Below are 115343 nucleotides of genomic sequence, written 5' to 3' on the forward strand. Positions count from 1 at the left end.
GTCAGCCTGGGTCTGTTTAATTAATCATCGACAAGCCGCATGACTGCTGGCTCTAAGCTATTTTTTGAGAGAATGCTCTTTTTTTTTCTTACTGAAATATTTCAACAACGGGTATGGCGCAACCAGCCTTCTGGCATAATCCGCCGCAACTCATAAACAGGTTCGTTTTTATGTTTGAAATGTTTAGTGGTTTGGGTTTGTTATGGTCAATCGGTTTGGTATTGGCCGTTTTTTTTGTGTTGGCCTATGAATTCATCAATGGCTTTCACGATACCGCCAACGCGGTAGCAACGGTTATCTACACCAAGGCGATGCCGGCTCACCTGGCGGTAGTCGCATCCGGGATCTTCAACTTTTTTGGCGTCATGTTCGGCGGTCTGGGCGTAGCCTATGCCATTGTCCATTTGCTGCCGATTGATTTGCTGTTGGGCATGGATTCCACCCAGGGTTTGATCATGGTGTTCTCCCTGCTGTTTTCCGCCATTGTCTGGAATCTGGGGACCTGGTTCCTGGGCATTCCGGCCTCCAGTTCTCACACGCTGATCGGTTCCATCCTGGGGGTAGGCGGTGCCTATGCCTGGCTCAACCATCAGCCGCTGACTCAGGGTATCAACGTCGCCAAAGCGATCGACATCATGCTTTCCCTGATCATCTCCCCGACCGTCGGTTTTGTCGTGGCAGCCCTGTTGCTGTTTGCCATGAAGCGAGTCTGGTTGGGCAGCAAGATCCACAAGACCCCGGAAGAGCGCCTGCTGGTGGACGGCAAGAAGCACCCGCCGTTCTGGGCTCGCCTCACTCTGGTCGCTTCCGCCATGGGCGTGAGCTTCGTGCATGGATCCAACGATGGCCAGAAGGGCATAGGTCTGGTGATGCTGGTGCTGATCTGCATGGCACCCGCCTATTTCGCTCTGGACATGAACAGCCGCTCCTACGATCTGGATCGCACCCAGGATGCCAACCAGCGCATCATGGAGATCTATCAGCGCAACCATGAGCAGGTTGCTCATGTGGTGGACTTCAAGGTGCCTGCTCAGGCCCAGGAAGAGCTGATGACCCATTGTGCGGCGAATGGCGCACTGCAGGCCATGGCAACCCTGGACAATCGTCTCGGCCAGGTACGGACCTATGAAGAGCTGGATCTGACCGACCGTCGTGAAGTGCGCCGTCTGCTGCTGTGCATCGACGATACCGCGCGCAAGGTCTCCAAGCTGCCGTTGCCGGCCAAGGAGCTGACCGATCTGGCCAAATGGCGCAAGGATCTGACGGCGACCGCTGAATATGCCCCGACCTGGGTTATCGTCTCCATCGCACTGGCGCTGGGTTGCGGTACCATGGTGGGCTGGCGTCGCATCGTCTACACGGTCGGCGAGAAGATTGGCTCCACCGGCATGACGTACAGCCAAGGGATTGCCGCCCAGATCACGGCGGCTGCCTCCATCGGTGTTGCCAGTTTGACCGGTATGCCCGTCTCCACCACCCATATCCTCTCCTCTGCGGTAGCGGGGACCATGGTGGCGAACAAGTCAGGCCTGCAGAGCCAGACCATCAAGACCATACTGATGGCCTGGGTGCTGACCCTGCCGCTCACCATGCTGCTCTCTGGTGGCCTGTTCCTCATCAGCCACCACCTGTTTGGCGGCTGATAGCAGCGCAACCTCAGATATTGACGAAGGGCCTACGGGCCCTTTTTTCATGTCTGCAGATCCCGCGCAGCCCCGTTCTTTGGCTGGGAGAGTGCAGATCATCTGGCCCGGGCAGGCGGGCAGGAAGAGAGTCGATGACTTGTTTCTGATGCCGTTGACTCTTTATATGCCATCAAACTTGTAATGTTAAACACATAGCAACACAGATTGAGCGAAGTGAATAATCCAGCCTACTCAACGACGGTCTACAGCAATAGGGACGTCAAACCCGGACGCTCCTATGCTGCGCTGTGTGCCATCCGTTGCAAGACACAAGGTCTTGCTCAGTGTTTGATAGGGATTGAAGCGGGGAGGCGAGAAGGCGGCAACCTGTCATTCTGTTGTCTGTGCTTGGCGCTGCGCGCGGGAGCGTTGTCACCTGGGGCAAGCCGAGTTTATGGGTGGCCAGGATATCTCTCCAGGCCAGGGTGCTATTCATTGACGGATACCGTCACAGGGCATGGACAACAAGTCTGACGGGCACACAGGTGACTCATCAGCAGCAGGGGGATAAAGGATGAGATCTTGGTTTGGGTCGTCAGTGGCTCGGATGTGACAGCGAGAGGGGTAACCAGGCGTTGCAGCTTATTGGGCCGTACAGGGGGCGACTCTCTTCTTGTATTGGTGGACGTGGAAGGAGAAGGAGTGGCTCTGGTGACAAGAGAAAAGCGATGGGGGAAGGCTGGGAGTCAGTGACTCGGTTTACACCCGAGCCCAAACGGAAGATAAAAAAAGAGCCACACAGTGTGTGGCTCTTTTCCATCAGGCTAGCTGGCTGGCAATCAAGGACGACCAGCCGGGCTGGTTGCCACGTTGACAGCAGCCGTGCTGCCACCATGGCGGCCAGAGCTTGTCACGTCATTGCGCACCAGCGGTGCCTGCTCGACAGGTGCCTGCGCAGGCAGGGCGGGTGCCGCAGCCGGCGTTGCCATCGGGGCTGAAGCCTTGCGGGCACCGGCCAGCAGACCGGCGCCTTTCTTGGCCTGGTTGACCACGGGCGCAGCGACGGCAGCGGGTGCTACCGGCTCTGCCTGGGCAACAACCACGGCTGCGACTGGCTCGGCGACCACGGCAGCAACAGGTTCAGCAACCTGGGGTGCTGGTTCAGCTGCAGGTGCGGCTTCCACGACAACGGGTGCAACAACCTCGGCAGCCGCCTCGATGACAGGGGCCACGGTCGCAACGACGTCGTCAGCAGGTGCGACAACGACGCTCGCTTCGGCAACCACAGCTGTGGCCACCACGTCTGCGACAACCGGCTCGGCAGCCACAACAGGGTCAGCTTCAACTTGGGCTTCGGTCACGACAGGGGCGGCGATCGCCACGGCTTCGGCTTGCTCACGTGCTTCCTCGGCAACGGCTTCCACCACCACATGCTCGGTCAGTGCAGCAGAGGCTTGTACGGCGGCGGCAATGGCTTCGGCGCTCGGGATCGTGATGACGGGCACAGCCGGCTCTTCCACTTTCACCTGAGCCGCATCAGCCTGGGCTGCCGTGGTCAGGATAGTGGTCTCTGCTTGCTGCTCTTCATCATCGCGCTGGCTGCGGGCATCTTCGTTGATGCGCTTGCGGCGTTGGCCCTCGATACGCTGAGTGCGCGGCGTGCGACGGGAGCGACGCTGACCGTCGGCCTGTTCGTCACTCTGTTCAACAGTGTCAGCGGCATCGGCCACGGCAGCAACCGGTTCATCAATCGGCTGAGCAGCAGGGTTGCTGGCCGGTACATCGGCACGGATCTGCTTGCGCAGTTGACGACGTTCGCGGCGCTCGGCGACTTTCTGCTCTTTTTCCTGCTGGGGCTCGGCACTGACGACGGCAGTTTCAACGGTTTCTACCGCTTCAACGACCAGCTCGGCACGGGGCTCACGCGGTGCACGGGGCTCACGAGCCGGACGCGGGGCGCGCGGTTCGCGTTCCTGACGAGGTTCGCGGGGCTCACGTTCCATGCGCTGTTCAGTGCGCACTTCACCGCGGGCTTCACGTTCCTGACGGGGCTCACGCTCTTGACGCGGTTCGCGTTCTTTACGCGGACGACGATTGCGGTTCTCACCGCCCTCGCGATTGGCCGCGCCTTCACGCTTCTCGCCGGCTTCCGCCGTGTTGCGGTTGCTGCGGTTGTCGTCGCGACGGGGACGCTGGCCACGGCCACGGTTTTCATCACGCTGGTGACGATGACCTTCATCCTTGCGCGCTTCCCGCGGCGCAGCCGGTTTCTCGGCAGGGGCCTTGACGTCGCTTGGAGCGGCATCGCCGGCAAACAGACCCGAGATGGCCTTGAACAGCTTGCCAAACAGACCCGCTTCGGCGGCAACCTGTGGCTGTGCCGCGACGGGCGCAGGAGCAGCAGGGGCAGCCGGTTGAGGAGCCTGGACGAAGCCTTGCAGCAGCGGTTGCTCGCGTTCGATCACCTGAGCCTGCTTCGGCTGGTAGACCGGCTTGGCAATCTCGGTTTTCAGCTCGTAGCTGGCCGCTTCCGGGATCTCGTTCTGACGAATGCGGGTCACTTCGTAGTGCGGGGTCTCCAGATGCTGGTTCGGAATGATGTACAGACGTACTTCATTACGCTGTTCCAGACTGGCGATGGAGGCGCGCTTCTCGTTGAGCAGATAGGCGGCAACATCGACCGGCACCTGAGCATGAACCTGCTCTGTGTTGTCCTTCATGGCCTCTTCTTCGATGAGACGCAGGATGGACAAGGCCAGTGATTCGTTGTCACGGATGACCCCTTGACCCTGGCAACGGGGGCAGATGTGGCTGCTTGACTCGTTGAGGGAGGGACGCAGACGCTGGCGGGACATCTCCAGCAGACCGAAACGGGAGATCCGGCCCAGCTGGATGCGGGCGCGGTCCTGATGCACGGCTTCACGCAGACGGTTTTCCACTTCGCGTTGATGGCGAACCGGTGTCATGTCGATGAAGTCGATGACGATCAGACCCCCGAGGTCGCGCAGACGCAATTGACGGGCAATCTCGTCGGCCGCTTCCAGGTTGGTTTGCAGCGCTGTCTCTTCGATATCGCCGCCCTTGGTGGCGCGGGAGGAGTTGATATCGATGGAGGTCAGTGCTTCGGTCGGGTCTATGACTATGCTGCCGCCGGAGGGCAGGCGCACTTCGCGCTGGAAGGCCGACTCGATTTGGCTCTCAATCTGGAAGTGGTTGAACAGGGCAACTTCACCCTTGTACAGCTTCACGCGGTTGAGGAAATCGGGACGAACCAGCTCGATGTGAGCACGGGCACGTTCAAAGATGACAGGGTCGTCGATCAGGATCTCGCCGACATCGCGACGCAGGTAGTCACGAATGGCGCGCACGATCACGTTGCTTTCCTGGTGGATAAGCACGGGAGCGGTACGGTCCTGTGACGCCTTGTGGATGGAGTCCCAGTGGTTGAGCAGAACGTTCAGATCCCATTCCAGCTCTTCCGGGGATTTGCCCACACCGGCGGTACGCACGATGAGACCCATGCCGTCCGGCACGGTCAGGCCGCTCAGGGCTTCTTTCAGTTCTGTCCGTTCATCGCCCTCGATGCGGCGGGAGATACCACCGGCACGGGGGTTGTTCGGCATCAGCACCAGGTAGCTACCGGCCAGGCTGATAAAGGTAGTGAGGGCTGCACCCTTGGTGCCACGCTCTTCCTTATCGATCTGGACGATCACTTCCTGGCCTTCGCGGACCACTTCTTTGATGTTGGGACGACCCTGATAGGAGTAACCGGAGGGGAAGTAATTGCGGGCGATCTCCTTCAATGGCAGGAAACCGTGACGCTCGGCGCCATAGTCGACAAAAGCAGCTTCGAGACTGGGTTCTACGCGGGTGATTTTACCCTTGTAGATGTTCGCTTTTTTCTGCTCGTGTCCCGGACTTTCAATATCCAAATCGTAGAGCTGTTGTCCGTCAACCAGCGCTACGCGCAACTCCTCTTCCTGAGTCGCGTTGATTAGCATTCTTTTCATTGAGTTCTCGTTATTTTGTCATTTTGATTTCCTCCACAGGATCCTGCCGGCGCCGGCCTCGGGTCTTCAGCATACTTGGGCAACCTCCCGGTTGGGGTATGCATGAGGCGCAAACTAAGGGCGCTCTGGTTCGGCCTTCTCGAGAAGGCATGAATTAAGGATGCCGGTGTGGAGACAAATAATCGGTTCTGTTTGTGTTCTCCATGCGCTGTACCTCGCACCCGGGAACCGTCATGTTCTTATATACACGGTGTTTCGGGATTGGGTGGCATAAATTTTGGCCACTTAGTACAAGGCTTGAACACAATGACAAAACCTTGTTTATTATCCCATTTAAACCACTTTTATAGCAAGGCGCCATTTTTCAACAAAGCATGCAGCCAAGGGCCGCCGGCGGTGTTAAAATCCGCGCCATGACACAGATACAACAACAAGTGCAGCTGCTCACCATCGAAGCTGAGCATGAAGGGCAGCGCATCGACAATTTTCTCAAGACTCAGCTAAAGGGCGTCCCCAAGAGCCTGATTTATCGCATCCTTCGAAAAGGGGAAGTGCGCGTCAACAAAAAGCGCATCAAACCGGAATACAAACTTTGCCCAGGCGACGAGGTGCGGGTGCCTCCCGTGCGGGTTGCCGAGAAAAACGAACTGCCCTCGGCCAACCTCGGCAGCATCCAGCGTCTGGAGAGCCAGATCCTGTTTGAAGACGACGCCATGATAGTGCTCAACAAACCGTCCGGCATGGCCGTGCACGGTGGCAGCGGTCTGAGTTTCGGCGTCATCGAGGGGCTGCGCGCCCTGCGCCCGGATGCCCGCTTCCTGGAGCTGGTACACAGGCTGGATCGCGATACCTCAGGCGTGCTGCTGGTTGCCAAGAAGCGCAGCGCCCTGCGCAGCCTGCACGAGCAACTGCGGATCAAAACCATGCGCAAACAGTATCTGGCGCTGGTGCGCGGCCAATGGCAGCCCCACGTCAAGGTGGTCAATGCGCCGCTGCGCAAGAACGATCTGCAATCCGGTGAACGTGTGGTGCGGGTCAGCAGTGACGGCAAGCCATCCGAAACCCGTTTCCGCATCGCCCGTCAATTTGCCGAGGCTACCTTGGTCGAGTGCAGCCCGATCACCGGCCGTACCCACCAGATCCGGGTGCATACCCAGCATGCCGGTCATCCCATCGCCTGTGATGACAAGTATGGGGAAGCGGCCTTTGACGAGAAAATGCGCAGCCAAGGGCTGAAACGGCTGTTTTTGCATGCCTGGAAGCTGAGCTTTACCCATCCGGTCGACGGCCGCGAGATGCAGGTGGAAGCCCCGCTCGCGCCTGAACTCGACAACTTCCTGAACAAGCTGGCTCGCTGATGAAGGCGGTCCGACTCGCCATTTTCGACTGGGATGGTACCCTGATGGACTCGGTGGGCCGGATTGTCGCCTGCGTTGCGGGGGCGGCTCGCGATTGTGGCGAGCCAGTGCCCGCTGCGATAGAGACGCATCAGATCATAGGGCTCAGCCTGGAGGTCGGCATTCCACAGCTGTTTGCGCTGGCGCCGGGGGGCGAGCGGGCCAACGCCCTGATCGCCCGCTATCGTCACCATTATGTGCATGACGACACGCCCAGCCCGCTGTTTGTCGGGGCGAGCGAGCTGCTGCACCACTGGCACGGGCAGGGGATAGCGCTGGCGGTGGCCACCGGCAAGTCGCGCCGTGGCCTGGATCGGGTGCTGGACGATACCGGACTGCGGCCGCTGTTTGCCGCCACCCGTGGCGCGGACGAGGCCAACTCCAAACCCGATCCCCTGATGCTGACGCAAATTCTGGATGAGCTGGGCTTGGCTGCGCACCAGGCGGTGATGATTGGCGACTCCATCCATGACATGGCGATGGCAGAGGCGCTGGCCATGCCGCGGATCGGGGTGAGCTGGGGCGTGCACGACAAGCGCCGGTTGCAGGTACATGATCCGCTTGCCGTCGTCGATACCATGGATGAGCTCAAGCGGTTGTTGGGTTAGCCTGCGATATAGCGGATGAATAGATGAAAAACGGGAGCCTTGGCTCCCGTTTTTCATTGCGGGCATGTCGCTCCCGTCAGGGCAGGGCGAGGCCGTGGCGCGCCAGCAGCTCGATCAGGCCGATCAGCGGCAGGCCGATCAGGGCGTTGGGATCGCGCCCCTCCAGCCCCTTGAACAGCACTATCCCCATGCCTTCACATTTGAAACTGCCCGCGCAATCGAGGGGCAGCTCAGCCTCGACATAGCGGCGAAGGGCGGCCTCATCCAGGGTGCGGAAGTGCACGGTGAAAGGCTCCACCAGCTGCTCGGCCCGGCCGCTGGCGGCATCCAGTACGCACAGGCCGGTATGGAAGGTGACGCTGCGGCCTTGCGCGGCCATCAGTTGTGCCACCGCTTTTTCCACAGTACCCGGTTTGCCCAGGATCTGGCCGTCGCAGACACACACCTGATCGGACCCTATGATCAGTCCCTGATCAAACCGGTCGGCAATGGCGCTTGCCTTGGCAAGGGCCAACCGCGCCACCAGCGCCTCGGCCGGTTCGCCGGGCAGGGGAGACTCATCCACCTCGGGGGCCGCGCATTCAAAAGGAAGCGCGAGTTTTTCCAGCAGGGCTTTGCGATAACGGGAAGTGGAGGCGAGGATCAGCTGTGTTGGCATTGTGATGTCCTGGTTCGATGCGGTCAGGCGCAGATGGTATCGCCGCGCCCTGAGCCGGGCAAATACCTGATGGGATTTTCGTATTTGGCCTGATCTGCTGGTATCACAGGGTTCATCCCGTGTGGCCGCAGTGTGAAGGGCGTGCGATTGCCCCCGGTTTCCAGATTGGAAAGTGTCGCTATCGACTCATTCATCGGCCTCTTCCCTATAGTGGCAGGCTTATCCGACTGTCATGCCCTGGGTGGGCGACAGTCCCCTGCTGCTGGAGTTGTCATGCGTCCCTACCTTGTCTGCTGTTTCTTGATGATCACCCTCTACCCGGTGGGCATAGATCTCTATCTGGTCGCGCTCCCCCAGATCGGGGTCGCGCTGGAGGCCAGCGCGGCGCAGCTGCATACCGCGTTTTCAGCCTATCTGTTTGGCATGGCCGCTACCGTGCTGGCGGGCGGGCTGCTGGCCGACCGATATGGCCGCAAGCCGGTGATCCTGGGGGGCGCCCTCATCTTTGTGCTGGCCTCGCTGGCTGCCGGCAGCGCCGACTCGATCACGGCATTTCTGCTGGGTCGCATCGGTCAGGGGATAGGGGCCGGCACCCTCTATATCATGACCTTTACCGTGCTGCGGGATGTGCTGGCGCCGGCCAGGCTGGCGGCTGTCCTGTCGATGATCAACGGCGTCATCTGCGTGATCCCCGTGCTGGCGCCGCTGCTCGGTTATCTGATCCTGGCCCGCTTCGACTGGCCTGCGATCTTCCAGGCCATGGCCCTGCTCGGCGCCATGGTGGCGTTGGTGACCCTGCTCTGGCTGCGGGAGACCCGCCCAGGGGAGGGGAGACAGACCGTTTCCCATCCTGCCGAACGCCTTGGATTTTTGCGCACGAGACAGTATCTGTGGATGTGCGGCCTGACCAGTACCGGCATGACCTGCATCCTGACCTATGTCAGTACCTCGCCCATGATATTGATGACGGGGATGGGGCTGGATACCGCAGGTTACGCCGAGATCATGATGGCGATGGCCGCGATCAGCATGATCACCTCTTTTCTCAATCCCGTGCTGATCCGCCGGTGGGGCAAGGAGAGGGTGCTGGCCTGGGCCCACGGCGCCTTGGGGGTGGCGCTCTTGTTGCTGCTGGCTTCTCGGCAGGAGGCGTTGTTGATGGCGCTGGCCCATGATGGTTCCTCGCCTTTGTGGGCGCTCTGGCTGATCCGTCTTGGCTTTGCCTTCGTTTGCATCGGTTTTTCCGCCAGCTTCGGCATCGCGATGGGCGAGGCTCTCGCCAGTTGCCGGCACCAGATCGCCCTGGCCAGTGCGACTCTGTGCATCATTCAGATAGCCAGCTCGGCGCTCTATATCTGGCTGATGGGCTGGCTTGGTCTGGCGCCCCTCCTGTTGCTGGCTTATTCGCTCCTCCTCGCCGTGCTACTCTATCTCGCCTTTCGCATCATGGGGCCTGTGGCCGACCAGGTCCCCTGCGATCCCCAGTCCGTGGAGAAAATCTGATCATGCGCCCTCTGGTCGAACTCGATCTCAATCTGTTGGTGGTCTTCAGGTTGTTGTTGCAAGAGCGCAGCGCGACCAAGGCGGCCAAGCGGCTCAATGTCACTGCGCCGACGGTCAGCAAGGCGCTGGCTCGCCTGCGCGACTGGTTTGACGATCCGCTCTTTATCCGTACGCAGCGGGGACTGGAGCCCACCAATTTGTCGCTGAGTCTGGAAGAGGAGCTCAAGGAGTGGTTTCAGCTGTCGGGCAACATAGCCTCCCTCTGCGGCAACGCGATTCCGGAAGGGGCCGCTTTCAGACTGGTGCTGGAGTCCCCCTTTTACATCAGCTTTCTCAACAGCCTGCCCATGGTCATATACGAGAAATACCGCAAGTCGACCATCAAGGTGATGAATTGGGATCACCACTCCCTCAGCGACATCATCAATGGCGATGCCGATCTCGGTTTCTGTGCTCGCGAGACGCACCCCAGCTCCTTGGCCCGGGTCAACCGCCTGCCTTATTACATCGATCACGAGGTGTTGTTCGAAGACAGACCCGTGGTGTTTCTGCGCAAGGATCACCCCCTGCTGGCCCGCAAGTGGAGCCTGGACAATTTTCTCGCCTACCCCCATGTGAGCGTGGTGTGGGAGGCCAGTGATGCCTGGGCCCTCGACAGCCTGCTCGATGATGAGGGACTCAGCCGGCGGGTGCCGATCCGGGTCTCCAGCTTCGAGCAGGCGCTGCACATTGCCGCCCAATCCGCCCATGAGCTGATAGCGGTCGTGCCGTCATATTGCGCCAGCTATGCCAGCTTGCATCACGACAATCTGATCTCCTTGCCACTGCCGCTGGAAGAAACGCTGTATCGCCAGCTCGACATCGCCTTTATCCTGCTCTGGCACAAGCGCAACAACTACAACACCAAGGTGCTCTGGCTGCGAGACGAGATAAAGCGGCTCTATCACGAACACATGGGGGAGCCCGGCTAGCCACCATCTGCCCGGTACATGTCGGCCCGCCAGCAGACAAACCGCCCTGCCAGCCGAAAAGCGGCTATAAGCATAAGCAGGATCAGGCGAGGGCATCAGATGACGAGACATGGAATATGGCTGCTGTGGCTGCTCTGTTTGCCGGCATGGGGACAGGGGTGGCAATTGCAGACGGGGGAGGCCGGCATCTTGTTATGGACCCGCGCCCACCCACCGGGGACATTTCTGGCCCTGCGCCTGGAAATGAACGTAGCGGCGCCCCCATCCGCCCTGCTGGCCGTGCTGCGCGATACTGCCCGTCATCAGGAGTGGCTGCCCCAGAGCCTGGAGGTGCGCGTGCTGGCAAAGCCGGCGCCCGATGAAGATCTGGTATATACCCGCTTGTCGGCCCCCTGGCCGGTGCAGGAGCGAGAGCTGATCACTCATTCTCGCCTGCGGCGCAATGCCGATTGCAGCCTGCAACTGACGGTATGGGCGGCGCCTGATGCACTGCCACCCCATCCGGGGCGAGTGCGGATCAGGGCCAGTGAAGGGCGCTGGGAGGCATTGCCACAACTGAACGGCACCACCCTGGTGCGTCTTGAAACCTACACCAACCCGGGCGACAGCCTGCCGAGCTGGCTCGTCAATCCGATTGCCGCCCAGGCGGCGCTGGACAGCTTTCGAGCCATTCGCCGGCTGATGGAAGCTGTGCCACCCCAACCTTGCGCTTGTGCGCGGCAACACTCTGCTGGCAAGTGGCATTCATGCCAGGTTCTTCCTTGAGGTTTGCCCTTGATGGGTATTCTCCAGGCTTAAGCCGGGGTGTCTTTAAATATGCTCTTTATCAAGAGACTTGTCTGTGCCGTTTCACTGCCATGCGATCAGGTAAATAGTGTGTCGCTCATATCCATTTCATGAAAAACGGTATATAGCGCCAACCTCATGATATTTATCATACTTCTTTCATTTCCCATCTTTATCTGCATTGTGGCAGACAAGTCTTTGTCAGTTGTTTTGACCGGGGCGGGAATATCACGCATCAATAAAGAATTTTCGTTAATTTCCAGTTCAGGTTTTAACACCTTTTTTACCTTATCGTCATTTCTGGCGCCAATATCTCCATCCGTTACAAACGAATGAAGAGCCAATGGCAAGGAGGCTAATATAGCCACCCTCAAGAAACAGGATCTTTCTTGCCGTGCTAATCACCATCTGACCATATAAGGATATATCATGAAAAAATCACCTATTTTTGCGGCCCTGCTGTGCTTGTCACTGGGCACTATGGGCGTCGTGGCGGCTGATGAGGCACAGCCTGCGGCAGCACCGGCGGCGATGGACGCACTCAGTGCCGCGGCTGCGCAGACGCCAAGAGACTTTGTGAGTCTGACGCTGATGAATCAGAGTTCCCGTGCCAGCGCCTATATTGAAATTATAGGGGAGGGCATTTATGACACCCGGGATGTTCCGGCGGGAGGCTCCACCTTTATATCTTATCCTAGGGGGACCTATATCAGTACCCTGCGCGCCACCGATGGGGCAACAGGTTATGCCCACTGTGCCCCGGTTCTGCTGGATGCGAGTAAAACGTCATTCATGAACCTTGAAACCCACTCTTGTTATACCCAGTGATGGGTATTGATGATATGTCATGCGCCAGCACTGCTGGCGTATTTAATCTAGGGTGGAGGTTCCCGATAATGTCCTGGCGTCAGCCATGACATGTAATCAGAAAGTTGATATAACATATTCCCCCTCGCAGTCACATGAGGGCGTTACTCCTATTTCATCTTCACCAAATATTGACTGTGCCCTTGCTGACCGTGATAACAGCCTTGTTTTCAGAAGGCTCAATATCGTTAATCGGTGGCTGGATATAAGAGCCTGCTGGTAACTACAGGGGGGCGTGAATGAAAGACGGTCATGACTTGGCATGAAAAGCATCTGTGAACCGGCATCCTCTCGCAGTCACATCGGTGCCTCGGTCGATCGCAGGGGGTTGGAGTGAAGTGGCTGAGTTGGCTTTCACGCTGAACGCTGCCGCCAGATAAACATGGCCAGTGGGCAGGCATTGCCCGCGGATTGCCGCGGCGGATGAAGGGGGCGGGGCCCTGTGGCGGTCATTTGACGACAAGACGTCGGATTACGCACTCCTGAGGCGGCAACAGAGACAAGGTCAGCGAGACTGCGGCACACTCGATATGTGCCGAATGCAGGCAGGATCCTGTGTAGGATCCTCAGGTTTATGGCATAATCAGCCACCGATGAGAACAAGTCCCGGCATCTCAGGGACTTGTATGGTTAAAATCATCGGCGGTAAGGACTTTTTCCTTTGACTATCAGTTGTTGGACCTATAATATTCGCGCCCTATGCAAAAGGTGAAGTTGCCCGTTAAGGTTGATCCAGTCCGTAATGCCTTGAAGCTGCTCGACTATGTCGGGATAGTGGAAAAGTCGCAGATGCCCAGGCTGGAGGCATCAACCGCAGGCTTGCAGAGTGATGTCGACGTATCACTGCACTTTGGCAAAGATGTCCAGAAGTTGACCGTTATGAAAGGCACTGCCCATGCCAAGGTTGACCTGGTTTGCCAGCGTTGTGGAGATACATTCGAACACCTTTGTGAAGCTGATTTTATCTACACTCCGCTGTTTGAAAAAACAAACGAGGAAGAACTGCCGGAAGCTTATGAGCCCATTGAGTTGGACGAAAACGGCGAGATAGATCTTCATCAAATCCTGGAGGATGAACTCATCCTCTCGTTGCCTCAGGTGGCGATGCATCCGATGGATGCTTGCCCGCGCGGTAACATGGAGATGACTTGGGGTGATATCGAACCTGCTGATGAGCGGCCGAATCCCTTTGCAGTTCTTGAAGAGCTTAAACGTAAGTGAATCTAGGAGTTAGCCTACAATGGCCGTACAACAGAACCGTAAAACCCGTGCCAAGCGTGGCATGCGTCGTTCACACGATGCGCTGACCAGTGCAGCTCTGACTGTTGATCAGACCAGTGGTGAAATTCATCGTCGTCACCACGTGACTGCCGATGGTTTCTACCGCGGTAAAAAGGTAATCGCTTAAGGATTGCCTTTGTCTACGCAAACTGTCGCGCTAGACATAATGGGGGGAGATATTGGCCCCTCGGAAACAGTGCCTGCCGCCGTGCAGGCACTGTCTCTTTTGCCCCAGTTAAAACTGATCCTGGTCGGTGATCAGCACCAGACTACCTCCTTGTTGCAGCAACATGGCTTGCTGACTCATCCTCGCGTTCGTTTCGTACATGCATCCCAGGTGGTTGGCATGGGCGACAAGCCGATCGTGGCGCTGCGTACCCTGAAAGACTCCTCCATGCGGGTTGTGCTCAATCTGGTGAAAGCCGGTGAGGCCGATGCCTGCGTCAGTGCCGGCAATACCGGTGCCCTGATGGCCATGGCCAAGTGCGTGCTCAAGTCCCTGCCCGGTGTCGACAGACCCGCGCTCATCAAGGCGCTGCCGACCTTGAGTGGCAAGCGTACCGTGATGCTGGATCTGGGGGCGAACGTGAGCTGCGATGCCGACACCCTGCTGCAATTTGCGGTGATGGGCTCAGTGGTGGCCGAGAAGGTGGAAGGCATCGCCTTTCCCCGGGTCGCCTTGCTCAACGTGGGGGAGGAGGAGATCAAGGGCAACGATCTGGTGCGTCACAGCGCCGAGCTGCTGCGTCAGTGCAGCGCGCTCAATTTCGTCGGCTTCGTCGAGGGGGATCGCATCTTCAGCGGCGAGTGCGACGTGATTGTCTGCGACGGTTTTGTCGGCAACGTCGCCCTCAAGACGGCGGAAGGTGTGGTACGGATGATGGCCCAACTGGCCGGATATCCCCGCAAGAAACGCAGTTTTCTTGGCCGTATCGCCGGATTTATGTTCAAACGACGTTTTTCTTACCTGAACCCCGACCAGTATAACGGCGCAAGTCTGTTAGGATTGCGCGGCATTGTGGTAAAAAGCCATGGGCGGGCCGAACGGCGCGCTCTGTGTAATGCGATCCTGCTGGCCGCACAAGAGGCCAAGCATCAACTTCCATTGCAAATAGCAGATCGCCTTGAATCTGTCTTTTCCGACAGGGATCTATAAGAACTCTATGCATAGCAAAATTCTGGGTACTGGCAGTTATCTGCCGAGTTCAGTGCGTACCAACGCCGATCTCGAGCAAATGGTTGAAACCAGTGATGAGTGGATCGTGGAACGTACCGGGATCCGTGAACGCCGTATTGCCGGTGCCGACGAAACCGTCGCCACCTTGTCTCACCAGGCCGCCCTGCGCGCCCTGGATGCTGCGGGTCTCACCGCGGCCGATCTCGACATGATAGTGCTGGCTACCACCAGCGCCGAGAACGCCTTCCCGGCCGCCGCCTGCGAGCTGCAGGGGCTGCTCGGCGTGCCCGGCATCCCCGCCTTTGATGTGGCGGCCGCCTGCGCCGGTTTCACCTACGCACTCTCCATCGCCGATCAGTTCGTCAAATCCGGCGCCGCCCGCCATGTGCTGGTCGTTGGTGCCGATGTGCTCTCCCGCATGTGCGATCCGCAAGATCGCGGCACCATCATCATTTTCGGGGATGGTGCCGGCGCCGTAGTGGTTGGCGCCAGCGAGACGCCAGGGATACTGTCGACTCATCTCCATGCCGATGGCCGTTATGGCGATCTGCTCAAGCTGCCACACCCTCGTCGTGGCATGCCGGGAGCCGAACTCGAAGCCTACATGTATATGAAGGGCAACGATGTGTTCAAGGTGGCGGTAACCCGCCTGAGCGAGCTGGTGACCGAAACCCTGGCCGCAGCCGGTGTCGAGCCGAGCGAGCTCGACTGGCTGGTGCCGCACCAGGCCAACTTCCGCATCATCAGCGCGACCGCCAAGAAGCTCGGCATGAGCCTCGACAAGGTGGTGCTGACCCTCGACAAGCACGGCAACACCTCTGCCGCCTCCGTGCCCATCGCTTTCGATGAAGGGGTGCGCGACGGTCGGATCAAACCGGGCCAGCTGGTGCTGCTGGAGGCCTTCGGCGGTGGTTTTGCCTGGGGCTCGGCGCTGGTTCGCCTCTGATCTTCAGCGGGATGGGCCCTGCGCCATCCCGCGACCGATTTCGTTTTCGTCTTACCTTAAAGGAATCAATGATGACCCAATTTGCCATTGCCTTCCCGGGACAAGGCTCCCAAACCGTCGGCATGCTGGCCGAGCTGGCCGAGCAGCACGCCGTGATCAAGGAAACCTTCGCCGAGGCGAACCAGGTGCTGGGTTATGACCTGTTTGCCCTGGTCATGGATGGTCCGGTTGAAGATCTGAACAAGACATGGCGTACTCAGCCGGCGCTGCTGACCGCCTCCGTCGCGCTCTGGCGTTTGTGGCAACAGCAGGGTGGGGCAACCCCCGCCGTCATGGCCGGTCACAGCCTGGGGGAATATTCCGCCCTGGTGTGCAGCGGTGCCCTGGCCTTTGGCGACGCGGTCAAACTGGTTGAACTGCGTGGTCTGGCCATGCAGGAAGCGGTGCCGGAAGGCACAGGTGCCATGGCCGCCATCATAGGTCTGGATAACGAGGCCATCGCCGCCAACTGCGAAAAAGCGGCGCAAGGTCAGGTCGTGTCCCCGGTCAACTTCAACTCCCCGGGCCAGGTGGTGATCGCCGGTCACAAGGAAGCGGTTGAGCGCGCCAACGTCTTGATGAAAGAGTCTGGTGCCAAACGTGCGCTGCCGTTGCCGGTCTCTGTACCCTCCCACTGCGCCCTGATGAAACCGGCGGCAGAAAAACTGGCGGCTGCGCTGGACGGGATCGAGATCAAGGTTCCAACCATCGCAGTCATCAATAATGTCGACGTGTCCTGTGAACAGGATCCGGCCGCCATCAAGCAGGCCCTGGTGCGTCAGCTGTTCAGTCCGGTCCGTTGGTCCGAGACGGTGGAGCGGATGGCCAATGAGGGTGTCACCCTCGAGATCGAGATGGGGCCGGGCAAGGTATTGACCGGGCTGGCCAAGCGCATCGACAAGCGCGTGGAAGGCATTCACGCCAACGATGCTGCCTCTTTCGAGCTGGCGCTGGCCCAGTCCAAGTAAACAGGAGCAGATCATGAGTTTTACCGATAAGGTTGTGTTGGTGACAGGTGCCAGTCGTGGTATCGGCCGGGCGATTGCCGAAACATTTGCGGCCCGTGGCGCAAAAGTCGTCGGCACTGCGACCAGCGAAAGCGGCGCAGAGGCAATCAGCGCCTATCTGGGTGAGCAGGGTTGCGGCATGGCACTGAACGTGACCAGTCCGGAATCCATCGAAACTGTCTTTGCGGCCATCAAGGCACGCTTTGGCGAGATCGACATCCTGATCAACAATGCCGGCATTACCCGCGACAACCTGTTGATGCGCATGAAAGATGATGAGTGGAATGAAATCATCGACACCAATCTCACCTCACTGTACCGTCTGAGCAAGCCGGTATTGCGTGCCATGATGAAGAAGCGTCATGGCCGGATCATCAGCATAGGCTCAGTGGTCGGTACCATGGGCAATGCGGGCCAGGTCAACTATGCCGCCGCCAAGGCGGGCCTGGTTGGCTTTACCAAATCGTTGGCACGGGAAGTGGCATCCCGTGGTATCACAGTGAATGCGGTTGCGCCCGGTTTCATCGAGACCGACATGACCCGTGCCCTGAATGACGATCAACGTGCCGGCATCATGAATCAGGTGCCTGCCGCCCGTTTGGGCGATCCAAAAGAAATTGCCGCAGCTGTGGTATTCTTGGCGTCTGATGACGCCGCCTATATCACTGGCGAAACCCTGCATGTTAATGGCGGGATGTACATGGTGTAATCAATTTGTCGTGAGATCTGTTCAAATTTGCGATAGTACGCCGAAGTTTGGCGAATTTCGTGGTTTGACCAGCGGCAAGCTACTTGCAAACTCACGTCAATTGAATAAACTACCCCAACCAGACGCAATAGCGTATTTTTAAAGGAAAATTCAGGTCATGAGCAACATCGAAGAACGCGTAAAGAAAATCATCATCGAACAACTGGGTGTTAAAGAGGAAGACGTTAAAAACGCTGCCTCCTTCGTCGACGACCTGGGCGCTGACTCTTTGGATACCGTTGAACTGGTAATGGCGCTGGAAGAAGAATTCGATACCGAAATTCCTGATGAAGAAGCCGAGAAGATCACCACTGTTCAAGCGGCTATCGATTACATCACCGCTAATCAGGAATAAGTTCCTGTTCTGAAAGAAGCGGCCCAAGGGCCGCTTCTTTTATGTTTACCCCTTTCAAAATAGCTCTCGGAGACTAGCTCAGTGTCAAAACGCAGAGTCGTGGTGACCGGCCTGGGGATGCTTTCCCCGGTGGGCAACACTGCCGAATCCAGCTGGCAAGCCCTGCTCAACGGGCAGAGCGGCATTTCTCCCATCGAACACTTTGATGCCAGCGAGTTTGCGACCCGTTTCGCAGGCCAGGTCAAAGAGTTTGATCCCGAACAGTACGGTATCAACCGCAAAGAAGCCCGCAAGATGGATCCCTTCATCCAGTACGGCGTGGCGGCGGGGATCCAGGCACTGGATGACTCGGGTCTGGTGATCAACGAAGAGAACGCAGAACGGGTTGGCGTGGCCATAGGTTCCGGCATCGGCGGTCTGGGTCTGATCGAACAGAACCACAGCAGCCTGATCAACGGTGGCCCGCGCAAGCTGAGCCCCTTCTTCGTACCGTCCACCATCATCAATATGGTGTCCGGTCATCTCTCCATCATGAAGGGTCTGCAAGGCCCCAACATAGCCGTGACCACAGCCTGTACTACGGGTACCCATGCCATCGGCATGGCCGGCCGTATGATCGCCTACGGTGATGCGGACGTGATGGTGGCCGGTGGTACCGAAAAAGCCTCCACCCCGATGGGAATGGGCGGTTTCGCGGCGGCCAAGGCGCTCTCTACCCGCAACGACGAGCCGCAAAAGGCAAGCCGTCCGTGGGACAAGGATCGCGACGGTTTCGTGCTGGGTGACGGCGCCGGTGTGCTGGTACTGGAAGAGTACGAACACGCCAGGGCCCGCGGCGCCAAGATCTATGCCGAGCTGGTTGGCTTTGGCATGAGTGGCGATGCCTATCATATGACGGCACCTCCCTCTGACGGCAACGGTGGCGCCCGCGCCATGAAGAACGCCATCAAGGATGCCGGCATAGCCCCCGAGCAGATTGGTTACATCAATGCTCACGGCACTTCTACCCCGCTGGGGGATGTGGCCGAGCTGCGCGGCATGAAGCAGGTGTTTGGCGAGCATGCCAGCGCCCTGATGATCAGCTCCACCAAGTCCATGACCGGCCATCTGCTGGGTGCGGCTGGTGCGATCGAAGCCATCATCACAGTGCTGGCGCTGCGTGATCAGATGGCACCGCCCACCATCAATCTGGACAACCCGGATGAAGAGTGTGATCTGGATCTGGTGCCTCATGTGGCCAAGGCCGGTCACTTTGAGTATGCCCTCTCCAATTCCTTCGGTTTTGGTGGCACCAATGGCTCACTGATCTTCAAACGCGTATAATTCGCCCCAGGGCGGACAGTATGGGCCCGATACGTCAGTATCGGGCCTTTTTTATCGGAGGGATCCTTTTGCTTATCAATGGAATGCAGACAGATGCTGTGTCCGCTAGGGATCGTGGGCTGGCCTATGGGGATGGTCATTTCACCACCATGCTGATCAAGCATGGTCAGGTTGTCTGGTGGTCGGCCCATCTGGCGCGCCTGCAGCAGGCCAGTGCCAGACTCGGGTTTGCCGAGATGGACTGGTCAACCCTGACCCGCGAGGTGGCACAGCTTGCCGCCGGCCAGACCCAGGCTGTCGCCAAGGTGATGCTGACCCGTGGTACAGGTGGCCGAGGCTATGACGGCAGCGACTGCCAGACGTCGACCCGGATCGTCTCCCTTGCCGATTACCCGAGCCACTATCTGGGCTGGCAGCAAAACGGCATTCCACTGCTGGTTTGTCAACAACGGCTCGGTGATGCCCCCATGCTGGCCGGACTCAAGACCCTGAACCGGCTGGAGCAGGTGTTGCTGAAAAGCGAACTTGCGGCGCGTTCGGGAGTCGAAGGTATAGTCTTGAACAGTCGCGGATTTCTGGTAGAAGGTGTCAGTGCCAATCTGTTTTGGCGCCGTGGCAAGACGGTGTTTACACCGGATCTTTCTCACTGCGGTATTGATGGCATCATGCGGCGACACGTGATGGGGATGCTAAAACAGATGAGTATTGAACTGCGTGTCGTGGAGGCTCCGTTGGAGTCACTGTGGCAGGCCGAAGAGGTATGGCTGACCAATACCCTGATGGGCATAGTGCCGGTGAGCGGCATCGGGGATACCCAGTATCCCAGCCCGGTATTGATCCGCCGTTTACAGGAGCGTTTGGTCATTGAAGTTTAATCGGCTTTACACCCTGCTCGCGGGCGCGGCACTGACAGTTGCCGTGGCCGGGGGCTATGTACATTACAAATGGCAGCAGGTGGAGACGCTCACCAACAAGGGGCCGACGCGCCTCTTTACCGTCGAGAAGGGAGCCCACGCGGCGCGTTTGATCGCCGAGCTGGGGGAGGGGGAATCCAGCCCCTGGGCGGTGCGACTCTGGCTGCGAGGCCATCCTGAGCTGGTTGCCATCAAGTCGGGCACCTACGAGATCAAGGAAGGGGCGCCACTCAAGGAGACCCTCTCCCTGTTTGCCTCCGGCAAGGAGTTTCACTTCAGCCTCACCTTCGTCGAGGGTTCCCGTTTCGAGGATTGGCTGAAGCAGCTCTCCGGCGCGCCCTATCTGGAGCGGCTGACCGTGGAGCAATCTGAAGCCGACCTGGCCCAGGAGCTCGGCATCGACAATGGCAAGCTGGAGGGCTGGTTCCTGCCGGAAACTTACGCCTATACCACCCATGCCAGTGACATCTCGATCCTGCGTCGTGCCTATCAGGACATGAGGGCTTTCCTGCAACAGAGCTGGGACAATCGCCAGGCCAATCTGCCCTACAAGACCCCTTATGAGGCGCTGATCATGGCCTCCATCATCGAGAAAGAGACGGGTCAGCCAGACGAGCGGGCGCAGATCGCCTCGGTGTTCGTCAACCGCCTGCGCCTTGGCATGAAGCTGCAGACAGATCCTACCGTCATCTACGGGGTCAAGGATCGTTACGATGGCAATATCCGCCGCAGCGATCTGACGGACGTGAATCCGTACAACACCTATGTGATAGACGGCCTGCCGCCCACGCCCATCGCCATGCCGGGCAAGGCCTCCATCGAAGCGGCGCTCAACCCCAAGTCGACCGACTATCTCTATTTTGTCGCCAAGGGGGGCGGTGCCCACTATTTCTCCAAGACCCTCGATGAACACAATCGGGCGGTTCGCGAATACATATTGAAGAAGCCCTAATGTCTAAATTTATTGTGATTGAAGGACTGGAAGGGGCAGGGAAGAGCTCCGCGGTACGTTATGTTACCGATTATCTGCAACGCCACGGCATCGACAAGATTGAGTGCACCCGTGAGCCCGGGGGAACCCCGCTGGCCGAGCGAATGCGCGCCATCGTCAAAGAGGTGCACGACGAGCGCCTCACCATAGAAGCCGAGTTGCTGCTCATGTACGCCTCCCGGGTGCAACTGGTCGAGACCCGCATCAAGCCGGCACTGGCTGAGGGGCGCTGGGTGGTGGGGGATCGTCACGATCTCTCCTCCCAGGCCTATCAGGGCGGCGGTCGCGGTATCGATGCCAACCTCATCGGTGCCATCAAGCAGGCGGTGCTCGGTGACTTCAAGCCGGATCTCACCCTCTATCTCGATATCGATCCTGCCCTTGGTTTGCAGCGGGCCCGTCATCGTGGTGAGCTGGACAGGATCGAACTGGAGCAGCTCAGCTTCTTCGAGCGCACTCGCAGCCGTTATCTCGAACTGGCTGCCAAGGATGATTCCATCCGGGTGATCGATGCCGGACAAACCCCGGATCAGGTCAAAGCCGCCATCGAGGCCGCACTGGACCACTACCTGTCGAACGAGCGCGTATGTATCCCTGGCTGATCCCGGATTGGCATGCCCTGAGCCAGACGGCCCAGGCGGGTCGGCTTGGCCATGCCTGGCTGCTGCTCGGCGATCCCGGGCTTGGCAAGGAGCAGCTTGCAGAACGATTGGCGCGCTTGCACCTCTGCCAGCAACCGGATCGGGGGGAACCCTGCGGCCAGTGCCACTCCTGCCAGCTGTTTGACAAGGGTCATCACCCGGATCTCGGCACCCTGCCTGCTGACAGCAAGACCATAGGGGTCGAGGCCATTCGCGAGATCTGTGCTCGCTTGCAGAACTCGGCCCAGCTCGGCCGTGGCAAGGTGGTGATCATCCCGGATGCGGAGCGCATGACGGAGTCCGCCGCCAACGCCTTGCTGAAAACCCTGGAGGAGCCGGCCGGCGACAGTCTCTTGTTGCTGATCGCCTCCCAGGTTTCCCGTCTGTTGCCCACCATTTTGAGTCGCTGCCACAAGCATGTCTGCCAGTTGCCGACGGAAGGTGAGACGGTTCGCTGGCTGGCCGAGCAGGGTCATCAGGCCACATTGGCCCAGGTGCGGATCTGTCAGGGTGCCCCGCTGCGGGTGCTGCGCTACATCGACGAGCAGCAGGACGGCAAACGCCGGGAGTTGCTGGAGAGTTTCGTCTCCCTGTCACAGACCCCGACCCGGGCCAACCATGTCTGCAGCCAGCTGGCGGATGAAACCCAGGTCAGACTGCACTGGTTGCAGTTGTTCTTGTGCGATGCACTCAAGACTCAGGCCGGCTGTGGTCATCATCAGCTGGCGATGCCGGATCTGGCGGCCCTCAGCCAGCAGTTGGCCGAAGGCAACTCCAGCGAAAAATTGCTGGAGGCGGAGCAGCAGCTCGTGGCGCTCAAGGCTGCCTGCCAACCTGGCCAGCTCTCCAATCCCACCATTCATCTGATGAACTGGCTCAGCCGCTGGTTATAACACTGACAAGACGCAAAGGTTCTTTATGTTACTCGTTGATTCCCATTGCCACCTCGATCGCCTCAGCTATGGCAGCAAGCAGACCGACATGGCCGATGTGCTGGCCAAGGCCGCGCAGCAGGACGTGGGATACTTTCTGTGTGTGAGCGTCACCCAGGCACAATTCCCGACCATGCTGGCGGCGATCGCCGCTTATCCCCAGGTGTTTGCTTCCTGTGGCGTGCATCCGCTCAATCAGGAACCCGGTGTCGATGCGGAGCTGTTGCTGACGCAGGCCAGCGATGAAAGAGTGGTGGCCATAGGGGAAACCGGGCTCGACTACTTCTACTCGCCGGAAAACAAGGAGGTACAGCAAGCCTCCTTCCGCGAACACATCCGGGTCGCCCGCGCCTTGAACAAGCCGCTGATCATACACACCCGTGATGCCCAGCAAGATACCCTGCAGATCATGCGTGAAGAGGGCGCCGACCAGGTGGGTGGTGTGTTGCACTGTTTCACCGAATCCCTGGAGATGGCCCAGGCCGCCATGGAAATGGGCTTTTATATTTCCATTTCCGGCATAGCGACCTTCAAGAATGCGTCCGCGCTGCAAGCCGTGGTCAAGGCGTTGCCGCTGGCGCGCTTGCTGGTCGAAACGGACTCTCCCTATCTTGCCCCCGTTCCTCATCGGGGGAGGGAGAACGAACCCGCCTTCGTACGCGATGTTGCCCAATTCGTTGCCGACCTTCGCCAGATCCCGCTGGCCGAGTTGGCGGAAGCGACCAGCCGCAACTTCTTCGAACTGTTCAAGTTGGCAAAAAAATAAACGACTAGGCCCCGGATAACGGGGCCTCTTTATTTCAAATCACCCGCACATTCCCCTCGTCAGCATTGTCTACGCCACATGTTATCTCTCACTGTTATTGAATGTCAGCATAATGACATCGCGGATAAACCGGCCGACTAAAGATGCTATTGCTGCAGGTGAGCATCGAGGTTCAAAGGGTTTAATCAAGGTCTCTATAAGTATCGATAATATTCATTATCGATACTTGATGTATATGAAGGATCCTGTAAGATCCTCCCAAACTTCATATTGAATCATAGACTTACGTGGCTTATCCGACCCTTGCCCCCTCCGCTCATCAGTCATTGCAGACTGTGTTCGATCCTCAGCTCAATAGCCGGGCGAGACGCTTCTTGCGCAGTGCCAAGGCGGATTCCACCCTCAATGCCTATCAGGCTGACACCCGTATCTTCGTGTTCTGGTGCCAGCTGCATGGGCTGGATCCACTGCAAACCACCCATCACGACATCATGAATTTTCTGGCAGATCAGGCCGATGGCATATTGGCGGACTGGGTATGGCTGGACAAGGAAGAGGGCAAGGGGGAACTGCGCAACGGCGAGCCGCGCAAACCCGCGACCCTGGTGAGACGACTGGCCGGGATCCGCTACGCCTTCAAGCAGAAGGGCATCCATCCCATGCCGACCGAACATGCCGAAATCAAGGAGATGATGCGCGGCATAGTGCGCCTTGGCGATAACCGCAAGCGCAAGACGGGGGCGCTGACCCTGCAACCCTTGGCCAGGGTACTCGATGAAATCGATACTTCCAGTCTGGCCGGTTTGCGGGATCACACCCTGCTGCTGTTGATGTTCAGCGGGGCTCTGCGTCGCTCGGAGGCGGCCAGAATCGAGGTCAGCGACCTCGATTTTGTGGGGCAGGGGATCCGACTTCGACTCAAGCCGAGCAAGCATCAGCTCCATGAAACCGAGATAGCACTCATACCCGGCAAGCAATATTGTCCCGTCTCGGCGCTGCACTCCTGGCTTAAAAAAAGCCGGATCGGCGAGGGGGCGCTGTTTCGTCGCATGAACCGCTGGGGTCAGCTTATGTCGGAACCCCTCGGTCCCCAGGGGATAAACCTGATGATCAAGCGGCGCACCGGCCAGGCCATCGACGATCTCTATGTCAGTGGCCACAGCCTGCGACGGGGATTCATCACCTCGGCCGTCACCGCCGGCAAACCCATGAACAAGATCATCGAGGTGACTCGCCACAAGGACATGCGTACCCTGCAGGAGTATTTCGACGATGCCCACAAGTTCTCCGATCATGCCCTGGATGGTTTGTTGTGACACTCCGCGTCACTGCATTTTTTATGTTAAATTTCATCTTGTTGATCTGATGATATATTTGTCGCGCTTTGCCAAGGTGCTCGATGGGAGGGGAGAATCCTCTTGTTCAGGCAACAATGTGCCACAGGTTAGAGATAACAAACCTTAAAGAAGAACATTGCAAGGTCATATGAGCCAGGAAATAAACGTGAATGAGGCCCAAGAGGCTGTCCCGCACAACAATGCCGAGCGGCAGCGTCAACATGTGAAGCGTAAACAGGAAACCCACAGCCGGTTGCAGTGCTGGATCAGCAATCGTCACGCAGAGCGGCTGCAGGCGTTGGGGTTGCACCTCGAAGACAGTCAAGCCTCACTCATCGAGCAGGCGATCGATCTGCTCTATCAACATGAGCTGTCATCCCAACCCCAGGTTGAGCAAGAGATGGCTGAGGCATTCGAGTGAGAGACGGGAAACTGAAAGTGCGGACATAAAAAAAGCCAGGTACGAATTCCTTGTACCTGGCATAGGGGAATTGGCTCCTTGCAGAGCCGTGCGCTAACTGGTGTTCGGATAGCCTTAAGCTTAGACAAGGCTCAAGGCTTTTCAAGATCCGAGCAAAAGTTCAACCCGAGTGTGGGTTTTCAAGACTCGATCAGACGTGAGTTCACGCACTCAGGCGCCGAACAGATTGTTGTCGCGCACCAGCTCGCGGGGCAGGGCATTCTTGACCCGGCTGCCGACCCACTTCCCCATGCCCAGGGTATGACCCTGATAACGAACTATCACCTCGCCCGAGCCGGCTTCCTGCGCTGGCCAGACATCCCGCCCCATCATGAACTCCCGTGCATTGGCGCTGTCGAGTTCGATAATCCCGAGCGTGGCCTTGTCGCCATAGGCCAGCGCCCACTCATGGGTGAGGCGATAACCCTTCTTGAAGGTCTCCGCCAGCTTGATGCCGATGCGATCGAACCGCAGCTTGCCCTGCACCTGCCCAAACAGATGAGGGAACAGCCAGATCTCGTCATTGCGACCAAACAGCTGGCCCAGGGGGGCCACGCCAAAATTGGCTTCAATCTCGCGCAACATGGGCTCGGCCTCTTTGGCCGGCAGGGGCGAGAAGGGGAACTTGCCGAGTTTTCCCGGCTTGAACATGGTGTTGGGCACAGAGTGATGTTTGCGCAATCTGGCGACGAAAAAGCCCTCACTGTCGAAGATCTGGGGCCAAACGTGCAGATATCCTTCGGGCGTACAGGCCTGCTCCGCATGGGGGAACAGGTCGGCCAGCGAGTCAACGCTCAGGGCATCGCCGAACTTGTCCAGCAGGGACTGACAGACCGCCTGGTTCTCCTGCTCGCTCAAGGTGCAAGTGGAGTAGACCAGCACGCCACCGGGTTTGAGGGCATGAAAGGCGCTCTCCAGCAACCCTTGCTGCACGGCGGCAATCTCGTCGATGCTCTCGATGCTCCAGTTGCGCAGGGCGTCTTCATCCTTGCGTACCGTCCCTTCGCCGGAGCAGGGGGCGTCGAGCAGTATGGCGTCGAAGGTCTCCGGCAACCACTGGCCAAACACCTTGGCATCGAAGTGGGTCATGCCCACATTGGTCACGCCGCAGCGCTGAATGTTGGCGCTGAGCACCTTGAGCCGGCTGCTGGAATATTCATTGGCAACCAGCATGCCCTGGTTGTTCATCAAGGCCGCGATCTGGGTTGTCTTGGAGCCGGGGGCGGCGGCCGCATCCAGCAGCATGCCATCCCGCTTGACCTGAGCGCTGGCAAATAGCGCCGTCACCGGCAGCATGGAACTCGCTTCCTGGATATAGAAGAGGCCGCTCAGGTGTTCTGCGGTATTGCCAAGGGGCACGCTCTCGTCGTTGCGACTCAGCCAGAAGCCGGTCTCGCACCAGGGTACGGGCTCGAGCTGCCAGCCCAGCGGTTGCATCTGTTCGACAAATGCGGGCACCGAAATCTTCAGGGTGTTGACCCGTATGCTGCGGCGCAGTGGGCGCCGGCAGCTGGCCACGAACGCATCCATGGTGAGATGCGCCGGCATGATGGCCGCAATATGGTGCAAGAAGTGATCGGGAAGGTAGGTATTGTCGTGCACTGTGCCGTCTCGCTGACCCAAAAAGAGGGGCGACATCTTATCACAGGGCCAGGAATATTCTTAACGGCCAATGAGCAAGTGGGAAATGAACAAGCCCGGCACAGGGCCGGGCTTGGATGAAACAAGAGAGAAGATCAGGGCTGGATGCGAGGGCTCCACTCCTGCCACTCCTTCTCTGCCTTGCCATACAGCGGGTAGCTGTGACCGGCCTTGACGGTCGAGCCCATCTCCCGCTCCGGGGTATTGAAGGCGATGCCGCCCGCCAGCAGGCTCTGCACGGTTTCCACCTCTATGGTGCCGCCGGTCAGGCCTATGTCAGCCTTGACCCCGGAGACATTCCAGAAGCGGGTGTTGGCCCGCACCAGATGGGCATATTCCTTGTCGACATTCGCCTCGATCAACACCTCGCTGCCATCGCGTGCCAGCGCGACCCCGGTGACGCTGCCCACCATGAGTTTACGAAACAGCAAGGGGCTGCCGACACTCAGGCCATTGACCGATGGGCTCTTGAGGGTCAAGGCCAGGCCAATCGGGCCACTCTGACTCAAGGGGAAGCGATCCTTGCCGGCTCCCTGACCTGGCTGAGCCTCCACGAAGGCCCCTTTGATCAGGGTGTCGAGGTGAGCGACGCCGCCCAGCCCCAGCTTGGCCTGTACCAGGGTGAAGCGGGCGCCGGATTGCAGGAAACGCTCGGCATACTGCCCATCCAGCTCGGCCTTGAAGATAACCTGACCCAGCGACGGTTCCAGCTCGATCTGCTCAATCTTGCCGATGTCGACCCCGCGATAGCGGATCGGGCTGCCGAGGCCCAGACCCGGATTGTTGTCGGCTACCAGAGAGAGGCTGCGCACTTTCGCCTTGGCCTGCTCCTTGCTGTCAAACAGCTGGTGACTGCTGCGGCCAGTACCGAGTCGATCGAACTCGATGGCGCCGCGCAGCAAGGTGGCCAGATTGCCCACCTTCACCTGCACACCATCAACCCGCACCCGGGTATCCAGCGCCGGTTTTTTCCAGAACTGCGGCAGTTGTGAGAGCAGGGGGGCATAGACGCCGTCGATTTCGAGCTCGATCTCGACCCCTTCCTTGGCGGCGCGCAGCTGCTTGACCTTGCCAGCTTCCAGCCCCAGATAGAGCACGGGAGAGCCGATGCCGATGCCATCGGCCTGTTCAGCCTTCAATAACCAGCGCTGAGGCTTGGCGTCCCGGGTGCCGAGCAGAGCCAGCTCCTGACTCGGGTAGAGACGGTTGATCCGCTCACCACTCGCCGCCTGCACCAGCTTGATACCCCCGCCGATCCAGGCGCTGGCCGGGCTGGTCTCCACCTTGATGCCGCTGAGATCGGCATCGATCTGCAGCGGCGCTGCCCGATAGAAGCGGGCCCGAGCCAGCAGATGCTGATACTGGTTGTTGACCACCAGGGCGACGCTGGCATTGCCCCTGGCATCCAGGGTCAGCTGGCTGATCTGGCCGACCTGCAGCCCCTTGTACCAGAGCGGCGCCCCTTCATTGAGCCCCGCCAGATCGTCGGCCTGCAGAGTGACCCGGGTGCCACTGACCTGATCCTTGCTGCTCAGGGCCATGGCCCTGACCCTGTCGCCTTCCACGTAGTCGAGGCGAATGGCCGGGCCAGCCAGCAGGCGATCCGCATGCTTGAGACCGGCCGCACCGAGGGAGACAGTCTCCCAGACGAGGCGGCTGTTGCCGGTGATCCTAAATGCCTGTTCAGGGTTGATCAGCGCCGTCACCACCCGACCCTTGTCGGTCAGGCGGATGGGGTCAATCCGGCCGATTTCGATCCCTTCATAGAGGATGGGCATTCCCTCCTTGATGGGCAGATCACCGGCCAGGATGTCGATCCGCTCGCCACGGGCCGCTTCGGCCAGCCCCTTGTAGAGGACAAAGGTCTGGCCTTTCTCCGGCTCGGGGGAGGCCTTGGGGGAGTCAAACGCTATGCCGCCGCTCAGTATGGAGGTAAGGCTGCCGGCTTCCACATTGACCCCGGCCAGGCTGAAGGAGCCCTTGATGCCGCTGATGTTCCAGAAGCGGGTGTCGGCCTTGATGAGGTGTTCAAAACGCGGCTCGATCACCAGATCCAGGATCACGTTCTGGTTGTCCTGGCCGAGGCGGGCGTTGATGACGCTGCCCACCTCGATGCCGCGGAAATAGAGCTTGGCGCCGATGCCGACCGATCCCAGCGAATCGGCGGTCAGGTGCAGCATGCGCCCCTGTGCCTGATAGCCGGGGGGAGGGCCGTCCAATGCATCGAACTCCTCCTCCAGCGGATTGTTGTCCCGACCGGGTTGCAGGTTGATATAGTTGCCGGAGACCAGGGTATCCAGGCCTGAGATCTCGGTGAGCGAGGCCTTGGGGCTCACCAGCCAGAAGTCGGAGCCCTTGCGGATAAGCGGCCGGGCCCGGCTGTCAATCTTGGCCAGTACGGCTATCTTGCGACCGTCTGCGGCCAGCTCCAGCTCCTGCACCACGCCGATGGCCACGCCCTGATAGCGCAACTGGGTCTTGCCCGGCAAGATACCGTTGCCCTGGGCAAAGTTGATGCGAATAAGTTGGCCACTGCTCGCAAACTGCTGGTAGATGAAACCACCCGCCAGCAAGAGGGCGATAACGGGCAACAACCAGACTGGCGACAACCAGCGACGCTTCTCAATGACGGGTTCAGCCCCGATCATACCGACTCCTTAATTGGCTGAGATAAACAGCAGTTCAGATACATAGTCCCCCGCGCTTTGCCTTGCGACAGCGCAGGCGGTTATTCACCATTCGGGCATCCCCAGACAGGCGGGATGCGTGTTCAACAGGCCATCAACGGGCCGCCTTGTCCCATAGCAAGCGGGTATCCAGCATGCGGGCCGACATCATGGTCAGTACCACCACACCGGCAAACGCCGTGGCGCCGGGCCCAGCCCGCACATTGAGCAGCACGCCGCGATCCACCAGGGCCACCATCAGCGAGATGACGAACAAATCCAGCATGGACCAGCGGCCGATGAAGTCGATGATGCGATACATGATGAGCTGGCGCTTGCGGCGCACCGGCTTGCTCCGCTGCAGCTGCCAGCAGATCCAGCCCAGCCCCAAAATCTTGCCCACCGGCACTATGATGCTGGCGGTCAGCACTATGGTGGCGATCCCCGACATCTTGCTGCGATAGAGCATCATGATACCGCTGAAGATGGTGTCGGACTGCAATAATCCCTTGTTGTAGAAGTGGGTGATGGGCAGCAGATTGGCAGGCAGCAACATGAAGGTGGCCAGCGCCAGCAAACCCCAGGACCAGGCCAGGGAGTGGGGGATCCGCACCTGCAACCGGCTGTGGCAACGGGGGCAGACGCTGCCCGCCCGATAGCGCACCAGCAGGCCGCAGGTGTGGCAGCGGCAGAGCCCCAGCTCACGGGCGCTGGTCTGGGACATGATCCGGTTCCTCCAGGGGTACTCGCTCCCAGTAGGGGGCGGGATCGAACAGGATCAGCAGCGTCATGTTGAGCAGCATCAGGATCCCCAGGCTCAGCAAGCCACCGCCGAGGCGCACATCGGCGATGTCGATCAGCTTGAACAGGGCGACCAGCAGGCTGACGATGTAGACCTCCAGCATGGCCCAGTGACGAAACACCTCCACGGCCTTCAAGGTCGGCGCCAGTATGTGCCAGCGTTTGGCAAGGCCGGAGGCCAGCGCAAAGATCCCCAGCAGCAAACCCACAGGCGCCAGCACGGCGCACCAGAACACCAGTCCCGCCACCCAGAATTCGTGCTCGACCATCAGCACCAAAATGCCCTTGAGCAGGTTCGCATCCGAGTTCACCCCGGCCAGACGCAGGTAGATGAGCGGTTCGAAGAAGGCAGAGGGCAGCAGCAGGAACCCCGTGATGGTCAGCGCCATCAACTGGGAGGGGCGAAAGGCGTAGCGTCCATACAGATGCTGGTGACAGCGGGGACAGTGAGCGTGGCGGCGCAGGGGCAATAACTTGCGTTCGATCAGCAAGTCGCAAGCCGGGCAGACGATCACGGGATTGGGATCCGACATTACGATTCAACCTGTTGAAGGAATTGGTGAAATTTACCCTAAAACCCGCGTCCTGTCTTGCCTGGCGCCGTTCTGCCACGAAAGTATGATTGACGTTAACGTAAACGTGATATTAGATAGTCGAACCAGACAAATGAAAGGAGTCATGATGTCCAGCCTTACCCCCTCGGCAGGTCTGCGGTTTCGCACCGCCCTTGCCAACGAACGGCCACTGCAGATCGTCGGCACCATCAATGCCTACATGGCCCTGATGGCCGAGCGTAGCGGCTTTCAGGCTATTTACCTCTCCGGTGCCGGGGTGGCCAATGCCTCCCATGGCCTGCCGGATCTCGGCATGACCTCCCTCAACGACGTGCTGATCGACGCAGAAAGGATCACCGCGGCGACCAAGGTGCCGCTGTTGGTCGACATCGACACCGGCTGGGGCGGCGCCTTCAATATCGCCCGCACCATTCGCGCCTTCGAACGCGCCGGAGTGGCCGCCGTGCACATGGAAGATCAGGTGGCCCAGAAGCGCTGTGGTCACAGGCCCAACAAGGCGGTGGTCTCGCAGGAGGAGATGTGCGATCGCATCAAGGCGGCGGTGGATGCCCGTGAGAACGGGGAGTTCGTCATCATGGCGCGCACAGATGCGCTGGCGGTGGAGGGGATAGGCCCGGCGCTGGAGCGCGCCGCCGCCTACGTGGCCGCCGGGGCCGACATGATCTTCGCCGAGGCGGTGACCGAGCTCGGTCAGTATGACAGCTTCAAGCAGGCCGCCGGGGTGCCCATCCTCGCCAACATGACAGAGTTCGGCAAGACAGATCTGTTTGACAAGGAGGCGCTCGCCGCCCACGGCGTCGACATGGTGCTCTACCCGTTAAGCGCCAGCCGGGCGGCCAATCAGGCCGCGCTCAACGTCTACCAGCACATTCGCCAGGATGGCCACCAGAGGGCCGTCGTGGACACCATGCAGACCCGGGAAGCCTTGTATGACTTCCTGGGCTATCACCATTACGAGCAGACACTGGATCGTCTGTTCATATCCAGGGATTAGGAGGCAAGGTTATGGGACAACAGAAGCCATTGGGCGGCGCCGGCCTGCGGGGTCAGAGCGCGGGGGAGACCAGCATCTGTACCGTGGGCAAGAGCGGTACCGGGCTCACCTATCGCGGCTATGACATTCAGGAGCTGGCAGACGGCGCCCAGTTCGAGGAGGTCGCCTATCTGCTGCTCAAGGGCGAGCTGCCCAGTGAACAGCAACTGCTGGACTACAAGCGCGAGCTGCGTCGCCTGCGCAGCTTGCCCAAGGCCCTGCTGGAGGTACTTGAGCTCATTCCCGCCAATGCCCATCCCATGGATGTGCTGCGCACCGGCTGCTCCATGCTCGGTGATCTGGAGCCGGAAGAAGGCTTCGAGCACGAACATGAAGTGGCAGATCGCCTGCTGGCCGCCTTCCCTGGCATACTGATTTATTGGTACAAGTTCAGTCATGAAGGGGTGCGCATCGCGCTCGATACCAACGAGGAGTGCATCGGTGGCCACTTCCTTGCCCTCTTGCACCAGAAGGCCCCGAGCGAGCTGGAACGCCGGGTCATGCACGTCTCCCTCATTCTCTATGCCGAGCACGAGTTCAACGCCTCCACCTTCGCGGCCCGGGTCTGTGCCTCGACCCTGTCCGATCTCTTCTCCTGCGTGACCGCCGCCATCGGTACCCTGCGCGGCCCGCTGCACGGCGGCGCCAACGAAGCCGCAATGGCGATGATCGAACCCTGGCAAGATGAGGTTCAGGCCAGGGGCGAGCTGCTGGCAAAACTCGCGGCCAAGGAGAAGATCATGGGCTTTGGCCACGCCGTCTATCGCACCTCGGATCCGCGCAACGTCATCATCAAGGCGTGGTCGGCCAAGCTGGCCGAGGCGGTGGGGGACACCCGTCTCTACCGCGTCTCCTGCGAGGCGGAGAAGGTAATGTGGGAGGAAAAAGCGCTTTTCCCCAACGCCGACTTCTTCCATGCCAGCGCCTATCACTACATGGGGATCCCGACCAAGCTGTTCACCCCCATTTTCGTCTGCTCGCGGGTCACCGGCTGGTGCGCCCACGTGATGGAGCAGCGCGAGCACAACAGGATCATTCGCCCGAGCGCCGATTATGTCGGCCCGGCCCCCCGTCATTTCGTCTCTTTGCAACAACGATAAGATGCAGCGCCCTGCCATCGTCGACATCCACCACGGCCCGGCGCCTGCGCAAGCAGGCCTGTGTGGTCATGTGTCGGCGATGGCGGCCCAGCCGCTCGTCACCTCCTTCTATTCACAACAACGATAAGGAAATCACGATGTCCGCCAACGTCGACGTCAACCACAGACCCGAACCCGATCAGGTGCTGGTCGATATTGCCGATTATGTCTGCAGCCACCCCATCACCAGCCAGGCCGCCCTCGATACCGCCCGCTACTGCCTGATGGATACCCTGGGCTGCGGCCTCTTGGCCCTGCGCTTTCCCGAGTGCACCAAGCATCTGGGCCCCATAGTCGCGGGCACCACTGTGCCCCATGGCGCCCGGGTGCCCGGCACCCAGCTCTGCCTCGATCCGGTCAAGGCGGCCTGGGACATAGGCGCCATCATCCGCTGGCTCGATTACAACGACACCTGGCTTGCCGCCGAATGGGGCCACCCCTCCGACAACCTGGGGGGCATTCTGGCCACAGCCGACTGGCTGTCGCGCACTCGCGTGGCCGAGGGCAAGGCGCCGCTCACCATGGCCGATGTGCTGATGGCCATGGTCAAGGCTCATGAAATTCAGGGAGTACTGGCGCTCGAAAACTCCTTCAACCGGGTCGGTCTCGATCACGTGGTGCTGGTGAAGGTCGCCAGCACCGCAGTGGTGACCCATATGCTGGGGGGCAATCGCGATCAGGTGATCGATGCGGTCTCCCAGGCCTGGGTCGATGGCCAGAGCCTGCGCACCTATCGCCATGCGCCGAATGCAGGGTCGCGCAAGAGCTGGGCGGCCGGGGATGCCACTTCCCGCGCCGTGCGTCTGGCGCTCATCACCATGAGCGGCGAGATGGGCTATCCCGGCGTATTGAGCGCACCCAAGTGGGGCTTCTACGACGTGCTGTTCAAGGGCAACCAGTTCGCCCTGCATCAGGGCTACGGCAGCTATGTGATGGAGAACGTGCTGTTCAAGATCTCTTACCCCGCCGAGTTCCACGCCCAGACGGCCGTCGAGTGCGCCATGAAGCTGCATGGGGAGGTGAAAGGGCGGCTCGACGAGATCGACCGCATCGAGCTCACTACCCATGAGTCGGCCATTCGCATCATCAGCAAGGTAGGCGCCCTCAACAACCCGGCGGACCGGGATCACTGCCTGCAGTACATGGTGGCCGTGCCGCTCATCTTCGGGCGCCTCATTGCCGAGGATTACGAGGATGGCATAGCGGCCGATCCCCGCATCGATGCGCTGCGCGCCAAGATGGTGGTGCAGGAAGAGAAGCGCTACAGCCGCGAATACCTGGAGGCGGACAAGCGGTCGATTGCCAATGCCATCCAGGTCTTCTTCAAGGATGGCAGCCACAGCGCCAAGGTAGAGGTGGAATACCCGGTCGGTCACCGCCGTCGTCGGGAGGAGGGGATACCGCTGCTGGTGGAAAAATTCCAGCACAACCTGGCCACCCGTTTCCCGGCCAAGCGGGTACACGAGATCCTCGCCCTCTGCCAGGATGGCAAGCAACTGGCCGCCACGCCGGTCCACGCCTTTATGGACTTGCTGGTGATTTGACCGCTCTCCTATCGGCGCACAGGGAGAAACGAGAAGCGGGCCATTCGGCCCGCTTTTTCATGTCTGCCTGCATGACTCCCGAGGTCAATCCAGCATTGTGCTGTCACCTGCCAGCAGCGCTTCCATGATGGCCGTCTCGCGGCTGGCGATGGTTTCCAGAAACTCGTTGGCCCGCCCCATCTGATGGCAGACCCGATAGCCGCGCTCGACAAACGAGAAGAGCTCGCCGAGCCCTGCCAGATGGGCCGGTCCCGAGATAAGCTTGAGAGTGGTGCCGAGGAAAGGCTTGCGGGCCAGCCTGTCCAGGGTGAGCCCCAGATCGGTGACCAGGGTTATCTGATGGGCCCGCCGCTCGGGTTCGCCCACCTCCCGATAGGCGAGGGCATACGCCTCTGCCGTCAGCCGATGGATGGCCCCACTACGGCGCAGCGCCACCACCATCAGGTAGTCGAGCTCCTCGGAGAGGGCATCGAGCTCGATCGCCTGGGCCAGCACCTTGAGGCCGGACTCCGGCAGCAATCGCTCGGCGGTGGGCATGACCCGCATCACGTCCGCATCGCGGCGGGCGCAATCGCCCGGGCCGTAGAGATCCGTCAGGAAGAACTGTGCGGCCGGCCCGTAGCGTTTGCTCTGCAGCAGATCGCCGTGGGTGCGGCCCAACCGATCCGCCTGCCACTGGCGCAAGCTGTCCCTGTCTTGTTGATCTTCCGGGTGGGTACGCATCTGTTCGCGCAGGGAGGCAACCCGGTTGAGCTGGCGATAGAGCCGCCCCAGGGTACTCTCGTCGTCAGCTTGCGGGTCATCGGCTATGTGTGTTTCTTGGGTCATATGCTGCTCTCTGGTGACCTGCACCGAATGGCCTGGCGGCTAGATAAAACGAGGGCATGAACCCTGACAGGGAAGCGGAACTGCCACTCGGGTACGCCTTTGCCTGTCAGTGTAACGCGAGCGGGAACGAGGAGAAATGCATGGAGCATTTACTCAACCGGCTTTGTTAAGTGAGTCCCAATTATGTTGCAAATGGCTTTCACTTGTTTGATTCATATGTTTAATATCAATAAATATTGTCACCGCTCAGAGAGTTAGCATGTTTCTATACGATCCCCTTGTCGGCAGCAGCCTGTCGACCATCAAGGTCAACCGCCAGCATCCCCTAGGATTGGCGGGGGCACGGCTCGCCGCCGAAGCCATCGCGCAGGACATGAGCGAAGAGTACGAACTCGACTGTGAGTGGGAAGATGAGGAAGAGACCCGGCTGATGTTTCGTGGCGCCGGGGTCAATGGCTTTCTCTGCCTGACCGACAACAGCCTGCAGCTGGAGGTGCGTCTCGGCCTGATGCTGCTGCCGGTACGCAGCGTGCTGGAGCAGGAGATCCTCGAATATGTCGATCATCGTCTGCCTTGCCCCAGTCAGGGATAGCCCGAACGGGAATTCAACATTCACCCAATACAGTCGCCGAAATAGCAGGGAATTCGTATTCCTGTATATTAACTGAACGAAACGCATCCTCCGGATAACCATATTTTGGAAGGATGCGAGCGGGCGGATTATGTGTTCTGCGATGAAATGTTCACGGCGCTACGTGTTGTTCTGCTCCGGCAAAAAGAATTAATCGAAGCGTATTAGCACCAACATATACGACACCTGTTTGTTCGCCATCGAGTATTTTGTTTTCATGAGAAGGGCGCGGACAAATAAGCGAAACGGTAGGGAAAATACCATGTCACCCTGTGAACTTATCTCCTGTGTCGATACCGCCTGGCTGCGGATGGACAGGCCCAACAATCTGATGCAGATCGTCGGCGTACTGATGTTTGACGGTCAGCTGGATGAAACCCGACTGCGAGAGAGCCTGCTGCACACAGTACGGGTACAGCCGCGCTTTGGACAGAAAGCCAGTCTGGAGGGGGGCGAATATTACTGGCGCACCGATCCTGACTTTGATCTCGACCTGCACCTCAAGCGGGTGATCCTGCCGGGCAAGGCCGGCAAGGAGGAGCTGGAGCGGCTGGTGGCCGATTTTGCCTCCACCCCGCTCAACCACCAGCGTCCCCTGTGGGAGATGCACCTGGTGGATACCTCTCTCGGCGGGCAGGCGCTGGTGGTGCGTTTCCATCACGCCATGGGGGATGGCTTCTCCCTGGTGCGGGCCATGCTGACCATGATGGACGAGAGCCCGATCTCGGCCCCCAGACCGCAACCCGAGCCGGTAGCCAACGACGACAGCGACGAGGATCACGATCATCAGGGCAGCCGCCTGCTGCGGGCCGGGCTCAAGCTGACCGGCACCCTCTGGTCCAAGTATGTCGAGGTGCTGACCCATCCCACCAAGGCGATGGATTACCTCAAAACCAGCCGGGACGTGACCGCCGAGCTTTACACCATAGCCACCCTCTCCGACGATGCCAAGACCCGGCTGAAGGGGGAAACCGGCAGCACCAAGCGGGTAGCCTGGTCTGAGCAGATCCCGCTACCGGATGTGAAGGCGGTGGGACGGGTGCTCGGCTGTTCGGTCAACGATCTGCTGATCGCCGCCACCGCAGGGGCGTTTCGCCACTATCTGCTGGCGCAGGGGGACGAGGTCGATGGCGTCGAGATCCGTGCGCTGGTGCCGGTCAACATGCGCGCGCCCGACGACAAGGGGGCCCTTGGCAACCGCTTCGGGCTGGTGGCCCTGGACCTGCCCATCGACATAGCACACCCGCTGCAGCGGCTCCATGCGGTGCGGGATCGGATGCAGGCGCTCAAATCCTCCCTGCAACCGGCCGTGGTGCTGAATTTGCTGGAGGTGATGGGCATGGCCCCCAGGGCAGTGCAGCAACAGGCCATCGACATACTGTCGGCCAAGGCCAGCGCCGTCATCACCAATGTGCCCGGCCCCCAGCAGACCCTCTATCTGGCCGGTGCCCGCCTGCGCCAGCCGCTGTTCTGGGTGCCTCAGGCCGGTGACATCGGGGTTGGTGTCTCCATCCTCTCCTATGACAACAAGGTGCAGCTCGGCCTCATCACCGACAAGAAGCGGGTGCCGGACCCTGATCTCATTGCCCTGCGCTTCGCCGTGGAGTTCGAACAGCTGCTGTTGCTGGTGTTGATGGAGCCGGACTTGCTCTACGATCCCGAGATGCTGGATCAGCTGCTGCACGGCTGAACCGCGTTAGCACGCCACCTGACATGAAACAAAGAGGCCAACCCGGGGGTTGGCCTCTCTCATTGCGCAGCGCCGCCGGACTATTCGTCCTCCAGCTCCTCACGGGCGGCTTCCACGTCGAGCCGCTCCATGGCATCCACGGGTTCGCACTCGGCCGCCTCGCCGTAGAGCGCCTCGGCGGCCGCCATCTTGCTCTTGCCATGCATCATCACCATGGCATTGGCGTACTCCATGCGAGCGATGGCGGAGTGGGGGATGATGGCCAGCGCCGCCTTGAAGTGGCGATCGGCCTCCTCTTTTTTGGCGCCATAGGTGATGCCACCTATCATGGCCCCCAGCTTGTCGATGATCTCGGCGTGCCAGGCACCGAAGGCGATGTGGGCTTCCGCATGGTCGGGGGCCAGCGCCAGCGCCTTTTCCAGACTGGTCTTGATCTTGTCACCTATGCCGATGGATAACGCCTTGGAGACAGAAATCACCTGGCTGTAACGGCCCAGCGCCAGGGCGTGAAAATACCAGGCGTTGACGTTGTCGGGCTGGCGCTTTTGCAGCTTTTCGGCGTTGCTGGCGGCCAGCTCGAATGCTTCCCGCTTGGCATACTTGTCATCCAGCAGGTAGCTGGCGTGGATCACCAGCGCCTTGTTCGCCACGTTGAGGCCATCCTCGCCGGCGCCCAGACCCAGGGCGACGGCCCGGGCGAAATCACCGGCGTGATAGGCCCGCCAGGCTTCCTGTACCTGCTCATCGTCCGGCCAGGGTTCGGCATCCCCCTGGTGCAGGCGATCCCAGTTCTGCTCAAGGAGCTCCCCGGCATAGTCATAGGCCGCCTCCGGCCAGGGGAAGGGGGTGAAGTCGGACAAGTTGGGTTGTGAAGTGGTCATATGATTCTCCCTGTTAAAAACACAATCAAAAACACAGTTCTGTTAACCCGCCGTCGTGGCGGGCTGGTAATGGGTGGCGATGGCATCCAGATGGGCGCGGGCATTGGGCCGCAGACGAGGGGCCACCAGCTGCATCACCTGAAACACCCCCAGGGCTATGTCGGCATCCGCACGCGGGTGCAACGCCCGCTGGTAGGAGATCCAGAAAGTGCCCACCAGCGCTATGTTGGCCGCCAGAGCGCCGATCTGGGCGTCGCTGCCCAGCAGCAAGCCACTGCCGGACAGGCTGTGGCAGATGGCGGCGGCGGTCTGCTCCTTGCGCCTCAGCAGGGCCGAGAAGCGCAGCTCCACCTTGTGGTTGCCACTCATCAGGGTGCTGATGTCGTAGTAAAAGAAGCGATACTTCCAGATGAGCTCGAACATCAGGTGCAAAAAGAACCAGATGTCTTCCGTCTCGTCCAGCGGGGGGGTGACAGTGTCGAGCAGATGGGCCATCTCCTGTTCGAACTCGCCGAACAGGGCGTTGACTATCTCCTCCTTGTTATGGAAGTGGTAATAGAGGTTGCCCGGACTCATCTCCAGCTCGGCCGCGATGGCGGAGGTGGTGACGGTCGGCTCCCCCAGCAGGTTGAACTGGGCGAGGGCGGTGGCCAGAATGCGATCCCGCGTCCGCCGCTTGGGTTTGCGGTCCATGCTACTCCTTCGGTTGGCGACGACCCTTGCCGCCATAACGGTGGGTCAGCCAGTGCTGCAACTGGGTCAGTGAGGCATCCAGCGCCGCTACCGAGCCGGTGCCCGGGGTGAGCAGGGAGCGCTGTTCATCAGCCAGTGCACTCAGATCAAGCGCCAGACCATGCCTGGCGAGAATGGGGCCAAGCTCGGCCCGTCGCTGCCACAGATCCCGGCGGGTATGCTGGAAGGCATGCTCGCACAGACGGCGGCGATCCCGGTAACTGAACACATTGGTGAAGAACATCTTGCCATCGGCCGGAGAGGGCTCGAACAGCAGGGCGTCGGCCTGTGGATACTGGTGCTTGTAGCGATCCATGCCCACGTGCATGCGCGAGTGGATGATGGCGCGAAAGGTCTGGGCCAGCACCACCGGCAGGCCGCTCTCCACCAGACTGGCGGGGTGTTCACTCGCCATGCCCGCATCGAACGGCACCAGCGGATTGATGCAGAACACCAGATCGGCCCCCTCCTGCAGCGCCACCGAGGCGTGCAGCGTCTTGATGAGGGCCCCGTCCACGTAGTAGCGGCCGTTGATCAGTGACGGGGGAAACAGACCAGGCAGGGCGGCAGAGGCTTGTACCGCCGCCGAGATGGGCACGTCGTCCAGCCCTGGGCTGCCAAAGGCGACCGCGTGGCCGGTATCTAGCTCGGTGGCAATGACGAACAGACGGCTCTTGAGTTCACGAAAATCGTTGCTGCGGCCCCGGCGAGAGAAGAACTGGGTAAGGATCCGGTCCACTCCACGACTGTCGAACAAGCCGGTCGGGATCGCTTTGGACAAGCCTTGCAAGGAGCCGAGCAGGCTCTTGTGCAAGGGGGCGGAGAGGTAATCGGCCAGGCACTCCCAGGCCAGTGGCGGCAAGGAGGAGAGCCGCTTCGCGTATTCACCGAAGGCGGGACGCAACAGGGTGGAGGGATCGAAAAATTCGCCGCTGTCGTCGCTGAGCAGGATCCGCACCAGCTTGTCGGGGGAGATGCCATTGGCCAGCGCCGAGGCGATCACGGCCCCCGAGCTGACCCCCACATAGATGTCGGCCTGCTCGAAACGCAGCCCCTTGATGCTGTCAGCCAGGGCGGCGCAGGCTCCGATCTCGTAAATCCCTCCCAGAGGTCCACCTCCGGCGAGGGCAATCGCAATCGTGCTCATGACATGGCCTCCCTTCTCAAGCAAAACCGGCCCAGCAAGAGGGCATGGGCCGGTGGGTTATGACGCAAGGCCAATCAGGCGTTGCTTGTCAGATCAGGAGAGTGCGGTCTCGCCTTTCTCCTTGACCTCTTTCACTACGCTCTCGACCTCGGTCGCCAGCGCCTTGACCTCTTCCTTCACCTTGGCGATGGGGGCTGCGGCGGCTTTCTTCACCGGTGCCTTCTTGACAACCGGTTTCTTGGCGGCAGTCGCGGCGGCGGGTTTGTGCTCCGCGGCCGGCGCGTCCTCTTCATCCTGCGCATCGATGAGTTGTTGCACCACCTCGGTCAGCTCGGCCATGCGCTTGGAGAGCTTGTCGATGTCCTTGCGGGTCGGGATGCCGAGGCTGGCGACGGCACGAGCCACGCGATCCTCGAACACTTGCTCCAGACGGCCCCAGGTACCCGTGGTCTTGTCGGTCATGGCAGCGATCTTCTCGTCCGCGCTCTGACGGGTACGGGTCTGCAATGCCTCGCCTTCCTGTACCAGGGCTTCGAAGATCTTGCCCCCTTCCTCTTGCGCCTTGGCGTAGGCGCCCAAGCCCGCCAGCCAGATCTGCTGGGTGGATTCCTTGATGGTCGAGGTGAGCTGGTTGTCGGTCACCGAGCTTGCCAGCGCTTTCAATTTCTTGGCCATGATTGTTTCCTTACTGGTGAGTGGGATATAGGTAATGACAACAACCTTGGTACATTCGTTGTGGCATTACTGAGCTTTCATCCTCAGTCTATGGAGAAAAAATAGAGGGTTCTACCTAATAACGGAACAGGCAGTCGTGGTAATTTTGGTCTGGGTCACGAAGATGACGTTCAAATGAATATTTCCATTTGAAGCGTGATATATCTAACAGCAACTAACAGCCCAATCAGTAAGGGAAATAAATACCATGGACTATTTCATCACGGGGGGCAGCGGTTTTATCGGCCGCCGGCTGATTAAAAAACTGCTGCAGCGCCCAAATAGCCGGGTGCATTTCTTGATGCGCGCAGCCCATCTTGAGCGGGTACCCGATCTGCTGGCCTACTGGGGGGTCGACGCGCAGCGCGCAATTCCGGTCGTCGGGGACATGACCCATCCGCAACTCGGCGTGAGTGTGGCCGAGCAGGAGCCTCTCATAGGCCGGATCGATCACTTCCTCCATCTCGCCGCCATCTATGATCTCAACGCCAAGGCGGGCATTCAGCAGCAGGTCAATGCCGAGGGTACCCGTCAGGCACTGCAACTGGCCGAGCGACTCGGCGCCCGCTGCTTCCATCACTGCAGCTCCATAGCAGTGGCCGGCCTGTTCGACGGTCTGTTCAGGGAAGACATGTTCGATGAGGCCGAACACCTCGACATGCCCTATTTCCAGACCAAGCACGAGGCCGAGGGCATAGTGCGCCAGGAGAGCACCATCCCCTGGCGCATCTACCGACCCGGGATAGTGGTGGGGGATGCCAATACAGGCGAGATGGACAAGGTGGACGGCCCTTATTACTTCTTCAAGACCATCCAGAAGCTGCGCCGCATGCTGCCGCCCTGGATGCCCGCCATCGGGGTCGAAGGGGGCCGCATCAACCTGGTGCCGGTCAACTTCGTGGTGGATGCCATCGATCACATCGCTCACCTCGAGGGGGAGGACAACAAGGCGTTCCACCTGACCGACTCCCATCCGATGCGGGTTGGCGACATGCTGAGCACCTTCTCCCGCGCAGCCCATGCACCCGAGCCCGCCATTCGCATCAATGCGGCCCTGTTCAGCTTCATCCCCCGCCATCTGATGACCATGCTGATGGCGCTGACGCCGGTGCGGCGCATTCGCGATGCGGCGATCGCCGATCTCGGCCTGCCCAAGGACATCTTCCGGCTCATCAACTATCCCACCCGCTTCGACAACCGCGAAGCCCAGCGGGTGTTGAAAGGGACCGGCATCGAAGTGCCCCCGCTGCACAGCTATGCCTGGCGGCTGTGGGATTACTGGGAGCGTCACCTCGACCCCGAGCTGTTCATCGATCGCACCCTGCGCGGCCGGGTCGAGGGCAAGGTGGTGCTGATCACCGGCGCCACCTCCGGCATCGGCAAGGCCACCGCAAGAAAGCTGGCCGAGGCGGGTGCAACAGTGCTGACCATTGCCCGGGACGAACACAAGATTGCCGAAACCCAGGCCGAGTTTGCCGAGCAGGGCTTGACCCTGCAGGTCTATCAGGGGGATCTGGCGGATCTGGCGCAGGGGGAGACGATCACCCGGCAGATAGTGGCCGAGCATGGCGGGGTGGACATCCTCATCAACAATGCCGGCCGCTCCATCCGCCGCGCCATAGAGGACTCTTTCGAGCGCTTCCACGATCTGGAGCGCACCATGCAGCTCAACTACTTCGGCACCCTCAAGGTGATCATGGGGGTGCTGCCCACCATGATCGAGAAGAAGAAGGGCCACATCATCAACATCTCCTCCATCGGGGTGTTGACCAATGCGCCGCGCTTCTCCGCCTACGTCGCCTCCAAGTCGGCGCTCGACGCCTGGGTGCGCACCGCGGCGTCCGAGTTTGCCGACAAGGGGGTCAATTTCTCCATCATCAACATGCCGCTGGTGAAAACCCCCATGGTGGCGCCGACCAAGGTGTATGAGCAGGTGCCCATGATGACGCCGGAAGAGGCCGCCGATCTGGTGTGCGACACCATCATCAACAAGCATGTGCGACTGGCCACCCGGCTCGGGGTGTTCGGTCAGGTGATCCATGCCTTGGCGCCGCGGGTGGCACAGGTGATCATGAACACCAGCTTCCGCACCTTCTCGGATCCCAAAGAGGGCGGCGAGTCCAAGGCCTCTGCGGATCAGATGGCGGTATCTACCCTGATCAAGGGCATTCACTTCTGATTTGAGGAAGCATTCGATAAACCGGGGCCTGAGCAATCAGGCCCTTTTCGTTTGTGGCTGGGAGCGGGCAAGCAGGGTCAGCAGCAGGGCCGTGGTACGGCGCGAGTAGATGAGGGAGAGGTGGCCAAGGGCGGCGAGCTCAATATCTTCCATTCCCTCCATCCGCTGACGGGACTGGGGCAACACAAAGTTGTCATGACTGGTGCGCACCGAAATCCCGGGCACGCACAGCGGCACGGCGGCGAAGCGTTGCAGCCAGCCTGAGCCCGGCTCCATCTCCCGCGCGTTCTCTCCCAGGCCAAGGGCTGCCAGCTGGCTGCCTTGATGAGGGGTCGCCAGGGTGATGAGTTGCGCAACCTTGCCACCACCGGCCAGGGCCAGGTAGTCACGGCACACCAGCCCGCCCATGCTGTGGCCAATCAGCACCAGCTGAGCGGCGCCGGTGGCGGCCAGCACCTCGTCGATGCGCCTTACCAGCAGGGGGACCATGTCATCGAGATGACCGAAGGGAGGAGTCAGAGTCACGGTGGCAACCACGTGGCCGGCAGCTTCCAGCCGGGCGCGCTGCAGCCGCCAGATCCCGCGACTGCAGCCGTAACCGTGTACCAGCAGCAGGGGCAAGGGAGAAGGGGTGAGCCTGTCCGGCGCCATCAGCAGCCGCTCAAACGGCAGCAGCCAGGTGAAGGTGAGCAGGTAGGCGAACATCTCCCGGATCACCATGTGCAGCCAGGCACGCAGACCGATGGCGGGGACAGGGTAGAAGCGGGAGAATCCCCAGGTCAGCAATACCACCAGACAGCGCAGCCCCAGCAGCGCCAGCACCACAAACAGCAGGGAGAGCAGGGGAGAGAGACCAATGACCAGATGAGCGATGCCCCCGAGGAGCGTCACTTCAACCAGCAGCAGTATGAGCAGTTGTCTTGTGATCGTCATGAGCCCATCATCCGACTTGCGTAAAGCGGATGTCAAATGACCCTTTCATCAATGTGATAACGGCCGCGTAATCGGCACGCCCACCATGATAAAAGCCCGTTGGACAGGGTTATTTGCAATACTGTATATCCGTACATATACTTGTGGTCACTATCATGAGGAGGACGCCACTATGGCCGTTGAGATCAAATATGTTGTCGTGCGTGGGGGAGTGGAGAAGATGACCTTTGCCAGCAAGAAAGAGGCGGATGCCTATGACAAGCTGCTGGATACCGCCGATGAGTTGATGACCCTGCTGGCGGGGGCACCTGTCGCCCTCGAACCCGAACAGCAGGAGAGCCTGGCCTTCTACCTGGCCGAACAGCGTGATGTACTGCAAAACGTGCTGCGCGGTGGCAAGGGGCAGGGGAGTCCCAAAGAGGAGCCCCAAAAGACGGCAGAGAAGAGCGATGCCGACAAGCCCAAGGGGAAATCCCTCAAGAGCGTGGCCTGAGGGACGGGGGAGAGGCGCCAGTTGACATTATCCTCATGGCGCCTCCACCAACCATTCACATATTAAGCATTAAAAATCATTTTTACGGCTATTTGTCCCGAGAATTTTCCAACCATCGTGCATATCCATTGAATAATGCCAGCATGTTGTGCACACCGATTACAACGGATGATTCAATCTCACACACGCCCGGATTGTCAGTCACACAGTGATGCCGATAACCCCATTTATCGGCATCAGCTTTTGAGCGGGGTAGCAGGCCTCCATTCCATGAACCAAGCAAGCACCATCATGACCTCTATGTTACTTCCGCCCGCCATGCCGCTGTTTGATGGCCTGGCTCACCTGGAGGCGGGCAACCCTCAGGTCAATCAGTATCTGGCCAACCTCAGCCTGAACGACGTGCCCGATGCGGGCCTAGTCTACGAACTGGCGGTCGACTGGCTGCTGGAACAGCGCCACAACGAGAACAACTACAAGACCTACCGCAGCGAGTTGACGACATTTCTGCACTGGTGTTTCAGCGAGCTGGCCATCAGCCCGAAAGATCTGACCCGGCGCATCATGATGCGCTACCTCGACTACTGCCAGGCGCCGCCAGAGCCGCTGATTGCCTACCGCAACGTGGCACAGTTCATCCTCGACAAGGAGTGGGGAGAGCGGCTGCCCAATCCCTTGTGGCGACCCTTTCTCGGCAAACGGGAACTGGGCCGCGAGCTGCCATACCGTCTGAGCGAGCAGGCAATGAAGACCAAGCTCGCCATTCTGTCAGCCTTCTTCCAGTTTCTGATCCAGGAAGAGTACATGGACAGAAATCCCGCTCTGCTGCTGCAGCGAGTCAAGCGACCGGTCCAGCAGGAGCCCGATGATCAGGGCCAGGCCTTCAGCGAGTTGCAATGGTCCTACGTGATGCAGGCCGCCGACCGGCTGGCAATCGAATCACAAGATCAGCACGAGCGCAGCCGCTTCCTGATAAGCCTGATGTACGCCTGTTATCTGCGCATCTCAGAGGTAGCAGCCAGACCCGGGTTCACGCCCGTCATGGGTCAGTTTCGCCGCGATGGCAAAACCGGCGTCTGGGGGTATTACATTCCACGTAGCAAAGGTGGCAAGCGGCGCACAGTGGCGGTATCCCATGCCTTGCTGGAGGCCCTCGAACGCTATCGGATCTTCCTGGGGTTGTCGCCATTGCCAGCCCCCAATGAGCAGACACCGCTCTTTGTACGCCACAAGGCTGCCGCACACGGCCGGGAACAAGGCGAACTCAATGCCAATCTCGGGATCCGCCAACTGCGTGAACTGGTCATGACGGTCATCCAGACCGCAGCGAACCTGGCTGAGCAAGACGGCTTTACTCAGGACGCCGCCGAGATGCGCAACCTGACACCGCATTCCATTCGCCACACCGGCATTACTCACGACATCAATCTCAACGGGCGGCCGCTATCCCATGTGCAGGCCGATGCGGGCCATGACAGCATAGACACCACCTCAAAGTATCTGCACACAGGCAACAGCGAACGCCATGAAAGTGCCAACCACAAACCGCTGGATCGGTTACACGAATGAACGGGCAATGAGTGAGAGATAACAATCAAGATGACATGCTCAATGGCCAACCCAATAGCGAGAATCTCCGACCTGATAAACCCGGACCTGGCACCTCGCTCAGCCCAACAAACCAAAACCGCGCATAATGTATATTATGTTAAATATACTGAACTTAAGATAAGTTCATGAGTTGGATCAGATCAATCACTTAGCTACATCCTAGAGCACTTGCAGATTTTGAGTTTTGCTACTTAACTTAACTTCATGAAAAGCGACTTTGGATCTGAGCAACTGATGACATACACCAACTACCACATCAGGCGTGATCGGCAACATGTCACAGTGCTGGTCGATGATGTAACAACTCTGCCTGTGTTGTTTGGAACGATCTACCTGCTCAATCAGTTGTCTAAGACGAGATTTAGTACGCAGAGAAATGACCTGATCTCGCTCCGATTTTTCTACAGCTTTTGGTTGAAAACTCATGGAGAAACATTTGACCATTTTTTTTATAGATCGAGTTTTGATATCGCATCTTGCATCCCTGAGCTAGATAACCTATTTCACTATCTACTCAGCAAACAATATCTCACAAAAGAGAATGAACCGCCTACTGATAGCACAGTAAGCAATACTGTTAGTCAAGTTAATAAATCAACTTGCTGTACACATATTAAAAATGTGGCTCGTTTTCTGAATTATCTCAATCAGCGGTACATGTGTGTAAAATATCAAAGCATGTCTCTAGCTGAGGCCAACACAAACTACAGCAGTAATGATCTGCGACTCAAAAGCAAGGTAAAGGAATTTAATCGACTCGGACCTGCAAAGCATACACCGGCAACTCGCTACAAGAGCATTACGTACCAACAGCATCTAGAGCTTAACGACATGCTATTACCCTCCTCCCCCGCTGTCGTTGATCCAGATACTGGAGAGATGTTTGAAAAAGTGATCAACCCGATTAATCCATTTCAAACTGAATGCTTACAATATCGCAACTTCCTTATACATCGACTTATGTTCCAGTATGGGCTTCGTGTAGGGGAAGTTTTGTTGCTGACAGTCGATTCATTTGGTGTATCTCAGCCAGATAGCCATGGCAATGTTGAGTATCTATTGATGGTGCAAAATATTCCTGATGGAATTGATGATCCAAGGAGGAAACCGTTAACTCTAAAAACCCCAAGTTCTTGTCGTACAATCAAGTTAGAGGTTAATGATTTCCATTACCTGGAAATTTATAAAGAGCAACACAGAAATCCATATTCTAAAAATTTAAATCATGACTTTATGTTTACGGCAAGCCGAGGCACTTTCCAGCCATTAGGGTACGCTGCTATTAGAAAGGTTTATCGTTGCATCGATACTGCTTATATAAAATCACATCCATCCTTTCGAAATAACAACCCATTCACTGACATGGTGGAGCTAACTCCACATGTGGGTCGCCACACCTGGGCTTATTTTACATTGGAGTATATTTATAAAGAATTACTAGATGAACAATTGCAACTTTCTCGCGACTTTGGCCTTGACGGTCGCATAAAAGGGCTGTTAGACGCTGCTGCTGAGCAGTTGCGATTGTTGGGGGGGTGGGAAATCGGCAGTCGCATGCCTTATAAATATGCACGACGTTTTGTAGAAAAACTTGCCAATGACAGCAACATCAGGCGCATACAACAGGAGAAAGGTATTGCAGGAATAAATGTAGTGGCCCCCTTCCCTATCCCATTATTAGACAATGGAGATTTCGATGAATTCAGCTAATCCGCAAGAAATTCAACATTCGCCTGATAGTCAACTGAATGCCGCACAGGTTAGATGGTTGAACGAGCAAGTTATTCCATGTCCATTATATTTGAAATCAGCCACAGAGTTTGATGACACCTATCTAGATACGAGTACGGATGTGTGGAAGTTTAGACATTCGGGACGAAATTGCTCCATTGATTTTGAAAACGGAAAAAATTTTTGCACATTATCTGAAGAAATATCAAAATTAATTAAGTTTGCATGCGTAGTGTATACATCTGAAAACAATGCAAGGATGATATATGATTTTGCTTGTGACATTGCAAAATCCATAAATAGACTTAATAGCCTAAATCATGAAACATTTATTGCACTACTACACAAGCAATACATAAGCAAAACCACACACCATCGATTTTATTCAACACTTTATGTACTTCGGAAACTGGATGTTTTAGGTTTTTTTGAAAGCACAAATCATAATGAGGACCTTGAGGATAAATTATTACTAGTTCCTCGCCCTGCTACTGATAAGTGGTCTATTTATTCTGAAATCGATAATGTGCTGCCAGATGCCATGGTTTCGATGATTCATAATGGCCTACAACTTTGGTCTGCCAAGCTGACCCCTCGATTATCAACGGAAGAAGCGAAGCAACGTCATATAGAAAATATTTCTTCACTAGTCTCCATCGAAGAACTTCGCGATTGCGTAATTCTCGGACTTATATTGACAACTGGAGCTCGCCCAGTGCAGTTAGCTAGAACGGCTGTCGGAGACATAGCTGTTGATACTGAGGGGGACAATCTAATCAGGTATTCATATGCTATTCCCTACGCCAAGCAGAGCAAAAGCCATCCCCAAAGAGTTATAGTAGCAATACCTGAAGAACTCGGAAAATTAGTTAAGTTATACAAGCGAATTTCAGGGCTGAATGATGGAGACCCACTATTACCTCAATGCGGAAATGCTGTTGTTATGATCAATGATGCGATAAAACGTCAATTGTTACGTTTCTCCCCACTGGAGATGCAGGCTGCAGTAGCTAAACGTCAGGCTGTTGCACCACACTACACAGCAACTCAATTCCGTCACCATGTGGGACACTCATTAGCTATGGCCGGGGTCAGTGCTGAAGAAATCGCCTACGTCCTAGGCCACTCCAGTATGGTTGTGGCGAATCGCTATATCGCAGCAACACCAGATCTCGCTAGCATCCGTGAACAGGCGCTGTGCCGAAACCCAGCCTTTAAAAGCATGATTACATTGATGCTGACAGGTAACTTGATCCATAGCAATAGATGGCATGGTCGTAAGGTCGCAGGCTCTGTGAGTGATATGACTCACTACCACATCGGTGGTTGTGGCTATGAGGAAGGTTTGTGTCCGTTTGCACAAGTTCGTTGTTGCTACGGTTGCTTGTATTTTCATCCATTCATAGATGGTCACCATCAGCATGTTCTTGCGGCCTTTGAAAATGAAATAATTTCTCTCATTAAGTTAGCTGACGATACGTTGATCCAACATCACCCTCTCCTGCCGGAACTAGGTCGTCGTAAGCAACATGTTCAGGCTGTTATGACTCGTATTTCATATATCAATAACGTGTAGGATAGTGTCATGCGTGAACAAATGGAGAATTTGAAGCAGTTTGTGGCAACGTACCAAGCTGTATTTGATGCGCGTCTTGCTGAATATGCGGCAACTGATTTGATGTCCTGGAATGACACATCTTGGATTGCTGGTGAAAAGGGCGTTGCATGGTTTCGGCAATCACAGCGAGCTGTGTTAATTTTTTCTCATACAGAAATGCAAGGGATTGAACGCATTTATATTGACGATAGCTATGCCCAGTTTATGAAAGCCATCATAATTTTAGATACTTTTCGTAGGAGCAGACCACCTAGTGTTGCAACCACGAGAAAAATATTGAACATTCTTCGCCGCTGGTATTATGAGATGGTGAAGTTGACAGGGCAAAGGCATCCGATGTATTTAAACTCTGACATTATTCACGGTGCAATGAGACGGCATAGCGAGAACTCAACTAGTAGTAGCAATGTCAGCGATTATTGTGATATTGCCGTTTCCTTAGCCAGGATGATTCGCCCCTTTAACTTAACACTCTCTAATATTGAATGTCAAAATCAGTTCCCCAATAGAAACCACACCAATAATACAAAAAAACGAAAAGCGGCTGACAGTAACCCAGACGATACGGATGATAATAAGCTGATTTCTATTCGTGCTTTCATCAGTATCATTGAGTTACTGTACCTAGCTAAATCAAATGGTGAAAAGATTTTTTATAATTGCATACTGCTACTCATCATTACTGGCTGGCGATTTCAAGAGTTACAATCGATTAGAATCGATGCATTAATAAAACGGCCACTCAAAGGAGATAAACTCTTATATGCCCAAAAACATGAACTACCTGAATATAACTTAGGTATTAAATATCTTGGTGCAAAAAAATCGGGGTGGAGAACTTTTTGGGCAGCGCCTAGTACAATTAAGCTAATTGAGTCAATATTTGATGTTGTAATGGAATTGACTGCTGAAAGTAGACAGAGATTAACTCAATATCGGAATTCTGGATTTACGGATTTCCTCCCCCCATCAATAAGAGCGTTGCCACATGATTTAATTGAGGTATCAGAGCTTAATGGTCTTGTTTTTTCTGGCTCCGGTGGTACTCGAGGAAATGCCGGCTTGCGGAAGAGCATGGTAAATGCTTTTTTGCAAAAAGGTGTCGACATTAAGCCAATAACAAAATCCAATCCAGTTACAAGTAGAGAAAAACTATTTTTATTCACAAAGAAACAGATTAACGATTTTGTTGAGCTTAAATATGCGCAATCAAAGAGCTTTCATGATGGTTACAAATGTTCGCTGGTCATAAGAGATAATGGGGTTGAGCAAAAGATTAATTATGAAGATCTGTTGTTTATTGCGCCTACAAGTGCATTTGGAATGGATCATACGCTTGTTACCCTTACCAATCCAGAACCACTTACTCATGATGTATTGCAAAGCTTACTCGGTGGTAATAAACAAAGAATATCAGTTTTTGACAAACTACATCTAACAGAGGATAACGGAGAGAGAATAGAATTAAACCCCCACATCCCAAGACATAACATTAATACATTTTTGGCAATTTCAGGACTAACTGACCATTTACAAGCTATGTTGATGGGCCGAATGGATATAACTCAAAATCAATTTTATCAGCATAGGGCTGAATCTTTCAATTATAAAGCTTCGTCCTTAGCGATTATGGCACTTAATAACAACTCAGAGTCTTTCAAATCCCCCACTCGAGAAGATTTCGGTGATGATAGAAATACTTCATATGAAAATTATACTGTGACAGAACAATCAATATTACCGGCATTTGCTGAATCCGGCGATCGACGCATCAATGCACTTGCCAAAGCAGCAAAGTCTAAAACTGTTTACTCTGGTGTAGATGCAGCTAAAAAATACATGGCTATTCTTGTAGATCCAAATTTAAGTTCTGAAGATAATCTTAAGGTTAATTTGCATACAGTCGGTGAATCGAGGGATGAGGTTACACTCCATTTGGAGAAAACTCTTTCATCTAGATTTTTACCTGATTTAAAGCAGGCACATGATAAGCTATTGTCCGTCAAGAAGAATGAGTTAGCCAAAGAACTCATTGAACGGCATGCTCAGTTACATGCCCTCCCCCTTGGGGCCTGTACACGAGATGTTGCCCGCTGGGGCTGCCCATTTGGCATGAAATGCCAATCTGGAGGTCCGTGTGGTTACTTCACTCTTACAGGAAGACTGGATGAATATGAAGCTATAAAAATCAAAGTCACCAATAAAAGAGCTGAGGTTTATCAATTAGAGCAACTTAATGAAAAAGATAATTCTTTCGAATTAGCACTCTCAGAACAACGTGAAGCTTTGTTATTATTGGAAGCATTCCAAGCTAATGTAATTAAATCATTTTCTGATAGAAAAATAGTTTCATTAATAGCGCAGGATAAATCAAATCCTCTGGCTTCTATTGTCAATAGAATTGAATCACAAAAACTAGTTGGTAGAACGCCAAAAACCCTTGCTGATGCATTTTACATTGAGCAGTTAAGAATCGAAAAAAGAAAGCTAACTACGGAAGATGAATAATATCATGCATTGTTAGTTTTGTGGTTACTTCAAATAGTTATTTTTTTAGATATTCAGAGAGATTATAAACATGACAAGTAAACACAGAGTATCTGGCAAAAAATTAGATCAGTTGATTGAGTCAGAATTATTGTCCATGGAGCGCGAAGGCCTGGATAGGGCCCCCATCAAAGCCTCCACACTGCATGCTCGCCTTAAGGCAAAAGGCCTAATTTCAGGTGGTTTGAGTACACTATCGGTACCTCATCGTAGAGATCTAATCGTTAAATATGCAACTCGCCAACATAACCTGAGTGATTTAAATAAACAGGAAGTCGACCTAGTCACCGGGAGGCGGACTAGCGCGGCATATATAAAGAAAGCAGCTCGCATGGAAAGTGAACGCGATATTTGGCAAAAGAAATATCAAGATAACCTTTTCGCAGTGTTAGATCTCGTGAAAGAGATTCAAGTTAATACACCTATAAAGATAGAGGATATTCTTAGCCCATTTCTTATTCGTGAACTTCGTATCCCCCCCAAAAAATAGAGGATACTAATATGTTGCATGGCATTCACACTATAACAATCAAACATGAGTTTTATTATTTTGCTTCCTGATATGATGAGACTACATCAATGACTGCTTTAACACTCTTTATCCTCCCTAAAATAATGTTTATTTTTTCATCTGCTTGACTTGATATATTGTTTATAACATGCTCTAACTGTGGGTACATGTTGGCTAGCTCATCGCATTCCTCCTTTTCTCCTGAAAGAATTTTTATTTGATTCTCATAGTAGCTATATCTTTCATTTAGATGGTGTAATGGATTATTCATTGATGGTGACATTTCACCCTCTCGTAAATTGCAACTATCAATGCTCTCATCAAAATATTTACTTGTCTTGGCAAAAATCAAATTTCGCCCATCAGATTTTCTTGAAAGCAATCCTTTATTAACCAACTTCATTAGTTGTAAATATACAAAACCATATCCAGCAGTATTGCTATAAGAGGTGTTTTCTTCACCATATCCGGCCTTTAGACATTCCACCACTGTAAACTCGTTCAGTCTTTTATTCTCCAAGGCATTGTAAATAGGCGTGGGTAGGTGAGTGATCGACATAGTTATGGATTATCTCCATCTGTTTGCATGATTATTAAACTAATATCCGACAAATAGGGATTATAGTCCCTTCACATGTGTTCAGCAACCAGAGATAGTTTTCGCCTCAAGAGAGGCGATAAATGCATGATATAGCAAAGAAATTTGGGAATAAGTTGCGTGCAAAACGAACTGACCTCGGTATCACCCAAGAACAGCTAGCCTTAATGGCTGATATCGATCAGAGCTATGTAGGACGTATCGAACGAGGAACGGTTAATATCACGCTTGAAAAAGCCTATCGGCTTTGCGAGATACTGCAATGTGATATTCGTGACCTTCTTCCGTAACTTCAATAACTTGTCAGCATTGGCGTCTGCCGAACTTCAGCACTCCCACTCATAATCTGTAGGGCTGCTGAATCAGGTTGGCTCGTACCTTTTTAGGATTCCAGCATCCCAGCAAAGTGTCATAATCCGGCTTTGGAACGCACTCTGTTTCCTACACACCTAACTTTAAGGCTACACCAGTTTTGTCACATTCTGAGCCCAGCGGGCGAAGAGCAGGACATACATTATAGGTCATCCAGCGAAACGCTGACTCTGTCGAGTGAGGCTATTCGCTCATCAGCTATACGGTTTAGCTCGGCATCTTCGGCCAGCTCGACATAGTAGGCAAAGAGTTTTGGTGGCACACAGTAAAAGGCTGGTTCATTGTTGTTGAGGATGGCAACAGCTGAACCATGGCCTTTCTTTAGTGTCCCCATCGGGTTACGTTTCAGTTCGAAAATACTGGCCACAGTGGCAGAGAGGATCTGATAACTCATGGTTAAGCCCTGGTAAGTTTAGCGACTTGGTAATGGTAGCGACTGTACCACCTAAAATGGTATCCGCGATGATTAGACCACTACAAAGGGAGGATTATCGCCTCCCCATTTATATTAAAGGCTCGTCTGGAGAGCTTTAAATTTGGTTAAACATTGAACCTATTTGCCACCCTACACAGGTAAGTGAACTTCACGGAATGCCTCCCCTAGCTGAAGTGCAGCACTTCGTCGATCGCCCATATCAACCAGCATGTCGAGAATACGTAGGAATTTCTGCGACAAAGCTAATTTCATAGGGGCATCACGATGTGCAAGGTACTGCACCAAACCCGCTATACGTGCTGGAAGGGACGAACCATGCCAGCCTTGCAGATTATCGGGTCCCTCGCCGATAACCGCGATAACTTGGTCTGCGAAAACTTCAGCTGGGTAGTCATTTTTCGCTTTTTCACAAAGAGTCAGGAATGGTTCCATAACAGACGCAGCCCATCCAGCGGAGCGAACGAAACGTTCAATCAGGGGCAGAATGATGCCAATTTCGGACCAATCACCATTAGCATAACGAGCGGCTAAATCAGCGCGTTCAACAGCGACAAACATCAACGTTCGGACAAGGTCAGGCTGATCGAAGCCTGATAACTCCCCGCTACGGTAGGCGCCACGCTCAAAGACCGAATCGTTAAGAAGTCTCCCCAGGCAAAGGTCAAGCATAGATACTGCATCGCCAGGCACGGTAGGAGCATCGTATATATAGGCGCAGGCATAGATCCTCGTGAATGGAGAGAGGAGAGCAAAACAATTTTCGCCCTCAAGCCTTAGTATCGGGTCAAGAAAACGAACCTGAAACTCGCTGAGTGGAAGAAGCCCTGCAACCCTGCCTAGGCTTGTCCCTAAGGTATGAGTCCATTCAAAAAGATTGGAATTTGAGCGATGTCTCCGCCCAGGCTTCACCCAAAAAGGGGCATTTTTCTGATTTGTCCAGTCGAGGACACCATCCAAAAAGTTAAGAAGCTCACTTTTGGCATCACTCCTCAATACCTCAATAAAAGGAATTCGCTCAAGGAGCTTTGCTGCCAACTCTGAGTGCCAGAAACCGGCAGGCTCAGTCCAAAAAACATTGACGTCGAGCACATCGTATTCTTCATAGTTTGCATGCCGATACGAGGCATTATTGGGTTCGACCTGCACCCAGGCGGGAGCTGGTAGTGGAAGAGAGGCCCATCCACTACCAACCTCATAACACGCAAGCGCCGCATTGACCGCCGTTTGTGCTGTATCTGGCGTATGAAGCGCTTCACCATGTTGATAGGGCTGATTTCGCGGCCGAGGGGGAACGTCACAAAGAGAAAATGCCAATATCAGCGCCGCCCAAGACAGCTTGGGGTCAGTAATCCACAGCTTGCACGCTTCTTCAAACGCGGCTAAAGAGACGACTTCCAGCGGATGAGCAATCAACTCGAGCAGATCCCGTACAGCACCGGCTGGCGCCGTTCCTTCGCGCAGATCTGCTGCTAATCCTCGCGCTACGTAGATAGCTTGATGCCATGGAATAATAGACCTATGTGACCACATCAGGTCCGGCTTCTCAGGTAAATGTATCGCTCGCCTTAACACATCCCTAGCCCACTCAAGATCTACTGGCGAGCACCCTTCTCTGAAGTTGAGTACAATGGCAGCAGTAGCGGATAGCGCGCCTCGGCGCATGTCCAGAAGTTCTTCTTTATTTTCATCGTCCAGATGCTCGAACAAGTGACCTGCATCCAATCCCTTGGCCAGTACGATTGCATTCTCAATTGTGTAGGCCTCCTGAATTGTCTGTTTTTCAAACGACTTGGATGCCCATGTCCAAAGACTCGACTGCTGAAGATGTTTTGAAGCCTCTTCGGCTCTGGCAATGTTTTCAGGTTTAGCTGCTGAAGGGCTGACATGGACAATCGCAATTTGATCCGAATCCTCTGCGGTACGGTAAATTTGATAGTTTTTCCGCTCCACCAACTCGGCATATTTGAAAGCTTGGGCTGTAAGATGTTCTTGTTCTTCTGGAGTATCACGCTGCTCTTCGTACTGATAAGGCAGGTCGTTCTTGAAATTAAGGATCGCTTCGCTGATTTGGCTTCTGATCGGATCTGCACCAAAAACAAGTTTAGGAACCATCCAAAGAAGCTGCATTTTACGCACCGGTCGCGCGTTTGCTGATTGCACTATTTCAACGTGAGATTTGTCATTGGGCTTAAAACCCATCAAGTTCGCCATTGACGAGGAAATATCCTGCACCATTCTGTTTTGGTCTGCCGCCAACAGCCGCTGTGAGGTGAAGAGCGGCAAAGTCGTTTCAGAAACAATCTCGGTATGGAGGGCAAGCATCGATGCTATGCCTAAGATGGCAATACACTCATTATCTTTAACAACTTGCAGGATCAGCGAGTCAACAGAGCGGCCCCTTTCAAGCTCGGCGAAGCACCATTCTTCAAGTGCCATAAACCCGCAACCGATAAACTTCGGAGCCCAGGTAGACCGGAACCAAAGGTACTCACGATCAGTGCCCCAGAACGTTTGAGAACCCCAAGGAAATTTCAAAACAAGCGGTATGGGGGTACCTCGTCGGTCACGAGAGTGGTGATGCAGCTGCCGCCATGACGCCATCGCATGATTGCAGAGTTCCCGTAGTAGCCTTATTCCTTCCTCAGGTGCTGATTGGAACAGCGCTCGGAAAGGTTGTCTGAGTGGTGAAGCGGGAAAATAGCGGTAGTCATCGTGGATAGATAGCCGTTCCCATTCGTAGTAGCTGAAATCGTCAATGGCTAACGGGTGAAAACTACTCGAAAGGGCCATTTTATCTAACTGAGTAAGTTCAGCCTCCGACTTGGCTAGAGTCGCCTTACGCCACTCCGCGTGTTGACGACTCTCCTCCCTCTTGCGGGCAACCCGCTCATCCGGAAGTTCCTTAATCAGATATGCGAGGGAAAGGTCAACTAGCGACTTTGGAAGCGATTGAGCAAGAATGGGAGAGTAGGCAACGATGTTATGAAATGCATCATCGCGAATACGTTCTGAGTACGTGGCTCGCTGTAAATAGTCAAAAGCCAGACTGGGCTCGGCTCTGGAGGAACTTAAGAGGAGCTGCCCTAAGGATTTACGAAATTCGCCCAACTCAGAAACATTCCTCCAATACGCATAGTTCTCATCCGGTTTATCAGTAGAACTAAGCGCATCGATTGTCGTGAGCCATGTCGCACATTGCTGCAGAAGCGCACGAGATGTCGGATTGGGAATGTCAGCAAGGGCGTTTTGCCAGACCTCAAAGATAGAAACTATCTCTGGATAGAGCCTTTGCGGAATGACAGTGATCCGCCGAAGAATAAAGTTTATGAGACGACGCCACGAGGCAAAGTCGGAAGGCCAACCAAGTAGATCCGCGAACCTTTGACGCTGCTCCAGCGGAAGTGTACCTGCGAGAATATTTGTATTCGGCGAGGTCTTTTCGGCCTGAAACCAGACAAGCGCTTTCCTGAAGAGCCGAAAATCATCAGCAAAAACGGCTGTCGCGAACTGTTCCTCATCAACTTCAAACCAATCTGTTCCAAGAGGACCGACTAGCCATGCTCGCAACCATTGTGATCTCAGACTCGAACCCTCTATTTGGGTTAGGCATGCAGACCAATCATTTCCCTTTGTATACTCCCATTGTGCGGAGAGTTCGACGACACGGGCGACCGCAGGCGGCTCACCACAGGCTTTGATCTCTTCCATCCATTGCGTCCCGCTGTCTGCCAAAACGTAGAAGAAGGACCATTCAAAGAATATATCGTGTGAAAAACGAACAGAGACGCCTTCCCGGGCATTTTGGAGTATGCCGTCCGTTCTGAGGTCGTCAATATGTGCGACTGAAATTAGCTGGCCAAGGCGAATTGGCTGACTCAGATCACGGGTGCGAACACGCGCCACATCGAGTAGCGTGCGCTGACGTTCAATCGCGCTCTGGCCTGTCTCGTTGTAGCCGCCCTTACGCCACCAATTATCGATCAGATCGACCTCTGACTGGGGAGCGAATGTTGGGGCGCTGGGGTCTGCCACGTAACTCTGGTTCAGCACCTTTGCAAAAAATGGCCGTCGTACGATCTCCCGAACCGGCGCAGATCCAAACAGTAGCGGCCTCAGATGTGGTTTAGCATTTGCGAGTGCCTCTGACTCCTTGTCATTCAACTGGCCTACATCGAGAGTTTCAACTTTTAGCACATCAAGATAGTTGCCGAGCCAATTGCGGAGCACTTCAATACCGGTATCGCGAAGGGAGGTGACAATGCGCCAGTTATCAAGTAGCGGTGACGATACTATTGCATGGATCACGTCAAGAATAATGGGCTGATGTTCTTTCTCGATACGATCGATCGCGTCAATGAATAGGATGGGTGTGCCGACGGCTCCGAGTTCTACGAGAAGCGACTCTAGGGCTCCCCCCGAAAGGCCTTGAGAAGCCACATAGCTAACCCAACTGGTACCCTCTAGCTGCTCAGCCTTGAGGAAGATTGCTGGACCACACTCAATCGCGCGCTCAACTAAATGTCTCACTACAACCGATTTACCACTTCCTGGTAAGCCGCGAACCTGAACCACTCTCGCCATGTTTAGTTTCAGGTCTACTTTCTCAAGGAGTGAAGTACGATCCAGCTTCGTTCCGCCTACATCATCCGGAATGAGGCGAGCATAGCTCCTTGCGAGGTCTGTCAATTTGTCGAGGTCGAGTCGATAGGTGGCCGCACAGCGAATACGCGCGTTTGATGAGATAAATCGAACAAGTCGCGCGCGATCAAATTGTCCAGACTTGCCTGCTGACGATCGCGCGAGCTGAACGATCCGCGACCAGACAAGGGGGGCATTAGCTGCATCATCGGGTGCAAGGCAGTCCTTTATGTGATTAATGGCAACAGAAGAGTCAGTGGCCCCTTCACACAGGAAATCGAACTGAATTAAAACGAAGTGTGCAAGAAACTGATGCAGTTCTTCACAAGTGCACGGGCCCTCTTTCGTCTCTTGCAGCAAACTGGTTACATTTTCTTTAACCGTTTTTATGTCCTGACTTGCACTACCGCTCAGTGTAAAGCGTTCTTGAAAATGCTCAGTCGTTAGACTTTCACGAGCCCATTCAGAAAGGGTCTTAAGTGCTCGCTCTTTGGCAGGGCTGATCGTGCCAACTGCCGCTCCATAGCGATCAGTGTTAATACGAAAGTCTGACTTTTTCAGAGTGGCCCAACTATCGTGGATTATATCGCGAAAGTCGGTATTCGATTTTGCATCGCTGATGGTAAGTGAGCGCTTAACCTGGAGACTCAGGCGAGCAGGATTCTTCGCTGCGTCTTCAAAATCAACGATTACATCATCAAGCGGCTCTCCAAAATCTCGCTGTTGAACCGACACGCCGACAACAGTTCGATCAGTCATGCCAGGAGCATATGCCTCGGCTAGCATTGCAGCGAGGTAGAATGCAGCAGCATCCCCTTCGAAAGTAAAACCCTCGCCGCCAGCGAGTTCTGGTGATTGAGACATTACATACCTTTTAAATGTCATTGTAGTGGTCGACTAAATCCGGACATTATGTTACGCCAAACTTCCGCTGTTTGGTTGTATTGCATCATTATTTTGATGTGACGCTTTCAGTTTTAGCTATCGTATCCGGTAGAAACTAATTTCCCGATTTGGTTATAGCAAGCTGCTATAAATAAGCGTTGTTATGCACTTTTATCGGAGTAGTTTCACAAGCAGTCTATCGGACTACTCTTGTGCAGATATCAAGTAGTACAATATGCTGAAAAATACGCATTAGTCGGGGAAATACTTACCAAACCGCCTAGCTCGTTCGCGGGCACCAACACACTGTTCACGATAGCAATAACCATGCAGAGTAAGTATTTCCGACTCAAGGAAGCAATATTTGCAAACCTTAGGCCCCTCCTCCACCGGATCAACCTCAGCCTCTTTTTTTTGCAACCCGGTAACCAACTGATCAGCTGCACGTTGCATCGCTCCCTTATCCAGACGCCTGCGATCAATCGCCTCCTTGCGCTTTTCTTCCATCCGCTCCCAGATTGCGTCAGACCGCTGCTTGCGTTCCACCATTACACGCCGTTCCTCTTCTTCCTGCTGCTGACGAGCTAACCGTAACATCGCTTCCCGTTGCTGTTGCCGCTCCTGCGCCAGTTTCTGTTCGCGCTCACGCCGGGCTTGCCGCTCAGGCTCTCTCCGTGCCTCCTCTTCTCTCCACAACCGCAATCGCTCCTCATACCTCATCCGTTGCTCGGTCTGAAAGCGTGCCCTCTCATCTGCTTCGTATTGCAGGCGACTACGCTTCCACTCTGCTGCGGGATGAAACTGCCAGTGCAGGCACTTCGGATTGGAACTGAGTATGTGGAACATCCATGACGTGGTATCCATATCGTCTGGGCGATCCTTCCGGAAGAGATGTTCAGCAAAGGTGCTATACACGACCGAGAGAATGCCTGTTTTAGGGTTGGTACAGGTGTAATCGTCCAGCCAATAGGGTTTATCCTGTGGCGATTCATTAGCAGCAGGGAAATCCAGTCCAAGTCGATAATCGTTCCGGTCCTGTAGAGCATAGAGCGCAGTCGGAGCCAATTGCTGACACGCCTGGGACGTACGGTATACTTTGATATCGGAGTGCAACGCGGATACTAGATGGTTGATCCCCTCGAACAAGGTCTCGAAGGCAGGAGTAGTGAGCAACTTGATGTCATCAAGCCGAGAGAGCAACATCAAACGAATACTGGTGTAAAAAGCGTATTGGCAGGCTTCCTTGCTGGCAGTGTGATGTGCGAAATGATGTGCATTTACATCGGCTTTTCTGGCCACCAGACGCCCGTCACAACTAGGGCACCTACAGTTGCAGGCTAGCCCCCGCGCAACCTCGTCAATTGACACCATTTGGCCAGTATCAATCCTGACCGCAAAAGGAATACGAATATCTTGCCACATAGCGAGATCTCAACGACCAACTGGTTTAGGCCATTGCCCAGATAGTGCCATATTATCGAATCTCTTATTCAACGAGAATCGACACCGATTAGACCAACTCAGGACAAGGGGGTTAGGTGAAAGAAAAGGATACCTTCGCGATCTTTATTGACGCAGACAATGCACTGTCAAGAAAGATAGAAACGGTGTTATCCGAGTTGGCCTTCTATGAAGCGGCCAATATACGAAAGTCCTATGGCAACTGGAAAAATACCTAGCTCAAGCCATGGGAGGACGTGTGGCTCACACAAGAGATACTTAAGTATCCGGTCCGAAGTGTGCAATGGCAAATTCGATGAAGCTTCGGAGTTTGGGGGTCATGCGACGATCCGGGGCATACAGGATGTGCATTGGCAATGTTGGTGCGTGGTATTCAGGCAGCAGTGTGACCAGCTGCCCGGATGCGAGATATGGCTGAACAATTTCAAAGGGTTGCAGCAAAACGCCTACACCGGCGATTGCAGCAGCCATTAAAGCCTCTCCACTATCCACCATCAAACGGCCTGAGACAGGGACAGTCACCGTTCCCTCAGGCCCGATCAAGGTCCACCGCTTACTCAACTCTGGGTGCAGGTAACCTAGACACTCCTGCCGTGAAAGATCCTGCGGCGTATTGATTGGCCCTCGCGCCGCCAGATAACTGGGGGCTGCGCACAGGATCAGTCGATAGGGCGCCAGTTGCCGAGCAATCAAGCCGCTATCCGTCAATTCACCAATACGAAAGACTACGTCGTATCCTTCATCAACGACATCGACCAGCCGGTTGGTCATGGATAACTCCAGCGTTACCTCAGCGTTGGCATTCAGATAGTCGGGAAGCTTTGGTGAAAGCGCATGAATGCCGAACGTCACTGGGGCGTTGATACGCAGCCGCCCACGGGGGGTTGCCCGGGTTTCTGCCGCCAATCCTTCTGCCGCCTCGACGTCCGCCAAAATGCTTTTAGTCCGCTCGTAAAACTCGCGACCAATATCGGTCAGGTGTTGCCGGCGCGTGGTGCGATTGAGTAGGCGAACTCCCAGATGCTGTTCCAGCATCTGCACATGTTTTCCGACCAGCTGGGAGGACATTCCAAGCGCGTTCCCTGCCGCCGAAAAGGAGCCGAGTTCGACGGCTTTGGTGAATACCGTCATGCTTAACAACCTATCCATTAGAAACGCCCTGTTTCAGGTATTGGTGAATTTTGACAATTTATCCCACAAAAGCTCAAGTCGTATAGTGGCAACAGTTGATCTAGCCCTCTCAAGTTCAAGGAGTTGCAAAATGAAAGTTGCCATCATCGGTACCGGAAACATGGCCAGCGGCCTAGCAAGTACTTTGGCGGGAGCCAACCACAACGTCGCCATCGGCAGCCGCGATCCGGCCAAAGCCGCCGCACTCGCTGAAAAAGTGGGACAGGAGTCCCAAGGTGGCGGCATTGCTGCCGCTACCCGGCTGGCAGACATCGTGATCCTGGCCATTCCCTTCGGCGGTGCTGCCGATGCCCTCAAGGAGGCAGGGGATCTTGCCGGTAAGATTCTGGTCGATATCAGCAACCCGATCAGCGCCGACTACAAGGAGCTGGTGATAGGCCACACCACCTCCGCCGCCGAAGAAATCCAGGCCCTGGTGCCTAAGGCCAGTGTCGTGAAGGCATTCAACACTATCTTTGCCCAGTTGCTGCCGTCCGAGGCCCGCCAAGGCAAGTTGCTCCAGGTGTTGATCGCCGGCGATGACGAGGCGGCCAAATCTCAGGTGTCCACACTGGCTCAATCGATGGGCTTCGAGGCGATCAATGCTGGTCCGTTGAGCAATAGCCGGTTTATCGAGCCTATTGGTGAAATGAACATTCACTTTGGCTACTTCCTCGGCAAAGGCCCGACCGTGGCACCGGCCTGGGTACAGGTATAAGTTACTCATCGGGATGCCATGGCCAGCGTTGGACTGACCCTGGCATCCCGGCAAGGATCATGATGAAACCTTTCATTCGTTCAGCACTTATTACGCTGTCATTGCTCATCTCGCACGGCTTGGTCAGTGCCGCTCCGGCCATAGAAGTTCTGGGTAAGGACTACAGCTTCCCCCGCAAGCTGACAGGCTTGCCAACCAAGTTATCAGACTTCCAGGACTTGCAAATCAACGCTTTCACAACCAGCGATGGTGTAAAACTGCGCTATTGGGAGGCTGGTTCGGGCAAACCTTTGGTGTTCATTCCAGGCTGGTCGGCCAGCGGCGCTGAATACATCAACGTGCTCTATCTGCTCAGCAAGCGTTACCACGTTTATGTCCTTGATCCCCGTAATCAGGGACTGTCGCAGCACGTCGAATACGGCAGTCGCATCACGCGCCTCTCGGTCGACCTAAAGGAGTTCACTGAACACCTCGATTTGCAGATAGCGGATTACTGTGGCTGGTCGATGGGAGCGGCTGTCCTGTGGGGTTATATCGACCTCTTCGGCACGAAGAGTATTCGCAAGGTGGTTTTCGTCGACGAACCGGTCTCCATCTATTCTCATGCCGACTGGACCGAACAGGAACGGCTCGACGCTGGCGGCATGACGTCATCGGTTGAACGCATGGTGGCAACCTTCACCACCGGAGCACCGACAAACCAATTGGTGGTCGATATGAAGGTTGTCGAGCGAGCCATGGTCAACGATTCGCCGTACTACGAGAACTCGACCGCTTTCGCGCACGAGTTTGTCAAAACCGATCCGAAGTACACCGCCAAGGTGCTGTTCGATCACGCCACAAATGACTGGCGCGACGTGATCCGCCACAAGATCGACATACCGACAGCCATCTTCTCTGGCGAATACAGCAACAACTTGCCTAGTCAACGCTGGATGGCTTCCGTCATACCGAATGCGAGGCTCTATGCCTATACCCGGTCTGAGCAAGGCGACCACTTCCTCATGTTCAAGAACCCGTTCAAGTTCTCGCAGGACCTGCATGCCTTTCTTGAACGTTAAGCCAACCATGACTCTCCGGCTCCCCCGGTGGGTCAACCGCTAAGCAAACATCCATTTTTCACCCTAAGGAGAATTTTATGCCCGTCGTACGTGTTACCTGGTTTGAAGGTAAAGAAACCGCCACTAAACAAGTCGTTGCCGCTGAGATTACGGAAAGCATTGTCCGCAATACAGGAACGGACCCGAAGTACATCTACGTGATTTTCGAAGACGTGGCGCCATCTGATTGGGCCGGTGAGGGGAAACTGTTCGGCAGCTGACACCAAACCTTTTCAGGCTGACGATGACGGTGCGAACAAATGGTCGCACCGTGTTAATACTGGTGCAACGGCCCGGAAGAGCATTGATGGCCAGTCTTGCAGCCGGCTTGTACTAGAAATTCGGATTGAGTGCTCGGTGCCGTTGCCAAGCAACTTCTTGGAATAGAGACACAACCATGAACATAGATTTTTCTCCCCTGATAGACGATCTCCCCCTCGCGTATCGCTACCGTCCTGCCGTGGGTCAGCCAATTGGTCTGGTGATACTGATGCATGGGGTCGGCAGCAATGAGGACTCCTTGCTTGGCCTGGGAAGCTTCATTCCTAATAACCTTTCTGTCGTTTCGGTTCGTTCCCCTTTGACCATGGCGCCTGGGGCGTACTCCGCATTCTCGGTCAGTTTCACGGCAAACGGACCCAAAATCGACACTGCAGCGGCAGAAGCAAGCCGGCAACGGCTCCTCCGGTTTATTCCCGAGCTGCAACTACGTTATGGCGTTACATCTGATCAAACCCTGATTGCCGGATTTAGCCAAGGAGGCATCATGTCAGCCAGCCTTGCACTGACCGCCCCCAAATGCGTTCGTGGCTTTGCCATTCTTTCTGGGCGCATCCTGCCGGAAATTGAGCCTCTCATCGCCCGGGCTGAAGATCTGCAACACCTGTCTGCGCTCGTGATACATGGTAAAAACGATGATCGACTGCCGTATTTCTGGGCCGAGAAAAGCACTGAGTTGCTTCAGGCACATGGCATCCCATCTCATCTGCTGAATTATGGAATTGGTCATGAAATTACCCATGAGGTGGCTACTGATTTTGCATCCTGGGTTCGCAACATCTTGCTTTGAGGGCTGCATCGATGATGTCTGACAAAATCTTTGGTACCTAGCCATCCCCCATTTCACAACGCTAATCCGTGAAAAATCCAACTTCAGGTTCCATTAGTGACAGTCAGCATCAACTCAAATAAATATAAAAGGAGGTTACCAATACGTTTCTGGAACAGCGCCGAATCTAGCCTCGTCTAAAAGGTATGCTCCTCACCGGGAAACTCACCTGATATTACCTCCTTGGCAAACTGGGTGGCGGCATCGCTCAACAGTCGATGCATATCAGCGTATTGTTTAACAAAGCGCGGTAAACGTCCTGTGCGCAGGCCCGCCATATCCTGCCAAACTAGCACTTGAGCATCACAACCACTTCCAGCCCCAATACCGACCGTTGGTATCGCCACGTTGGCGGTGATCTCTGCGGACAATTCTCCCGGGATCATTTCCAGTAACAGGGCAAAGGCTCCTGCAGCCTCAAGTGCCTTAGCCTCTGCCAGTACACGCGCGGCATCGGCTCCTCGCCCCTGCACTCGATAGCCACCCAACTGATGTTCAGCCTGCGGGGTAAAACCAATGTGCGCCATCACCGGAATACCGGCATTCACCAGTTTTTCCACCTGTGGCAGTATGGCAAGCCCGCCCTCCAACTTGACCGCGTGTGCCCCACCCTCTTTCATAAAACGCACTGCTGTATGAAATGCTTGCTCAGCTGAGCCCTGATAGGAACCAAAAGGCAAGTCAGCGATCACCAGCGGCCGACGTACGCTACGGGTCACCGCCTGAACCAAAGGCAAGAGCTCATCCACAGTGACAGTCAACGATGATGAGTAGCCATAGACGTTATTGGCAGCTGAGTCACCCACCAGCAACACCGGGATCCCGGCCTGTTCGAAAATGGCCGCCGTGTACATGTCATAGCTGGTGAGCATGGCCCATTTCTCACCTTTCACTTTCATCTGCTGCAGATGAGGGATACGAACTCGAGTCGCAGGTAGGCCGCTGACGATATTTTGACCATAGGGTGCGGCTTGTTCACCTTGCATATGTTGCTTACTCATGGCGATTCCTCATATCCATTGCTCAATCAATAAACTGGACCCGATGATTACCATCGCTATTCCAGAGCAACGCATCAGCCAACGACTGGCCTGCGGTCGAGCTCTCAGCAGTTGCTTGGCACCGTACCCTACAGCCAGGTAGACAATGCCGCAGTTGAGAAGATGAAGGCCGCTCAAGGTCAGCATCTGTTCTTCCAGCGACCAGTCACTATGTGGATCTGTAAATTGGGGCAACAGTGCCAAAAAGAGCAAGAACACCTTGGGATTCATCCCGCTGACACAGGCACCGCGTACCATCCAATGCTGCCAGGAACCGCTGGCCAACGAATCGGCCTGTATTGGCAGCGATGTGGTCACCATAAACGAGTGCCTTACCATGCTGATACCCAGCCACAGTAGATAACCCGCCCCGGCCAGCGTCAGTCCGGTCAGCGCCAGAGGATAGCGGCTAACCAGAGCCCCTGCCCCCGCAACGACCAACAAAGTCGCCAACAAATGGCCTGAGAGCAAGCCACCCACGGCAGGCACCACACCCCGACCGCTGCTCCCGGCCGAGATGACATAAGCCCAGTCCATCCCCGGCGTCATCACCAGTAAAAACGACACACTCCAAAACGCCATTAGCAGTTCACCAGACATAAACCTCACCTCGTCGCATATCCCCTCTTGGATGACTGGAAATCGTAACGTGTGAGCCCTAGAATGAGCTGCCAAATAGTTGCTCACTATGAGCATTTCTTGGAAAGATTTTCCACATGGATAGAACTGACAGAAAAATTCTTGCTGAACTGCAACTCGATGGCCGGTTGTCGGTCACCGAATTGGCCGACAAGGTTGGCCTGAGCGTATCTCCTTGCCATCGGCGAGTGAAGGCGTTGGAAGAGGTTGGAATCATCAAGAGCTATCGTGCTCATCTGGATGCTGGCAACCTAGGCCTGAGTTTTTCGGCCATGGTGTTTGTCACCATGAAAGAGGGTCATAAAGGGGCCGTTGCCGCCTTTGAGGAGGCCGTAATAGCCATACCTAATGTGATCACAGCGCAACGACTCTTTGGCGATCCTGATTATATTCTGCATGTCATCACCCGGGATCTAGCTGCATTTCAAGCCTTATATGACGAGCAGTTATCGGCACTACCCTGTGTGCAACGACTCACCTCCACACTAGTGATGAAGAGCATTATTCAAGATCGCCCCTTACCACTGTGAATAATGGATGTCATAACAATCGACCTGCACAGATCTAGCGACTACCTGGCACCGACCTCAGACCGGGTTCTTGTTTACGACACTTAATAGCGCAGAGACGGGCGCTGTTCCCGCTACGTGTTAACGAGTCGCTTGACCCCAACCTGCAGCCATGAAGCAGCCGTGTTGGGCTCCTGTACCACCACCCGGAACCATTTCCTATCACGACCTTTGGCAGGGCAACTCATGGCAAAAACCAACTACAACGACTTGATCTCCTTCATGGCGGTGGCAAGAGAAGGCAGCTTTACCCGCGCGGCGGCTCACCTGGGGGTATCCCAGTCCGCCCTGAGCCACGCCATGCGGGGGCTGGAGGAGCGACTGGGCATTCGGTTGTTGACCCGGACCACGCGCAGCGTCTCCCCAACCCCGGCGGGCGAGCGGCTGCTTGAACGCCTGCAGCCGCATTTTGAGGGGATAGAGGATGAGATCTCGGCGCTCAATGAGCTCAAGGACAAACCCGCGGGCTTGATCCGTATCACTACCGCCGAGCATGCGGCAGACACCTACCTGTGGCCGCGCATATCGCCGCTGCTCAAGGAGTACCCGGACATTCAGGTAGAAATCGATATCAACTACGGCCTGACCAACATAGTCGAGCAGAAGTTTGATGCGGGGATCCGGTTGGGGGAACAGGTGGAGAAAGACATGATTGCGGTGCGTATCAGCCAGGATATGCAGATCGTCGTGGTGGCCTCCCCCGACTATCTCTCCCGCAACCCGGCCCCCCACACCATTCAGGATCTGGCGGCTCATCAATGCATCGGCCTGCGGCTGCCCACCTATGACAACCTGATGCTGTGGGAGTTTGAGCAAGATGGTCAACCCATCAAGGCCCATGTACAGGGTCAGTGCATCTTCAACACAGGCACGCCCGTACTGCGCGCCGCGCTGGCAGGCCACGGTCTGGCTTATCTGCCTTCAGACATGGCTGACCCCCATCTGGCCACAGGGGCGCTGATCTCGGTACTGGCCCCCTATTGCCCACGCTTCCCCGGGTATCACCTCTACTACCCCAGCCGGCGCCAGAACTCTCCCGCCTTTCGGCTGTTCCTGGACGCCGTGCGCTTGCGGGCATGATGCCTCCCCTCTCCGACCGTGGGCACTGTGTTCCCTCAGCAGGAAGAACGGTTGGCGGCGCACCGCGCCACCCACCGTCTGTCGTCTCCCGACGCCATTGCTGATTGCCCTGGTCAGACGTCGAGCTTGCGCTGGGTCAGCCACTCCACCATGGCGGGGTCGCGGTGAGAGAAGAAGGCGCTGGTCGCCGTATCCAGCGCGGCTATCTGCACCATCTCGTCCTGACTGAGTTCGAAGTCGAGGATGTCGAGGTTCTCCTCCATCCTCTCCTTGCGCACCGACTTGGCCAGCGACGCTATGCCGCGCTGGAAGATCCAGCGCAACACCACTTGTCCCACGCTCTTTCCCCGTTTCGCGCCGATGGCGGTCAGTACCGGGTGCTGGAACAGACCATTTCGGCCCTCGGCGAAGGGGGCCCACGCCTGTGGCTGTATTTGTCGACTCTGCATCCAGGGGGCGGCATGCAGCTGCTGGTTGAAGGGGTTCACCTCTATCTGGTTGACGGCAGGCACCACCTTGTTGAACGCCATGAGATCCGCCAGCCGATCCGGCTGGAAGTTGCTGACGCCGATTGCCCGGATCTTGCCGGCTTGCTGCAACTCCTCCATTGCCCGCCAGGCGCCGTGGACATCCCCGTAGGGCTGATGGATGAGATAGAGATCCACATAATCGAGCTGCAGGCGGTTCAAGGAGCGCTCGAACTGCGCCTTGGCTCCCTCGTAGCTGGCGTCTTGCAACCAGAGCTTGGTGGTGACAAAGAGCTCGCAGCGCCTGATGCCGCTCTGCCTGATCCCGTTCCCGACCTGAGTCTCATTCTGATAGGAGGCGGCGGTATCGATCAGCCGATAGCCGGTGTCTATGGCCTCGATGACGGCGCGCTCGCACTCTGCCGCGTCCGTCATCTGGAAGACACCAAACCCCAGCAGGGGCATTTCTATACCGTTATTGAGTCTGACTGTGTGCATGACTATATCCTTCCGATAATGTGTACCCAGCATAACGCAAGGGGATTGACGAGATTAGACCCGGGATCTTGCTAGGGTTTATTAGCAATATTCATGAATCGCGTCCTCACCATTGCTGTCTCCCCTGGTTATTGCAGACCCTTCTCTTTCAGGAACTGGCTCACCAGATCGGCGATCTGCACATTGTTCAGATCGGAGAAGGGGAAGTGGGTGTTGCCCTTGATGCCGATTTCGGGCAGGTGAACCACGGTGACATCCCCCCCGTGCTGGTTGACCTGATCCCGCCACTGGCGAGCCATCGCCAGCCTGACTCGCCAGCTGTCCTGGGCGGGCATGGCGGTCGGTTTGTCCGGGATGTTGTCGCCATACAGGATCAGCACCGGGATCCTGGTCAGGCTCATGAACTGCGCCATCGCCACCGGCTCCCCCTTCAGGGTATCGAACGCGCTCGGCATGGGGGCAGGCAACGCCTGCTCAGGGAAGAGGAAGCCACTGCCTGGTTCGAACGCGACTATGGCCTTCACCTTGTTGCTTTTTATGGCGGTATGCCAGCCAGGTCCGCCCCCCTGGGAGTGGGTGAACAGGATGGCAGGACCACTCTTGTCCAGCACCGCCGCCATGGCATCGGCGATGACGTTGGCATCAAAGGGCCCTGTGTTGGGGGTCATCTGGCGAAAATACTGGTTCAGCACAGCTTGATCCTGCGAGAACTGGACGCCGTTGAAATAATCCGGCCAGACGCCGAGACGGAACTGGTTGAACCACAACTGCTCATCCGGATTGGGGGCCACTGCCCCCTCCACCATGCTGCGACCCGCGCTGCCTCTGCGGGGCTGATCGACCAGATAGGTCGCAAACCCCCGGCGCAGGAACAGGGTCTGGAAACCTTCCCGGCCATCCGGCGTGGTCTGCCAGGTACGGGAAGACTGGCCAGCGCCGTGAAGCATGACGATCGGATACGGGTGCGGGTTGGACGGGATCTGATAGAAGACGCTGGCGTGATCCCCATGGTAGGTCTGACCGGCAGGGTCCAGTGGTTTCCTGGGGTCAAAGGTGCCGGGTGCGGTGACGACGGCGCCCCCCGCGGCAAAACTGCCTTGCTCCTGGATAACCAGGGGATCGGCATGAGCGGGTGCCACCAGCACCCCCGCCAGCATGCAAAAAAGCAATGATTTACTGAGTCTCTTCATGGTTGTGTTCCCTTGTTTGGCCTGTGGCCTCAATCCTGTTTATGTATATGAGCATCACCTGTCGCCCTCACGACGATGACCTGTCTGCCTCGCCCAAAGATGAGATCAAGTCCCTCCGGCCTCCAGCCACCGGGCGACTGTCTCGGTCGTTCGCCTCTCCTGATCGCACTCCATGATCAGTGGCGCATCTCGCCTGGCACCTGACGCCAGTCTGGCGAGTACCGCCTCGCTATCCCCGATGCCATAGCCACCGTGGGTGATGAAAGGCACGAGTCGCTTGCCCGCCAGGTCATGGCCGCTCAGGAAGCTCTTGACCACGGGGGGAACCGTCATCCCCCAGATGGGAAAGCCGACATAAAGGGTGTGATAGCCCGCCATGGTGGCGGACTGTTTCAGCGCAGGGGTCAGCCCAAGATCCCGCTCACGCTGCGCCTGCGCGACGGTCTGGAAGTAATCCGCCGGATACGGGCTCGCTGGCACTATCTCGAACAGATCGGCTTGCAGCGTGCGCTGGATCACCCCCGCGATTACCCGTGTATTGCCGCTTCGGGAGAAATATGCGACCAGGGTGCCTCCGTTGGGTTGTCGCGCCTGCGCGCTGGCGATGGCCTGCCCCAGGGGAAGGTTCACCAGCGTCAAGCCCGGCAACGCCGCCAGCAGCTTCCTTCGGGTGGGGTCATGGTGATCTGACATGCTGCCTGCTCCTTGGTAACGTCCAGTGCCCTATTTGGTCGCGGCCAGCGCCTGCTGCAGTGCCTTCTGTGCCCGGGTGGCGGCATCGACCTCGCCCTGTTCGCGCAGCAGTTGCACCACCTGATGCAGTTGACCGGCGCTCAGGCCGACCCGTTGGCTGGCACGCATATGGGACAGCAACTGTGCCTCCACCCCTGGCATGGAAGCCAACGCCCCTACCGTCGCCAGTTCGCGGCTCTGCCAGTCCAGGTTGTCGCGAGCGAAAATATCGCCAAACAGGTGCGTCTGCAGGTACTGGTTGATCACTGGGGCAAACTCAAAGAGCGGACCCTGTACCGGTGCACCCGAGATCCTGGTCTGGTTGGCAGTCCCCACTCGGCGCAGTTCATCACCGACCGGGATGGGGGTGACGGGCTCTTTTCCCAGAGGATCGTTGATGCCCCGTGCCTTGCGAGCCTCGACAACCTTCATCAACTCATTCAAGGCATTCAGACTGCGAGGAAAACCGGCATAAGCATAGAGCTGAACGAGCACCTCCTTGGCTTCATTCACCGTCAATCCTGCATCCAGACCCCGATTGAGGGCATCTCGTAGCTTCTCCATGTTGCTGGTCGCCATCGCCGAGGCGATCAAGGGAATGGCCTGCTGGCGCGTGGTCAGGGTGTCGGTCACGGATCCTTGCTGGCTCACCTGGGGGGTGCCCTCATTGGCGGCCACCCCGTAGGGCAGTCCGGTGCCAAGGAGCAGCAGCGCCGCTGCCGTGATCGCCTTAATGTGCCTGGTATTGTTCATCTGTCACCTTCTCCATCCATTCAACACTCTTGCCGTCCACATTGCCGGTCACCGCCAGATGCGTCATCGCACTGCCGGGGGTGGCACCATGCCAATGCTTGACCCCGGGTGGGCAGGAGACGACATCACCGGGACGGATGATCTGTACCGGTTGACCCTCCTGCTGGGTCAAGCCGACCCCCGAGGTCACAATGAGCCGCTGCCCTGCCGGGTGCCTGTGCCAGGCCGAACGCGCCCCGGGCTCGAAGGTGACGTAAGCACCCGATACCGGGATAGCCTGGTCGGCCGTGAAAAGCGGATCGACCCGGACCCGGCCGGTAAAGTTGTCCGCCGAACCGTACACCGCCGCCTGGCTGCCCGCGACGGCGATGCCGGTGGCTGCACCTTGCTCCACAGCAATGGCGACGCAACTCATAAGCGGCAGCAGCAGAGCGAAATAACGCATTTTTCCTGACATGAAACGAGATCCCTTTAGTGAGTGAGCCTGGGGTTAAACCACTGCCATGCTAGCAAGCACGAGATGTCGTCACGCTGACCTCAGGCTGACGTTCCTGTCAGGATAGACCGGGCATGGAGGGTGCCAATCGTTTCTCCTGGAGGGTGCCAATCGTTTCTCCAGCACGGGTGCTGACTCATGAGCCTGCCCCCTCTTTGGGGACAGTGCAAAAGTGAGCCCAAAGGTATTGACCCCGTCCTCGCTCTGGGCGAACACCTCTCCCCGGTGCATGATCGCCACCGCCCGGACAATAGACAGCCCCAGGCCATGATGGGTGTCGCTGCGGGCCCTGGCTGAGTCAACCCGGTAAAAACGTTCAAACAGGCGAGACAGATGGGCAGGGGCAATGGGATCGCCGGGGTTTGAGACAGCGACCCAGGCCTGCTCCTCGCGCTGGCTCAGTCTGACGGTGATGGTTCCGTGGGGCGGTGAGTGCCTTGCCGCATTCTCCAGTAAATTGGCGAGTGAACGGTGGAACAGGCGCCGGTCGATATGTGCGATCACATCCCCTTCCAGCTGCAATGAGAGCCGCTTTTCGGCGAGGGAGGGCTCCACATACTCCACCGTCTTGAGGGTCTCTTCGCGCAGCGAAACCCGCTCCAGTTGGGAGGCATGCTCCCCCGCATGGGCATGGGACAAAAACAGCATGTCGTTGACGATGGAAGCCATCCGCTCCAGCTCCTCCAGATTGGAGCCGAGCAAGTCACCCAGCTCCTCTGGCGAACGCCTGCGGGATAACTCCAGCTGAGTCTGGCCAATCAGATTCGTGAGTGGGGTCCGCAGCTCATGGGCCACATCGGCATTGAAGCTCTCCAGTTGCCGCCATGCCACCTCCTGACGTGCCAAGACGCCGTTGAACGAGGAGGCCAACTGCTGCAGCTCCTCGGGCAAGGCGTCTGTGTCCAGCCGCTGACCATGGTCTCCCGGCGCCAGTCGATGGGCCTGCTGACTCAAGGCCCCTACCGGGCGCAGACCAATCCGGGCAACGCCATACCCCAGCAAGGCGACCATCAGCACGCCAAGGAGAGTGATGACCAGCAGCGTGCGGGTAAAGGCGTCCAGTGTGCTCATATAGGGCGTCGAGTCGATGGACACCACATAGCGCAGCTCGGGCCTTTCTCCATTGGCGGGAATGGTCTTCACCAGCAGGAAGAGCGAGCAGGCCTCCTCGGAGGCGCCGGGCAGTTTGTTGAACCCCTCCTTGAGAGCGTCCCAGGTTACCCCCGATGGCGGTATGCCTCCCACCCTGAAGCTAGGATCGTCGCTGACAATCCAATAGTGAACACGGTTCCCCTCTGAGCTGGCCAGATTGGTGAACTTGCTGGCCAGCACTGACCACCCTTCGCTGGAGGTGCGGGCACTGATCCAGGGGCTCATCAAGGATTCACGAAACGACAGCTCGTTGTGCATCTGCTTTTGCAAGGAGTCATGGAGCGAACTCCTCAGCAGCAGACCGGATGCCGAGACGATCAGGACGGCACTCAGGGCAAACATCAGCGCCAGGTGTCCGGAGATGGAGCGTGTGAACATCTTGTTTCCTCCCCTCAAGGGTGCAGGTCCGGCCTGACTTCGAGCACATAACCCATGCCGCGCACCGTGTGCAGCAGCTTGACCTCGAAAGGCGCATCTATCTTGGCTCGCAGCCGTTTTATCGCGACTTCCACGACGTTGGCATCACTGTCAAAATTCATATCCCAGACCTGCTCGGCAATCATCATCTTCGAGAGGATCTCCCCCTGATGGCGGGCCAGCAGGCTGAGCAGGGAGAACTCCTTGGCGGTGAGCTCCAGCCGATGGCCGGCGCGCGACACCCGACGCGCCAGCAGATCCAGATGCATATCGTGGATCTGCAACTGGGTGATGTCCGCGCCATCGGCCCCGCGACGACGCACCAGGGCCTGGATACGGGCAACCAGTTCAATGAGCGAGAAGGGTTTGGGCAGATAGTCATCGGCCCCCAGACGCAGCCCCTTGACCCGCTCGTCCACGGAGCCGCGCGCAGAGAGCATCAGCACCGGTGTCTGCTTGCTCGCACGAAGCCCCTCCAGCACCCGATAACCATCCATGCCAGGCAACATCACATCCAGAATGATGGCGTCATACTCGTACTCCAGCGCAAAATGGAGCCCTTCGGCCCCCTCAGCGGAGACATCGACCATGAAGCCCGACTCTCCCAGTGCGCGACAAAGATATGACGAGGTCTTCTCTTCGTCCTCTACCAACAACAGACGCATGGCATCCACTTCCTTATATCCAGGGCTCGCGCTCATGACAGCATGAACAGGGTGCCGACGGGGCCCTACCTCCATTCATCCCGCCAGCGGCCAGCAAGTCAGCGCTTCGGCGGTGCGTCCACATCGGAATAGGCCTGCACCGCGTCCGGCAGACGCTGTCCCTTGATGACGATGGCATTCAGAGATAGGGTGAGCTCCGTCAACTCGGCAGCGCTCAGCTGGATCGCCGCTGCCGACGTGTTTTGCAGCATGTGGTCCATGTTAGTGGTGCCCGGGATAGGCACAATCCAGGGTTTCCTGGCCAGCAACCAGGCCAGCGCTATCTGCCCGGGCGTCGCACTCTTGCGTTCAGCCCAGGTTTTCAGTACGGCCACGAGCCCAAGGTTATGCTCCAGATTTTCGGGTGCGAAGCGCGATTCCGTCCCCCGGAAATCACCGGGGGCAAAGCGGGTATTCTTGTCGATCCAGCCAGTCAGGAACTGCACCCCCAGCGGGCTCCACGGCACAAACCCTATCCCCAACGCTTCGCAGGTCGGCAGCACAGACTGTTCCGGCCCCCGCCATAACATCGAGTACTCACTCTGAACCGCCGTGACGGGGAGCGCTGCATGGGCGCGTTTCAAGGTGTCGATCCCCATTTCAGACAGGCCCCAGTACAACACCTTCCCTTGATCCATCAGATCTTTCACCGCGCCGGCAACATCCTCGATAGGCACCAGGGGATCGACCCTGTGCTGATAGAGCAGGTCGATACGATCCGTGCGCAGGCGTTTGAGCATGCCGTCGACGACTTGCTTGATGTGCTCGGGCCGACTGTTGAGCCCGGGACGCCGCTCACCGGTCTGTTGATCGATGTTCCAGCCAAACTTGGTGGCGATGACGATCTTGTCTCTGAAGGGTGCCACGGCCTCGCCCAGGATCCGCTCCACTTCGAAGGGACCATAGGCCTCGGCGGCATCAAAGAACGTCACCCCCTGATCAAAGGCCCTGCGCACTATGTTGACCATTTCAGGGCGCCAGGGGACGGATGTGTCATATTTGCGGCTCATGTTCTGCACCCCCAGCCCGATGGCCGAGACGTCAAGTCCGCCCAGCTTGCGCCTTCCTGGCCCGGCAACGGGCTGACCTGCGCCTGCGCCATGGGACTGTGGGGATGGCTGAGCCCCGTTGACCTGGGGGATCAACGAAGCCGCGGCCATGCCGGCCCCCGCGATCAGCAACTTGCGTCGCGCCGGCATCGCGGGTACATCGGGCGTAAACACTGCTGGTTTGCTCTCCATAAGAGACTCCTTTTATGACCAGACGGGTGACGAAGACCACTTCGTATTGCCACATCCTATTGATTCGTTACCAACATTCCCCTGACAGCAAGCTGACAGCCGTGTCAGAAATCCAGGCCAAGGCCACCACCTGACTGACCGCATTGTCATTTCCCCGTCATGGGGCTGACAGCCCCCTCCCCTTACCCTTGTCCGGCAATATCCACCGCGTGCCTCTGGAGCCAGGCCGCGCTTACCCTCGGGAGTCCACATGAAACAGACCTTTCTCAATGCCATGGTGCTGACGGCGCTGGCAGGCTTTGCCACCACCGCCCAGGCCGCCGATCACAGACAAAATCCGTTTACCCTGGCCTATGAAGGGGCCATCACCGAAAACATCCAGGGCAGGGTCAACCTCCACCCGGTGAAATATGACCTGCATGGCATCCAGATAGCCGCGAATGTCTATACCCCTGCCGACTATGATCCCGCCAAAACCTACCCGGCCGTGGTCGTTGCCCACCCCAACGGAGGGGTCAAGGAGCAGGTCGCGGGCCTCTATGCCCAGCGCCTGGCAGAGCAAGGCTACATCGCCATCACGGCGGACGCCGCCTACCAGGGGGCCAGCGGAGGCATGCCCCGCAGCGTCGATAAACCGGCAAACCGCATCGAGGACATTCACGGCATGGCGGATTACCTCGGCCAATACCCCGGCGTTGACAAGGAACGCATCGGCCTGCTTGGCATTTGCGGCGGTGGCGGTTATTCCTTGAAAGCGGCCCAGACCGACAAGCGTTTCAAGGCCCTGGCGACCCTCAGCATGTTTGACTCCGGGCTGGTGCGTCGCAACGGATATCAGGATTCTCAACTCGCCACCGTGCAGGAGCGCCTGAAGCAGGCCACCGATGCCCGCACCAGAGAGGTCACCACGGGTGAGGTGAGCTACTCCGGCGACGCCAACCTGACCGACGAACAGATAGCCAAGCTGCCGTTCGAGCTGTACCGCCAAGGCTACGAGTACTACTGGAAGACCCATGCCCATCCCAATTCGACATTCCGCTACACCACCAGCAGCCTGCTCGACCTGATGAACTTCGATGCCCAGAGCAACATGGAGCTCATCAATCAACCGCTGCTGATGATGGCGGGGACCAAGGCGGACTCGCGCTACATGACCGAAAGCGCCTTCAAGAAAGCCACCGGCACCGCCCATAAAGAGCTGTTCCTCATCGAGGGGGCGACGCACATTGAAACCTACTGGGTGCCTCGCTACGTGGATCAGGCGATGAGCCGGATCGATGCCTTCTTCGACAAGAACATCTGACGGTGTATCGCTAGCCCGGATCAGGCACTGCACTGGTCAAGGAAACGGCACAGACTCTGGTAGGTTCGTTGCGCAAGCTGTATCAGCTAACCTGCTGGCCCTCAATGCAACAAGAACAAGGTGCATCGATGCACCTTGTTCTCTCACCCCAAGCAAGCTAGTGCGTCGTCTTCAGATACTGGAGTTCGCCGTACCAGTAGCTGGCGGTGGTGCCGCCATCGATTAGGAAGTCGGTTCCCGTCATGAAGCGCCCTTTGTGACTCATCAAGAACTCCCCCAGCTCCCCAACCTCGTCAGGCGTGCCCGCCCGGCCTGCGGGACACAGGCCCAACATGGTCCTGTACCCCTCGCCACGGGGTCCTTTCAGTTCATCGTTGGCCAGCGGCGTGATGATGATACCTGGGCTGATCGAATTGATAGTGGCTCCACGCTTGCCCCAGGCCGTCGCCTCATACATGACCCGCAACACATTGCAGCGCTTGGAGTATTGGTAGGCTTTAAGGGTATCGCCGATGCCTTGTATCAACGGGAGTGACAACAGCGCCTCCGTGGGTGTCATGGCAAGTTGTTCGCTCTCCTCGGGGGGAATGTTGCCGAGCCTGTGACCCGATTGGGACGAGATGACAACTCCTGATCCCCCTTCACCGATGATCTTGCCGAACTCTTCCAGCAAGACCGCAGTGCCATACAGGTCAACCTTGAGGATGGTTTCAACGCTGGCTTGGGAAGGGGAGACACCGGCCGCATTGATCAGTTGCATGACGGAGCCATGGCTCTGGGCGTGTTGCACCAGCTCGATGATCGACGCCCGTGACGACAGGTCCACGACCAGCACGCTGGTGTCAAAACCGGCCTCTTCCAGGGTCTTGGCCGCTGCCTCTGCATTTTTCTGGCTGATGTCCGCCAGTACCACATGCTTGCCTGCCCCTACCCGCCTTGCAATGGCTTGGCCAATGGACCCGGCCCCGACCAGCACAACCACTTCTTTTTTAGCCATGATATTGCCTCTCTCATTCCATCCCCCATCTGTGGGAGAAGATTGACTCTCATTTATACAAGGTTATCCGATGAACACAGTGGGCTATACACCAGCGAGGATATCTAACACCCCACGAGCCCCCTCCTTCACGACGCTCGCGATCGCCGCCAAAAGGTCCTTTTTGGGGATGACGGCCCCTTATCAGGGCGCCATCACCAGGCGCACCCCTATGCTGATCCCGCGATAGTCAGGGTCATAACTACGCCTGAACCCTGAACGCCAACTGGTCGCACTCTGGTGCCAACTGCCGCCACGCACAACCCGCTGCGTGCCGGTTGCAGGCCCTTGTGGATCCGCATTCGGGCTGTGGGCGTAGTAGTCCTCTGCATACCAATCCTCTACCCACTCCCACACATTGCCGTGTATGTCGTACAAGCCCCAAGGGTTGGGTCTCTTGCTGCCTACTGGGTGAGTACCACCACTGATGAAATTCTCACCAAACCAGGCGTACCCCCCTAGCTGGCGCATATCGTCACCAAACGAATAAGCCGTCTTCGTGCCGGCACGCGCGGCATACTCCCATTCGGCTTCGGTAGGCAACCGGTAACGCTTGCGGCCCTCCATCACGTTCAAGCGATCAATGAAGGCCTGTACATCCAGCCAGGATGCTGTGACAGGATGATCGGGTTGGCGGATACGGTCCGCCATACCGGGCAAGTGATAGAAGGAATTGGACCGACTCTTCTCATCGAAGGGACTGCTACCCATCACCGTTTCCCACTGGGCTTGGGTCACTTCAAAACGGCCAAGCCAGAAGGGTTTAGTCAGAGTCACCTCATGGGCGGGCATCTCGCTACGAATCGCCTCAGGATCGCCTGCAGATGCTCCCATGGTGAAGCTGCCTGCCGGAATATAGACAAATGTCATGCCCAGTTTGTTTTGGCTGACATCCCCAGCCTCTGCAGCACGGGTGCTGACAGACAAACAGGATGCAGCCAGGGCCAACACGGGCAGCAGACGGCCAGCCTGTGACCTGAGTGACGGGGTGTGAAGGTTATCCATAGATGTCATCTCCCGGGACAGGCTCTGCCAATGCCGAGCCTGCTTATCCTGCTGTTGATGTAAATAGGTCGATAGTTCATCGCACCGGCTCGGGTTGCGACATCGGCTCGCAAGACGCCTCGGGCTCGGTGCGTCGCCACAGTGCAAAGACGAGGCAGCCCACTCCCCCGACAGCCACTATCCAGCCCATGGTCCAGGGGGTGCCATCGGTGCACCAGCCGAGCAGGGCCGCGCTGAACACCCCGCTGCCGTAGTGCATGGCACCGACCAGGGAAGAGGCCGCGCCCGCCTGCTTCGGGAAGAGCGCCAGGGCGCTGGCCACCGAGTTGGCGACGATGAAGCCACTGACCGACATGTAGCAGAAGATGGGCACGGCCAACCCGGCGACCCCACCCAATCCCCACCAGGCATCGAGGGCCAGCCAGAGAGCGGAGGCGGCGGCAGCCCAGGCACCGTAGCGAAACAGACGCTCGGGCCCCCATTTCGCCACCAGGCGAGTGTTGACGAAATTCAGCACCATCAACCCCAGGATATTGGCGCCAAAGAGCAGGCCATAGGCCTGCGCCGACACCTGGTAGTAATCGACGTAGGCAAACGGGGTTCCGGCGATAAAGGCATAGCAACCGCCGTAGTAAAAGCCGCCGGCGAGGGCATAGCGCAGCAAGCGTCCGTCCATCGCCAGGGCGACATAGTCTTTCATTGTCACGGCCAGAGACGCCTGGCTGCGGCTCGCCGGTGCCAGGGTTTCGGGCAGGTAGCGCATGGCGATCAGGGCCACGACCCCCATGATGGCCAGCACCCAGAAGATCCCTCGCCAGGACCAGTACAGCAGCAGTTGTCCCCCGAGCAACGGCCCGAGCAGAGGCGCGACCGCCATCATCAGGATCAGGGTCGACAGCATCTGGGCCGCCCGCTCCCTGGCATAGAGATCACGGACCATGGCCCTGGCCAGCACGGGGCCGGCGCAGGCCCCCAGGGCCTGAATGATGCGCCACACCAGCATCTGAGGGGCTGTCTCGGCCAGGGCACAGCCCACCGAGCCCAGGATGAAGAGTCCGATACCGAGCATGATGGGCAGGCGCCGGCCATAGCGATCGCTCGCCGGCCCCCAGAACAGCTGTCCCAGGCTGAAACCGATCAGAAAGGTCGAGATGGTCAGCTCGATCTGGGTCATGTCTGTGTTCAAGTCATGGACCAGCTGCGGCAGCGCCGGCAGGTACATGTCGGTGGAAATGGAGGCAAACGACATCAAGGCGCTCAGGATGATCAGGATCCTGAGCTCCTGGGCATGAGCGCGTTCGGGCAGGCTACCCGGGTGTGCCGGTCCGGCCGCGGGCTGACTGTTATTCCCCCGCATGCTCAATCCCGCCCCCCGGCGACGGCGGCGCGATAATCACCCTCGCTCACCTGCTCAAGCCAGGTCACCACCTTGCCATCCTGCTGTTCTGCCAGCGCCAGGTGGGTCATGGGGGTATCTGGCGCCGCACCGTGCCAATGCTTCACCCCGGCCGGGATCCACACCAGGTCCCCTGGCCGGATTTCCCGGACAGGCGCTCCCGCCATCTGCACCCGCCCCACCCCACTGACCACGTAGAGGGTCTGGCCCAGGGGATGGGTATGCCAGGCGGTGCGCGCCCCCGGCGTGAAGCTGACCAGACCACCGGAGATGGCGGCGGGCGCCGTGCCCTGATAGCGCTGATCCACATAGACATCCCCGACGAAGAACTCGCTGGCACCCTGGGTTACAGGCACCTGCCCCGGGGAAAATACCTGTATCGTCTGCTCCTTTGCCTCGGCCTGGCCGAGCGCCATGGCGGCGGCGAGCGTGGTGGCGGATATTGGGTTCATTGTCGACTCCTGCGTTTTAAAAAATGTGTCACTGGCGCCACCAGGCGCTGCCCTCGTGGGGGGCCAGCACGTTCAGGGGCTCGCCCATCATCGGGGTGGTCAATGGGATCTGCTGCTCGGCTGCCAGACGGACTATCTGCTCGAGGGGGTCATCCCACTGGTGCATGGCCAGATCGAAGGTGCCGTTGTGCACTGGATAGAGCCACTGCCCGCGCAGATCGTGAAACGCCTGCGCCGTCTGCGCCGGCAACATGTGCACGTACTCCCAGCGCTTGTCGTAGGCCCCGGTCTCGAGGAAGGCCACATCGAACGGGCCGAAACGCCTGCCAATCTCCTTGAAGCCGTCGAAGTAGCCGCTGTCACCGCTGAAGAAGAGAGTGGCCCCCTCCCCGCGAATGACCCAGGAGGCCCACAGGGTCTGGTTGCCATCCCCAAGGCCACGGCCGGAGAAGTGCTGGGCCGGGGTGGCGATGAATTCGATGCCGCCGACCCGGATCTTCTGCCACCAATCCAGCTCCCTGACCTTGTGCCGGGGGACTCCCCAGGCAACCAGGCGCGCCCCTACCCCGAGCGGCGTGATGAAGTGGTTGACCTTCTCTTGCAGCGCCAGGATGGCGTCATGATCGAGGTGGTCGTAGTGATCGTGAGAGAGGATCACCGCCTCTATGGGGGGCAGCGCATCCAGGGTGATGGGCGGTGCGTGCCAGCGTTTGGGACCGAACCACTGCACCGGCGAGGCGCGCTCGCTGAACACCGGATCCGTCAGCCAGAACTTGCCCTGCAATTTGAACAGCAGACTGGAGTGGCCGAGGCGCCACACGTTGTTGTCCGGGGCGGCCATCAGCCCCTCCCGGGTCATGGCCTGCACCGGGATGGCGCGATCCGGCACTGTGCCCTCAGGCTTGGCGAACAGAAAATCCCACCAGAGCCGGACCCCGTCCCAGGTGCTGCGCTGCGGCAGTGCCACGACATTGCTGAACCGACCCCCCTGATACTGGGAGGAGTCAGGGTGCGCGGGCAGGCCCGGTTTCAATACATAGGAGATAATGCCTGCCATCACGGCTCCTGTTAGCAACCAGAGAGAGCGCCGGCCCCTTGGAACGGCGCGAGAGAGTACAGAGGGGGTCTGCATTCATGAGACTCCTGTTGAGGATCCTGCCTTAGCGACCCACGTTCTTCTGCAGGTGTGACGGATAGCGATCCCCCTCCACCTTGATCCCGGCCAGGGCACGCTGGATGTCTCCCAGATCGGTGGCGCTCAGTGCCACCCGGGCTGCGCCCAGGTTCTCCTCGAGCCGATGCAGCTTGGTGGTGCCGGGAATGGGGGCGATCCAGGGCTTTTGTGCCAGCAGCCAGGCGATCGCGATCTGGGCAGAGGTCACCCCCTTGCTGGCCGCAAGGTCGCTCAAGACCTCCACCAGATGCTGGTTGGCCTGGCGCGCCCCCTCGGCAAAACGTGGGACCTGGTTGCGAAAATCCGTGTCATCGAAACGGGTATCGGCCTTGATGGCCCCGGTCAGGAAGCCCTTGCCGAGGGGGCTGAACGGGACAAAGCCGATGCCCAGCTCCTCCAGCAGCGGCAGGATGGCCTGCTCCGGCTCGCGCCACCAGAGGGAGTATTCGCTCTGCAGCGCCGCCACCGGCTGCACGGCGTGGGCACGACGAATGGAGTCGACACCGGCTTCGGACAGACCGAAGTGGCGCACCTTGCCCTCCTGGATAAGGTCTCGCACTGTGCCAGCCACCTCTTCCATGGGGACATCGGGATCGACGCGATGCTGATAGAAGAGATCGATCACATCGGTGTTGAGCCGGCGCAAAGAGGCCTCGGCCACGGCGCGGATATTCTCCGGCCGGCTGTCCAGCCCATCGGGCACCTTACCGTTCTTGAAACCGAACTTGGTGGCGATCACCACCTTGTCCCGGAACGGGGCCAGCGCCTCCCCCAGCAGCCGTTCGTTATCGCCAGGGCCATAGGCCTCGGCGGTATCGAAGAAGGTCACACCCAGTTCATGGGCGCGGCGGATCAGGGCGATGGCCTGCCCCTTGTCCGTGGCCGGGCCATAGCCAAAGCTCAGCCCCATGCAGCCCAGACCGATGGCCGACACCGTCAGCCCGCTGTTACCCAAAGTACGTGTTTGCATGATGGATCCCTTTTCCTGGAAGGCGCTCTCCTGGGAAAGCGCCATGGTGTGGGTGCCTGGCACCCGCCTGGTGTGATGGTTGGCGACTCGCGGCTCGCTCCTGACGCCGGAGCGAGAGGCACCGCCACTCACATGGCATTGCGAAGGATGCTGGCCAGCACCTCCTGGGTGTAGGTCTCGGCCAGACCAAACCAGCGGGCGTTGCCCTTGAGGTTCTCCAGGATGGCGGGCAGGTCCGCCTCCGTGATGCCGAGCTGGGAGAGGCGGGTCGGCGTGCCAATCTTGTCGAACCATGTCTCCAGGGCGGCAATGCCTTCCTCGGCGGTTTTCAAGCCGAACAACTGCTGGGCGAAGCGCTCGAACTGAGCCGGATTCTGGCCCTGGTACCACCTCATCCAGGCGGGCATCACCACCGACAGGCCTGCGCCATGGGGCACATTGAACAGGGCGGAGAGCGCGTGTTCGATCATGTGGTTGGGGTAACCAAAGCCCGACGTCCCCGCATAGGTCAGGCCGTTCAATGCCAGGGTCGCCGCCCAGGCGAACTCGGCGCGGGCGTGGTAATTTTCGGGGTCTGCCAGCAACTGCTCCGTGGTCTCCAGCACGGTGGCGATGACGGACTCCACCAGGCGGGACTGGATTGTCGGCTGCACCTTGGCGGTGAAGTAGCCCTCGATGGAGTGGGCTATGATGTCCGCCGCCGAGTAGACCAGATAGTCCCGGGAGACCGTCTGCATCAGCGCCGGATTGACGATGGAGACTTTCGGGAAGGTGTGCACCGAGTTGATGGCGAACTTCTCTTTGGTGTCATCGTTGGTCACCACGGCGCCGCTGTTCATCTCGCTGCCAGTGGCAGCCAGGGTCAGGATGGCAAACACCGGCAGCGCCGCCTCGATCTGCCCCTTGCCGACGAACAGATCCCAGACATCCCCCTGATAGAGGCTGCCTGCGGCAATGGCCTTGGCGCTGTCGAGCACGGAGCCGCCGCCGACGCTGAGGATGGCGTCGACCCCCTGCTCCCGAGCCAGGGCGATGGCATCACGCACCTTGGAGATGAGTGGGTTGCTGACGATGCCGCCGCACTCCACGAACGGGATCCCCTGCTCGCCCAGGCTGGCGCTCACGGTAGCAAAGAGGCCATCGCCCTTGATGCGATCGCTGCCATAGGCCAGCAGCACCTTCTTGATGCCGTGCTGGGCCAGGATCTCGCCGATGAGGCGCTCCTTGCCGGTGCCAAACTCGATCCGGGTCGGGTTGTAAAAGCTGAAATTGTCCATCTTGCTCGTCTCGCTGTCCGGGGACATGCCGGGTGGCATCTCGATGGACTGAACTATAAATGGGCAACAAACATCGAACTAGACGGCAAATGGATGAATCAGTTACAACTAAATGATGTAAATCGACGAGAAAGAGCATGATCAGCGAATTGAGATCCATCACCACCTTCGTGCGCACGGTGGAACTCGGCAGCCTCAGCAAGGCCGCCGAGGCCCAGCAGATCTCCCCTCAGGCCGCCAGCAAGGCACTGAGGCAGCTGGAGACCTATCTCGGGGTGAGGCTGTTCCATCGCACCACCCGCAGCATGTCGCTGACCGAAGAGGGCCAGCGCTTCCTGGAGGCGGCCCAACCCGCCCTGCTCGGCCTGCAACAGGCGCTGTCGGCCGCGAGGCAGACCCGGGAGGCATTCGCCGGCCCGCTGCGGATCGTGGGGCCCCGCTCGGTCGCGCAGATGATCATAGGCCCAGTGCTGGACGAGTACTGCCGGCTCTACCCCGAGGTTCAGCCCGATGTACAGCTCGATGACCGCATCGGCAACTGGGTGGAGGAGCGGGTCGATGTGGGTTTGCGGATCGGCCTCTCGCCACAGGATGGGCTGATCGCCCGCCGCCTGTTTCCCTTGCAGCTCATCATCTGCGCCTCCCCCACCTATCTGCGCAAACATGGGGTGCCGCAAACGCTGCACGATCTGGGCGTGCACCGCTGCAGCGTGTTTCGTCATGCCGGCACCGGCCACCTTATTCCCTGGCATGTAAAGCTTGGGGAGAGCGTGCAGGACCATCTCGTTCGTCCGGCGATCTCCACCAATGACGAGACGGTGGAGCTGGGCGCCGTGCTGGCGGGAGAAGTGATAGGCCAGATCGCCGGGCCGACGGCGGCGGCGCACATCCGGGCCGGCCGCCTGGTTCCCCTGCTGCTCGACCACATGACAGACATGTACAGCCTGTTTCTCTACTACGGCAGCCGTGCGGCCCAGCCCGCCCGGGTACGCCGCTTCATCGATCTGGCGGTCGAGCGCCTCACCGACAGCCCGGAGTTCGTGCTCGGCGCCGAGGAGCTGCACCTTGCTCATATCAACGGAAAATCTTCGCTAGGTTGATATTTCGTTTAGGATAGCGGCAATGTTGCCATCTACGCTCAATGTGGCACATTACCTGATGAGGAAGCAGCTTAAACAACCTGAACAGGAAGTGTGCCTAGAATAGGGTGGTAATCCACTGTCTATATAATATGAATTTTGTGATACACACGAGGCAGCTATGAATGTTGGAACCTCTTACAACCCCCCCAAGAATCTAGTTGGAAAGCCAGATGGCCTTCTGGACACATTGTCATTGCCTAAGCAGCCTGTTGACGCGCACAAAGAGACTCTAGCTGGGCTCTCATGTGAGATCGTGAAAAAACTGTCCATCATGATGCAAATCGATGAAATCACGATTTGCCAATTAGCTAACGTCACCTTTACCAAGGGAAAAATACAGAGCAAGAACGTTTTATCATCAGAGCAAAGCATAAGACTATACGTATTCATAAGAACATTGGACGCGGCTTTGCAGCTTTTTGATGGAGATGTTTCAACTGCAATTCAGTGGCTTAAGTCGCCTTCCAGAGCCTTGGGTGATGAGAGTCCCATACTAATGTTGAGCACCCCTCCTGGAGTTGAGGCTGTTATGGACCTTATCGGTCAAATTAAGCATGGTATTATTCCATAAACAAATTAAACGGTTCACCGCATACTTTAATATTGAAATATTATTGTTGCATGTAGAACATCCAAGTATATACTATATCATCTGAACGAACTACTAATTAGCCGAACGCAGTGCAAAATTCAGGATATAATTAATGTTTAACTCGAAGGCGGTAAGTGGACTGTTAATTAGCTCTAAACATAAGACTATATACTCATGAAAATACCCAGAAACACTAATGGCAAAGTAGCTTCTCTCGAAGAGATAAGTGTGCTGTCATTTGAGTATGATGACCTAGTACTTCGTTTCAAACGGGCTAAATCAGAAGAGACCCTTGAGGTTATGTATAAAGGGGCCTTAAACAAGGTGGAGAAACTACTAACAGGTAAAGCCTTAGTAACGGCACAGATCGCTATAGAACGGGCACTTGATCGTTGCCAGCAAGACTTTGACAATACACATCTTGGTCTCACGCGTAAAATAAACCATACACTAAAAACCCAAGATAGAGTAAAACAATACGATCCTGAAGAAGAAATGCGTCGTCTTCTTTCTGGCATTGGTTAATCCGTGCTATTGATCATTTAATTAATATTTGACGGCATCAGTAAGATCCCTCCCCTACTGTCTTTGTAATATCTGTTAGATAATTACCTAGTTTTCGCTAACTCGCCCAAAGGTGTCAGGATCTGCAGGTTGATAGTTCTCTGAGAACATGTTTTGCAAACGATGATCTTGCCTTAAATTTGCCAACGTCTGAAAAAAACAGTCTTCACACAAATACACCTGGTAGCGTTCACCATGGTGGTGCACAGAACTGTAACCCCAGTTGGCTTCCAACGTGCCGTATTCCTGCGTGCCACACGAAGTTGTCGTACTGCGACCACAAACACCACAGAGAATATCGGCGACCTGTTTGGTCGCGTCAATGACTTCCACTTTCATAGTAATATTCCTTTTTTAACCCTACAGCACCGAGAATCGATGGCCGCCATTGGGATTTGGAGGCCTTCTGAATCACCTCCCCCTACCTGTAGGTTATTTTATCACGACAGAACTTTGCAATCGTCTAAAGGTGTTGCAGATCGAATCTCATGGGTGAAACGTTCTGGTAGTACTCGCCAAAAGGCAACGCTATAGAGACCCCATAAGATGTGAGCACCTAGCGTAGCTCGCGAGTAGGACGTTTTCCGCTCATGCAGTGATATGGAGACAGGGGTCGACAAGGCCTCATAGGATATTCGTCAACTGGTAACGACGGGACATGGCATAGCATCTTAAGCTGTTGAGAAGAAGTGAGATTATATCTTCATCACTTTAAGAACACAGCCGAGTAAAAATCATCAAGAGGTCACATGATCAGACTCAATAGCTGTCTCGAATTGAATTCGAGGCTGTGCTTGACTTCACCCGCTGGCAAGCCCCAAGCTTGAGCCAGCAAATCGACTGTTTGATCTGAAGCACAGCAGTCCCGAAGCCTGAGTGAGCGCTAAGGATCGACAACACGTCCCTAACGGCTTGCCGCGAGTGAATGCTCAATATTCTTCCACCCACGCTCGCGCATTGCGATACAACGGCTGCGATTACTTTGCACTGAGTTTCATCGCTGGACTGGAAACGTCTGGAACCATCCAGCCCCACACTGCGGCTATTGAATCGCCCCTGGTTTTCTAGACACTTTGTTGCTGAAAAATAAACTGCCTTTCAAACTCTACCGGCGACAGCCCATCATTGGAACCATGACGTCTGATTGGGTTGTAAAACATCTCGATATAATCAAACACATCGCTGCGGGCTTCGTCTCTTGTCGCGTAAATCCTGCGCTTGATCCGCTCCCGTTTGAGCAACTGAAAGAAGCTCTCGGCGACCGCGTTGTCGTGACAGTTACCCCGTCGGCTCATGCTGCAACTCAGGTTGTGGGCCTTCAGAAAGTCCTGCCATTCACCACCGGTAAACTGGCTGCCCTGATCCGAATGCACCAGTACCGGCTGCTTGGGCTTGCGCCGCCAGACGGCCATCAATAACGCATCCACCGCCAAGTCTGCCGTCATGCGTGACTTCATCGCCCAGCCGACGATCTGGCGAGAGAACAGGTCGAGCACCACCGCCAGGTACAGCCACCCTTCTTGAGTGCGAATGTAGGTAATGTCAGTCACCCAGGAGATGTTGGGGGCTGGCACCTTAAACTGACGTGCCAGCGTGTTTGGGGCAGCTTGCGTGCTCTTGCCTCCATAATGCCCCTTGCGGCGTTGATAGCCCGTTTGCGAACGCAGTCCCTCCCGCTTCATTAGTTTGGCCACACGGTGCTTGCCGCAGGCTTCCCCTGCGTCACGAAGGTCGCGATGGATCTTGCGATAACCGTAGACAGCACCACTTTCCAGCCAGGATTGCTTGACCAATCCGGTCAGTCGTTCTTCCTCCTGCTGTCGTGGCGATGCGGGCTGTTTCAACCACGCGTAGAAGCCAATTCGGTGAACCCCAGGGTCTGGCACAGGGTAACGACACTGTACCGGTCGAGTCGGGAGGTTATGAACGCGTACCTTTCCTTGACTCGCTGGCAAAGTACGCGGCGGCCTCCTTTAGAATATTGCGCTCCTCGGTGACCTGGCGCAGTTCGGCTTTCAGGCGGCGGATCTCGGCTTGCAAGGCAGACTCTTCGAACTGCTGGTCAGCGGGCTTAGCGTACTGCCTGAGCCAGGCATACAGACTGTGGCTGGATACCCTAAGGGCGCGTGCAACGTCAGCCACCGGCCGTCCGCGCTCGGTGATTTGTTTAACGGCTTCGATTTTGAATGTTTCTGGATAACGCTGACGGGTCATAACACCTCCAATAGTTGCCTCATTTTAAGGCTGTGAGGTGTCTAGGGAACTGGGGGCGATTCAGTCAAGAGTGGAGAACAACTCGTGCAACTCACGTATGAGACAATTTAGCCACCGACAGGTGGCAAAAACTAGCATCCCCCTTCGACTGGAGGCTCACAATTCGCTATCGTATGAACAACTTACAAGGCATTTCCGGCTTGAATCAAATAATGCCTCTATTTGAATTCCTAATCTGATAATTGGAGCGACACCTAATTATGGACCCGAAAAGTACGGTAGAGACTGCGATTACTGCGCCAGCAAGTCACGTTCCCCCTTTTGTTCCAGTTCAAACGGTTTTGCAGTTACTACCATTTAGTGATCTGCGCTGGGAGAACTTTGAGAAACTGTGCTATCGATTAGCTGGCAAGGATGCAGATGTGGAATACCATAGTTTGTATGGCAGAACTGGACAAGCACAGCAGGGTATAGACATCTTTGCTAGAAAACGCAACAGTAAATACAATGCTTGGCAAGCGAAGTGCTACAAGAATTATTCTAAAAATGATTTACAAAAAGCTTGCTCGACTTTTCTATCCGGGGCTTGGGTGCGTAAGACTGAGGAATTTATCATTGCTGTACAATGCCCAGTGGATGATGTCAACTTACAGAATGCAATCGAAGAGCAGGCAGATAAATTCCGTGCCCAAGGTATAATTTTGAAAGTTCTTGGCGGGCATGATTTATGTACAGCTTTACGCAGTCATCCTGACATCGTATTGGAATTTTTTGGGCGAGAATGCGCTAAGAAATTTTTTGGGGATACGGTGAATGCAGACCTTCTCCTTAAGTTGGATGGAACTGAAATCCAAAAGGTTAGAGTGCAATTGCAACGAGTTTATCAAGCTGGATTCGAACTTCTTGATAAGATTCCCGTCAATGCGCCAACGCCATTCTCTAATCAGCCCAATGCTCCCATCTCCCTGCTGGAACGGTTCTCCACACCAGACGTTTTGCTGAAAGAAAATGTATTAAATCACTTGGCAAAAACACAGGATCGTGAACTGACGGCACCTACGCATGACCTCCAACTGGCAGACACATCTTCACAATTGAATACTAAGGAAGAAGGTCGCAAAACTGAACAATACCGACGTACCCCAATCTTAAGCTGGCTAGCAGAATCTGATCAGATCGCGGTGATTGGTCATGCGGGAACAGGCAAAAGCACGGTGTTGAGATGTCTGGCACTTGATCTACTCGGTCAACAGCAGCGGTTTACTGACGTAGCCAAGAAATGGGGACGTCACTTACCTTTATTCATCTCATTTGCGAAATGGGTGCGGCTCACTGAAGCCAATGTAGAAGCAGTAGGTATTAAAGAATTAATTCGGGCTACATGGCAGCAGCAGTTAACTGCAGACTTAGTTACATTGATAGATAAGGCTATCGATGAGTCACGGGTGGTACTTTTTGTTGATGGTCTTGACGAGTGGGCTAATGAGCAGGCGGCGCGCACTACTTTGCAAGCATTGTTGACTATAGTATCTGCACATAGCATACCTGTTGTTGTTAGCGCTCGACCCGGTGGGCTTTCGAAAATAGGAGGAATTCCTGATTTCTGGGCAGTAGGGCTGTTAGCACCGTTATCAAAGTTGCAGCAAAGAGAAATTGCAACTATTTGGTTTTCACGAAATGTTGTCCTAAATAATGGTTATTCCCCTAATGAGGAGTCAGTGCTCTGGCAGACAAACCGATTCTTTAAGGAGTTACATAAAGGACGGGGATTGTCAACATTAGCAGAAACGCCTCTTCTATTGCTAGGGTTGATTGCACTCGCTGTGCGTCAGATTGTTTTACCCATAAACAAAGTACAAGCGCTGAGTCAGTTAACAGAACTTTTGTTAGAACTTCATCCATATAGCCGAGCAACAGCGGCCGGTGATGTAGTGCCGCGTTTCTCTTCAGCTGCTTCAATTGACGTACGCCGTGAAGCGCTTGCCGCGCTTGCTTTCGAAATCCGCTCGAAGGGCGGTGATGCCGGGTATCCCATCCAATTAGCCCGACATTGTATAAAAGCATTTCTCACTGATCCAGAAGGGTTCTGTTATTCGCCCCGAGAAGCATTACAAGTTGCTAATGAAATACTCTCAGTGAATTCTGAGACGATGGGACTGCTTGTCGAAAAAGGACGTGAAGAGGTGGGGTTCGTGCATGCCAGTTTGGAAGAATATTTGGCATCCGTTCATATTCATGGCTGGCCGATAGAACGTATTTTAGAATTTGTGCGGGCAAACGCGAGTAACTTCCGTTGGAGAAGCGTGTTCGGAGATTTGATCGCTAGAAATAATAGAAGGTCTGAGGCTGAGCAAATTGTTAGGGTTATCGACGAACCAGAGCATGATGCCATTGGGGCATTGCAGCGACGTCTACTTCTCGCTGATGTAGTGTTTGGTGGTGCAGAAATAAATAAACCAACGGCCCTTAAGCTTGCTGATCGCAGTTTAGAAATAATCGAGGGTGCTGGCTGGATAAGTGAGCGAAGTGCACACCTAGCCGCTAGCCTAGAAGGGGTTTATAACCCAACTCTTAGAGAAAAAACATCCACAACAATCATCCGCTGGGGAATTAGAAGCGAAGAATACTTACATGAATTTTATCAAGCACTATCGAATTGGTCACGTTCAGAAAACTTGCTCAATATATTAAAGCATGGAGTGAAAGACGATAATGTCCAAAATGCTCGAGCAGCAGTTAAAACCCTCGCCACAGTCTACAAAGAAAATTCCGAGGTTGAACGGTGGCTAATATCATTGCTCCGCGGTGATACAAACTTGCCTGTTGTGGGGATAGTTTTAGAGGCTCTAACAATCGGTTGGCCGAATAATCCTGCTTTAATTGACTTACTTGATAGTGCGTCAGTTGCGAAAGATAAATCTATTCGATTAAGCGCTATTTGGTGTAAAGTGCAGCTAACTCTTCATTCGGACGTAGATCTGGAGGATTTGCTCAGTTTTGTGGCCTGGCAAAATGGAATTGACTATCACCATATGGGGTTAGCCGGGCAGTGTTTGATACAGGGATGGAGGAATAACCATGAAATTATCAAGATATGTATTAATACGTTAAATGGATCTATTAGCCATCGCAATGATATTGATAGAGATGTGGCATATAAATATCTAATCAATAGTGATGTACATAATCCTTCAGTGTGTGGTTGGATTCTACACGAGCTTAAATCAGAACGTCCATTTATTACGATGCTAAGAGGAGATTGGGAGTGGATTTTGAGATTCTCTGACGGGAACCAAGAAATTCGCGAACAACTTATTCTCACTGCGATATCTACGAAGATGGAACATCAAGAGTATGTCATGCGACCTATCTTCAATAAGATTGAAGATTCCCGGATCAGACAACATCTAATCGATAAGGTTAAAAACGCTAAAGGCTTTTCTATTTTTTGGAGCTTGGCCCCCTTGTTAGAAGGATGGGCGGCTAACCATCCTGACGTTAGCGATTTAATCCAAGAGGTTCTAAACTGGCCAGATGAACGAAAGCAGCATGTAGTTAGCTTGTACCCTAAAATGCTAGATCGCGAAGCATGCATTCAGGAACTGCTAAGAATCACAAAAGAGAATGAAAACGTTAGAGCCGATTTATTATTATCTGCTTTCAGCCAGTTAGATATCAGGAGCGATAAAGATATTGTTGAATTTTTGGTTGCCACACTTTTAAATAGACCAGAAACTGTATTTTCGGCTTCCAATGGCTTGATTGCATTATGTCCGGATGAACCTAGTGTAAAGAAATTTGCCTTGTCGAAACTTGAAGGGCGTAATCCTCCACTTGCCCTACTAGCCACTGTGTATCATGATGAACCAAATATCCAAAGAAAAATTTCTGAACAAGTCGGCTCGCTCACGATAACTATGCGACAGCAGATCATCGATGCTGCATCGAATGAGTTTGATCGTAATGATACAGCCAAAGAAATACTTGGAAAATATGACATGGAAGTAGATGGTCAACTAAAAATTCAGGGAGCTATAAAAAATTATCAGGCGTCGTATCCCAATGATACTAACCGTCAAGAAGTAATAAATCGATTACTTTCAGACGCAATCGCAGTAGGATATGACCACGATGAGCGCCGTGCGGCAGCTTTTGCCGGGTTGATCACATATGGTGCTACAGAACAATTTGCGAAACTTAAATGGAATAATCAGCCTTTAGATATTTCTTTCGGTTACTATAGCCGCGAGTCTCAAGCTCTACTTAGGTTGATAGCTGAACACTGGGAGGATCTTGATAAAAGCTTTGATCAAAAAACACTCTCTCGATTAAGATATCATTCTTCTGAGTCTCATTTTTGGACACTTATATCTCCATACGTTTCTAGTAGCCCTGCTCTACGGCAGAAATTTATCGAACATTGTATAAGCTCCACGAAATGCCTTGAGCTCCAAGAATTACAGGCACTTTCCAAAGAACTTCCCAAAAGTGATTTGCTCTTGCAACACTGTTTGTTATGTATAAATAATATTAAAGATCTAAACTCCAATGCAACATGGCCAAGCTATCAGAGATATTTTGAAGCATCTTATATTTTACGAGATCAATTTGGTGGAAACTCAGATCTGTTAGGTCAACTGCTGAAGGTGCTACAAGATTCTAATTTTCAACATGGCATTTCTGCAATGGCGATTTATGATCCCAATAATTCTAGTTTGGATAGTTTTGCTAAACAAATCTTAATCGAAGAAGATACATTAGAAAATTATGCACCATCCATCATTCTTGCTGTATCTCGTTTTGAAAGCAAGCAGCTTAAAACTATAGTTAAAAGAATGATCAATCGCCCTAATCATTCTTTGTGGGATTTTCAAGATAGGATTAACTATGCTATCAAATCCAGGATCGGGAGCGACGAAGAGTTTGCTTCACTGATTGGATCTTGGTTGGCATCGAACCCGACGGAAAATGAGATTTCGAGTTTCTCCAGATATTTAGCTTCTACAGGGAAACTTGACGAGGAAATACAAAATCTCTGCCAGCATCTACTTAATAAAATAATTGTCACATCTGGTATTCCAGCTCATGGCTATGATGCGATATCTGACCTCATAAGACCGGTGGCTCACTCTTTACTTGATGTACTAGCAAATCCAATTCATTAATTATAGGTCATAAAAAGTATTGTATCCAGCACAACGGGCCCCTCAGTAAAGAGGGGCCGCTTGTAACCAAAACATTAGTTATATACATCCCGAAGCAATAAGTATCATATCATTTCAATATGACGACCTAGTAATTCGTTTCAAACGAACTAGATTAGAAGACACCCTTGTTCTCATGTATAAAGGAGCGTTAAAAACAGAGAAACGACTAACTGGCAAGGCCTTGGTAATGGCTCAGGTCGCAATAGCGCGAGCTATTTATCGTTGCCAGCAAGACTTTGACAATATGCATCTTGGTCTAACTCGTAAAATAAACCACACACTTAAGACCCAAGAATCCGCCAAAAAATATGATCCTGAAGCAGAGATGGGCCGTCTTCTATCGGGCATCGGTTAATCAGGGTTTTTAAAGGCCATTATTTTCTGACTATCAATAAACCCCATAAGATAAAAATAAGCCCCTGCCTTTGGATATTTTTGTCAGCAAAACGGTTCCGAGTGTAGTAGCTAGGACTGGGGAAGACATAACTTGCTTGCTGATTTTGGCAAAAATAATGTTTATGAGCCTTAGCAGTAATCCGAGATTTAGAAGTTCCCATAGTAGAGTGAGATCATGGGTACTAATATTTGTTCAGCGCTCCCATTTCTGACAGAATCACCAGCTCCAGATAGTCGCTATTCACGGCAAGTACCGGAGAAACAAGGAGTAACCATCATGTTAGATCCTGCCCTGCTTCAGATTAGAGAAGCATTAGCTCAAGTGCCTTACATCGCCCACATCAATAATCAGGACGATTATGAGCGAGCTCTTGAGCTGATGGACGAGCTGATCGATGACTATGAAACCAATAAGCAATTAACTCAGTTGCTTGCAACCAGTATCGAGCGCTGGGAAGACCGGGCTGAGGAGTTCGCCGACTTCAACAAGGCTTTAGCAGGCGTGGAGCCGGGCATTGCTGTCTTGAAGACTTTGATGATCCAGCACCAACTGGGCGTGGCTGACCTGCCTGAGCTGGGCTCCAAGTCCAATGTGAGCAAACTGCTCAATACTGCCGAGGGGAAAAAACTGACCCGCCAACATATCGAGGCGCTAAGCAAGCGCTTTGCAGTGTCACCGGCACTATTCTTTTGATTTCTAGTGGATTAAATCCGACTCAAGTTAATGTAGTGGTCTAATCAGCCCGGACACCATTTTAGGTGGTACAGTCGCCACCATGACCAGAGGTGTTCAATGACAAGACTACGTCGCTCATTTACTGCTGAATTCAAACTCGAAGCCGCATCCCTGGTGCTCGACCAAGGCTATTCTATCTCCGAAGCCAGCCGTTCACTGGATGTCGGCGAAACCGTCCTTCGTCGATGGATTCAGCAGCTTCAATCCGAACGAACTGGCACTACTCCTATCAGCAAAGCGCTGACCCCCGAGCAGCAGAAAATCCAGGAACTGGAAGCCCGCATCAACCGACTTGAACGTGAAAAGGCCATTTTAAAAAAGGCTACAGCTCTCTTGATGGCGGACGAACTCGAACGTTCGCGCTGATAGATCGATTAAGGGAGCAAGCCCCTACCACGTTGGTCTGTTGCGCTTTCGGTATTCCAACTTCCTGTTTCTACGACTATCTGGCTCGTACCCGAACCATTGACCATGAACAGGTGCAGCAAAAAAGCGTGCTGCGGCGCCTGTTCAACGAGAGTCGGGGTTCAGCTGGCAGCCGGGCCTTGATGTCCATGATGCGAGAGCTAGGGCATCAGGTTGGCCGATTCAAGGTGCGTCGCCTGATGAAGGACGCGGAGCTGGTGTCCAAGCAACCCGGTGCTCATGCCTACAAGGTTGCCCGGGCTGAACGACCGGATATCCCGAATCTGCTGGCACGTGAATTTGCTGTCCCGCAGCCTAATCAGGTGTGGTGTGGCGATATCACTTACGTGTGGGCCGGTGGCCGTTGGCATTATTTGGCTGCGGTGCTGGACCTCCATACCCGGCGGGTCGTGGGCTGGTCAATGTCTGACAGACCTGATGCTGATTTGGCAGTGAAAGCACTCGAGATGGCGTATCAGCAGCGAAGTAGTCCGTCTGGTGTGCTGTTTCACTCCGATCAGGGGAGCCAATACGGCAGTCGAGTATTTCGACAACGGCTGTGGCGCTGTCGCATGACCCAGAGCATGAGTCGGCGTGGCAACTGCTGGGATAACGCGCCGATGGAGCGGCTGTTCAGGAACCTCAAGACGGAATGGCTTCCGACCACGGGGTACATGAGCCTGCGGGAAGCAAAGCGGGATATCAGTTACTACCTGATGGATTACTACAACTGGCGGCGCCCACATCAACACAATGATGGGATAGCGCCAGCAGAAGCCGAAATGCGGCTTAACTATGTGTCCGGATTTAGTTGACCACTACAGGCGACGAACGACAATCCGTTCAAGTCACCCTCATAGGCCGCACTGTGCGCCGGGGCCCCCTGAGCCGGATAACTGCGTTGAACTCACTGAAATGGTCATAGCCCGCCTCGAGCGCCAGCCAATCGTTGAGCTCATAACCCAAGAACAGACCACTGTCGACAGGCGAATTGTCACAGCTGATGGCCACCTTCGATAAGTGGCGCTCTAAGGACGGTACGAACAAGTCCTAGATGTTAGATCATTAGAGCCTCTTGGTTCCTGGGACGAGTGTCAACGAAATGAGTCAACAACTGACCTTCGCTGATTGCGAGTTCAACGCCAAACGCCGCCAGATTCGCAAAGAAACTTTCCTATCTCGAATAGAGCAACTACTTCCCTGGCTCAGGATGCTGGCCATCATTGAGCCCATCTATCCCAAGGCCGGCAATGGCCGTCGCCCCTATCCGCTGGAGACCATGCTGCGCATTCTCTGCTTGCAGCAGTGATACACCCTCAGCGACAGCGCCATGGAGGATGCCCTCTATGAGATCGCATCCATGCGCCTGTTTGCCCAGCTCTCACTCGACCAACCCATTCCTGGCCGCACATCATCATGAACTTCCTCTATCTGCTTGAGCAGCAACAGCTGGCCCGCCAGCTGTTCGAGACCATCAACCAGTGGATATCTGAGGCGGGCAGATCCAAGGCACGCTGGTCGATGCCACCATCATTGAGGCTCCCAGCTCGAGCAAAAATAAATCGGAGCAGCGTGACCCCGAGATACATCAGACCAAGAAGGGCAATCAGTGATATTTCGGCAGGAAGGCCCACATCGGGGTTGATGCCAAGAGTGGTCTGACTCACAGCCTGGTCACCACGCCCACCAATGAGCATGACCTGAACCAAGTGGGAAACTTGCTGCGTGGCAAGGAGTAGTTGATGTGGCTGATGCCGGTTATCAGGGGCAGAGAAGCGTGAGGAGCTGACCTACTCCAAGGTTATCCTTCCAACACGTAATTGGGACAGAGCCAAACATAATGGCAAGCGAGGCAACGGTAGCGGGGCTCTTACCGTGGCGGTATACGCGGTAAGATTGGCAGCAAGGACAGTGAACGGTAAGGGCGGCCATGATGAATGCTGTGCCTCAAAAGACTCCATCACATATAATACTCAACCAATTAGAGGCATCACCAACGTGATGACGAACAACTACAAGCCTGATATTATTAGCTTTTTAAATTTACTGGTCGAATGTTTATGCTAAAAACTCGCGAAACAATCCATTTTCCGATCGATACAGTCGACCAATCTTTCATCGCAAATCGCAAAAACCTACTGGCCCGTGACGCCTATGAAGCGATCACCGTGCACCTGCGGGCGGCACTGGCGAAAGCTGGCCGTATCCCCGCGAAAGCATCGTCTGATGTAGTACGTGAGGCCTTCGACACATTCCGCAGCCACGAAGCAGTTTTGCTAGACGGTGGGCGTGGCACCGGAAAGAGTTCGGTACTGGTCAACCTATCGAGCTTCATCAACGGAATCGACGGCCTGCGCGAAGAGTTGCTTATCCTTAAGCCAGTTGATCCTACCCTGCTGGAGAATGGCGACAACCTGCTCCTGAACGTGATCGTCGCCGCCCTACTGCGCGACCCAAAAGTGAGAAAAGCGCTACGCGACTCTCAGGACGGAACGACTGAGTTCTACTCTGAACTCGAGCGTCTGGGCTCGGCACTAGAGAATATCCAGAAGATAAGTTCAGAATTCGGACTCGACCGGCTGCAGGCATTCATCGAGAATCAGGAACTTGCCGAGCATGTGCACATGTTGTTTTACCGCGCCCTTCACCTGACGGGGAAAAAGCTCGTGGTATTGCCAATCGACGACGTAGACACATCTCTCGAGCTCGCCTTCGATAACGTCGACGCAGTACGCAAATACATGACCTCGCCCTACGTTATCCCGATAATCAGCGGCGACCTCGACCTTTACGACGAAATAATCTATCGCCGGTTCGCCCACCGCTTGACTAAGCACGGCATGCAAGACGACACGGTTACGCTGCAGCGGGCACGCCATCTCGCAGAGGAATATGAACGCAAGGTTCTGCCCCTGCCGCGTCGTATCCGCCTGCCTGAACTGCATACCTACCTCGACAATCATGACATCCATCTCACTGAAGAGGACAGAGAACTGATCCCTCTGCCCGTATTCAAATACTGGCTAGAGGCCTTGATCAACGACCGAGTCAACGGTGAGGACAACAGTGCGCGCGAACTACCGCTGTCGACGGTACGTGAGCTAGCCCAGTTCGTGCAAGCTTGTCGCAGCCTACTGGTGCCTCTAAAGAACTTCCTCGACGAAAACAAAGTCACTGGCGGCGAAAAAAATGCGCCTGTCATGATGCGGCGACGATTGATAATGAGCCCCCCTGTTGCGGAGGCTGTGAACATTTTTGCAGAACAATTCGATGCTGCGTACGCGAAACGCAGCAATGACGGTACTAGAACCCAGCGAACAGCCCGCGAAAATGCCTACCGGACGCTGCGCTCTCTAGTCGGCAAAGCTCGCACAGAGCCATCCCAGCACTTACCCGATATGTGCATGCACTGGAATAAAGCGCTAGCTGCCTATGCCATCCATCAAAGAGCATGGGGAAGCACATATCTGGTGGCAGACGCCAACTTATACCTGATGCGCGCCGCAGGTAATGTACTCGGACATGACTTGTTCAGGCCGCAGCGTCATGCTGCAGGGCGCTACGCACATTTCGACACTGGCGCCGAATTCGCTTCCAACTGGCGCAACTTGCTAACAAACAAGGCGCCCGAGCAGTGGCTGAATCGTTTACCCAAAAAGACTTTGCTGTCCTATCCAGGGCCTGAAACAGGTAGGCATGCTGGGTCTCTGACGCGCAACAGCACCGATCTTCCGATCGCTCTCGCGCACCAATTACTAGTCCACTGGAGCTATTACAGCCCAAGTGCACGTGGCGATCTGCTGTTGTGCGGCCGAGTTTTCGAATTGTTGATAACAAGTCTGACCTGCGACCTTACCCAAAGTGATCTACTACGCATCTTGCACCAGCCGCCGTTTTACTCTCTTGCCGAATTCGCCCGAACCAAGACGCTCGATGTCAGCAGCGAAAACGCCGCAGATGATACGATCGACCAGAATGCAGAGCCGGATTTCACAGCTGTCGATGACGATGGCGAGACCGACCTCTCCGAGCTAGTAGTCATGATTAACCAATGGCGTCAGCGGGTACAGATCGCTCGACCGAATGCTTGGTTCGTGTTCGTCGTGATGAACAAGTTCTTCAGCCAGGTAGCATACATCAACCGAAGCACCGGTCAGAACTCAGCTTCCGGCGAGCTCCTGAATCTTGCGATGCAAACCTTTAACCTGTTCTGGTCAGCCGTTGGTAGTTTCGAAAAGGGCCCAATCTTTGGGCTTCCTCAGGTAGTCGCAACCGTGAACATGTCTGGCATTGCAGCCACCTTCGAACAACATCCGTTGTACAAGCAGAATATTTCACCATTCCTACAACTACGAACCAAAGAGGGCTACCACGACTTCGGCATAGGATCGTACACATATGCGCTAGAGTCTCATCCGCTGCGACGTATATGGTTGGGCGCATTGACAGCTCTCCAGCAGGTGAACCAGCAACAGCAGTCTCCTCCCCCACAGGCGAGCAGCGCGCTCAAAAGCAGTTCACTACACGAGATTGACCGGATAATAGATCGTTATGTAAATGAGACGGCACGCAAATTTGGACTCAACCTTACTGTGGATGCGATCGCCGAAACACCATATGAGCAACTCGCGACTCTTGTTGCTAGGGTGGAAAAACTCTGTCGAGGCAATCCGGCAATATGGGAGCACTTTCAAGCTCTGCATCATGCCACCGACTTGCCACCGAATTCTGGCAGGCGCCGCCTCCAGCGCGTCATGGAAAAACTCAGTTTCTAGCCATGCTTCAGCAACATCTATTTGGCGCAGCCCTATCAACCTGCCTGACCAGCCCACTCCTGCATGAGAAGCTACGTAGCGTGCTGGTACTCAACACAGACCTGTCCGAACAGGCTGCTCAGAAAACCTTCAATGACGACTGCCAACGCGTCCTGCGCGACGCACTAGACCGCGAAGAGCCGCGACGCTTCCGTCTCATCGACATCGACGAGGTACTGAACCTTCTGTGGCCAAAAACGATGTTCCTGAAGAAGACTGTTGGTAGTGGCATCCCCTTTTTCGATGCTCTGTCCGACTTACTGTTCACCACCCTTTATCCGCTCATCCATTTTCGTCACGATGTACTCGACGAGTACATGCGTCTATCTGCGCGCATCGATCCCGCTCTGCTACTGTGTTGGAAGGTTGCCCGAGACATCGATGCTGCCGTCCTATCCACTCAGCAGCAAGTCAAAGATGTGATTGCCTCAGTCCAGCCATTCTGTGCGCCACACGATGATCTAGGGCGGACCTATTCGGATAACCATGTGCACTTGGGCGGCGGTTCGTCGGAACAACTGATTTTGATCGATGCATTGCGGGGAGCAATAGACATATCTGAGGGGATGTCCGGCATCGTAGCGAATGGCCTTGCAGCAGTCGCTGAGCTCAGTCGCGTACTGCTTCTCAACGATCAAGCGACGGAACAGGAAATTGGTAAGCTATGCCAGCGAGCCCTGACACCATTAAGTAGAATCGAGCCGATTCACCGTATCGACTGGAACATTCAACACCAACTGACGAAAGGTGAAAATACTGTTTCGCTGCGTTGGATCAAGCACATGCTCGCGCAAAGCATGGTCCAACGAGACCTACCCAAAGCCTGGCTATGGCTGTTACTATGGTGCAGCTTCACATACCAGCAGAAGCAATCCGGTCCGTACCGACACATCGCAATCTTCTTTCTGCTTGGCACCATTATGCGCGTCCGACAGGATTTGCTGGTCGATGGCTACGGTCTGAACAGGTTCCAACAGGCATCAGGCAACCGGGTACATGACAGGCAGAGTGCAGATACTTTTCAAAAGGATGCGGCTCGCCGGATTTTTCATGGTTCCAAAGACAGAGCGGAACTCAAAGTATCGCTCAGCATGCTAAAGCAAGAGAACATACGCGCTTGGATCGGACAGCTCATGTGTCTGCACCCGCGGCTCTCTGATGCAGACTTCTCCGATACAACAATTGCGTGCGCTAAATGGCATTTTTGCCTGCATTTCTCGCGTAATGAAAAGAATCCATGGACTAATGCCGACAAAATTGCGGAGATCTTGAACTCGAAAAACGTATGGAATGGCAACCCGCTTCGACACGATAGTCCCGGTGAAAAACCTACACTTGAGCAAGCCCGCCTCATCCGGACACTGGACGTAGCGGGAGACGAAAACAAACTGAAAACCGAGGTATTCGCGCCAGCGCTGCGCTGGTTGCGCTCGCTGCCCAGACCGGAGGGAGAGAAACCGCTCCGGCTGAGCATACACTCAGGGGAGGACTACGCGCACCCGCTGTCCGGGATGCGCCATATCGACGAGACAGTCCGATTCTGCGAGATGCAGACTGGCGATCGGATCGGTCACGGTCTGGCGCTCGGAATCACGGCACGTCAATGGTTCGGAGAAATGGGCCAAGCCCTGCTGAGCGTCGACGAGCATGTCGACAACTTGGTTTGGGCTTGGCATTTTGCCATATTGCATTCGGATAAACTTCCGCACGCATTGCGGATCGCCACTCACTACAAGAATGTCGTGCACGCGCTGGCACCGTACGTACCTTGGCTTAACGCCCCAGTCCCTTATACGGGCACGCCTTCAATGCTGATATGGCATAAGGCCTGGACCATGCGCTGTAACTGCAGGCGTCTTGCACTTAATCTAAAACTAATGGACGACAAAAAACGCATCGCGGTGCCAGACTGGAATGCTCTGCAGAATCCAGACAAGGCCGGAGAACACGTACGAATCGCGCGCAAGCGGATCGACTGGTTCGATCCCAACAAGCGCCAAAAGCTACTACCCAAAGCACCAGAACAATGCATGGTACAGGTTACCTGCTCGGAACGCGACATTCTGAAGTTACCGCAGCGCCAGCATTGTCTCGGCCTGTTCACCACATATATCATCCCAGCCGAACTGGAGTTTATTGAAGCACTTCAGGACTTATTGATCGATCGCTACGGGGAACAGAAAGGTATCGTCTTCGAAGTCAACCCGACCTCAAACCGCCATATCGGGGCTATCGGAGACCTAAAGGATCATCCGATCTTTCGCTGGGATCCACCAGATCCCAACCTTCTTGCTCCCAGACAGGCCATGAACCGCTTCTCGATTCGCGAGGGAAGACTAGACGTCTGTATCAACACGGACGATCCCGGTATCATGCCAACGACCTTACGCACCGAATTCGAGTTACTGCGCCATGCTGCCCTCGACCGCGGATTTGCTCCACACCTCGTAGACGCTTGGTTGGAGCGCCTGCGCCAACGAGGCAATACCCTGTTTGAAGACAGCCACTAGTATGTCTTAATCACAACAACATCCAAGGGTAAACTACTTCATATAAAGCCTCTATACTGTCAAGAAACAACAAAGTCCCCTACAGCAAGGTCTAAAATTAATACCGAAGGAAGTACGCTCTAGGCCCCGTCCCTAAAGTGGTTAAAAAACGCCCTCTCCACTTTATAGAGCGCTATCCCTACAAGAACACAGCATTTATTCACTTCAAAATCAGGTAAATGGGCCTCTAAAGAGCCCCATTTCATGCCTCAAAATCGCTGCACCTGAAATATGAACACTTTGAGAACACAGCCTAGATTAGCGTAAAAAAGACACCGGTTTGAGGCCAGAGCCAGGTGATAATTGGGGAGGATGCGAATAAGTACCTTCTGCAACAAAACTGAAAATTTAAGCCACTTATTTTCAATTTGTTACATAGGCATGTTTTGGTACATGGTGATTTGTCCGCACCTTCCTACTAGGATTAAATAAGCGGTGCAATACTTCCAAAGTATACACCTGATAGCGGTCCTTGTTCGTGGCAATTACTCCAGCTGGATAGTTTTAATGACTGCCTCGCCTTCGGTGCCGCCTGGCCAACAAAGATCGACAGTGATTGATGAGCTATTCCTTACATGAAAAATGGCAAAATTCTTGTCTTCAGAGTGGCTGAATATATGCTCAAACTGAACATTATCATTGCCATTCAGAGTGCCAGTTTTGGCAATTCCAGCTGATACGGTAAATCCAGCTGGCATCCGTGAGATTGCACTCGAAGTGACCTGAAAAACGTTTGCCTTGCGATATGTTCTATGTTGTAACCTGAAGGCGGCGGCACAATGAACATCGCCGCTCAGGAAAACCAGCGTCCTTCCTTCAGCATTAAAATCCTCGAATATTTTATCAAGCAGAAAATCTCTCTCATCATGATTGGTCCAATGGTCCCACTCATCCATAAGGTCGTCCTTGAGACTACCTATTAAAGAGCCTGCAGTTTGTACCATGGCTTTCCAGTGGACGAATGGTACAGGGCTTACAACAAATACAATTTTTGATTTTTTCACAGGCTCCGTATTCAGCCAGGCTAAAAACCTGTCGACTTGCGCATCTCCAAGCAGTCTGTTTCTTGTATTTTCTACATTATGATGCCCGCGAAGGTCGAGGACGTAGAAGGGGGTTGTTCCCTTTATGAAGTTATAATCCCAGATGCATTTTTCGGGATCTTCCAATTTTGATATTGTAGTATTGGTTGGTGGATTGTGGCTATGAGCATATTCGAAGTACGCTATTCTTGCGGCTCTCCACATGGAATCCACGAGCTGTTGATCAATTTCAGGATCGTCATGCTTGAAGTATCTTGCGAGAATTTCTAGACGTTCTTCATTGGTTCGGGATCCCCAACCATCCATGATTTCATGGTCATCCCAAATCATATATTGAGGAGTCCTTGAAAAAATCTCCTGCATATGTGGAAACTTCCAGTACACCCGATAGTACCAGCGGTAAAGACTTAAGAGGTAGGCATTGAGGCTGGGGGAATGTAGCTCTCCATTCAATGTATATGTCTTAATTAATTCATCTTTGTTATCTTGGAGCCATTCCCAGATGTCAGGAAAGTATTTGTTATCTTGACAGTCTACATATATTTGATCCCCTCCTCCAATTATGAATCTGACACCGGCACTATTGGCTCTATTGAGGAATAATGGCCACGCACCGTTGCTGTTATTCGCATTGAAGGGATCATGGCAGCTATAGAATCCGAAGCTAAAATCAGGCATGGATTGTGCCATGGTGGTAAAGGAAAAGGTTTTTTGATACCCAATTTCTGTCCTGCGCCACATGCTCTTACTTATTTGATTTGGGCTCATTAAATAATAGTAGTATGTAGTGTCTGGTTTGAGGTTGGTAATGTCGAATGTGTTGCATAAATCTGAATTTTCATCAAATTCATGCTGTATTGTGTTTTTCTGGTTGCATCCTTGGCTTGATAGAAATTTTTCAATGCTTATTTCATCAAGAGAAATCAGGTCGCCGACTAGCTTTTTCTCAGACCAGACTAGGGTCCATTTTCCTGGCTTATAGACGCGGACCCAGATTCGCGCACTATCGGTATCTACATGTCCAACGATGCTTCCAGTATTGAGTTTGTTCACATCATACTCATTATTCCGCGGGTCGACTAAGGCCATTGCTTTCTCCTTTTTGTCACTTAGGTTATTGAGTGTTCTCAAATTGGTAACGAACATGGGCCGAAAGAAAATATCTAGTGAGTCTATTTGGTGTTAAGACAATGACTATAGACGGTCTTGGCTTGCAGGCTTGGTAATTTGGACGGTAGATCTTTGCACTTCTCAGTTGTCTCCATGATCTTCAGCCCTCTGTGACGGAAGAGAACTCACCCAAACTCGACAGCAGTAACAAATTTAACGGGTATCTGGATTTTCAGCCTACACGAAAAACCTCTCAGTCGGCTTTGTCGAGATTGTGAGTCCGTCGGTTCACAACTTCCTGAAGACTCTCCAGAAGCTTATCTGAATCTGCACTGGTCTTTTCAGCTTCGAGGAGAAGTATTTGCACCTGATGTCGAGATCGGCGGTTAATTCGGAAATTGGACTCAAAGTCCAAGGCCGCCAGCAAAGTCGTCATCACTGCAGCCATGCCAGCGAGAATGGACGACCAGTCTGCTGAAAGGTCCTTGTCAACTAGTAACGACAGCTTCGAAATGATCGCTGCGGCCGAGGCAAGTAAAGCTGACACAACCAACAGAAAGCGGTAACCAACTTTCCAATGCATGGCTTATCGACGGTATTTTCTCTCTTGGGTGGCCAGGATTTTTTTGGTGCGTACGAGATGTTCGTCGGACATATCCAAGCCCTTTACTTATGGCACTCAGAAGTGAGTGTAGATCATAAAATCAAGCTATTCTGAACAGCTAGACATACCTCTTAGGAAATATATATGCGTCTGATTGCTGCCATGTTCATACCACTGTTAATTGTTGGCTGTGCAAAGGATCTCACAGGCATGGGTCTACCAACTACAGAGGATAGAAATATTCAAGAGCCGAAACTAACATACTTAGGGGTCGGGGGCTGGTTAGTGCGCTGGAGAGGCGAAACTCTACTTTTTGCACCTTCATTCAGCAATCCGTCATTTCCACCAATTCTCGTCTCCGCAAATCATAGGAGGATTGAGACATACATGCCGGTGGTCTCCAACGTGACAGTCATATTGATAGGTCATTCCCACTATGATCACCTGATGGATATTCCTTGGGTAATGCTTAAATACGCCCCTCGTGCGAAGGCCTATGGACCGGAAACCGCTGGCCACATACTTGCGGCAGTCCAGGTCAAACCACCACTGAATTTTGAGAATGTCGAGTCGAAGATGGCGCAAGTAACCTGTGAAGGCGATACACACTGTAGTGCGGTACAGTCGGGCAAGTGGATAAGCAGTGGGCCATTCAGGTTCATGCCCATCCAAAGCGAACATGCACCGCATTTTCTAGGAATTGATTTCCTGCTAGGGTCATATTATAGGGACCTAACCACACTCCCCAAAACGGCATGGGGTTGGAAAGAAGGGACAACACTTGCTTGGCTGGTGGACCTTGTCGACAGCACGAACAGAACAGTCTACCGAATCCATTATCAAGACTCGGCAAGCAATCCCCCGATGGGCTTTCCACCGGTCACAATTAACAACAGGCGAGTTGATGTTGAGATCCTATGCGCAGCTTCATGGGACCAAGTAAATCAGTACCCTATCGCATTATTGAAAGTGACAGAACCGAAATTGCTTGCCCTGGGGCATTGGGAGGATTTCTTTGCAAACGATCCCTATAAACCTAAGGTTCTGCGTGGTCAAAACGAACAATTGTTGATTAAAAACATTAAGTCGGAAAACCCTAAACTTAAGGTTGTTATGCCTTACCCGTTAACAGATGTTCCTCTTCCTTGGCTCACAAGTCCAAGAAGTTGCTGCGAAAGAGATTAAGCCGCCCCTATACACAATACAGTATTAACTCCTACCTGTAGTGGTCTAATCATCCCGGACACCATTTTAGGTGGTACAGTCACCACCATAATCAGGGGGTACACTGACAAGATTGTGTCGCTCAGTTGCTGCCGAGTTCAAGCAGGAAGCTCGCATCACCCTGGTCTGCTACGCTTTCGCTGTTCCAACCTCCTGTTTTTACAAAAATTCAGCCCGCAAGCAGACCACTAACAGTTAGCGGATGAAACAACGAAGTGAATCGCCCCGGCTTCTCTAGACACTTTTGAGCCGTTCGAAATATTGCTTTTCACACTCTACTGGCGATAGCCCATTGTTGAAACTGTGCCGACGCTTGGGGTTGTAAAACATTTCAATGTAATCGAACACATCCTGCCGGGCCTCCTCGCGATCCGCATAGGTTTTACGTCGGATCCGCTCGCGTTTGAGGAGTTGAAAGAAACTCTCCGCCACCGCGTTATCATGGCAATTGCCACGTCTGCTCATGCTGGCCTTGAGCCGGTGCTCCCGCAAAAAATTCTGCCAGTCATAGCTACTAAACTGGCTCCCTTGGTCAGAATGAACCAGCACTTCCTGTTCGGGTCGCCGTCGCCACACCGCCATCAGTAACGCGCTGATGGCCAACTCTCGGTCGATCCGTGGCCCCATTGACCAACCAATGACTTGTCGTGAAAACAAATCCAATACTGCGGCCAGATAGAGCCAACCTTCATGGGTTCGAATATAAGTGATGTCCGTTACCCAGACCTTATTTGGTTCAGTCACATCGAACTGGCGTTCAAGATGATTCGGTGCAACCACCGTTGGCCGGCCACCATAATGACCGGGACGGCGACGATAACCGGTTTGTGAACGCAAACCTTCATGACGCATTAATCGCGCCACCCGGTGTTTCCCACAGGTCTCGCCCATCTCTCGCAGGTCGTCCCGGATCTTGCGATAACCATAGACGCCGCCGCTTTCTAGCCAACATTGCTTGATCTGGCCCAGGAGGCGTTGGTCTTCAAGTGCGCGGGAAGATAAAGGCTGGTGCTGCCAGGCGTAATAACTGCTCGGGTGGACATTCATCATCCGACACAGTCGGCGGATGGGATGTGTGGACGCGTGCGCCCGGATGAAGGCGTACCTTACCCTGACAGCTTGGCAAAGTACGCGGCGGCCTTTTTTAAGATATCTCGCTCATCGGTAACGCGGCGCAGTTCAGCCTTGAGGCGCCGAATCTCGGCTTGCTGGCTGGAGTCATGCTGTTGCTGCACTTCGGGCTGACTGTAGCGCCTGATCCAGGCGTAAAGACTGTGGCTGGAAACACCAAGTCGCTCAGCGACCTCTGCCACTGGGTGATGGCGCTCAGTCACCTGCTTGACGGCGGCCAGTTTGAATTCTTCCGTGTAACGTTGCTGCTTGCTCATAACACCTCCTGAATGACCTCAGTTTGAGGCTCTTGAGGTGTCTAGGAAAGTAGGGGCGATTCAAAGCGAGCTGCGTCATTTGTTTAAAGAGAGCCAGGCTGGTATCCAATCAGCCGGGCATTTCGGCAACGGTTGTGGTGCTGCATGACTCAAAGCATGAGTCGTCGTGGTAACTGCTGGGAGCGTCAACGCCCCGCAGGAGCGGTTGCTCAGAAGCCTGAGTCAGAGTGGCTCCCGCCTGATGGGATACATTAGCCTATGGTAAGCAAAGCGGGCTGATAGCTAACCGCCAGCAGCATCCGAAAATCGACCTCACCTAATGTCCGGATTTATTTGACTACTGCCCCTTCCTATTCATGAAGTAATTTTAAGTTCATGAAATACAAAAAATTGATTTATATGAATAAAAAGCCATGAACTCCATTGAAGTATAGACTTGTTAAACATGATATCTTGTTTCCTGTTCCCACTAATTGAACTGTGTATAATGGAAACAATTGATCCTATCTCCGACCGGATGTCTTAAGTGGCTGAATTAACATCAGAACAACTAAAACCCGCTTTTGCGATTGAACAGTTCCCTGCCCTCAGCGAGATCGAACCCATACCCTTCGCAGCCTTGCAACCCAGAGCCATTTCCGGCATCAAGCGTCTCGCCAGTTTTGATGGCGACTGCCCGGTCATGCTGCTCAACGGCTTCCCCGGTGCAGATTATGAAGGTGTGTGTCAGACGCTGATCGCCGCCTCCAATGGCAAGGATGGTGACCTGTTCGATCTCTGTTACACAGAAAACCTGAACAACCCGTTCAAACCTATCTGGTTGCGTCTGCAGCCCGGTAGCGGCGTCGAATTTTGTGAAATGGTTGGCGAGCTGCTCAAGCTGATGAGCCACCATCTGGATGCCGAGCGCCTGGTCACCCGCATCATGCGCAAGCAGAACAACGATCCCAAGATCGATGACTTTCTCTCCGATCTGGCTGCTCATGTGGCCCAGGGACTCGAGTTCCAGCATCCCGTGCTCATCAACCTGCTGATCCATCATGAAGAGCAGGAAGCCCCCGTGATTTACGGCCGGGATCTGAACTGGGATACCCTGTTCGGATCCATCAACTATCAGACCGAGCAAGGCTCTGTGTATGCCAACCAGCATCTGCTGGAGCCGGGCCTGTTGCGCCAGGCCAATGGTGGCTACCTTATTTTGCAACTCGACGAGCTGCTGGATCAGCCTCACCTCTGGTTCAAACTCAAGAACGCCATCCAAAAAGGCGAGCTCGACTGGAACGCCTATCAGGAAGGCAAGACTCTGACCCCCTTCTTCACCCCCGAAGCGACCCCTATCCGGCTGAAGCTGATCCTGGTTGGCGATCGCCTCGAGGTATCCGAGTTCCAGATGCTGGACAGGGACATGTCCGAGCGCATCTTCCTGCGCGCGGATCTGGTGTCAGAGGTCAATATTGAGGAAGACTTGCCAGAGTTCCTGCAATACCTCGCCTGGATCCGTGAACGCTGGGCTCTGCTGGACTTCACACCGGCAGCTCTCGCCGCCCTCTGTCGTCATGCCAGCCGCCTCTGTGACCATCAGGAGTGGCTCTCTCTGTCCGAGATCCAGCTTGGTGCCATCATGCGCATGGCTGACAGCCTGGCCCGCGAGATGGAAGCCGAAACCGTGACCGATGAACATATCCGGTTGGCGCTGGAAGAGCAGGACTACCGCCTCAACTACCTGGTGGAACAGTCCGATCAGGGCGTCATCGATGGCCAAATCCTGCTGCAGACCGATGATGAGGAGATCGGCCAGATCAATGGCCTCTCCGTCATTCAGGTCTCGGGCCACCCTTATGATTTCGGTGAACCGGTACGTCTCACAGCGACCGTGCATCTGGGCGATGGCGACGTGGCGGATATCGAGCGCAAGGCCGAGCTGGCTGGCCATATCCATGCGAAGGCGATGATGATCATCCACGGTTATCTCTCCAACAAGTTTGGTGCTGAGACCCCCTCGCCGCTTTCTGCCAATCTGGTGTTCGAGCAGTCCTACCATGAGATCGATGGTGATAGCGCCTCTCTGACCGGCCTGTGTGCCCTTCTCTCCGCTCTCGCCCGCCAGCCCATCTATCAGCATTTTGCCGTTACCGGTGCCGTCGATCAGTTCGGCAATGTGCAGGCGGTGGGAGGTGTGAACGAGAAGATTGAAGGATTCTTCCGGGTGTGCAAGATCCACGGCATCACAGGCAAGCAAGGCATCATTCTACCGGGCACCAACATCCAGCAGTTGAACCTCTCCGACGAGGTGATTGCCGCCGTCGAGGCGGGTCAGTTCCACATTCATCCGGTGGATCATGTGGAAGAGGCTATCGAGTTGCTGACCGGCTGCGTGGCGGGTGAACCGGATATGCCGGATACCCTGTTCGGCCGAATTCAGCAGCGCCTGGATGAACTGAATGGCACAGCGTTCAAGGGTGGCTTGCTCCGTCGCCTGCTGGGCCGGTTGTTCAGCTTGTAATAAAAGAAGAGATCGGAGTTGTTTAGCGCACAAGCGTACGCTAAATTGGCCCGGCTTTGACCCATATGAAGGATAAACAGCGTGACCCTAGACAATACCGCCATTGATGCCCGCCTTTCCCTGTGTGAACAAGGCAAAGACTCGTTTACCCGTGAAGAGCTGCTTGCCTGCAGCCGTGGCGAATTATTTGGTGAGGGTAACAGTCAGCTGCCCGCCCCCAACATGTTGATGATGGATCGCATCGTCAAGATCAACGATAACGGTGGCGAGCATGGCAAGGGCGAGATCCTGGCAGAGCTCGACATTACGCCGGACCTCTGGTTCTTCGATTGCCACTTCCCGGGTGATCCCGTGATGCCTGGCTGCCTGGGGCTGGATGCCATGTGGCAACTGGTCGGCTTCTTCCTCGGCTGGAAGGGTGGCCCGGGCAAAGGCCGTGCTCTGGGTGTAGGCGAAGTGAAATTCACCGGCCAGATCCTGCCGACCGCCAAGAAAGTGACCTACAAGATCACCTTCAAGCGCGTGATCAACCGCAAGCTGGTCATGGGGATCGCCGATGGTGTGGTGGAAGTGGATGGCCGTCCCATCTATAGCGCCACCGACCTGAAAGTGGGCCTGTTCAAAGATACCACCGCATTCTGATCGACTGATCCCGTGGTAAGACAGAGATAACGTAAAGGGGCCGCGATGGCCCCTTTCCTTTTGTAATGAGTGATGAAGTACCTATTACTTCATGAAGAGGCCTGAGCCCCGCCCTTCCATGGCGTCACGCCAACCACCAAGCCAATGCCCTCGGGCATCCAGGCATTGATACGGACACGCTTCTTTCTGTTTGCCGACCACGCCAGCCTGATAACCACGAGCACGAGCTCTTTCCAGACGGTCCCGTTTCTGTCTCTTCATCATCTACGACCCTCTTCGTGGAACAAAAAAAGCGACCAATTTTTCATCGGTCGCTTTCATCTTTACCCCACAGGGTGGGCAGGGTCAAACAAAAAATTCCATGCTATCCGGTCATTGTGACACAAGACACTGAACCGCATTAATTTTTAGTGACATGCCTTTTTATCGTTGTAGCGGCGCAGCCAGGTAAACGGCAGAGCCAGCAGAGTCAACCAGAACAGGCTGCCACCACCGCTGCCACCATCCTGACCGGTCTGGTTGTTGACCGGTGCGTTGGCGACCACATAACCGGCAGGATCGTTGTTCTTGTAGTCGGTCACAACCGGCGCCAGCTTCACGCTGACCACGGTGGCATTGCTGCGGTTGTTGAGCTCGCTCTCGCTGTTATAGCGGAAAGCCGTCGCCGCCACGGTACCATCCGTGCTGATGCCGCTGGCATAAGCGATATGGTAGTAGTAGCCGTTCTGGGCGCACTGCTTGGCACCCGCATCATCCAGCCCGCAGATCAGGTCGTTCAGATACCAGTTGTTGCCGGTCGCCGCGTTGAGCAGGAAACCTTCCTGCATGCGATTGGTACCGTTGACCACAGGCTGAGTCTGATGACGAGAATCACGCCAGCCAACAACCATGTTGTGGTTGTTGATGGCGGCCGCCTCGGAGCCGGAGCCGCTCAGCGGCTTGTCCTGCAGGGAAACAATGGCATTGGTGGTCGGGGTGTTGAGATTGAACACGAACATCTCGACCGGGCGGTTCTGGCCCTTGTTGATGCGATAGAGCTGGTTGCCAATCACATAACCGTTGTCATTGACCCCCACGGCCCAGCTGTGTTGCAGCTTGGCGTCATCCTTGCCTGGCTCGCCTTCGGCCAGCGGTATGATTTGGGTGGTGCCTACCTTGCTGTTATCCAGATCCAGCGTCCAGTATGCCGCCAGGTTGCGACCATCCAGGTAGTTGGTCCCTATCTCGCCGGTGGAGGAGTAACCCACCCCGTAGAGGCTGCCGTTGAATTTGCCAACGCCGAGTGCGGAGGCAGTCTGCACCACCTCGTTGCGACCTCGGGCATATTCATTGGCCTGAACCAGCTTGTTGAAGGTGCCTGTGCTGTTGAGCAACCAGAAGCTGGCCTGGGTGTTGAGGCCCGGGCAGTAGCGGTAGTCACCATACTGACCATCGTTGCCAGCGAAGCACCAGTTGTAGGTCTCGGAATTGACGGCGATGTTCTTGCCGGTGGCGGCGGTGCCGGTCACCAGGTACTGGCCGTTGTCCAGCTTCTTGATGCTGGTCGGCACGCTCAAGCTGTGGGTGCTGGCGCCATCCTTGAGGTTGACGCTGTTGCCTTCCTCGACGACGGCAAATGCGGTGCGCAGCTTGCCATCCATCTTGTAACCGACGCGGGTGCCCGATACGTCGCCCAAAGCGGTGACCAGACCATCGGTTTCGTTGCTGATCACAGACCCTACGTTGCTGCGCTGATCTGTTTTGGCCAGAAAGTCGACACGCCACTGATAAGCAAAGTTGCTCTTGTCGCTCCAGAAGGTGTTGCAGACCGAGTTGGAGAGCATGCAGCCCTGCTCAAAACGGAAACGATCGACCAGGAAGTCGGCAAACTGCACGGTCGAGAAGTGTTCGGCCATGTTGTTTTTGGTGTTGATCCCGATGAGCCCGTTGCCATCGGCACTGATCCCGCTGGCATATCCCTTGTCAGACCCGTCGACAATGGTGAAAAAGGGGCTTTGTGCCGCCTGGGCATGCAGGCTGGCGCTGACCAGAATGGCCAGCATGGATAATTGCTTTTTCATCTACTTCCTTAGTCCTGATGTTTCAACGCTTCCAACTCCTCCCAACGGGAGAAGGCTTGTTCCAATGCAGCTTCTGCTGCATTCAGGGCATCCAGTTTGAGCTGGGTTTGATCGCTCGGCAGGGCGAAGAAACCGGGATGGTTTACCTCGGCCTGCAGGGCATCAAGCTCAGTCTCCAGCTGTTCCAGTCGGGCTGGCAGATTATCCAGCTCCAGTTGCAACTTGTAAGAGAGTTTTTTGGTTTTTGTGACCGCCTGGCTCACCACAGCGACAGGCTCTGGCGTTTTGGCCTGCGCCACTTTCGCCGCCTGTTGCGTGCTTTGCAAGGCACGGGTCGCCATCATGTCGGCATACCCCCCCACGTAATCACTGATGCGGCCATCCCCTTCAAACAGCCAGCAACCGGTCACCGTATTGTCGATAAACCGACGATCGTGGCTCACCAGCAACAGGGTGCCAGGATAGTCTGCCAGCAGCTCTTCCAGCAGTTCCAGCGTTTCGACATCCAGGTCGTTGGTTGGTTCATCGAGGATCAGTAAATTACTGGGCTTCAAGAACAATTTGGCCAACAGTAAACGGTTTTTTTCGCCTCCTGACAAGGCTTTCACCGGGGTTCGTGCCCGCTTGGGTTCAAACAGGAAGTCCTGCAGGTAACCCAGAATGTGACGGGAGCGACCGCGCACCATCACTTCCTGCTTGCCCTCCCCCACGTTGTCCATCACGGTCTGCTCGGGATCGAGCTGATCACGATACTGGTCAAAATAGGCCACTTCCAGCTTGGTGCCGCCCTTGACCAGACCACGGCTGGGCTCGAGCTGACCGAGCAACAGCTTGATAAGGGTCGATTTGCCGCAACCGTTGGGCCCCACCAGAGCAATCTTGTCGCCGCGCAGCACCTGCAGATCCAGCCCCTGGAACAGGGTCCGATCGCCAAAATCCAGCCCCAGCCCTTCGGTCTCGAATACCAGCTTGCCGGAACGATTCACATCGTCCATCTGCAGCTTGGCCTTGCCCTGCAGCTCGCGACGCTGGGAACGCTCCATCCGCATCGCCTCGAGGGCACGAACGCGCCCTTCGTTGCGGGTG

Annotated in this window: 96 protein-coding genes and 4 pseudogenes (1 of these 100 running past the window's edge); 55 read left to right on the forward strand and 45 right to left on the reverse strand. The window is 55.4% G+C overall.

The window, feature by feature from the left end; genetic code table 11:
- Positions 1–170 precede the first annotated feature (170 nt).
- On the forward strand, positions 171–1643 hold the full coding sequence (locus BN1118_RS09275; protein WP_042866360.1) for an inorganic phosphate transporter: 1473 nt from the start codon (positions 171–173) through the stop codon (positions 1641–1643).
- An 821-nt stretch (positions 1644–2464) separates the two neighbouring features.
- On the opposite strand, the gene rne is transcribed toward BN1118_RS09275, so the two are convergent.
- On the reverse strand, positions 2465–5635 hold the full coding sequence (rne, locus tag BN1118_RS09280) for a ribonuclease E (RefSeq protein ID WP_043134826.1): 3171 nt from the start codon (positions 5633–5635) through the stop codon (positions 2465–2467).
- A 413-nt stretch (positions 5636–6048) separates the two neighbouring features.
- Between rne and rluC the strand changes: the two genes are divergently transcribed.
- Together rluC and BN1118_RS09290 are read left to right on the forward strand one after the other, a co-directional pair.
- Positions 6049–6993 carry a 23S rRNA pseudouridine(955/2504/2580) synthase RluC gene (rluC, locus tag BN1118_RS09285; protein ID WP_205619593.1) on the forward strand — a complete coding sequence of 315 codons (945 nt, stop codon included), beginning with the start codon at positions 6049–6051 and terminating at the stop codon, positions 6991–6993.
- Complete coding sequence (locus tag BN1118_RS09290) at positions 6993–7640, forward strand: HAD-IA family hydrolase (protein WP_043134822.1); 648 nt, start codon at positions 6993–6995, stop codon at positions 7638–7640. Before rluC ends, BN1118_RS09290 begins: the two co-directional genes overlap by 1 nt.
- 76 nt (positions 7641–7716) lie before the next feature.
- On the opposite strand, the gene BN1118_RS09295 is transcribed toward BN1118_RS09290, so the two are convergent.
- Positions 7717–8298, reverse strand: a complete 582-nt coding sequence (locus BN1118_RS09295; protein WP_043555692.1) for a Maf family protein — start codon at positions 8296–8298, stop codon at positions 7717–7719.
- A 273-nt stretch (positions 8299–8571) separates the two neighbouring features.
- Here BN1118_RS09295 and BN1118_RS09300 point away from each other — a divergent pair, with 273 nt between their 5' ends.
- From BN1118_RS09300 to BN1118_RS09310, 3 genes are all read left to right on the forward strand, one after another.
- A complete protein-coding gene (locus tag BN1118_RS09300) occupies positions 8572–9801 on the forward strand; it encodes an MdtL family multidrug efflux MFS transporter (protein ID WP_043555693.1) in 1230 nt (409 codons plus the stop codon).
- 2 nt (positions 9802–9803) lie between these two features.
- Positions 9804–10772: an HTH-type transcriptional regulator YidZ gene (gene yidZ, locus BN1118_RS09305; RefSeq protein WP_043134819.1), complete on the forward strand. Its 969-nt coding sequence runs from the start codon at positions 9804–9806 to the stop codon at positions 10770–10772.
- 99 nt (positions 10773–10871) lie between these two features.
- Positions 10872–11537, forward strand: a complete 666-nt coding sequence (locus tag BN1118_RS09310) for an START domain-containing protein (RefSeq protein WP_043134817.1) — start codon at positions 10872–10874, stop codon at positions 11535–11537.
- 98 nt (positions 11538–11635) lie between these two features.
- On the opposite strand, the gene BN1118_RS09315 is transcribed toward BN1118_RS09310, so the two are convergent.
- Entirely contained in the window at positions 11636–11926 is a 291-nt protein-coding gene (locus tag BN1118_RS09315) for a hypothetical protein (RefSeq protein WP_131245220.1), read from the reverse strand.
- 61 nt (positions 11927–11987) lie between these two features.
- Between BN1118_RS09315 and BN1118_RS09320 the strand changes: the two genes are divergently transcribed.
- From BN1118_RS09320 to BN1118_RS09390, 16 genes are all read left to right on the forward strand, one after another.
- Positions 11988–12386, forward strand: a complete 399-nt coding sequence (locus tag BN1118_RS09320; protein ID WP_043134813.1) for a hypothetical protein — start codon at positions 11988–11990, stop codon at positions 12384–12386.
- Between the two features lie 738 nt (positions 12387–13124).
- Complete coding sequence (yceD, locus tag BN1118_RS09325) at positions 13125–13646, forward strand: 23S rRNA accumulation protein YceD (RefSeq protein WP_042866373.1); 522 nt, start codon at positions 13125–13127, stop codon at positions 13644–13646.
- Between the two features lie 19 nt (positions 13647–13665).
- A complete protein-coding gene (gene rpmF / locus BN1118_RS21130; protein ID WP_005311492.1) occupies positions 13666–13833 on the forward strand; it encodes a 50S ribosomal protein L32 in 168 nt (55 codons plus the stop codon).
- 9 nt (positions 13834–13842) lie between these two features.
- Positions 13843–14862, forward strand: coding sequence for a phosphate acyltransferase PlsX (plsX, locus tag BN1118_RS09330; protein ID WP_042866375.1), 1020 nt, complete (start codon positions 13843–13845; stop codon positions 14860–14862).
- 7 nt (positions 14863–14869) lie between these two features.
- Positions 14870–15829, forward strand: coding sequence for a beta-ketoacyl-ACP synthase III (locus BN1118_RS09335; RefSeq protein WP_043555695.1), 960 nt, complete (start codon positions 14870–14872; stop codon positions 15827–15829).
- Positions 15830–15900: 71 nt separating this feature from the next.
- Positions 15901–16836 carry an ACP S-malonyltransferase gene (fabD, locus tag BN1118_RS09340; RefSeq protein WP_043555696.1) on the forward strand — a complete coding sequence of 312 codons (936 nt, stop codon included), beginning with the start codon at positions 15901–15903 and terminating at the stop codon, positions 16834–16836.
- A 13-nt stretch (positions 16837–16849) separates the two neighbouring features.
- Positions 16850–17584, forward strand: a complete 735-nt coding sequence (gene fabG / locus BN1118_RS09345; RefSeq protein WP_043555697.1) for a 3-oxoacyl-ACP reductase FabG — start codon at positions 16850–16852, stop codon at positions 17582–17584.
- Between the two features lie 157 nt (positions 17585–17741).
- A complete protein-coding gene (gene acpP / locus BN1118_RS09350; RefSeq protein WP_005300909.1) occupies positions 17742–17978 on the forward strand; it encodes an acyl carrier protein in 237 nt (78 codons plus the stop codon).
- Between the two features lie 81 nt (positions 17979–18059).
- Positions 18060–19301 (forward strand): beta-ketoacyl-ACP synthase II, encoded by a 1242-nt coding sequence (gene fabF / locus BN1118_RS09355; protein ID WP_043555699.1) that lies wholly within the window; start codon positions 18060–18062, stop codon positions 19299–19301.
- Between the two features lie 20 nt (positions 19302–19321).
- Positions 19322–20176 carry an aminodeoxychorismate lyase gene (pabC, locus tag BN1118_RS09360; protein WP_043555701.1) on the forward strand — a complete coding sequence of 285 codons (855 nt, stop codon included), beginning with the start codon at positions 19322–19324 and terminating at the stop codon, positions 20174–20176.
- Positions 20166–21167 carry an endolytic transglycosylase MltG gene (gene mltG, locus BN1118_RS09365; RefSeq protein WP_043555702.1) on the forward strand — a complete coding sequence of 334 codons (1002 nt, stop codon included), beginning with the start codon at positions 20166–20168 and terminating at the stop codon, positions 21165–21167. The genes pabC and mltG overlap by 11 nt, the downstream gene beginning before the upstream one ends.
- Entirely contained in the window at positions 21167–21808 is a 642-nt protein-coding gene (gene tmk / locus BN1118_RS09370; RefSeq protein ID WP_043555704.1) for a dTMP kinase, read from the forward strand. Before mltG ends, tmk begins: the two co-directional genes overlap by 1 nt.
- Positions 21793–22740, forward strand: coding sequence for a DNA polymerase III subunit delta' (gene holB, locus BN1118_RS09375; protein WP_043555706.1), 948 nt, complete (start codon positions 21793–21795; stop codon positions 22738–22740). Before tmk ends, holB begins: the two co-directional genes overlap by 16 nt.
- A 25-nt stretch (positions 22741–22765) precedes the next feature.
- On the forward strand, positions 22766–23545 hold the full coding sequence (locus tag BN1118_RS09380) for a TatD family hydrolase (protein WP_043555707.1): 780 nt from the start codon (positions 22766–22768) through the stop codon (positions 23543–23545).
- A gap of 374 nt (positions 23546–23919) precedes the next feature.
- Positions 23920–24861: a site-specific integrase gene (locus tag BN1118_RS09385; RefSeq protein WP_244463598.1), complete on the forward strand. Its 942-nt coding sequence runs from the start codon at positions 23920–23922 to the stop codon at positions 24859–24861.
- 169 nt (positions 24862–25030) lie between these two features.
- Positions 25031–25303, forward strand: coding sequence for a RepB family protein (locus BN1118_RS09390; RefSeq protein WP_043555712.1), 273 nt, complete (start codon positions 25031–25033; stop codon positions 25301–25303).
- A 210-nt stretch (positions 25304–25513) separates the two neighbouring features.
- Here the strand turns inward: BN1118_RS09390 and rsmF are convergent, their stop codons facing one another.
- The 4 genes from rsmF to BN1118_RS09410 form a co-directional block, all read right to left on the reverse strand.
- Positions 25514–26944 carry a 16S rRNA (cytosine(1407)-C(5))-methyltransferase RsmF gene (gene rsmF, locus BN1118_RS09395; protein WP_043555873.1) on the reverse strand — a complete coding sequence of 477 codons (1431 nt, stop codon included), beginning with the start codon at positions 26942–26944 and terminating at the stop codon, positions 25514–25516.
- A 134-nt stretch (positions 26945–27078) separates the two neighbouring features.
- A complete protein-coding gene (locus tag BN1118_RS09400; protein ID WP_043555713.1) occupies positions 27079–29631 on the reverse strand; it encodes an MlaD family protein in 2553 nt (850 codons plus the stop codon).
- Positions 29632–29764: 133 nt separating this feature from the next.
- Entirely contained in the window at positions 29765–30373 is a 609-nt protein-coding gene (locus BN1118_RS09405) for a paraquat-inducible protein A (RefSeq protein ID WP_043134796.1), read from the reverse strand.
- A complete protein-coding gene (locus BN1118_RS09410; protein WP_043134795.1) occupies positions 30351–30983 on the reverse strand; it encodes a paraquat-inducible protein A in 633 nt (210 codons plus the stop codon). The genes BN1118_RS09405 and BN1118_RS09410 overlap by 23 nt, the downstream gene beginning before the upstream one ends.
- Positions 30984–31131: 148 nt before the next feature.
- Between BN1118_RS09410 and prpB the strand changes: the two genes are divergently transcribed.
- From prpB to BN1118_RS09425, 3 genes are all read left to right on the forward strand, one after another.
- The gene (prpB, locus tag BN1118_RS09415; RefSeq protein ID WP_043555715.1) at positions 31132–32019 is read left to right on the forward strand and encodes a methylisocitrate lyase; all 888 of its coding nucleotides are present in this window, start codon (positions 31132–31134) and stop codon (positions 32017–32019) included.
- Positions 32020–32030: 11 nt separating this feature from the next.
- Positions 32031–33158, forward strand: a complete 1128-nt coding sequence (gene prpC, locus BN1118_RS09420; protein WP_043555716.1) for a bifunctional 2-methylcitrate synthase/citrate synthase — start codon at positions 32031–32033, stop codon at positions 33156–33158.
- 137 nt (positions 33159–33295) lie between these two features.
- Positions 33296–34741: a bifunctional 2-methylcitrate dehydratase/aconitate hydratase gene (locus BN1118_RS09425; RefSeq protein WP_043555717.1), complete on the forward strand. Its 1446-nt coding sequence runs from the start codon at positions 33296–33298 to the stop codon at positions 34739–34741.
- Between the two features lie 84 nt (positions 34742–34825).
- On the opposite strand, the gene BN1118_RS09430 is transcribed toward BN1118_RS09425, so the two are convergent.
- Complete coding sequence (locus tag BN1118_RS09430; RefSeq protein ID WP_043555718.1) at positions 34826–35569, reverse strand: DUF8198 family protein; 744 nt, start codon at positions 35567–35569, stop codon at positions 34826–34828.
- A 259-nt stretch (positions 35570–35828) separates the two neighbouring features.
- On the opposite strand from BN1118_RS09430, the gene BN1118_RS09435 reads away from it, so the two are divergent.
- Positions 35829–36161, forward strand: coding sequence for a polyhydroxyalkanoic acid system family protein (locus tag BN1118_RS09435; RefSeq protein WP_043555719.1), 333 nt, complete (start codon positions 35829–35831; stop codon positions 36159–36161).
- A 301-nt stretch (positions 36162–36462) separates the two neighbouring features.
- Positions 36463–37890 carry a wax ester/triacylglycerol synthase family O-acyltransferase gene (locus tag BN1118_RS09440; RefSeq protein ID WP_043555720.1) on the forward strand — a complete coding sequence of 476 codons (1428 nt, stop codon included), beginning with the start codon at positions 36463–36465 and terminating at the stop codon, positions 37888–37890.
- Positions 37891–37970: 80 nt separating this feature from the next.
- Here the strand turns inward: BN1118_RS09440 and BN1118_RS09445 are convergent, their stop codons facing one another.
- From BN1118_RS09445 to BN1118_RS09460, 4 genes are all read right to left on the reverse strand, one after another.
- A complete protein-coding gene (locus BN1118_RS09445; protein ID WP_043555721.1) occupies positions 37971–38771 on the reverse strand; it encodes a tetratricopeptide repeat protein in 801 nt (266 codons plus the stop codon).
- A 42-nt stretch (positions 38772–38813) separates the two neighbouring features.
- The gene (locus BN1118_RS09450) at positions 38814–39464 is read right to left on the reverse strand and encodes a TetR/AcrR family transcriptional regulator (RefSeq protein ID WP_043555722.1); all 651 of its coding nucleotides are present in this window, start codon (positions 39462–39464) and stop codon (positions 38814–38816) included.
- A 1-nt stretch (position 39465) separates the two neighbouring features.
- The gene (locus BN1118_RS09455) at positions 39466–40650 is read right to left on the reverse strand and encodes a patatin-like phospholipase family protein (protein WP_043555723.1); all 1185 of its coding nucleotides are present in this window, start codon (positions 40648–40650) and stop codon (positions 39466–39468) included.
- 93 nt (positions 40651–40743) lie between these two features.
- Positions 40744–41325: a phasin family protein gene (locus BN1118_RS09460; RefSeq protein WP_043555724.1), complete on the reverse strand. Its 582-nt coding sequence runs from the start codon at positions 41323–41325 to the stop codon at positions 40744–40746.
- A gap of 247 nt (positions 41326–41572) precedes the next feature.
- Between BN1118_RS09460 and BN1118_RS09465 the strand changes: the two genes are divergently transcribed.
- Positions 41573–43543 carry an SDR family oxidoreductase gene (locus BN1118_RS09465; RefSeq protein WP_043555725.1) on the forward strand — a complete coding sequence of 657 codons (1971 nt, stop codon included), beginning with the start codon at positions 41573–41575 and terminating at the stop codon, positions 43541–43543.
- A gap of 36 nt (positions 43544–43579) precedes the next feature.
- On the opposite strand, the gene BN1118_RS09470 is transcribed toward BN1118_RS09465, so the two are convergent.
- Positions 43580–44476, reverse strand: a complete 897-nt coding sequence (locus BN1118_RS09470; protein ID WP_043555726.1) for an esterase/lipase family protein — start codon at positions 44474–44476, stop codon at positions 43580–43582.
- 172 nt (positions 44477–44648) lie between these two features.
- Between BN1118_RS09470 and BN1118_RS09475 the strand changes: the two genes are divergently transcribed.
- From BN1118_RS09475 to BN1118_RS21655, 6 genes are all read left to right on the forward strand, one after another.
- Positions 44649–44969 carry a YebG family protein gene (locus tag BN1118_RS09475; protein ID WP_043135339.1) on the forward strand — a complete coding sequence of 107 codons (321 nt, stop codon included), beginning with the start codon at positions 44649–44651 and terminating at the stop codon, positions 44967–44969.
- 291 nt (positions 44970–45260) lie between these two features.
- The gene (locus BN1118_RS09480; RefSeq protein ID WP_043555876.1) at positions 45261–46538 is read left to right on the forward strand and encodes a tyrosine-type recombinase/integrase; all 1278 of its coding nucleotides are present in this window, start codon (positions 45261–45263) and stop codon (positions 46536–46538) included.
- A gap of 276 nt (positions 46539–46814) precedes the next feature.
- Positions 46815–48290, forward strand: a complete 1476-nt coding sequence (locus BN1118_RS21645) for a site-specific integrase (RefSeq protein ID WP_043555727.1) — start codon at positions 46815–46817, stop codon at positions 48288–48290.
- On the forward strand, positions 48277–49887 hold the full coding sequence (locus BN1118_RS09490) for a site-specific integrase (protein WP_043555728.1): 1611 nt from the start codon (positions 48277–48279) through the stop codon (positions 49885–49887). The genes BN1118_RS21645 and BN1118_RS09490 overlap by 14 nt, the downstream gene beginning before the upstream one ends.
- Positions 49888–49896: 9 nt before the next feature.
- Complete coding sequence (locus tag BN1118_RS21650) at positions 49897–52437, forward strand: hypothetical protein (RefSeq protein WP_043555729.1); 2541 nt, start codon at positions 49897–49899, stop codon at positions 52435–52437.
- A gap of 70 nt (positions 52438–52507) precedes the next feature.
- A complete protein-coding gene (locus BN1118_RS21655) occupies positions 52508–52966 on the forward strand; it encodes a hypothetical protein (RefSeq protein WP_156994864.1) in 459 nt (152 codons plus the stop codon).
- 55 nt (positions 52967–53021) lie between these two features.
- On the opposite strand, the gene BN1118_RS21660 is transcribed toward BN1118_RS21655, so the two are convergent.
- The gene (locus tag BN1118_RS21660) at positions 53022–53546 is read right to left on the reverse strand and encodes a hypothetical protein (RefSeq protein WP_156994865.1); all 525 of its coding nucleotides are present in this window, start codon (positions 53544–53546) and stop codon (positions 53022–53024) included.
- Positions 53547–53668: 122 nt separating this feature from the next.
- Between BN1118_RS21660 and BN1118_RS09500 the strand changes: the two genes are divergently transcribed.
- Positions 53669–53875 (forward strand): helix-turn-helix domain-containing protein, encoded by a 207-nt coding sequence (locus BN1118_RS09500; RefSeq protein WP_043555730.1) that lies wholly within the window; start codon positions 53669–53671, stop codon positions 53873–53875.
- Positions 53876–54099: 224 nt separating this feature from the next.
- Here BN1118_RS09500 and BN1118_RS09505 read toward each other — a convergent pair whose 3' ends face one another.
- The 4 genes from BN1118_RS09505 to BN1118_RS09520 all read right to left on the reverse strand — a co-directional run bounded on the left by BN1118_RS09505 (position 54100) and on the right by BN1118_RS09520 (position 62508).
- Entirely contained in the window at positions 54100–54351 is a 252-nt protein-coding gene (locus tag BN1118_RS09505; RefSeq protein WP_043555731.1) for a plasmid stabilization protein, read from the reverse strand.
- 171 nt (positions 54352–54522) lie between these two features.
- Complete coding sequence (locus BN1118_RS09510) at positions 54523–59895, reverse strand: P-loop NTPase family protein (RefSeq protein WP_043555732.1); 5373 nt, start codon at positions 59893–59895, stop codon at positions 54523–54525.
- 273 nt (positions 59896–60168) lie between these two features.
- A complete protein-coding gene (locus BN1118_RS09515) occupies positions 60169–61338 on the reverse strand; it encodes a competence protein CoiA family protein (RefSeq protein ID WP_156994866.1) in 1170 nt (389 codons plus the stop codon).
- Between the two features lie 297 nt (positions 61339–61635).
- Positions 61636–62508, reverse strand: a complete 873-nt coding sequence (locus tag BN1118_RS09520; protein WP_244463593.1) for a LysR family transcriptional regulator — start codon at positions 62506–62508, stop codon at positions 61636–61638.
- Between the two features lie 130 nt (positions 62509–62638).
- Between BN1118_RS09520 and BN1118_RS09525 the strand changes: the two genes are divergently transcribed.
- The 4 genes from BN1118_RS09525 (at position 62639) to BN1118_RS21135 (ending at position 65434) form a co-directional block, all read left to right on the forward strand.
- A complete protein-coding gene (locus tag BN1118_RS09525; protein WP_043555735.1) occupies positions 62639–63265 on the forward strand; it encodes an NADPH-dependent F420 reductase in 627 nt (208 codons plus the stop codon).
- 62 nt (positions 63266–63327) lie between these two features.
- On the forward strand, positions 63328–64326 hold the full coding sequence (locus tag BN1118_RS09530; RefSeq protein ID WP_043555736.1) for an alpha/beta fold hydrolase: 999 nt from the start codon (positions 63328–63330) through the stop codon (positions 64324–64326).
- A gap of 77 nt (positions 64327–64403) precedes the next feature.
- On the forward strand, positions 64404–64586 hold the full coding sequence (locus BN1118_RS09535; protein ID WP_043555737.1) for a tautomerase family protein: 183 nt from the start codon (positions 64404–64406) through the stop codon (positions 64584–64586).
- Between the two features lie 176 nt (positions 64587–64762).
- Positions 64763–65434: an alpha/beta hydrolase gene (locus tag BN1118_RS21135; protein WP_084214053.1), complete on the forward strand. Its 672-nt coding sequence runs from the start codon at positions 64763–64765 to the stop codon at positions 65432–65434.
- Positions 65435–65610: 176 nt separating this feature from the next.
- On the opposite strand, the gene panB is transcribed toward BN1118_RS21135, so the two are convergent.
- Both panB and BN1118_RS09550 read right to left on the reverse strand, forming a co-directional pair.
- A complete protein-coding gene (gene panB, locus BN1118_RS09545; RefSeq protein ID WP_156994867.1) occupies positions 65611–66474 on the reverse strand; it encodes a 3-methyl-2-oxobutanoate hydroxymethyltransferase in 864 nt (287 codons plus the stop codon).
- A 9-nt stretch (positions 66475–66483) separates the two neighbouring features.
- Positions 66484–67113 carry a LysE family translocator gene (locus BN1118_RS09550; protein WP_043555879.1) on the reverse strand — a complete coding sequence of 210 codons (630 nt, stop codon included), beginning with the start codon at positions 67111–67113 and terminating at the stop codon, positions 66484–66486.
- 116 nt (positions 67114–67229) lie between these two features.
- On the opposite strand from BN1118_RS09550, the gene BN1118_RS09555 reads away from it, so the two are divergent.
- Both BN1118_RS09555 and BN1118_RS09560 read left to right on the forward strand, forming a co-directional pair.
- The gene (locus tag BN1118_RS09555; protein WP_043555740.1) at positions 67230–67682 is read left to right on the forward strand and encodes an Lrp/AsnC family transcriptional regulator; all 453 of its coding nucleotides are present in this window, start codon (positions 67230–67232) and stop codon (positions 67680–67682) included.
- A gap of 225 nt (positions 67683–67907) precedes the next feature.
- Complete coding sequence (locus BN1118_RS09560; RefSeq protein ID WP_043555741.1) at positions 67908–68801, forward strand: LysR family transcriptional regulator; 894 nt, start codon at positions 67908–67910, stop codon at positions 68799–68801.
- 113 nt (positions 68802–68914) lie between these two features.
- On the opposite strand, the gene BN1118_RS09565 is transcribed toward BN1118_RS09560, so the two are convergent.
- From BN1118_RS09565 to BN1118_RS09600, 8 genes are all read right to left on the reverse strand, one after another.
- A complete protein-coding gene (locus tag BN1118_RS09565; protein WP_043555743.1) occupies positions 68915–69766 on the reverse strand; it encodes an aldo/keto reductase in 852 nt (283 codons plus the stop codon).
- A 128-nt stretch (positions 69767–69894) separates the two neighbouring features.
- Positions 69895–70956, reverse strand: coding sequence for an alpha/beta hydrolase (locus BN1118_RS09570; protein ID WP_043555744.1), 1062 nt, complete (start codon positions 70954–70956; stop codon positions 69895–69897).
- A gap of 105 nt (positions 70957–71061) precedes the next feature.
- Positions 71062–71649: a flavodoxin gene (locus tag BN1118_RS09575; protein WP_043555745.1), complete on the reverse strand. Its 588-nt coding sequence runs from the start codon at positions 71647–71649 to the stop codon at positions 71062–71064.
- 30 nt (positions 71650–71679) lie between these two features.
- Complete coding sequence (locus BN1118_RS09580; protein ID WP_043555746.1) at positions 71680–72441, reverse strand: carboxymuconolactone decarboxylase family protein; 762 nt, start codon at positions 72439–72441, stop codon at positions 71680–71682.
- Positions 72419–72898, reverse strand: coding sequence for a (R)-mandelonitrile lyase (locus BN1118_RS09585; protein ID WP_043555747.1), 480 nt, complete (start codon positions 72896–72898; stop codon positions 72419–72421). The genes BN1118_RS09580 and BN1118_RS09585 overlap by 23 nt, the downstream gene beginning before the upstream one ends.
- A gap of 69 nt (positions 72899–72967) precedes the next feature.
- Positions 72968–74467, reverse strand: a complete 1500-nt coding sequence (locus BN1118_RS09590; protein ID WP_084214055.1) for a heavy metal sensor histidine kinase — start codon at positions 74465–74467, stop codon at positions 72968–72970.
- A gap of 14 nt (positions 74468–74481) precedes the next feature.
- Positions 74482–75171, reverse strand: coding sequence for a heavy metal response regulator transcription factor (locus tag BN1118_RS09595; protein ID WP_043555748.1), 690 nt, complete (start codon positions 75169–75171; stop codon positions 74482–74484).
- A 98-nt stretch (positions 75172–75269) separates the two neighbouring features.
- A complete protein-coding gene (locus tag BN1118_RS09600; protein ID WP_244463594.1) occupies positions 75270–76451 on the reverse strand; it encodes an aldo/keto reductase in 1182 nt (393 codons plus the stop codon).
- Positions 76452–76701: 250 nt separating this feature from the next.
- On the opposite strand from BN1118_RS09600, the gene BN1118_RS09605 reads away from it, so the two are divergent.
- Complete coding sequence (locus BN1118_RS09605) at positions 76702–77754, forward strand: alpha/beta hydrolase (protein WP_043555749.1); 1053 nt, start codon at positions 76702–76704, stop codon at positions 77752–77754.
- Positions 77755–77911: 157 nt separating this feature from the next.
- Here BN1118_RS09605 and BN1118_RS09610 read toward each other — a convergent pair whose 3' ends face one another.
- The 7 genes from BN1118_RS09610 to BN1118_RS09640 all read right to left on the reverse strand — a co-directional run bounded on the left by BN1118_RS09610 (position 77912) and on the right by BN1118_RS09640 (position 85064).
- Entirely contained in the window at positions 77912–78751 is an 840-nt protein-coding gene (locus tag BN1118_RS09610) for an SDR family oxidoreductase (RefSeq protein WP_043555750.1), read from the reverse strand.
- Between the two features lie 183 nt (positions 78752–78934).
- Positions 78935–79795, reverse strand: coding sequence for a formylglycine-generating enzyme family protein (locus BN1118_RS09615; protein WP_052449175.1), 861 nt, complete (start codon positions 79793–79795; stop codon positions 78935–78937).
- A 76-nt stretch (positions 79796–79871) separates the two neighbouring features.
- Positions 79872–81152, reverse strand: a complete 1281-nt coding sequence (locus tag BN1118_RS09620) for a Bcr/CflA family multidrug efflux MFS transporter (protein ID WP_084214057.1) — start codon at positions 81150–81152, stop codon at positions 79872–79874.
- Between the two features lie 2 nt (positions 81153–81154).
- Complete coding sequence (locus BN1118_RS09625) at positions 81155–81643, reverse strand: (R)-mandelonitrile lyase (RefSeq protein ID WP_043555751.1); 489 nt, start codon at positions 81641–81643, stop codon at positions 81155–81157.
- Between the two features lie 28 nt (positions 81644–81671).
- Positions 81672–82700 carry an MBL fold metallo-hydrolase gene (locus tag BN1118_RS09630; protein WP_052449176.1) on the reverse strand — a complete coding sequence of 343 codons (1029 nt, stop codon included), beginning with the start codon at positions 82698–82700 and terminating at the stop codon, positions 81672–81674.
- A gap of 103 nt (positions 82701–82803) precedes the next feature.
- Positions 82804–83787 (reverse strand): aldo/keto reductase, encoded by a 984-nt coding sequence (locus tag BN1118_RS09635; RefSeq protein WP_043555886.1) that lies wholly within the window; start codon positions 83785–83787, stop codon positions 82804–82806.
- A gap of 128 nt (positions 83788–83915) precedes the next feature.
- Positions 83916–85064 carry an iron-containing alcohol dehydrogenase gene (locus tag BN1118_RS09640; protein WP_043555887.1) on the reverse strand — a complete coding sequence of 383 codons (1149 nt, stop codon included), beginning with the start codon at positions 85062–85064 and terminating at the stop codon, positions 83916–83918.
- A gap of 137 nt (positions 85065–85201) precedes the next feature.
- On the opposite strand from BN1118_RS09640, the gene BN1118_RS09645 reads away from it, so the two are divergent.
- The 3 genes from BN1118_RS09645 (at position 85202) to BN1118_RS21665 (ending at position 87323) form a co-directional block, all read left to right on the forward strand.
- Complete coding sequence (locus BN1118_RS09645; protein ID WP_084214059.1) at positions 85202–86164, forward strand: LysR family transcriptional regulator; 963 nt, start codon at positions 85202–85204, stop codon at positions 86162–86164.
- A 160-nt stretch (positions 86165–86324) separates the two neighbouring features.
- A complete protein-coding gene (locus BN1118_RS09650; protein ID WP_052449177.1) occupies positions 86325–86777 on the forward strand; it encodes an antitoxin Xre/MbcA/ParS toxin-binding domain-containing protein in 453 nt (150 codons plus the stop codon).
- A gap of 195 nt (positions 86778–86972) precedes the next feature.
- Complete coding sequence (locus BN1118_RS21665; protein WP_156994869.1) at positions 86973–87323, forward strand: hypothetical protein; 351 nt, start codon at positions 86973–86975, stop codon at positions 87321–87323.
- Between the two features lie 87 nt (positions 87324–87410).
- On the opposite strand, the gene BN1118_RS21140 is transcribed toward BN1118_RS21665, so the two are convergent.
- Both BN1118_RS21140 and BN1118_RS09655 read right to left on the reverse strand, forming a co-directional pair.
- Entirely contained in the window at positions 87411–87701 is a 291-nt protein-coding gene (locus tag BN1118_RS21140; protein ID WP_084214061.1) for a hypothetical protein, read from the reverse strand.
- A 725-nt stretch (positions 87702–88426) separates the two neighbouring features.
- Positions 88427–89576 (reverse strand): annotated as a pseudogene (locus BN1118_RS09655) (IS3 family transposase).
- Between the two features lie 260 nt (positions 89577–89836).
- Between BN1118_RS09655 and BN1118_RS21150 the strand changes: the two are divergent.
- The 3 genes from BN1118_RS21150 to BN1118_RS21155 all read left to right on the forward strand — a co-directional run bounded on the left by BN1118_RS21150 (position 89837) and on the right by BN1118_RS21155 (position 97135).
- A complete protein-coding gene (locus BN1118_RS21150) occupies positions 89837–94741 on the forward strand; it encodes an NACHT domain-containing protein (RefSeq protein ID WP_084214063.1) in 4905 nt (1634 codons plus the stop codon).
- Between the two features lie 715 nt (positions 94742–95456).
- Positions 95457–95873, forward strand: coding sequence for a helix-turn-helix domain-containing protein (locus tag BN1118_RS09665; protein WP_043555753.1), 417 nt, complete (start codon positions 95457–95459; stop codon positions 95871–95873).
- 99 nt (positions 95874–95972) lie between these two features.
- Positions 95973–97135 (forward strand): IS3 family transposase gene (locus BN1118_RS21155; protein WP_156994871.1). Its coding sequence is split into 2 segments (ribosomal slippage): positions 95973–96228 and positions 96228–97135, totalling 1164 coding nucleotides; the frame shifts between segments, so codons are not numbered across the junction.
- Between the two features lie 28 nt (positions 97136–97163).
- Here BN1118_RS21155 and BN1118_RS22480 read toward each other — a convergent pair.
- The gene (locus BN1118_RS22480; protein WP_378039909.1) at positions 97164–97331 is read right to left on the reverse strand and encodes a hypothetical protein; all 168 of its coding nucleotides are present in this window, start codon (positions 97329–97331) and stop codon (positions 97164–97166) included.
- Positions 97332–97422: 91 nt separating this feature from the next.
- Here BN1118_RS22480 and BN1118_RS21160 point away from each other — a divergent pair.
- Positions 97423–98168, forward strand: a pseudogene (locus BN1118_RS21160) (IS5 family transposase); the annotation flags it as partial.
- Between the two features lie 21 nt (positions 98169–98189).
- On the opposite strand, the pseudogene BN1118_RS22485 reads toward BN1118_RS21160, so the two are convergent.
- Positions 98190–98252, reverse strand: a pseudogene (locus BN1118_RS22485) (IS1 family transposase); the annotation flags it as partial.
- A 128-nt stretch (positions 98253–98380) separates the two neighbouring features.
- Between BN1118_RS22485 and rdrA the strand changes: the two are divergent.
- Together rdrA and BN1118_RS09700 are read left to right on the forward strand one after the other, a co-directional pair.
- Complete coding sequence (rdrA, locus tag BN1118_RS09695) at positions 98381–101095, forward strand: antiviral RADAR system adenosine triphosphatase RdrA (protein WP_156994872.1); 2715 nt, start codon at positions 98381–98383, stop codon at positions 101093–101095.
- A 2-nt stretch (positions 101096–101097) separates the two neighbouring features.
- On the forward strand, positions 101098–103644 hold the full coding sequence (locus BN1118_RS09700; RefSeq protein ID WP_043555762.1) for an amidohydrolase family protein: 2547 nt from the start codon (positions 101098–101100) through the stop codon (positions 103642–103644).
- Positions 103645–104168: 524 nt separating this feature from the next.
- Here the strand turns inward: BN1118_RS09700 and BN1118_RS09705 are convergent.
- Both BN1118_RS09705 and BN1118_RS09710 read right to left on the reverse strand, forming a co-directional pair.
- Positions 104169–105815 carry an alkaline phosphatase D family protein gene (locus tag BN1118_RS09705; protein WP_043555764.1) on the reverse strand — a complete coding sequence of 549 codons (1647 nt, stop codon included), beginning with the start codon at positions 105813–105815 and terminating at the stop codon, positions 104169–104171.
- 274 nt (positions 105816–106089) lie between these two features.
- Positions 106090–106419, reverse strand: coding sequence for a hypothetical protein (locus BN1118_RS09710; RefSeq protein WP_209428867.1), 330 nt, complete (start codon positions 106417–106419; stop codon positions 106090–106092).
- Positions 106420–106584: 165 nt separating this feature from the next.
- Here BN1118_RS09710 and BN1118_RS21670 point away from each other — a divergent pair, with 165 nt between their 5' ends.
- Positions 106585–107625: an MBL fold metallo-hydrolase gene (locus BN1118_RS21670; RefSeq protein WP_156994874.1), complete on the forward strand. Its 1041-nt coding sequence runs from the start codon at positions 106585–106587 to the stop codon at positions 107623–107625.
- Between the two features lie 273 nt (positions 107626–107898).
- Here the strand turns inward: BN1118_RS21670 and BN1118_RS09715 are convergent.
- Positions 107899–109052 (reverse strand): IS3 family transposase gene (locus BN1118_RS09715; protein ID WP_156994875.1). Its coding sequence is split into 2 segments (ribosomal slippage): positions 107899–108815 and positions 108815–109052, totalling 1155 coding nucleotides; the frame shifts between segments, so codons are not numbered across the junction.
- Between the two features lie 111 nt (positions 109053–109163).
- Here BN1118_RS09715 and BN1118_RS22490 point away from each other — a divergent pair.
- The 3 genes and pseudogenes from BN1118_RS22490 to fabA form a co-directional block, all read left to right on the forward strand.
- A pseudogene (locus BN1118_RS22490) lies at positions 109164–109311 on the forward strand (IS3 family transposase); the annotation flags it as partial.
- 267 nt (positions 109312–109578) lie between these two features.
- On the forward strand, positions 109579–111555 hold the full coding sequence (locus BN1118_RS09725) for a Lon protease family protein (protein ID WP_043135341.1): 1977 nt from the start codon (positions 109579–109581) through the stop codon (positions 111553–111555).
- 81 nt (positions 111556–111636) lie between these two features.
- Positions 111637–112197: a 3-hydroxyacyl-[acyl-carrier-protein] dehydratase FabA gene (fabA, locus tag BN1118_RS09730; RefSeq protein WP_042037785.1), complete on the forward strand. Its 561-nt coding sequence runs from the start codon at positions 111637–111639 to the stop codon at positions 112195–112197.
- 84 nt (positions 112198–112281) lie between these two features.
- Here the strand turns inward: fabA and rmf are convergent, their stop codons facing one another.
- From rmf to uup, 3 genes are all read right to left on the reverse strand, one after another.
- The gene (gene rmf / locus BN1118_RS21170; RefSeq protein ID WP_005315693.1) at positions 112282–112461 is read right to left on the reverse strand and encodes a ribosome modulation factor; all 180 of its coding nucleotides are present in this window, start codon (positions 112459–112461) and stop codon (positions 112282–112284) included.
- Between the two features lie 143 nt (positions 112462–112604).
- Complete coding sequence (locus BN1118_RS09735; RefSeq protein WP_043555767.1) at positions 112605–114257, reverse strand: DUF3466 family protein; 1653 nt, start codon at positions 114255–114257, stop codon at positions 112605–112607.
- A gap of 8 nt (positions 114258–114265) precedes the next feature.
- Positions 114266–115343, reverse strand: the 3' portion of a protein-coding gene (gene uup, locus BN1118_RS09740) for an ATP-binding cassette ATPase Uup (protein ID WP_043555768.1). The gene runs 833 nt beyond the window's last position; the window shows 1078 of its 1911 coding nt (coding positions 834–1911); its start codon lies beyond the right edge, outside the window; it ends in the stop codon at positions 114266–114268.

It is taken from the genome of Aeromonas bestiarum, assembly GCF_000819745.1.
Lineage (GTDB): Bacteria > Pseudomonadota > Gammaproteobacteria > Enterobacterales > Aeromonadaceae > Aeromonas > Aeromonas bestiarum.

Excerpts from the sequence above, each read along its gene's own strand:
- BN1118_RS09275 (WP_042866360.1), top strand. The coding sequence starts at position 171 with ATGTTTGAAATGTTTAGTGGTTTGGGTTTGTTATGGTCAATCGGTTTG.
- rne (WP_043134826.1), bottom strand. The coding sequence starts at position 5,635 with ATGAAAAGAATGCTAATCAACGCGACTCAGGAAGAGGAGTTGCGCGTA.
- rluC (WP_205619593.1), top strand. The coding sequence starts at position 6,049 with ATGACACAGATACAACAACAAGTGCAGCTGCTCACCATCGAAGCTGAG.
- BN1118_RS09290 (WP_043134822.1), top strand. The coding sequence starts at position 6,993 with ATGAAGGCGGTCCGACTCGCCATTTTCGACTGGGATGGTACCCTGATG.
- BN1118_RS09295 (WP_043555692.1), bottom strand. The coding sequence starts at position 8,298 with ATGCCAACACAGCTGATCCTCGCCTCCACTTCCCGTTATCGCAAAGCC.
- BN1118_RS09300 (WP_043555693.1), top strand. The coding sequence starts at position 8,572 with ATGCGTCCCTACCTTGTCTGCTGTTTCTTGATGATCACCCTCTACCCG.
- yidZ (WP_043134819.1), top strand. The coding sequence starts at position 9,804 with ATGCGCCCTCTGGTCGAACTCGATCTCAATCTGTTGGTGGTCTTCAGG.
- BN1118_RS09310 (WP_043134817.1), top strand. The coding sequence starts at position 10,872 with ATGACGAGACATGGAATATGGCTGCTGTGGCTGCTCTGTTTGCCGGCA.
- BN1118_RS09320 (WP_043134813.1), top strand. The coding sequence starts at position 11,988 with ATGAAAAAATCACCTATTTTTGCGGCCCTGCTGTGCTTGTCACTGGGC.
- yceD (WP_042866373.1), top strand. The coding sequence starts at position 13,125 with ATGCAAAAGGTGAAGTTGCCCGTTAAGGTTGATCCAGTCCGTAATGCC.
- rpmF (WP_005311492.1), top strand. The coding sequence starts at position 13,666 with ATGGCCGTACAACAGAACCGTAAAACCCGTGCCAAGCGTGGCATGCGT.
- BN1118_RS09335 (WP_043555695.1), top strand. The coding sequence starts at position 14,870 with ATGCATAGCAAAATTCTGGGTACTGGCAGTTATCTGCCGAGTTCAGTG.
- fabD (WP_043555696.1), top strand. The coding sequence starts at position 15,901 with ATGACCCAATTTGCCATTGCCTTCCCGGGACAAGGCTCCCAAACCGTC.
- fabG (WP_043555697.1), top strand. The coding sequence starts at position 16,850 with ATGAGTTTTACCGATAAGGTTGTGTTGGTGACAGGTGCCAGTCGTGGT.
- acpP (WP_005300909.1), top strand. The coding sequence starts at position 17,742 with ATGAGCAACATCGAAGAACGCGTAAAGAAAATCATCATCGAACAACTG.
- pabC (WP_043555701.1), top strand. The coding sequence starts at position 19,322 with ATGGGCCCGATACGTCAGTATCGGGCCTTTTTTATCGGAGGGATCCTT.
- tmk (WP_043555704.1), top strand. The coding sequence starts at position 21,167 with ATGTCTAAATTTATTGTGATTGAAGGACTGGAAGGGGCAGGGAAGAGC.
- holB (WP_043555706.1), top strand. The coding sequence starts at position 21,793 with ATGTATCCCTGGCTGATCCCGGATTGGCATGCCCTGAGCCAGACGGCC.
- BN1118_RS09380 (WP_043555707.1), top strand. The coding sequence starts at position 22,766 with ATGTTACTCGTTGATTCCCATTGCCACCTCGATCGCCTCAGCTATGGC.
- BN1118_RS09390 (WP_043555712.1), top strand. The coding sequence starts at position 25,031 with ATGAGCCAGGAAATAAACGTGAATGAGGCCCAAGAGGCTGTCCCGCAC.
- BN1118_RS09400 (WP_043555713.1), bottom strand. The coding sequence starts at position 29,631 with ATGATCGGGGCTGAACCCGTCATTGAGAAGCGTCGCTGGTTGTCGCCA.
- BN1118_RS09405 (WP_043134796.1), bottom strand. The coding sequence starts at position 30,373 with ATGTCCCAGACCAGCGCCCGTGAGCTGGGGCTCTGCCGCTGCCACACC.
- BN1118_RS09410 (WP_043134795.1), bottom strand. The coding sequence starts at position 30,983 with ATGTCGGATCCCAATCCCGTGATCGTCTGCCCGGCTTGCGACTTGCTG.
- prpB (WP_043555715.1), top strand. The coding sequence starts at position 31,132 with ATGTCCAGCCTTACCCCCTCGGCAGGTCTGCGGTTTCGCACCGCCCTT.
- prpC (WP_043555716.1), top strand. The coding sequence starts at position 32,031 with ATGGGACAACAGAAGCCATTGGGCGGCGCCGGCCTGCGGGGTCAGAGC.
- BN1118_RS09425 (WP_043555717.1), top strand. The coding sequence starts at position 33,296 with ATGTCCGCCAACGTCGACGTCAACCACAGACCCGAACCCGATCAGGTG.
- BN1118_RS09430 (WP_043555718.1), bottom strand. The coding sequence starts at position 35,569 with ATGACCCAAGAAACACACATAGCCGATGACCCGCAAGCTGACGACGAG.
- BN1118_RS09435 (WP_043555719.1), top strand. The coding sequence starts at position 35,829 with ATGTTTCTATACGATCCCCTTGTCGGCAGCAGCCTGTCGACCATCAAG.
- BN1118_RS09440 (WP_043555720.1), top strand. The coding sequence starts at position 36,463 with ATGTCACCCTGTGAACTTATCTCCTGTGTCGATACCGCCTGGCTGCGG.
- BN1118_RS09445 (WP_043555721.1), bottom strand. The coding sequence starts at position 38,771 with ATGACCACTTCACAACCCAACTTGTCCGACTTCACCCCCTTCCCCTGG.
- BN1118_RS09450 (WP_043555722.1), bottom strand. The coding sequence starts at position 39,464 with ATGGACCGCAAACCCAAGCGGCGGACGCGGGATCGCATTCTGGCCACC.
- BN1118_RS09455 (WP_043555723.1), bottom strand. The coding sequence starts at position 40,650 with ATGAGCACGATTGCGATTGCCCTCGCCGGAGGTGGACCTCTGGGAGGG.
- BN1118_RS09460 (WP_043555724.1), bottom strand. The coding sequence starts at position 41,325 with ATGGCCAAGAAATTGAAAGCGCTGGCAAGCTCGGTGACCGACAACCAG.
- BN1118_RS09465 (WP_043555725.1), top strand. The coding sequence starts at position 41,573 with ATGGACTATTTCATCACGGGGGGCAGCGGTTTTATCGGCCGCCGGCTG.
- BN1118_RS09470 (WP_043555726.1), bottom strand. The coding sequence starts at position 44,476 with ATGACGATCACAAGACAACTGCTCATACTGCTGCTGGTTGAAGTGACG.
- BN1118_RS09475 (WP_043135339.1), top strand. The coding sequence starts at position 44,649 with ATGGCCGTTGAGATCAAATATGTTGTCGTGCGTGGGGGAGTGGAGAAG.
- BN1118_RS09480 (WP_043555876.1), top strand. The coding sequence starts at position 45,261 with ATGACCTCTATGTTACTTCCGCCCGCCATGCCGCTGTTTGATGGCCTG.
- BN1118_RS21645 (WP_043555727.1), top strand. The coding sequence starts at position 46,815 with ATGACATACACCAACTACCACATCAGGCGTGATCGGCAACATGTCACA.
- BN1118_RS09490 (WP_043555728.1), top strand. The coding sequence starts at position 48,277 with ATGAATTCAGCTAATCCGCAAGAAATTCAACATTCGCCTGATAGTCAA.
- BN1118_RS21650 (WP_043555729.1), top strand. The coding sequence starts at position 49,897 with ATGCGTGAACAAATGGAGAATTTGAAGCAGTTTGTGGCAACGTACCAA.
- BN1118_RS21655 (WP_156994864.1), top strand. The coding sequence starts at position 52,508 with ATGACAAGTAAACACAGAGTATCTGGCAAAAAATTAGATCAGTTGATT.
- BN1118_RS21660 (WP_156994865.1), bottom strand. The coding sequence starts at position 53,546 with ATGTCGATCACTCACCTACCCACGCCTATTTACAATGCCTTGGAGAAT.
- BN1118_RS09500 (WP_043555730.1), top strand. The coding sequence starts at position 53,669 with ATGCATGATATAGCAAAGAAATTTGGGAATAAGTTGCGTGCAAAACGA.
- BN1118_RS09505 (WP_043555731.1), bottom strand. The coding sequence starts at position 54,351 with ATGAGTTATCAGATCCTCTCTGCCACTGTGGCCAGTATTTTCGAACTG.
- BN1118_RS09510 (WP_043555732.1), bottom strand. The coding sequence starts at position 59,895 with ATGTCTCAATCACCAGAACTCGCTGGCGGCGAGGGTTTTACTTTCGAA.
- BN1118_RS09515 (WP_156994866.1), bottom strand. The coding sequence starts at position 61,338 with ATGTGGCAAGATATTCGTATTCCTTTTGCGGTCAGGATTGATACTGGC.
- BN1118_RS09520 (WP_244463593.1), bottom strand. The coding sequence starts at position 62,508 with ATGACGGTATTCACCAAAGCCGTCGAACTCGGCTCCTTTTCGGCGGCA.
- BN1118_RS09525 (WP_043555735.1), top strand. The coding sequence starts at position 62,639 with ATGAAAGTTGCCATCATCGGTACCGGAAACATGGCCAGCGGCCTAGCA.
- BN1118_RS09530 (WP_043555736.1), top strand. The coding sequence starts at position 63,328 with ATGAAACCTTTCATTCGTTCAGCACTTATTACGCTGTCATTGCTCATC.
- BN1118_RS09535 (WP_043555737.1), top strand. The coding sequence starts at position 64,404 with ATGCCCGTCGTACGTGTTACCTGGTTTGAAGGTAAAGAAACCGCCACT.
- BN1118_RS21135 (WP_084214053.1), top strand. The coding sequence starts at position 64,763 with ATGAACATAGATTTTTCTCCCCTGATAGACGATCTCCCCCTCGCGTAT.
- panB (WP_156994867.1), bottom strand. The coding sequence starts at position 66,474 with ATGAGTAAGCAACATATGCAAGGTGAACAAGCCGCACCCTATGGTCAA.
- BN1118_RS09550 (WP_043555879.1), bottom strand. The coding sequence starts at position 67,113 with ATGTCTGGTGAACTGCTAATGGCGTTTTGGAGTGTGTCGTTTTTACTG.
- BN1118_RS09555 (WP_043555740.1), top strand. The coding sequence starts at position 67,230 with ATGGATAGAACTGACAGAAAAATTCTTGCTGAACTGCAACTCGATGGC.
- BN1118_RS09560 (WP_043555741.1), top strand. The coding sequence starts at position 67,908 with ATGGCAAAAACCAACTACAACGACTTGATCTCCTTCATGGCGGTGGCA.
- BN1118_RS09565 (WP_043555743.1), bottom strand. The coding sequence starts at position 69,766 with ATGCACACAGTCAGACTCAATAACGGTATAGAAATGCCCCTGCTGGGG.
- BN1118_RS09570 (WP_043555744.1), bottom strand. The coding sequence starts at position 70,956 with ATGAAGAGACTCAGTAAATCATTGCTTTTTTGCATGCTGGCGGGGGTG.
- BN1118_RS09575 (WP_043555745.1), bottom strand. The coding sequence starts at position 71,649 with ATGTCAGATCACCATGACCCCACCCGAAGGAAGCTGCTGGCGGCGTTG.
- BN1118_RS09580 (WP_043555746.1), bottom strand. The coding sequence starts at position 72,441 with ATGAACAATACCAGGCACATTAAGGCGATCACGGCAGCGGCGCTGCTG.
- BN1118_RS09585 (WP_043555747.1), bottom strand. The coding sequence starts at position 72,898 with ATGTCAGGAAAAATGCGTTATTTCGCTCTGCTGCTGCCGCTTATGAGT.
- BN1118_RS09590 (WP_084214055.1), bottom strand. The coding sequence starts at position 74,467 with ATGTTCACACGCTCCATCTCCGGACACCTGGCGCTGATGTTTGCCCTG.
- BN1118_RS09595 (WP_043555748.1), bottom strand. The coding sequence starts at position 75,171 with ATGCGTCTGTTGTTGGTAGAGGACGAAGAGAAGACCTCGTCATATCTT.
- BN1118_RS09600 (WP_244463594.1), bottom strand. The coding sequence starts at position 76,451 with ATGGAGAGCAAACCAGCAGTGTTTACGCCCGATGTACCCGCGATGCCG.
- BN1118_RS09605 (WP_043555749.1), top strand. The coding sequence starts at position 76,702 with ATGAAACAGACCTTTCTCAATGCCATGGTGCTGACGGCGCTGGCAGGC.
- BN1118_RS09610 (WP_043555750.1), bottom strand. The coding sequence starts at position 78,751 with ATGGCTAAAAAAGAAGTGGTTGTGCTGGTCGGGGCCGGGTCCATTGGC.
- BN1118_RS09615 (WP_052449175.1), bottom strand. The coding sequence starts at position 79,795 with ATGGATAACCTTCACACCCCGTCACTCAGGTCACAGGCTGGCCGTCTG.
- BN1118_RS09620 (WP_084214057.1), bottom strand. The coding sequence starts at position 81,152 with ATGCGGGGGAATAACAGTCAGCCCGCGGCCGGACCGGCACACCCGGGT.
- BN1118_RS09625 (WP_043555751.1), bottom strand. The coding sequence starts at position 81,643 with ATGAACCCAATATCCGCCACCACGCTCGCCGCCGCCATGGCGCTCGGC.
- BN1118_RS09630 (WP_052449176.1), bottom strand. The coding sequence starts at position 82,700 with ATGGCAGGCATTATCTCCTATGTATTGAAACCGGGCCTGCCCGCGCAC.
- BN1118_RS09635 (WP_043555886.1), bottom strand. The coding sequence starts at position 83,787 with ATGCAAACACGTACTTTGGGTAACAGCGGGCTGACGGTGTCGGCCATC.
- BN1118_RS09640 (WP_043555887.1), bottom strand. The coding sequence starts at position 85,064 with ATGGACAATTTCAGCTTTTACAACCCGACCCGGATCGAGTTTGGCACC.
- BN1118_RS09645 (WP_084214059.1), top strand. The coding sequence starts at position 85,202 with ATGATCAGCGAATTGAGATCCATCACCACCTTCGTGCGCACGGTGGAA.
- BN1118_RS09650 (WP_052449177.1), top strand. The coding sequence starts at position 86,325 with ATGAATGTTGGAACCTCTTACAACCCCCCCAAGAATCTAGTTGGAAAG.
- BN1118_RS21665 (WP_156994869.1), top strand. The coding sequence starts at position 86,973 with ATGAAAATACCCAGAAACACTAATGGCAAAGTAGCTTCTCTCGAAGAG.
- BN1118_RS21140 (WP_084214061.1), bottom strand. The coding sequence starts at position 87,701 with ATGAAAGTGGAAGTCATTGACGCGACCAAACAGGTCGCCGATATTCTC.
- BN1118_RS21150 (WP_084214063.1), top strand. The coding sequence starts at position 89,837 with ATGGACCCGAAAAGTACGGTAGAGACTGCGATTACTGCGCCAGCAAGT.
- BN1118_RS09665 (WP_043555753.1), top strand. The coding sequence starts at position 95,457 with ATGTTAGATCCTGCCCTGCTTCAGATTAGAGAAGCATTAGCTCAAGTG.
- rdrA (WP_156994872.1), top strand. The coding sequence starts at position 98,381 with ATGCTAAAAACTCGCGAAACAATCCATTTTCCGATCGATACAGTCGAC.
- BN1118_RS09700 (WP_043555762.1), top strand. The coding sequence starts at position 101,098 with ATGCTTCAGCAACATCTATTTGGCGCAGCCCTATCAACCTGCCTGACC.
- BN1118_RS09705 (WP_043555764.1), bottom strand. The coding sequence starts at position 105,815 with ATGGCCTTAGTCGACCCGCGGAATAATGAGTATGATGTGAACAAACTC.
- BN1118_RS09710 (WP_209428867.1), bottom strand. The coding sequence starts at position 106,419 with ATGCATTGGAAAGTTGGTTACCGCTTTCTGTTGGTTGTGTCAGCTTTA.
- BN1118_RS21670 (WP_156994874.1), top strand. The coding sequence starts at position 106,585 with ATGCGTCTGATTGCTGCCATGTTCATACCACTGTTAATTGTTGGCTGT.
- rmf (WP_005315693.1), bottom strand. The coding sequence starts at position 112,461 with ATGATGAAGAGACAGAAACGGGACCGTCTGGAAAGAGCTCGTGCTCGT.
- BN1118_RS09735 (WP_043555767.1), bottom strand. The coding sequence starts at position 114,257 with ATGAAAAAGCAATTATCCATGCTGGCCATTCTGGTCAGCGCCAGCCTG.